Origin of the sequence: Gottfriedia luciferensis (assembly GCF_002156865.1) — a bacterium.
GTDB lineage: Bacteria > Bacillota > Bacilli > Bacillales > Bacillaceae_G > Gottfriedia > Gottfriedia luciferensis.
The window spans coordinates 1-115,343 of record NZ_NCTA01000005.1 but is presented as its reverse complement, the minus strand read 5'-3'; the positions used below and the strand labels follow the sequence as shown (position 1 = coordinate 115,343).

Annotated in this window: 109 protein-coding genes, 2 tRNA genes, 2 riboswitches and 2 other annotated features (1 of these 115 running past the window's edge); of the genes, 87 read left to right on the top strand and 24 right to left on the bottom strand. The window is 32.7% G+C overall.

Translation table 11 applies throughout. The features are described from left to right. Together argS and B7R67_RS06015 are read left to right on the top strand one after the other, a co-directional pair. A protein-coding gene (gene argS / locus B7R67_RS06020) for an arginine--tRNA ligase (RefSeq protein ID WP_088068515.1) crosses the window boundary here: on the top strand, positions 1 to 637 show its 3' end. 1,052 nt of this gene lie to the left of the window's left edge; only the last 637 of its 1,689 coding nucleotides appear in the window; the start codon falls outside the window, past its left edge; the stop codon is at positions 635 to 637. Positions 638 to 1,121: 484 nt separating this feature from the next. Beyond that, entirely contained in the window at positions 1,122 to 1,715 is a 594-nt protein-coding gene (locus tag B7R67_RS06015; protein ID WP_088068513.1) for a nitroreductase family protein, read from the top strand. 226 nt (positions 1,716 to 1,941) lie between these two features. Here the strand turns inward: B7R67_RS06015 and B7R67_RS06010 are convergent, their stop codons facing one another. Further along, positions 1,942 to 3,498, bottom strand: coding sequence for an ABC-F family ATP-binding cassette domain-containing protein (locus B7R67_RS06010; RefSeq protein WP_088068511.1), 1,557 nt, complete (start codon positions 3,496 to 3,498; stop codon positions 1,942 to 1,944). A gap of 422 nt (positions 3,499 to 3,920) precedes the next feature. Between B7R67_RS06010 and B7R67_RS06005 the strand changes: the two genes are divergently transcribed. Continuing rightward, the gene (locus B7R67_RS06005; protein ID WP_088068509.1) at positions 3,921 to 4,535 is read left to right on the top strand and encodes a PH domain-containing protein; all 615 of its coding nucleotides are present in this window, start codon (positions 3,921 to 3,923) and stop codon (positions 4,533 to 4,535) included. 502 nt (positions 4,536 to 5,037) lie between these two features. Here the strand turns inward: B7R67_RS06005 and B7R67_RS06000 are convergent. Beyond that, complete coding sequence (locus tag B7R67_RS06000) at positions 5,038 to 5,505, bottom strand: PH domain-containing protein (RefSeq protein ID WP_088068507.1); 468 nt, start codon at positions 5,503 to 5,505, stop codon at positions 5,038 to 5,040. A gap of 15 nt (positions 5,506 to 5,520) precedes the next feature. Then, positions 5,521 to 5,961 (bottom strand): DinB family protein, encoded by a 441-nt coding sequence (locus B7R67_RS05995; protein WP_088068506.1) that lies wholly within the window; start codon positions 5,959 to 5,961, stop codon positions 5,521 to 5,523. 120 nt (positions 5,962 to 6,081) lie between these two features. Here B7R67_RS05995 and B7R67_RS05990 point away from each other — a divergent pair, with 120 nt between their 5' ends. Further along, entirely contained in the window at positions 6,082 to 6,354 is a 273-nt protein-coding gene (locus tag B7R67_RS05990) for a hypothetical protein (RefSeq protein ID WP_088068504.1), read from the top strand. Positions 6,355 to 6,451: 97 nt separating this feature from the next. Here the strand turns inward: B7R67_RS05990 and rnhC are convergent, their stop codons facing one another. Continuing rightward, entirely contained in the window at positions 6,452 to 7,378 is a 927-nt protein-coding gene (gene rnhC, locus B7R67_RS05985) for a ribonuclease HIII (protein ID WP_088068502.1), read from the bottom strand. Positions 7,379 to 7,480: 102 nt separating this feature from the next. On the opposite strand from rnhC, the gene zapA reads away from it, so the two are divergent. From zapA to B7R67_RS05955, 6 genes are all read left to right on the top strand, one after another. Beyond that, positions 7,481 to 7,768 (top strand): cell division protein ZapA, encoded by a 288-nt coding sequence (gene zapA / locus B7R67_RS05980; protein WP_235822101.1) that lies wholly within the window; start codon positions 7,481 to 7,483, stop codon positions 7,766 to 7,768. After that, positions 7,761 to 8,288, top strand: coding sequence for a CvpA family protein (locus B7R67_RS05975; protein WP_088068499.1), 528 nt, complete (start codon positions 7,761 to 7,763; stop codon positions 8,286 to 8,288). Before zapA ends, B7R67_RS05975 begins: the two co-directional genes overlap by 8 nt. Positions 8,289 to 8,336: 48 nt before the next feature. Next, entirely contained in the window at positions 8,337 to 10,070 is a 1,734-nt protein-coding gene (gene polX, locus B7R67_RS05970) for a DNA polymerase/3'-5' exonuclease PolX (protein WP_208615631.1), read from the top strand. 13 nt (positions 10,071 to 10,083) lie between these two features. Next, the gene (locus B7R67_RS05965; protein ID WP_088068495.1) at positions 10,084 to 12,438 is read left to right on the top strand and encodes an endonuclease MutS2; all 2,355 of its coding nucleotides are present in this window, start codon (positions 10,084 to 10,086) and stop codon (positions 12,436 to 12,438) included. Positions 12,439 to 12,680: 242 nt separating this feature from the next. After that, on the top strand, positions 12,681 to 13,547 hold the full coding sequence (locus B7R67_RS05960; RefSeq protein WP_088068493.1) for an alpha/beta hydrolase: 867 nt from the start codon (positions 12,681 to 12,683) through the stop codon (positions 13,545 to 13,547). A gap of 8 nt (positions 13,548 to 13,555) precedes the next feature. After that, positions 13,556 to 14,011 carry a GNAT family N-acetyltransferase gene (locus tag B7R67_RS05955; RefSeq protein ID WP_088068491.1) on the top strand — a complete coding sequence of 152 codons (456 nt, stop codon included), beginning with the start codon at positions 13,556 to 13,558 and terminating at the stop codon, positions 14,009 to 14,011. A 42-nt stretch (positions 14,012 to 14,053) separates the two neighbouring features. Here the strand turns inward: B7R67_RS05955 and B7R67_RS05950 are convergent, their stop codons facing one another. Further along, positions 14,054 to 14,494 carry a hypothetical protein gene (locus B7R67_RS05950; RefSeq protein ID WP_088068489.1) on the bottom strand — a complete coding sequence of 147 codons (441 nt, stop codon included), beginning with the start codon at positions 14,492 to 14,494 and terminating at the stop codon, positions 14,054 to 14,056. A gap of 240 nt (positions 14,495 to 14,734) precedes the next feature. Between B7R67_RS05950 and B7R67_RS05945 the strand changes: the two genes are divergently transcribed. The 5 genes from B7R67_RS05945 (at position 14,735) to B7R67_RS05925 (ending at position 19,061) form a co-directional block, all read left to right on the top strand. After that, complete coding sequence (locus tag B7R67_RS05945) at positions 14,735 to 15,094, top strand: aminotransferase yhxA (protein ID WP_088068487.1); 360 nt, start codon at positions 14,735 to 14,737, stop codon at positions 15,092 to 15,094. Positions 15,095 to 15,096: 2 nt separating this feature from the next. Beyond that, positions 15,097 to 16,341, top strand: coding sequence for a glutathionylspermidine synthase family protein (locus tag B7R67_RS05940; RefSeq protein WP_088068485.1), 1,245 nt, complete (start codon positions 15,097 to 15,099; stop codon positions 16,339 to 16,341). A 25-nt stretch (positions 16,342 to 16,366) separates the two neighbouring features. After that, positions 16,367 to 16,768, top strand: coding sequence for a DUF350 domain-containing protein (locus tag B7R67_RS05935; protein ID WP_088068483.1), 402 nt, complete (start codon positions 16,367 to 16,369; stop codon positions 16,766 to 16,768). Between the two features lie 178 nt (positions 16,769 to 16,946). Continuing rightward, the gene (locus tag B7R67_RS05930; RefSeq protein WP_088068481.1) at positions 16,947 to 17,831 is read left to right on the top strand and encodes an ABC transporter ATP-binding protein; all 885 of its coding nucleotides are present in this window, start codon (positions 16,947 to 16,949) and stop codon (positions 17,829 to 17,831) included. Next, positions 17,832 to 19,061 (top strand): ABC transporter permease, encoded by a 1,230-nt coding sequence (locus tag B7R67_RS05925; protein ID WP_088068479.1) that lies wholly within the window; start codon positions 17,832 to 17,834, stop codon positions 19,059 to 19,061. Between the two features lie 26 nt (positions 19,062 to 19,087). Here B7R67_RS05925 and ytzI read toward each other — a convergent pair whose 3' ends face one another. The 5 genes from ytzI to qoxA all read right to left on the bottom strand — a co-directional run bounded on the left by ytzI (position 19,088) and on the right by qoxA (position 23,077). Beyond that, positions 19,088 to 19,228, bottom strand: a complete 141-nt coding sequence (gene ytzI, locus B7R67_RS05920) for a YtzI protein (protein WP_088068477.1) — start codon at positions 19,226 to 19,228, stop codon at positions 19,088 to 19,090. Between the two features lie 48 nt (positions 19,229 to 19,276). Beyond that, complete coding sequence (gene qoxD / locus B7R67_RS05915) at positions 19,277 to 19,561, bottom strand: cytochrome aa3 quinol oxidase subunit IV (RefSeq protein WP_088068475.1); 285 nt, start codon at positions 19,559 to 19,561, stop codon at positions 19,277 to 19,279. Positions 19,562 to 19,564: 3 nt separating this feature from the next. Continuing rightward, positions 19,565 to 20,161 carry a cytochrome aa3 quinol oxidase subunit III gene (gene qoxC / locus B7R67_RS05910; protein ID WP_088068473.1) on the bottom strand — a complete coding sequence of 199 codons (597 nt, stop codon included), beginning with the start codon at positions 20,159 to 20,161 and terminating at the stop codon, positions 19,565 to 19,567. Positions 20,162 to 20,163: 2 nt separating this feature from the next. Then, positions 20,164 to 22,107 (bottom strand): cytochrome aa3 quinol oxidase subunit I, encoded by a 1,944-nt coding sequence (gene qoxB, locus B7R67_RS05905; protein WP_088068471.1) that lies wholly within the window; start codon positions 22,105 to 22,107, stop codon positions 20,164 to 20,166. Positions 22,108 to 22,168: 61 nt separating this feature from the next. Next, positions 22,169 to 23,077, bottom strand: a complete 909-nt coding sequence (gene qoxA, locus B7R67_RS05900) for a cytochrome aa3 quinol oxidase subunit II (protein ID WP_088068469.1) — start codon at positions 23,075 to 23,077, stop codon at positions 22,169 to 22,171. A gap of 470 nt (positions 23,078 to 23,547) precedes the next feature. On the opposite strand from qoxA, the gene pdxR reads away from it, so the two are divergent. Together pdxR and deoC are read left to right on the top strand one after the other, a co-directional pair. Beyond that, positions 23,548 to 24,978, top strand: a complete 1,431-nt coding sequence (pdxR, locus tag B7R67_RS05895) for a MocR-like pyridoxine biosynthesis transcription factor PdxR (RefSeq protein ID WP_088068467.1) — start codon at positions 23,548 to 23,550, stop codon at positions 24,976 to 24,978. A gap of 494 nt (positions 24,979 to 25,472) precedes the next feature. Further along, complete coding sequence (deoC, locus tag B7R67_RS05890) at positions 25,473 to 26,132, top strand: deoxyribose-phosphate aldolase (protein ID WP_088068466.1); 660 nt, start codon at positions 25,473 to 25,475, stop codon at positions 26,130 to 26,132. A 107-nt stretch (positions 26,133 to 26,239) separates the two neighbouring features. Here deoC and dat read toward each other — a convergent pair whose 3' ends face one another. Then, complete coding sequence (dat, locus tag B7R67_RS05885) at positions 26,240 to 27,124, bottom strand: D-amino-acid transaminase (RefSeq protein ID WP_088068464.1); 885 nt, start codon at positions 27,122 to 27,124, stop codon at positions 26,240 to 26,242. 127 nt (positions 27,125 to 27,251) lie between these two features. On the opposite strand from dat, the gene B7R67_RS05880 reads away from it, so the two are divergent. From B7R67_RS05880 to B7R67_RS05855, 6 genes are all read left to right on the top strand, one after another. Further along, positions 27,252 to 28,061, top strand: a complete 810-nt coding sequence (locus B7R67_RS05880) for a sugar nucleotide-binding protein (RefSeq protein ID WP_088068462.1) — start codon at positions 27,252 to 27,254, stop codon at positions 28,059 to 28,061. A gap of 129 nt (positions 28,062 to 28,190) precedes the next feature. Continuing rightward, positions 28,191 to 29,906: an AMP-binding protein gene (locus B7R67_RS05875; protein WP_088068460.1), complete on the top strand. Its 1,716-nt coding sequence runs from the start codon at positions 28,191 to 28,193 to the stop codon at positions 29,904 to 29,906. Between the two features lie 155 nt (positions 29,907 to 30,061). Beyond that, positions 30,062 to 30,649 (top strand): TetR/AcrR family transcriptional regulator, encoded by a 588-nt coding sequence (locus B7R67_RS05870; RefSeq protein ID WP_088068458.1) that lies wholly within the window; start codon positions 30,062 to 30,064, stop codon positions 30,647 to 30,649. Between the two features lie 36 nt (positions 30,650 to 30,685). After that, positions 30,686 to 31,456: an enoyl-CoA hydratase gene (locus B7R67_RS05865; RefSeq protein WP_088068456.1), complete on the top strand. Its 771-nt coding sequence runs from the start codon at positions 30,686 to 30,688 to the stop codon at positions 31,454 to 31,456. A 56-nt stretch (positions 31,457 to 31,512) separates the two neighbouring features. Then, on the top strand, positions 31,513 to 32,286 hold the full coding sequence (locus tag B7R67_RS05860) for an electron transfer flavoprotein subunit beta/FixA family protein (RefSeq protein WP_088068454.1): 774 nt from the start codon (positions 31,513 to 31,515) through the stop codon (positions 32,284 to 32,286). 58 nt (positions 32,287 to 32,344) lie between these two features. Beyond that, positions 32,345 to 33,322 (top strand): electron transfer flavoprotein subunit alpha/FixB family protein, encoded by a 978-nt coding sequence (locus B7R67_RS05855; RefSeq protein WP_088068452.1) that lies wholly within the window; start codon positions 32,345 to 32,347, stop codon positions 33,320 to 33,322. 443 nt (positions 33,323 to 33,765) lie between these two features. Here B7R67_RS05855 and B7R67_RS05845 read toward each other — a convergent pair whose 3' ends face one another. From B7R67_RS05845 to B7R67_RS05835, 3 genes are all read right to left on the bottom strand, one after another. After that, positions 33,766 to 33,996 carry a hypothetical protein gene (locus B7R67_RS05845; protein WP_088068447.1) on the bottom strand — a complete coding sequence of 77 codons (231 nt, stop codon included), beginning with the start codon at positions 33,994 to 33,996 and terminating at the stop codon, positions 33,766 to 33,768. Positions 33,997 to 34,170: 174 nt separating this feature from the next. Then, on the bottom strand, positions 34,171 to 34,329 hold the full coding sequence (locus B7R67_RS05840) for an FbpB family small basic protein (RefSeq protein ID WP_088068445.1): 159 nt from the start codon (positions 34,327 to 34,329) through the stop codon (positions 34,171 to 34,173). A 182-nt stretch (positions 34,330 to 34,511) separates the two neighbouring features. Beyond that, the gene (locus B7R67_RS05835) at positions 34,512 to 34,982 is read right to left on the bottom strand and encodes a GNAT family N-acetyltransferase (protein ID WP_088068443.1); all 471 of its coding nucleotides are present in this window, start codon (positions 34,980 to 34,982) and stop codon (positions 34,512 to 34,514) included. Positions 34,983 to 35,151: 169 nt separating this feature from the next. On the opposite strand from B7R67_RS05835, the gene trxA reads away from it, so the two are divergent. The 3 genes from trxA (at position 35,152) to B7R67_RS05820 (ending at position 37,880) form a co-directional block, all read left to right on the top strand. Then, positions 35,152 to 35,469, top strand: a complete 318-nt coding sequence (gene trxA, locus B7R67_RS05830) for a thioredoxin (RefSeq protein ID WP_088068441.1) — start codon at positions 35,152 to 35,154, stop codon at positions 35,467 to 35,469. A gap of 257 nt (positions 35,470 to 35,726) precedes the next feature. After that, positions 35,727 to 36,164 (top strand): MarR family winged helix-turn-helix transcriptional regulator, encoded by a 438-nt coding sequence (locus tag B7R67_RS05825; protein WP_088068439.1) that lies wholly within the window; start codon positions 35,727 to 35,729, stop codon positions 36,162 to 36,164. 102 nt (positions 36,165 to 36,266) lie between these two features. After that, a complete protein-coding gene (locus B7R67_RS05820; protein ID WP_268876002.1) occupies positions 36,267 to 37,880 on the top strand; it encodes an MDR family MFS transporter in 1,614 nt (537 codons plus the stop codon). Between the two features lie 43 nt (positions 37,881 to 37,923). On the opposite strand, the gene B7R67_RS05815 is transcribed toward B7R67_RS05820, so the two are convergent. After that, positions 37,924 to 38,367 carry a PepSY domain-containing protein gene (locus tag B7R67_RS05815; protein ID WP_088068437.1) on the bottom strand — a complete coding sequence of 148 codons (444 nt, stop codon included), beginning with the start codon at positions 38,365 to 38,367 and terminating at the stop codon, positions 37,924 to 37,926. Between the two features lie 430 nt (positions 38,368 to 38,797). Between B7R67_RS05815 and uvrC the strand changes: the two genes are divergently transcribed. The 3 genes from uvrC to B7R67_RS05800 all read left to right on the top strand — a co-directional run bounded on the left by uvrC (position 38,798) and on the right by B7R67_RS05800 (position 43,018). Beyond that, the gene (gene uvrC, locus B7R67_RS05810; protein ID WP_088068435.1) at positions 38,798 to 40,573 is read left to right on the top strand and encodes an excinuclease ABC subunit UvrC; all 1,776 of its coding nucleotides are present in this window, start codon (positions 38,798 to 38,800) and stop codon (positions 40,571 to 40,573) included. Positions 40,574 to 40,654: 81 nt separating this feature from the next. Beyond that, positions 40,655 to 40,828, top strand: a riboswitch (Lysine riboswitch). Between the two features lie 107 nt (positions 40,829 to 40,935). After that, positions 40,936 to 42,177, top strand: coding sequence for an aspartate kinase (locus tag B7R67_RS05805; RefSeq protein ID WP_088068434.1), 1,242 nt, complete (start codon positions 40,936 to 40,938; stop codon positions 42,175 to 42,177). Positions 42,178 to 42,826: 649 nt separating this feature from the next. Continuing rightward, on the top strand, positions 42,827 to 43,018 hold the full coding sequence (locus B7R67_RS05800) for a hypothetical protein (RefSeq protein WP_088068432.1): 192 nt from the start codon (positions 42,827 to 42,829) through the stop codon (positions 43,016 to 43,018). A 156-nt stretch (positions 43,019 to 43,174) separates the two neighbouring features. On the opposite strand, the gene B7R67_RS05795 is transcribed toward B7R67_RS05800, so the two are convergent. Further along, positions 43,175 to 43,621, bottom strand: coding sequence for a YslB family protein (locus B7R67_RS05795; protein ID WP_088068430.1), 447 nt, complete (start codon positions 43,619 to 43,621; stop codon positions 43,175 to 43,177). Positions 43,622 to 43,920: 299 nt separating this feature from the next. On the opposite strand from B7R67_RS05795, the gene B7R67_RS05790 reads away from it, so the two are divergent. From B7R67_RS05790 to B7R67_RS05760, 7 genes are all read left to right on the top strand, one after another. Next, the gene (locus B7R67_RS05790) at positions 43,921 to 44,556 is read left to right on the top strand and encodes a succinate dehydrogenase cytochrome b558 subunit (protein WP_088068428.1); all 636 of its coding nucleotides are present in this window, start codon (positions 43,921 to 43,923) and stop codon (positions 44,554 to 44,556) included. 12 nt (positions 44,557 to 44,568) lie between these two features. Next, positions 44,569 to 46,335 (top strand): succinate dehydrogenase flavoprotein subunit, encoded by a 1,767-nt coding sequence (gene sdhA, locus B7R67_RS05785; RefSeq protein ID WP_088068426.1) that lies wholly within the window; start codon positions 44,569 to 44,571, stop codon positions 46,333 to 46,335. 7 nt (positions 46,336 to 46,342) lie between these two features. After that, positions 46,343 to 47,104 (top strand): succinate dehydrogenase iron-sulfur subunit, encoded by a 762-nt coding sequence (gene sdhB, locus B7R67_RS05780; RefSeq protein WP_088068756.1) that lies wholly within the window; start codon positions 46,343 to 46,345, stop codon positions 47,102 to 47,104. A 409-nt stretch (positions 47,105 to 47,513) separates the two neighbouring features. Further along, a complete protein-coding gene (locus B7R67_RS05775; RefSeq protein WP_088068424.1) occupies positions 47,514 to 47,984 on the top strand; it encodes an acyl-CoA thioesterase in 471 nt (156 codons plus the stop codon). Between the two features lie 414 nt (positions 47,985 to 48,398). Beyond that, positions 48,399 to 50,315, top strand: coding sequence for a threonine--tRNA ligase (gene thrS, locus B7R67_RS05770; RefSeq protein ID WP_088068422.1), 1,917 nt, complete (start codon positions 48,399 to 48,401; stop codon positions 50,313 to 50,315). A 235-nt stretch (positions 50,316 to 50,550) separates the two neighbouring features. Beyond that, the gene (locus B7R67_RS05765) at positions 50,551 to 52,206 is read left to right on the top strand and encodes a DUF2339 domain-containing protein (protein WP_158095038.1); all 1,656 of its coding nucleotides are present in this window, start codon (positions 50,551 to 50,553) and stop codon (positions 52,204 to 52,206) included. 41 nt (positions 52,207 to 52,247) lie between these two features. Beyond that, on the top strand, positions 52,248 to 52,754 hold the full coding sequence (locus tag B7R67_RS05760; protein WP_088068419.1) for a GNAT family N-acetyltransferase: 507 nt from the start codon (positions 52,248 to 52,250) through the stop codon (positions 52,752 to 52,754). 300 nt (positions 52,755 to 53,054) lie between these two features. Here B7R67_RS05760 and hmpA read toward each other — a convergent pair whose 3' ends face one another. After that, positions 53,055 to 54,266, bottom strand: coding sequence for an NO-inducible flavohemoprotein (hmpA, locus tag B7R67_RS05755; protein WP_088068417.1), 1,212 nt, complete (start codon positions 54,264 to 54,266; stop codon positions 53,055 to 53,057). 186 nt (positions 54,267 to 54,452) lie between these two features. On the opposite strand from hmpA, the gene B7R67_RS05750 reads away from it, so the two are divergent. Beyond that, the gene (locus B7R67_RS05750; protein WP_088068415.1) at positions 54,453 to 54,902 is read left to right on the top strand and encodes an RrF2 family transcriptional regulator; all 450 of its coding nucleotides are present in this window, start codon (positions 54,453 to 54,455) and stop codon (positions 54,900 to 54,902) included. Between the two features lie 136 nt (positions 54,903 to 55,038). Here the strand turns inward: B7R67_RS05750 and racE are convergent, their stop codons facing one another. Beyond that, the gene (racE, locus tag B7R67_RS05745) at positions 55,039 to 55,830 is read right to left on the bottom strand and encodes a glutamate racemase (RefSeq protein ID WP_088068413.1); all 792 of its coding nucleotides are present in this window, start codon (positions 55,828 to 55,830) and stop codon (positions 55,039 to 55,041) included. Between the two features lie 217 nt (positions 55,831 to 56,047). Beyond that, a riboswitch (TPP riboswitch) is annotated at positions 56,048 to 56,157 on the top strand. Positions 56,158 to 56,247: 90 nt separating this feature from the next. Here racE and B7R67_RS05740 point away from each other — a divergent pair. The 5 genes from B7R67_RS05740 to B7R67_RS05720 are packed head-to-tail and all read left to right on the top strand — an operon-like array spanning position 56,248 to position 59,813. Continuing rightward, a complete protein-coding gene (locus B7R67_RS05740; RefSeq protein WP_088068412.1) occupies positions 56,248 to 57,237 on the top strand; it encodes an ABC transporter substrate-binding protein in 990 nt (329 codons plus the stop codon). Between the two features lie 15 nt (positions 57,238 to 57,252). Continuing rightward, positions 57,253 to 57,543 (top strand): thiamine-binding protein, encoded by a 291-nt coding sequence (locus tag B7R67_RS05735; RefSeq protein ID WP_088068410.1) that lies wholly within the window; start codon positions 57,253 to 57,255, stop codon positions 57,541 to 57,543. After that, the gene (locus tag B7R67_RS05730; protein ID WP_088068408.1) at positions 57,543 to 58,310 is read left to right on the top strand and encodes an ABC transporter permease; all 768 of its coding nucleotides are present in this window, start codon (positions 57,543 to 57,545) and stop codon (positions 58,308 to 58,310) included. Before B7R67_RS05735 ends, B7R67_RS05730 begins: the two co-directional genes overlap by 1 nt. Then, positions 58,307 to 59,041 (top strand): ABC transporter ATP-binding protein, encoded by a 735-nt coding sequence (locus B7R67_RS05725; RefSeq protein WP_088068407.1) that lies wholly within the window; start codon positions 58,307 to 58,309, stop codon positions 59,039 to 59,041. Before B7R67_RS05730 ends, B7R67_RS05725 begins: the two co-directional genes overlap by 4 nt. A 1-nt stretch (position 59,042) precedes the next feature. Further along, entirely contained in the window at positions 59,043 to 59,813 is a 771-nt protein-coding gene (locus B7R67_RS05720; RefSeq protein ID WP_088068405.1) for a TatD family hydrolase, read from the top strand. Positions 59,814 to 60,549: 736 nt separating this feature from the next. Here the strand turns inward: B7R67_RS05720 and B7R67_RS05715 are convergent. After that, positions 60,550 to 60,774 carry a helix-turn-helix domain-containing protein gene (locus tag B7R67_RS05715; protein ID WP_056472461.1) on the bottom strand — a complete coding sequence of 75 codons (225 nt, stop codon included), beginning with the start codon at positions 60,772 to 60,774 and terminating at the stop codon, positions 60,550 to 60,552. A gap of 204 nt (positions 60,775 to 60,978) precedes the next feature. Here B7R67_RS05715 and B7R67_RS05710 point away from each other — a divergent pair, with 204 nt between their 5' ends. The 14 genes from B7R67_RS05710 to yihA all read left to right on the top strand — a co-directional run bounded on the left by B7R67_RS05710 (position 60,979) and on the right by yihA (position 76,250). Continuing rightward, entirely contained in the window at positions 60,979 to 62,025 is a 1,047-nt protein-coding gene (locus B7R67_RS05710; protein WP_088068403.1) for a GerMN domain-containing protein, read from the top strand. 226 nt (positions 62,026 to 62,251) lie between these two features. Then, a complete protein-coding gene (gene rph / locus B7R67_RS05705; protein ID WP_088068401.1) occupies positions 62,252 to 62,992 on the top strand; it encodes a ribonuclease PH in 741 nt (246 codons plus the stop codon). A 23-nt stretch (positions 62,993 to 63,015) separates the two neighbouring features. Next, positions 63,016 to 63,636, top strand: coding sequence for an XTP/dITP diphosphatase (locus B7R67_RS05700; protein ID WP_088068400.1), 621 nt, complete (start codon positions 63,016 to 63,018; stop codon positions 63,634 to 63,636). Beyond that, positions 63,636 to 64,142 (top strand): YfcE family phosphodiesterase, encoded by a 507-nt coding sequence (locus B7R67_RS05695; protein WP_088068398.1) that lies wholly within the window; start codon positions 63,636 to 63,638, stop codon positions 64,140 to 64,142. Before B7R67_RS05700 ends, B7R67_RS05695 begins: the two co-directional genes overlap by 1 nt. 207 nt (positions 64,143 to 64,349) lie before the next feature. Then, positions 64,350 to 64,423: transfer RNA gene (locus B7R67_RS05690), tRNA-Gly, on the top strand. A 3-nt stretch (positions 64,424 to 64,426) separates the two neighbouring features. Further along, positions 64,427 to 64,500: transfer RNA gene (locus B7R67_RS05685), tRNA-Arg, on the top strand. 217 nt (positions 64,501 to 64,717) lie between these two features. Then, positions 64,718 to 66,004: a globin-coupled sensor protein gene (locus tag B7R67_RS05680; protein WP_088068396.1), complete on the top strand. Its 1,287-nt coding sequence runs from the start codon at positions 64,718 to 64,720 to the stop codon at positions 66,002 to 66,004. 159 nt (positions 66,005 to 66,163) lie between these two features. After that, positions 66,164 to 66,718, top strand: coding sequence for a DUF4240 domain-containing protein (locus tag B7R67_RS05675; protein WP_088068394.1), 555 nt, complete (start codon positions 66,164 to 66,166; stop codon positions 66,716 to 66,718). A 144-nt stretch (positions 66,719 to 66,862) separates the two neighbouring features. Further along, positions 66,863 to 67,846 (top strand): tetratricopeptide repeat protein, encoded by a 984-nt coding sequence (locus tag B7R67_RS05670; RefSeq protein ID WP_088068392.1) that lies wholly within the window; start codon positions 66,863 to 66,865, stop codon positions 67,844 to 67,846. Between the two features lie 268 nt (positions 67,847 to 68,114). Beyond that, complete coding sequence (tig, locus tag B7R67_RS05665) at positions 68,115 to 69,395, top strand: trigger factor (RefSeq protein WP_088068390.1); 1,281 nt, start codon at positions 68,115 to 68,117, stop codon at positions 69,393 to 69,395. A 351-nt stretch (positions 69,396 to 69,746) separates the two neighbouring features. Continuing rightward, a complete protein-coding gene (gene clpX / locus B7R67_RS05660; protein ID WP_088068388.1) occupies positions 69,747 to 71,024 on the top strand; it encodes an ATP-dependent protease ATP-binding subunit ClpX in 1,278 nt (425 codons plus the stop codon). 284 nt (positions 71,025 to 71,308) lie between these two features. Then, complete coding sequence (lonB, locus tag B7R67_RS05655; protein WP_088068386.1) at positions 71,309 to 73,006, top strand: ATP-dependent protease LonB; 1,698 nt, start codon at positions 71,309 to 71,311, stop codon at positions 73,004 to 73,006. Between the two features lie 338 nt (positions 73,007 to 73,344). Next, positions 73,345 to 75,669 carry an endopeptidase La gene (gene lon, locus B7R67_RS05650; RefSeq protein ID WP_088068384.1) on the top strand — a complete coding sequence of 775 codons (2,325 nt, stop codon included), beginning with the start codon at positions 73,345 to 73,347 and terminating at the stop codon, positions 75,667 to 75,669. Then, on the top strand, positions 75,666 to 76,250 hold the full coding sequence (gene yihA / locus B7R67_RS05645) for a ribosome biogenesis GTP-binding protein YihA/YsxC (RefSeq protein WP_088068382.1): 585 nt from the start codon (positions 75,666 to 75,668) through the stop codon (positions 76,248 to 76,250). The genes lon and yihA overlap by 4 nt, the downstream gene beginning before the upstream one ends. 152 nt (positions 76,251 to 76,402) lie before the next feature. Here the strand turns inward: yihA and B7R67_RS05640 are convergent, their stop codons facing one another. Further along, positions 76,403 to 76,885, bottom strand: coding sequence for a LiaF transmembrane domain-containing protein (locus tag B7R67_RS05640; RefSeq protein WP_088068380.1), 483 nt, complete (start codon positions 76,883 to 76,885; stop codon positions 76,403 to 76,405). 216 nt (positions 76,886 to 77,101) lie between these two features. Between B7R67_RS05640 and hemA the strand changes: the two genes are divergently transcribed. The 8 genes from hemA (at position 77,102) to ysxE (ending at position 87,255) form a co-directional block, all read left to right on the top strand. Next, positions 77,102 to 78,454 carry a glutamyl-tRNA reductase gene (gene hemA / locus B7R67_RS05635; protein ID WP_088068378.1) on the top strand — a complete coding sequence of 451 codons (1,353 nt, stop codon included), beginning with the start codon at positions 77,102 to 77,104 and terminating at the stop codon, positions 78,452 to 78,454. Positions 78,455 to 78,464: 10 nt separating this feature from the next. Continuing rightward, positions 78,465 to 79,298, top strand: a complete 834-nt coding sequence (ccsA, locus tag B7R67_RS05630) for a cytochrome c biogenesis protein CcsA (protein WP_088068376.1) — start codon at positions 78,465 to 78,467, stop codon at positions 79,296 to 79,298. 13 nt (positions 79,299 to 79,311) lie between these two features. Further along, complete coding sequence (gene hemC / locus B7R67_RS05625) at positions 79,312 to 80,244, top strand: hydroxymethylbilane synthase (RefSeq protein WP_088068375.1); 933 nt, start codon at positions 79,312 to 79,314, stop codon at positions 80,242 to 80,244. Next, positions 80,237 to 80,998, top strand: coding sequence for a uroporphyrinogen-III synthase (locus tag B7R67_RS05620; protein ID WP_088068373.1), 762 nt, complete (start codon positions 80,237 to 80,239; stop codon positions 80,996 to 80,998). Before hemC ends, B7R67_RS05620 begins: the two co-directional genes overlap by 8 nt. Positions 80,999 to 81,034: 36 nt before the next feature. After that, positions 81,035 to 82,021: a porphobilinogen synthase gene (gene hemB / locus B7R67_RS05615; protein WP_088068371.1), complete on the top strand. Its 987-nt coding sequence runs from the start codon at positions 81,035 to 81,037 to the stop codon at positions 82,019 to 82,021. 7 nt (positions 82,022 to 82,028) lie between these two features. Further along, a complete protein-coding gene (gene hemL, locus B7R67_RS05610; protein ID WP_088068369.1) occupies positions 82,029 to 83,315 on the top strand; it encodes a glutamate-1-semialdehyde 2,1-aminomutase in 1,287 nt (428 codons plus the stop codon). 806 nt (positions 83,316 to 84,121) lie between these two features. Next, positions 84,122 to 86,140 (top strand): LysM peptidoglycan-binding domain-containing protein, encoded by a 2,019-nt coding sequence (locus B7R67_RS05605; protein WP_088068367.1) that lies wholly within the window; start codon positions 84,122 to 84,124, stop codon positions 86,138 to 86,140. An 83-nt stretch (positions 86,141 to 86,223) separates the two neighbouring features. Continuing rightward, the gene (gene ysxE, locus B7R67_RS05600) at positions 86,224 to 87,255 is read left to right on the top strand and encodes a spore coat protein YsxE (RefSeq protein WP_088068365.1); all 1,032 of its coding nucleotides are present in this window, start codon (positions 86,224 to 86,226) and stop codon (positions 87,253 to 87,255) included. Positions 87,256 to 87,441: 186 nt separating this feature from the next. Here the strand turns inward: ysxE and B7R67_RS05595 are convergent, their stop codons facing one another. After that, positions 87,442 to 88,206 (bottom strand): sporulation protein, encoded by a 765-nt coding sequence (locus B7R67_RS05595; RefSeq protein ID WP_088068363.1) that lies wholly within the window; start codon positions 88,204 to 88,206, stop codon positions 87,442 to 87,444. A gap of 228 nt (positions 88,207 to 88,434) precedes the next feature. After that, positions 88,435 to 88,669 (top strand) — a binding site (T-box leader). A 52-nt stretch (positions 88,670 to 88,721) separates the two neighbouring features. Between B7R67_RS05595 and B7R67_RS05590 the strand changes: the two genes are divergently transcribed. From B7R67_RS05590 to B7R67_RS05530, 13 genes are all read left to right on the top strand, one after another. After that, on the top strand, positions 88,722 to 91,364 hold the full coding sequence (locus tag B7R67_RS05590; RefSeq protein ID WP_088068361.1) for a valine--tRNA ligase: 2,643 nt from the start codon (positions 88,722 to 88,724) through the stop codon (positions 91,362 to 91,364). A 110-nt stretch (positions 91,365 to 91,474) separates the two neighbouring features. After that, entirely contained in the window at positions 91,475 to 92,776 is a 1,302-nt protein-coding gene (locus tag B7R67_RS05585) for a bifunctional folylpolyglutamate synthase/dihydrofolate synthase (protein ID WP_088068360.1), read from the top strand. Positions 92,777 to 92,803: 27 nt separating this feature from the next. After that, positions 92,804 to 94,519, top strand: a complete 1,716-nt coding sequence (locus B7R67_RS05580) for a sensor domain-containing diguanylate cyclase (protein ID WP_088068358.1) — start codon at positions 92,804 to 92,806, stop codon at positions 94,517 to 94,519. A gap of 162 nt (positions 94,520 to 94,681) precedes the next feature. Further along, complete coding sequence (locus B7R67_RS05575; RefSeq protein ID WP_088068356.1) at positions 94,682 to 95,644, top strand: hypothetical protein; 963 nt, start codon at positions 94,682 to 94,684, stop codon at positions 95,642 to 95,644. Positions 95,645 to 95,960: 316 nt separating this feature from the next. Next, the gene (locus B7R67_RS05570) at positions 95,961 to 96,521 is read left to right on the top strand and encodes a Maf family protein (protein WP_088068354.1); all 561 of its coding nucleotides are present in this window, start codon (positions 95,961 to 95,963) and stop codon (positions 96,519 to 96,521) included. 21 nt (positions 96,522 to 96,542) lie between these two features. Further along, positions 96,543 to 97,232, top strand: coding sequence for a RadC family protein (gene radC, locus B7R67_RS05565; RefSeq protein WP_088068352.1), 690 nt, complete (start codon positions 96,543 to 96,545; stop codon positions 97,230 to 97,232). Positions 97,233 to 97,366: 134 nt separating this feature from the next. Then, positions 97,367 to 98,401 carry a rod shape-determining protein gene (locus B7R67_RS05560; RefSeq protein WP_088068350.1) on the top strand — a complete coding sequence of 345 codons (1,035 nt, stop codon included), beginning with the start codon at positions 97,367 to 97,369 and terminating at the stop codon, positions 98,399 to 98,401. Between the two features lie 170 nt (positions 98,402 to 98,571). Then, positions 98,572 to 99,426, top strand: a complete 855-nt coding sequence (gene mreC, locus B7R67_RS05555) for a rod shape-determining protein MreC (protein WP_088068349.1) — start codon at positions 98,572 to 98,574, stop codon at positions 99,424 to 99,426. A 7-nt stretch (positions 99,427 to 99,433) separates the two neighbouring features. Next, positions 99,434 to 99,952, top strand: coding sequence for a rod shape-determining protein MreD (gene mreD / locus B7R67_RS05550; protein WP_088068347.1), 519 nt, complete (start codon positions 99,434 to 99,436; stop codon positions 99,950 to 99,952). A 47-nt stretch (positions 99,953 to 99,999) separates the two neighbouring features. Then, on the top strand, positions 100,000 to 100,686 hold the full coding sequence (gene minC, locus B7R67_RS05545) for a septum site-determining protein MinC (RefSeq protein WP_088068346.1): 687 nt from the start codon (positions 100,000 to 100,002) through the stop codon (positions 100,684 to 100,686). A gap of 2 nt (positions 100,687 to 100,688) precedes the next feature. Next, positions 100,689 to 101,483 (top strand): septum site-determining protein MinD, encoded by a 795-nt coding sequence (gene minD / locus B7R67_RS05540; RefSeq protein ID WP_088068343.1) that lies wholly within the window; start codon positions 100,689 to 100,691, stop codon positions 101,481 to 101,483. A gap of 139 nt (positions 101,484 to 101,622) precedes the next feature. Continuing rightward, positions 101,623 to 102,393 (top strand): M23 family metallopeptidase, encoded by a 771-nt coding sequence (locus B7R67_RS05535; RefSeq protein WP_235822100.1) that lies wholly within the window; start codon positions 101,623 to 101,625, stop codon positions 102,391 to 102,393. Further along, a complete protein-coding gene (locus B7R67_RS05530; RefSeq protein WP_088068341.1) occupies positions 102,386 to 103,246 on the top strand; it encodes a M50 family metallopeptidase in 861 nt (286 codons plus the stop codon). The genes B7R67_RS05535 and B7R67_RS05530 overlap by 8 nt, the downstream gene beginning before the upstream one ends. Positions 103,247 to 103,406: 160 nt before the next feature. Here B7R67_RS05530 and B7R67_RS05525 read toward each other — a convergent pair whose 3' ends face one another. Continuing rightward, on the bottom strand, positions 103,407 to 103,973 hold the full coding sequence (locus tag B7R67_RS05525; RefSeq protein WP_235822099.1) for a glycosyltransferase family A protein: 567 nt from the start codon (positions 103,971 to 103,973) through the stop codon (positions 103,407 to 103,409). A 186-nt stretch (positions 103,974 to 104,159) separates the two neighbouring features. Between B7R67_RS05525 and B7R67_RS05520 the strand changes: the two genes are divergently transcribed. From B7R67_RS05520 to obgE, 6 genes are all read left to right on the top strand, one after another. Then, positions 104,160 to 105,611, top strand: a complete 1,452-nt coding sequence (locus tag B7R67_RS05520; RefSeq protein WP_235822106.1) for an Rne/Rng family ribonuclease — start codon at positions 104,160 to 104,162, stop codon at positions 105,609 to 105,611. A gap of 56 nt (positions 105,612 to 105,667) precedes the next feature. After that, positions 105,668 to 105,743 (top strand) — a sequence feature (ribosomal protein L21 leader region). Positions 105,744 to 105,756: 13 nt separating this feature from the next. Beyond that, entirely contained in the window at positions 105,757 to 106,065 is a 309-nt protein-coding gene (gene rplU / locus B7R67_RS05515) for a 50S ribosomal protein L21 (RefSeq protein WP_025672164.1), read from the top strand. A 9-nt stretch (positions 106,066 to 106,074) separates the two neighbouring features. Further along, positions 106,075 to 106,410 (top strand): ribosomal-processing cysteine protease Prp, encoded by a 336-nt coding sequence (locus tag B7R67_RS05510; RefSeq protein WP_088068334.1) that lies wholly within the window; start codon positions 106,075 to 106,077, stop codon positions 106,408 to 106,410. Between the two features lie 16 nt (positions 106,411 to 106,426). After that, positions 106,427 to 106,717, top strand: a complete 291-nt coding sequence (gene rpmA / locus B7R67_RS05505) for a 50S ribosomal protein L27 (RefSeq protein WP_025672162.1) — start codon at positions 106,427 to 106,429, stop codon at positions 106,715 to 106,717. 290 nt (positions 106,718 to 107,007) lie between these two features. Then, positions 107,008 to 107,550: a Spo0B C-terminal domain-containing protein gene (locus tag B7R67_RS05500; protein WP_088068332.1), complete on the top strand. Its 543-nt coding sequence runs from the start codon at positions 107,008 to 107,010 to the stop codon at positions 107,548 to 107,550. A 14-nt stretch (positions 107,551 to 107,564) separates the two neighbouring features. Continuing rightward, complete coding sequence (gene obgE, locus B7R67_RS05495; protein WP_088068330.1) at positions 107,565 to 108,851, top strand: GTPase ObgE; 1,287 nt, start codon at positions 107,565 to 107,567, stop codon at positions 108,849 to 108,851. 154 nt (positions 108,852 to 109,005) lie between these two features. Here obgE and B7R67_RS05490 read toward each other — a convergent pair whose 3' ends face one another. Beyond that, on the bottom strand, positions 109,006 to 109,542 hold the full coding sequence (locus B7R67_RS05490) for a transcription repressor NadR (RefSeq protein ID WP_088068328.1): 537 nt from the start codon (positions 109,540 to 109,542) through the stop codon (positions 109,006 to 109,008). 14 nt (positions 109,543 to 109,556) lie between these two features. Then, positions 109,557 to 110,687: an IscS subfamily cysteine desulfurase gene (locus B7R67_RS05485; RefSeq protein WP_088068326.1), complete on the bottom strand. Its 1,131-nt coding sequence runs from the start codon at positions 110,685 to 110,687 to the stop codon at positions 109,557 to 109,559. Between the two features lie 139 nt (positions 110,688 to 110,826). Here B7R67_RS05485 and nadB point away from each other — a divergent pair, with 139 nt between their 5' ends. From nadB to safA, 4 genes are all read left to right on the top strand, one after another. Further along, positions 110,827 to 112,308: an L-aspartate oxidase gene (gene nadB / locus B7R67_RS05480; protein ID WP_088068324.1), complete on the top strand. Its 1,482-nt coding sequence runs from the start codon at positions 110,827 to 110,829 to the stop codon at positions 112,306 to 112,308. Positions 112,309 to 112,320: 12 nt separating this feature from the next. Next, positions 112,321 to 113,148, top strand: coding sequence for a carboxylating nicotinate-nucleotide diphosphorylase (gene nadC / locus B7R67_RS05475; RefSeq protein ID WP_088068322.1), 828 nt, complete (start codon positions 112,321 to 112,323; stop codon positions 113,146 to 113,148). 25 nt (positions 113,149 to 113,173) lie between these two features. Beyond that, on the top strand, positions 113,174 to 114,286 hold the full coding sequence (gene nadA, locus B7R67_RS05470; RefSeq protein ID WP_088068320.1) for a quinolinate synthase NadA: 1,113 nt from the start codon (positions 113,174 to 113,176) through the stop codon (positions 114,284 to 114,286). A 281-nt stretch (positions 114,287 to 114,567) separates the two neighbouring features. Further along, the coding region (gene safA / locus B7R67_RS21875; protein ID WP_142289523.1) for a SafA/ExsA family spore coat assembly protein at positions 114,568 to 115,343 on the top strand (776 nt) is incomplete at its 3' end.

Sequence of the window (115,343 nt, the reverse complement as noted above, 5' to 3'; positions counted from 1 at the left end):
CACTTGGTCAAAAGATATGGTTCATGTACCATTTGGTCTAATCCTACAAAATGGTAAAAAAATGTCTACACGAAAAGGTAAAATCGTCCTTTTAGAAAAAGTAATTGAAGAAGCAATTAACCTTGCAAGTCAAAATATTGCTGAAAAAAATCCTACTTTAAAAAATAAAGATGAAGTTGCCAAAATGGTAGGTGTAGGCGCGATCATATTCCAGGATTTAAAAAATGATCGTATGAATAATATCGAGTTTTCACTAGAACAAATGCTAAAATTTGAAGGTGAAACAGGGCCTTACGTTCAATACTCAATTGCTAGAACAAATTCAATTTTAGAAAAAGCTAATTCAAAGGATTTAAGTAAACAAGAAGGACTTGACGATGCTTATAGCTGGGAAATCATTAAGCTTGTATTGGAGTTTCCAAATAAAGTGTCACGTAGCATTGAGCAATTTGAGCCATCTGTCATCGCTAAATATACAATTGATTTAGCACAAAGTTTTAATAAATATTATGGAAATACACATATTCTAACAAATGATGACCAACTCGAAAGTAGATTATCTTTAATCAAAGTTGTTTCAATTGTTTTAGAAGAAGGTCTAAGACTATTAGGGATTCGTGCTCCAAAAGAGATGTAAAAAGAGACAGGTGTTGAAGAAAAAAATCTTCAATACCTGTCTTTATTTATTGCCTCTGTTAATATTAATTGTTGATTTTATACAAAAAACATTTTAGAGAATTTAAAGTTTAGAATATTAAAAGACATTGATTGGAGTGGATGGTGGGAGAACTTAAGAGCAGGAAGAGCAGGCAAGGCAGGGAAAGTAGGGGTAACTTATAAGGTAGGAATAAAATCTCTAATGTCTTTTAATCTTTTTTCCTTTCTCCTTAATCCTGCCTTTCCTTGTTCCTGCTCTTGAGAGCATCCTGGAACGGAAATCAACCTTCTTTTTTAACAAAGCCTATTTATTAAAGATAATTTAAATATTATACAATCTTTCCAGATATGGCCACATATAGATAGTATTGATTGTAATAATATAAAACAGTTATTGATAATGATTATCATTTACATTTATAATGAATTTAGAGATTATTTAGAGACTAAGGAGAAATCGTTCAATGTCCATATTAGATTTTATTAAAAATAGAAGAACAATCAGAGAGACAAAAAAAGATCCAATTAATATTAAGGTTTTAATGGAGCTACTTGAAGCAGCATCTTATGCTCCGTTCCATAGCAAAGAAGAGCCTTGGCAATTCATTATGATTTCAGAAGAAAAAGAAAAAGAATATTATGCTTCAAAAATTGTTGATAGTTATGAAAGAATGGAATTGACCGAAACATATACAATTGAGAAAATCAAAAAATCAACCGAATTTTTTAAAACATATATTATCGATACACCTATGCATTTAATTATAACGACCGATCATTCTGATAATGAAAAGAAAAATTTAGAAGCAATTGGAGCTACTTGCGCATTTGTACAAAATTTACAATTAGCGGCTTGGGAAAAAAACATTGGAATGGTTTGGCGCACTAATCCTTATATTTTTGATAAACAATTTTATAAAGAAATGGGCATTCCTGAAAATCGAAAAATTTTAGGAGCGCTTCATATCGGTTATATTAGTGTAATGCCAAAGGGAACAAAGAAAAGAAAACATCCGACTGAATGGACTTCTAAGCTTAGTCAAATTATTTCACTTTAAACGATGATAAAATAAAAAGAGAGACTGCCCGCCAAACGCTCGCTTTTTTCGTTGCTTCGCCCGCCTGTGGTGCTCATTACCGTTTAAGGGTAACTCCGCTCCTCACCAGGCTTCGCGCCTCGAAAGGAAACGTTTTCAATCAGTCTGAATATCAGATAAAAGACTTTGTCTACACACTGAAAAGAGAGACTGAAAAGTCTCTCTTTTTTATTCAATCTGTTTTTAATTAAAACACCTTAGTAGTCCAGTTTTCTCCATTCCATACATCCGTAACTAATCCTTCGTAGAATTCAGGCTCGTGACAGATAATTAAAATGCTACCTTTGTACTCTTTTAACGCACGTTTTAGTTCGTCTTTTGCGTCTACATCTAAATGGTTAGTAGGCTCATCGAGAACTAATAGGTTTGTTTCTTGATTGATTAATTTACATAAACGTACTTTTGCCTTTTCTCCACCACTTAGTACAGTAACTTTACTTTCGATATGTTTTGTAGTTAGACCACATTTTGCAAGTGCAGAACGAACTTCATATTGAGTCATTGAAGGGAACTCATCCCAAACTTCATCGATACATGTTTTATTATTATCACTTTTAACTTCTTGTTCGAAGTATCCAATGTGAAGGAATTCGCCGCGCTCAACTTCACCAGAAATTGGTTTAATATCGCCAAGCAAACTACGCATTAAAGTCGTTTTACCGATACCGTTAGCACCAACTAAAGCAATTTTTTGTCCACGTTCCATACGCAGATTTAACGGTTTTGATAGTGGTTCATCATAACCAATTACTAAATCTTTTGCTTCAAATATTAATTTGCCTGAAGTACGGGCCGGTTTAAATTGAAATTCTGGTTTTGGCTTTTCACGTGCAAGCTCAATTACATCCATTTTATCAAGTTTCTTTTGGCGAGACATTGCCATATTACGAGTAGAAACACGAGCTTTATTACGAGCAACGAAATCTTTTAGTTCAGAGATTTCTTGTTGTTGACGTTTATATGCTGATTCTAATTGTGATTTTTTCATTTCGTGAATTGCTTTGAAATTATCATAATCACCTACGTAACGATTTAATTCTTGGTTTTCCATATGATAAATTAAGTTAATTACACTATTTAAAAATGGAATATCATGTGAAATTAAAATAAATGCATTTTCATACTCTTGTAAATAACGTTTTAACCATTCAATATGTTGCTCATCTAAATAGTTAGTAGGCTCATCGAGTAATAAAATGTCTGGTTTTTCTAATAGAAGTTTTGATAGTAGAACCTTTGAACGTTGACCACCAGAAAGTTCCGTTACATCACGATCAAGTCCGATATCTTCTAAACCTAAACCTCGACCAATTTCTTCAACTTTAGCATCAATAATATAGAAATCATTATTTGTTAAAGTATCTTGAAGAACACCTACATCTTCAAGCATTTTCTCCATTTCTTCAGGAGTTGCATCAGCCATTCTTACATATAAATCATTAATTTCATTTTCCATATCAAACATATATTGGAAAGCACTTTTTAATACGTCACGAATAGACATACCTGGTTGCAATACAGCATGCTGATCTAAATAACCAACACGGACTTTTTTAGACCATTCCACCTTACCTTCGTCAGGCTGTAATTTTCCAGTAACAATATTCATGAAAGTTGATTTACCTTCACCATTTGCACCAACTAGTCCAATATGTTCTCCTTTTAATAAACGAAACGATACATCGTTAAAAATTGCACGATCACCGAATCCGTGGCTTAAGTTTTTTACAGTTAAAATACTCATTGATCGACACCTTTTCTATATTTTCATTTTCATATAATAATGTTCTTTGTTAAAGAACGTAATTTAAACAGTCACCTTCTAATTATAGTCTGCAACTAGGGAAGTGTTCAATATTAAATTCAGGAATGGTAAGAGCAGGAAGTACAGGAAAAGTTGGGATAGAACTGGAAAGGTAGAAATAATAGGAAAGTATAGATGTGTTATAGAGTCTAAGAGGAGGAAAAAACAAAATTTATGGAAAAAAATTCCTTTATGTAGTGTTTGTTATCTTCTAATCGACGTAATTATTGTATAATTATTATGAATAAAAAAAATAAAACTGGGCATTAGGAAGTAGGTAATGCAGAAAAGAATTTCTAAGATTTTCAAAAATCACTGCATTTCTGTACCCTTGAGACCTGCCCTTAACTGGAGGGAATTTAATGTTTGGTAAAGTTGCTGCAGATATGCTTGGTTTAAGTGATGTAGGTAGTGTTATTGAACCGAAAAATTACGATAAGGTTGATTCTGATGATTATGTAATGCATGAAGATGATGAGAAAATTTACTTTTTAATTAAATCAAAATCAGATGAGTATTGTTTTACAAATAAAGCATTAATACATCTAGATGGTACTAGTGCAATTAGCAAGAAACGTACTCTACATCGTTATAATTATCATACTCATAAGATTTCACATGTAGTGCTTGAAACAGCGGGTACAATTGATTTAGATGTTGAAATTAAATTCAATATTGGTGGTAGAGAGTTTTCAATTGATGTTCATAAAAAGTTTATTGAAGAATTAAAAGATCTATATAAAGCTTTACTAATGATTGCGGAAATTAGCCATGAAAACGAGTTAGCGCTTGGCTATGCAAAAGAAAGTATTGAATTAGCTTCCACAACATTAGGTCGTGTAACATCTAACGAGAATTCTTTAGTAAACAGTTTTAAAGAAATTAATGAAGCTGCTTTTGAATGGTTAATGAAATCAAGAGAGCAGTATAAAGTTAAAGACTTCGGGTATGTTTTTGAGAAATATATTAATAATTAAATAAAAAGGGATGTCTCATAGAGACATCCCTTCAGTGTGTTGAAAAATATAACGGTCAATATAAAAAAAGGTCATTAAGTGAACTTTATTGATGATAAGTTAGTATTTTTTGATGTTCTTTTAAGAATATAAAAGTTAGTATTTTTGAGCAATATTTATAACTCCGTCAAACTCAAATCATTACTTAGATCATCTTTTTATAAGTTTAAACGATTAAATACTAATTTTTAGAAAAATGAAATCAAATCTTATAAGACGATGCTTTTTTTGAATTTGTCGTTAAACTGATTAAATTTAAATCGTTTTTAATGAATACTTTTTTTGAAGGATAAGTTAATTGGAACGAAAGGATGCTCGACTCCTATGGGAAATGCGGAAAGGCTAAAGACCCCGCAGGCTTGCCGAGGAGGCTCAGGTTTCGCCCCATGGAAAGCGAGAATCCTGTAGTGGAAATGAACATCACTCAACTTCCTTTAGGAAATTTATTTTTAAAGCCTATTACCTAATTTAAGACTGTTGTACCTATCTCTTTTCCTTGACGATTTAAAACAGTAGCAGATGGGCAATGTTTTTTTATTTCTTGTAAAAACATTTCTTCATCTTTTGGTAGTGAAAGTAAAGCAATTCCATAGTTTTTATATTCAATTTTTAATCGTTTGAAAGTCCATGATGGAGATGAAATTGGATTATTTGAAAAGCCAACGGTCCTAATCTCATTTAAAGGAAAGTTATATTTTATAAAACCAAAAGTTGATGTGAGTTCGGTGTCCGTGATTTCATGATATGTTTTAAACAATGCCCATACTAAAATAATTAGTACTGGTAATAAAAGAACAAAGACAACAAGACTCATAATAATCCCTTCAGTTTTCCCTTCAACAATACTAATAATTGGAATTGAAAGAAAGATTGGAACTAAGCTAAGAATTAGAACGACTAATACAGGATTTTTCTTCACTTGAAATTTCATAACGACTCCTTAATTCTATTCTAAAATTTGGTTCAGATGATGTTTCAGATGATCAATATAATCTGTAAATAACCAGCTTAATGTAACTTTTTCATTTTGATTGATTATATATTCAAATTTCCATTGTTCTTCCGTAACATTATCTAGTACATTTTTAAACCGTTTATTAAGTGCAGTCCATAAAGTAATAACTTCGTCTATTGTATAGCAATTTTGATAATCATTTAATTCTACCCATGAATTTTGTTTATAAAGCTCTAAATTTAATTCTTCATTTGATATTAATCTTTCGATAAATCGTTTGTGGTTCATTGTTGCAGAATCGCAAAGATGACCTAATATTTCTTTTTTAGACCACTTTGTAGGATTTGGCTTAAAATCTGTATTTGTTAAAGCAATCATGATTTTTGGAACGGTCTGAATTAGGCTACTAAATTCGTTTAATAAGTTATTCATCTAAATACGCCTCCTTCGTTTCTACTAAGTTATGAATATGTATAAACATTTTTCTTTATGTGTCTTTAGACAAGCCATGTATGAATAGTTTAATAGTAGGACAATCTTGGAGGTGGCTTGATGTTAATCTTTTTACTTTATGTTGGATTGTTAGTTGGAGTGTTAGCTGTATATAAAGATGCCATTAAGCGTGATGTTAGTAATCTTGGTTTTCAGCTGATCGGTTATTATGTACTAGCATCTTTACCATTTCGATTATTTTGGTTACCGATACCATTTGGATTTTTAATTTGCATCTTTTTATTATCTAAACCGATGCTTCGATATAAGAAACAAAAGCAAGTAGCTTGTTTTTTAGGCTTTATTATATTTATTGTAGATGCTTTATTCTAAATGAAGTTTTCATTTAGAATAAAGCTTTTTTTTGTACATTAAGAAATATAACAACGGAGAAAAAAACTCGACGTAGTTGCCATTTTTGCTTGGTTTTTTAAGATTTTTTTGCAAGCTTCATTGCTTTTTCTGTATTCGCAAAATGTAGTTTTGTAAAACTTCTAAGTGCATCAAAACCTTTTAACCGAATAAATTTTGCAGCAGCTTGGTCGACTTTTGCACCTGCACCCTTAGGTAGGGTCATCCCAGCTTTTTCACTTAATAGATCCATTTGTTGTAAGAAAGCATAACGAGCAAGGATCGAGGAAACAGCAACAGATAAATGAATTCCTTCTGCTTTTGTAGCGAATTGAACTTTGTCTCGAATAACTTCTTTCGTCCCTTTTAAATAACCATAATATAAATTTGGAGGAGTAAATTGATCAATTAAAATTGCATCATATTTTTTTCCTTCCAATTTTGAAATCATGTTTCGAATTGCTTGATTATGTAATAAAGCTTTTAATTTGTTCATATTATAGCCTTTTTCCTGCATGGCATTATATTTTTCATTGTGTAATACTAAAAGGCTATATGTAACAACATGAATGATTTCTTTAGCAATTTTACATATTTCATCGTCATTTAATTCTTTAGAATCTTTTACACCTAATTCTTTTAATAATTCAAATTGGCTTGGTTCAACGAAGGATGCAACTACTGTCATAGGACCAAAGTAGTCACCTGTTCCTACTTCATCGCTTCCAATGACTGCAAGACTAGAAAAATTAGATGGCAAAGTAGAATTCGTATTTACTTTCTTAGGTGCTTGTGTAGCAGATTTACCTTCCCACTTATTTGCCTCAGCATCACAATTTGAACCTTGAAACATTACCTTTCCTGACTTATAAGCCGTGATGGTACATCCTGAAGGCTTAGCCATAAAGATTCCACCTTGTGGTACTTTGGGTTGAAGACTATTTTGATAATAATCTTTCATTTTTAAAAGAGTATCCTGAGAAACAGTTAAAACAATGTTTGACATATATTTCCCCTTTATTTTGTATAATTTCCAATACTTTCGTTTGTATTGAATTTCATGTTATAGTTAAGGTTAGAATGTTTATAGCTGAATGGAGGTATGAAGTTGTCCAATTCTTCATCAAAACAAAAACTAAATGTGACTATCTATGGGCAACATTACTCAATTACTGGTGATGAGTCAACTGAGCATATTCGCCGTGTTGCCTCAATTGTAGATGAAAAAATGAAAGAAATAAATCATAAAAATCCATTTTTAGATACAAATAAATTAGCTGTTTTAACGGCAATTAATATTGTTAGTGATTATCTAAAATTACAAGAAAGAGCTGAATTGCTCGAAAAACTACTACTTGAAAAAGAAACGAAAAGTGAGAAGAACAACGATGATTGATTTAATTATTATTATTATATTTATTTTAGGAATTTTAACAGGATGGAAAAGAGGGTTTATTAGCAGTCTAATACGCATAATAGGTTTTTTACTATCCTTATATTTAGCTTATCATTATTATGAACAGGTAGCTACTTCGCTTAAAAAAATATTTCCAATTCACATAAGTGGAAGTCAGATCGTAAATGTAGAGCAATTTATTTATGAAATTATTGCATTTGCATTGTTGTTTATTGGGACAAGAATTGTTATATCTTTTCTTGGTTCTTTATTAAACGGAGTGTTTCAATTACCAGTTTTAAAGCAATTGAATTCTTTCTTAGGAGGAATTTTAGGCTTTATTGAAGTTTATTTGTTTTCGTTACTGGCATTATTTATTGCTTTAATCATTCCAGTCGATTCACTTCACATATTATTACATAAATCAAATATCGCTTATGTGATGGTTCAACATACGCCATTTGTATCAAGTCAATTGAAGGAGTTATGGAGCGGGTTATCTAGCTCAGAAATTCTTTAATAGAACGAAACGATCAACCAAATTTTACGGTATAAGTAAATTAAGTAGGTGACTAAGATGCATAAAAAGGAATTAATTAAATTACTAGAACAAATTGCAACTTATATGGAATTAAAAGGTGAAAATACCTTTAAAATATCGGCCTTTCGAAAAGCAGCAAATGCAATAGAAACGGATGAAAGAAGTCTTGAGCAAATTGATGATTTCACTGCAATAAAAGGAATTGGTAAAGGTACTTCTGCAGTTATTTTAGAATACATTGAAACTGGAAAAAGTTCAGTGTTAGAAGAATTACAAGAATCATTACCGAAAACTTTACTGCCTTTATTACGACTACCAGGATTAGGTGGCAAAAAAGTAGCAAAGCTTTATCAATCATTACAAATTGAAAGCATGGAGCAGTTAAAGGAAGCATGTTTAAGCGGTAAGTTACAAGGTTTAGCTGGATTCGGGAAGAAGACAGAGAAAAATATTTTAGAATCGATCGAAGAATTCGGAAAGCAGCCTGAACGTTTACCGTTAGCTGATGTTTTACCGATTGCTAGTAAAATTGAAACTTATTTAGCAGAAATGAATGATGTAGAGAAATATTCTAGAGCAGGGAGCTTACGAAGAGTACGTGAAACTGTAAAGGATTTAGATTTTATTATCGCATCCACGAAACCAGAAAGCATAAAAGAACAATTACTTTCCATGCCTGACATTATTCGAGTAATCGCACAAGGTGATACAAAGGTTTCACTTGTATTAAAAGGTGTTGAATATGAGATTTCTGTTGATTTCCGCATTATTCAACCAAAGGAGTTTGCAACAACACTACACCACTTTACAGGTTCAAAAGACCATAATGTTGCAATGCGTCAATTAGCGAAAGATCGTGATGAAAAAATTAGTGAATATGGCGTTGAGAATGTTAAGACTGGAGAGGTTTTAACGTTTGAAAATGAAGAAGATTTTTATGCTCACTTTAATTTACCATGTTTCCCGCCTGAGATTCGTGAGGATGGAAAGGAAGTTTCAACCTTTACAAATAATTATCCATTGATTCGTTTAGAAGATATTAAATCTGATTTACATATGCACTCTACTTGGAGTGATGGTGGATATTCGATTGAAGAAATGGCAGATGCGTGCCGTGCAAAAGGCTATAAATATATTGTAATAACAGACCATTCACAATATTTAAAGGTAGCGAATGGTTTAACACCTGAACGTCTATGGAAGCAAAAAGAAGAGATTCAGCGTGTAAATGAAAAATACACTGATTTTACAATTCTTCATGGGGTAGAAATGGATATTTTACCGGATGGTTCATTAGATTACGAAGATGATGTATTACGTTCACTTGATTTTGTTATTGCATCAATCCATTCTAGCTTTAGTCAAGATGAAGAAACAATCATGATGCGTTTAAAAAATGCAATGAGAAATCCTTACGTTAGCATGATTGGACATCCAACAGGTCGAAAAATTGGCAGAAGAGCTGGTTATAAAGTAAATGCTGAGGAACTAATTTCTGTGGCGAAAAAAACAGGTACAATTTTAGAATTAAATGCAAATCCAAATCGATTAGATTTAAATAAAGAAATGTTGATGATGGCTCAAGAAGCTGGTGTAATGCTATCAATTAATACTGATGCACATAATATTGATATGCTAGAGCATATGTCTGTCGGAGTAAGTGCGGCCAAGAAGGCTTGGTTAAAAAGAGAAAATATTGTAAATACATTTGAATTACACGAACTTTTAAGTTTGATTGAAAGGAAACGTGGTCGAGTGTAAGGAGGTTCGGGGTATGCAACGTACGTTAAGAGTTTTAGAGTACGATAAAATAAAAGAGCAATTGATTAAACACGCTTCATCATCATTAGGTAAGGAACGGATTAAAAACCTTTTACCTAGTACAGATTTTGATGAAGTTGTCGATCTTCATGAATCAACTGACGAAGCAGTGAAAGTTATTCGTCTAAGAGGGAATGTTCCACTTGGTGGATTAACTGACATTAGAATGCAAGTAAAAAGAGCAGATATTGGTGGTACGCTTTCACCAACTGAGTTAATAGCGATTTCAGGTGTTACGTATGCCGGACGTCAAATGATTCGCTTTATTGAAGGACTGATCGAAAGTGAAGTAGAGATTCCATATTTAGAATCATTAAGCGAACAGATTATTCCATTACTAGAACTAGATAAAAATATTAAAGCGGCAATTGGCGACAATGGTGAAGTTTTAGATGATGCAAGTGTGACACTTCGTATGATTCGTGGACAAGTTCGAACAGCTGAGGCACGCATTCGTGAAAAGTTAGAAAGCTTAACTAGAGGAACAAATGCACAAAAAATGTTATCAGATGCGATTGTTACAATTCGTAATGACCGCTTTGTTATTCCCGTAAAACAAGAGTATCGCCATGTTTATGGTGGTATTGTTCATGATCAATCTTCATCTGGTCAAACGTTATTCATTGAACCACAAGCTGTAGTAACATTAAACAATAGTCTACAAGAAGCTAAAGTAAAAGAAGAGCAAGAAATTGAAAAAATACTGATGGCATTAACAGGTCAAGTAGCGGAAGCATCAGCCGATTTATTACAAAACGTTGAAATTCTAGCTGAAATGGATTTCTTATTTGCAAAAGCAAATTATTCACATGCTATAAAAGCAAGTAAACCAATTTTAAACAATGACCGATACTTTAAATTAAAAAAAGCGCGTCATCCACTCATTCCTAGAGATGTGGTTGTTGCAAATGATATTGAATTAGGTAAGGATTTTTCAACGATTGTTATTACTGGTCCAAATACAGGGGGTAAAACTGTTACATTAAAAACAATCGGGATTTGTGTTTTAATGGCACAATCTGGTTTACAAATTCCTGCGTTAGATGGTTCAGAAATTTGTGTATTTGAGCAAATCTTTGCTGATATTGGTGATGAGCAATCAATCGAACAGAGCTTAAGTACATTTTCTTCTCATATGGTAAACATTGTAGATATCTTAAAATATGTCAATCATAATAGCCTTGTTTTATTTGATGAATTAGGAGCTGGAACTGATCCTGGAGAAGGAGCAGCTTTGGCAATCTCAATCTTGGATGAAGTAAGTGAATTTGGAGCTAGAGTAGTAGCTACTACACATTATCCAGAACTTAAAGCATATAGTTACAATCGAGAGCATGTGATGAATGCAAGTGTTGAATTTGATGTAGAAACATTAAGTCCGACTTATCGATTATTGATCGGGGTTCCTGGTAGAAGTAATGCTTTTGAGATTTCTAGAAGATTAGGCTTATCAAATCGTGTAATTGAAAAAGCAAGAAATCATATAAGTGAAGAAAGCAATGAAGTTGAAAATATGATTGCATCTTTAGAAACAAGTAGAAAAAGTGCAGAATCTGAATGGAAAGAAGCAGAAGACTTCCGTAAAGAATCAGAACGTATTTTCAAAGACTTACAGAAGCAGATGATGGAATTCTACGAACACCGTGATGAATTATATCGTGGTGCACAGGAAGAAGCGAAAAAACGTATTAAAGTAGCACAACAAGAAGCTGAGGATATTATTAAAGAACTTAGAGAGCTAAAAGCTAGCGAGTTATCTTCAATTAAGGATCATGAATTAATTGAGGCGAGAACTCGTTTAGAAGGGGCAATTCCTTATGCTCCTAAGAAAACAATTCCTCAAGCAGCTCCAAAGAAACAAAGAAAACTCCGTGAAGGTGACGAAGTAAAAGTCATAAGCTTTAATCAAAAAGGTACTCTACTTGAACAAATTAGTGATGGTGAGTGGCAAGTTCAGCTTGGAATTATTAAGATGAAGGTTAAAGAAAATGATATTGAATATATTAGTACACCGAAAGAAGTAAAAGAACGAACTGTAACATCAGTAAAAGGGAAGGATTTCCATGTAAATCTAGAATTAGATTTAAGAGGAGAACGATATGAAGATGCGTTAATTCGTGTTGAAAAATATATCGACGATGCTTTATTAGCTGGTTACCCAAGAATTAATATTATTCATGGAAAAGGAACTGGTGCATTACGACAAGGTGTACAGGAATACTTAAAAAAACACAGATCGGTTAAATCCTATCGATATGGAGCAGCATCTGAAGGTGGAATAGGTGTTACAGTAGTTGATTTAAAATAAGGTAAAAGGTCTAAAGGGGATCTACGATGGAAAAGTTGGCAAAAATATTATTTGCAGTTTGTGCTGTATTTCTAATTTGGGGAATTTTGTACGTGACAGTTATTAAATAAAGTAATTAGAGGCTATCATCATTATCGTATTTTTAATGATTTATGTAGGTTTTAAAATAGTAATTCTACATAAAAGTTATTTGAGATTACATAATCGAGTTAGTCTCTTTTTTAATTGAAAGGTGAAGTGGATTGAAGAAAGTCATTTTAGCATTAGTCATCTTTGTTATTGCATTTGTTGGATTTAATGGTTTTCATCATAAGCCTAAAAAAAAGATAATTGTAAGTAAAGATGTTATTGTACAAAGAGATGTGCGTTACACAAACCCTGTTGAAGTTCCGCAAACCTTTGATATATACCGGTCTAAAAATTTTCGTGGTCCTTCACCTACGTTAATATTTGTTCATGGTGGTTCTTGGAGGTATGGAAGCAAAGAGTTAAACAAACGCTGGAAAACGATTTTTAATGAAATTGTGAATGATGGCTATACTGCAATTAGTATTGATTATACACTTTATTCTAAAGAAAATTATTCTTATGATTTTCCTGTACGTGATGTGAAAACGGCAATAAATTTTATTTATAAAAATTCAACTGAATTAGGAATTGATCGAAAGCAAATCGGTTTGGCAGGTGCTTCAGCTGGAGGTCATTTAGCCTTATTAACTGGTCTTCAGCCTGATATACAAAATAAATTAAAGTATATAATAGCTTGGTATCCTATATCAGATTTAACAACTATGAATCAATCACCTTCTTCTAGAAGTACAGAAATTGTTGATAAATATATGAACAGTACCGTAGGGCAAATGACAGATGAGTATAATCGAATGAGTCCAATACAATATGTAGAACATACCAAAATTCCAATTTTTATAGTACATGGTACAGGCGATAAGCTTGTTCCTTTTAGTCAGTCGGAAAGATTCGCTAAAAAGAATCCAAAAATGGTTACTTTGATTGCTCTCAAGAACGGAAATCATGGATTTACGAATCTTTCGATACAAAAATCTACGAATGATACGATAAATTATTTAAAAGCCAGATTAAAAAAGTAGGGAAACAAATGATTCATTTAAAAGAAGTGCATTCTCTAACAGATGAACATTGGAAGCTTTTGTTACTAGCTGATCCGTCAAAAAAAATGGTAGATGAATATATTCATAAGAGTAATATTTATGAATCGGTTATAGAAAATTTAGTTGTAGGTGTAATGGTTCTAGTAGAGAATTCTAATCATGAGACTGAAATAAAAAATATTGCAGTCGATCCATCCTTTCAAGGGAAAGGGATTGGAAAAAGTTTAATCCAATTAGGAATAAGGGAATCTAAGAAACTAGGTTATTCTAAAATTTCAATATGTACTGGTAATTCAAGTATTTACCAAATAGCATTGTATCAAAAATGTGGATTTCAATTAACAACAATTTTTCATGATTTTTTTATTCATCATTATGAAGAGGAAATATGGGAAAATGGGTTACAATGTAAAGACTTGATGAAGCTTGAACTAAATATATAGAAAAGAGCTAACTAGGATTAGAAACTTAGTTAGCTCTTTTTATTATTCTATATAAGGTTTCACATACATAACGTAAGTATCACGGTCTTGATCAACTTCATTAGAAATTTGCTCATAAACTTGATGATCGATTGTGAGATATGTTGATTGAAGCCACGAAAGTAGATCTGATTCATCTCCGCTTCCATAAAAATGAATCTCTTCAAACGTATCAACATCCCTAATCTCGATTCCAAGCGGTCTATTTGAGGTATAAAAAGGAGTGTTTTCCAAGTCAGATTCAATTACTTCAATGACATAGCGGTCTTCTTCAATATAAGAGCCCCTGTTCTCGTATACGAAACCGTTTAATATAAAATAATCACAGTATCTTCTTGTAAAGATTTGAACTTTTGATAAAAAAGGAAAATGGTAAATAGGTCTTGTAAGATCACCGTCAACTAATCGATATTCAAGAACAAAAATATTGTCTGTATTAAACATGGTAAGACTCCTTTTAAAATTGTATATACATAAGTATATAACAAAGTCTAGGATAGAATTGTATGAATTTATATCATTAAATGGACAATCAAATGTCAAAAAACATTGTTCAGGGGAACATCTGATTAGTGGGAGTTAATTCGTTTTTTCAAGTTTTGCTAGTTGCTAGTTTTTATATACAGTAAGAGTCTGGTTAGTTTAGTATAGAATAGAACGTATAATTTGTGGAGGGAGATCCATATGTCAAAATCATCATTATTAATGAAAAAAGTTAGTATCGCATTAACTAGTGGATTAGCAGCAAGTACATTAGCCGGCTGTGGTTCTACACAAAATGCAAATATTCCGGATAAGCCGAAAAATGACGATTGCCGTGATTGGGAATTCGATGATGACGAAGGTGTTTGGGTATGTGATGACCATAACAGTCATTATTATCATAGTTACTATCATGGGGGGATATTTTTTCCAACGAGAAAAGCACTACATGGTAGTCCATCATACAAAAGCTATAAATCTTCTAGTAGTTATGCAGGTCATACTTCGTCTTCTAAGAAAAGTGGTTTTGGAAAAGGCTCATTTGGAGGATTTGGTGGTTAAAAATGGATAATGCCAATTTGCAAAATCATCAACAAAAGCGTAAGGAAATTTTTAATAAACTACCAGAATTTTGGGCTGATTTACAAGATTCATATTATGCATTATTGGACTACTATCCATTTACAAAAAAGCAAGTAGATGAAATTCATTTGATAACTGAACAAATTGGTAAAATTTATGATAAGACTGCTAGTTTAATGAGGCAGCTTCCAGATGATATTTTTTATATGCTTGGTTATTCGAAGGAAATTGTCCCTTATTTACGTCATAAAACGATTGAAAGTGAAGGGATTATTAGAAGGATAGATCTTGTTTGTACTGAATTTGGATGGAAACATTATGAATGTAATAGTGATACACCAACTTTTATAATGGAAACACACCATGTTAATGGATTTATTACGGATTATTTCAATTTAAAAAATCCAAATGAACAAAGTGAGCTTAAATTATCTAAAGTCATAAATCAAATCGTGAATAAAAGTATAAAAGGTCTAGATCAGCCGATTATTGTCTTTACTGCTCATGGAGGTCATGAAGAAGATTGGAAAACAACAAAGTATATTCAATCTTTATACGAAGGTAAAAGTCAGTTAATTCCATTAGAAGAATTACAAATCGTTGAAAATGATGGACTGTATACACCAAAAGGGGAAAGAATACACATACTTTATCGCCAAACGTATCCTATTGAACAGCTTGAGCTGGATCAATCTCCAGATGGTACAAAAATTGGTTTATCATTATTAGAGCTTGTAAAAAGTGGTAAATTAATTATCTTTAATCCTCTTTCTTCATTTTTACTACAATCAAAAGCTGTTCAAGCATTAATATGGAATTTACATTTAGAAAAATCAGATGTGTATACAAGCAAAGAGCATGACATGATTCGTAAATATTTCTTACCTACTTTCTTAGAGCCGGATTACTTTATTGAAAATAAACTTCCATATGTTGAGAAACCAGCATTCGGTCGTGAAGGAGATTCAATCAAGATTATAAATGATGGAATTTACCAACAAAGTAAAGAAAATAATTATCGGGATCAAGTAATGGTATATCAACAATTTGCGCCTTTACCGAAGAGAAAAGTTATGACCCCCGAAGGAATGTTAGATTTACATATATTGGTAGGTAGTTTTCTAATTAAAGAAGAATATGGTGCCATTGGTGTCCGTGCAGGAAATATTATTACCGGTAATGAAAGTTGTTTTTTACCCGTAGGAATTGTTGATGATGAAAAATAAAGTTAGTCAGGAGTTGAGAAATTAAATGGAAAGTTTCGTTAGTACATTGCTTTATTTAGGTTCAGGACTAATTCTCTTATTTATTGGATTTATAGCATTTACTTTTAGCACAAAAATGAGTGAGCAAAAATTAATATTAGAGGATGGCAATATTGCTGTTGCATTAAAATTAGCTGGGAAGCTAGTTGGGTTAGCAATTGTCATTATGTCTTCCGCAAAGTATTCAGTAAGTTTCACAGACTTTATTATTTGGAGCTTAATTGGTGTCTTAGCTCAAATGGTTACATATTGGATTGCTGAATTTATATTATTTCCAAAAGTATCATTTGCTAAAAAGGTTGAAGAGGGAAATATTGCAGTAGCTATTTTATTATTCACGTTAAGTGTTACAGTTGGATTATTAATTTCAGGAAGTATTTCATATTAATTAGTACAGAGAGAATGCTAAAATAGCATTCTCTTTTTCTACAATCTTTAACAATTTACAAATTTTTCCTTTTATTAAAATATAATTATATGTATGCTTAATAATATAAGTAATACTGTTAAATAGTTTTACAAGAGTAAGTTAAATCTTGTTTTAAACTACAGAAAGGGGAAAAGGTATGACATTAGAAATTAAGCAACTTTCTAAAAGTTTTGGAACTACAAATGCCGTTAATCAATTGTCATTAACTTTGCCTACAGGAAGTGTATTAGGCTTATTAGGTAGGAATGGAGCGGGAAAAACAACAACTATAAAAATGTTAATAGGGCTTCTTACACCTACAAACGGAGAAATAACTTGGGATGGTAGCCCATTTAAAAATTCTAAGGTTAAGATAGGCTATTTACCAGAAGAAAGAGGTTTATTTACAAAAAGTAAGGTAAATGATCAGCTTAAATATTTTGGGAAATTAGAAGGTATGTCTAATAAAGAGGTTGATGAAGCAATAACGTATTGGTTAGATCGTTTAGAAATACCACATTATCGAAACAAAAAGGCTGGAGAGCTTTCAAAAGGTAATCAACAAAAAATTCAATTAATTGTAACTTTATTACATAACCCTGAGTTAATTATTTTAGATGAGCCTTTTAGTGGGCTAGATCCAGTTAATGCGGAGCTAATGGCCTCAATCATTACCGAACAAATTCAGGCTGGGAAAACGGTTATATTATCGAGCCACCGTATGGATCAAGTTGAAGCTTTTTGCGAACATGTTTGTATTCTTAAGAATGGAAATGTAGTCGCGGAAGGTAGTTTAAGTAGATTAAAAGAAGAATATGGCTATAGAAATTTAATTTTAGAGGATATCGAGTCGATCAGACAGTTACTGGATTCAAATAATTTAAATTATGAACAAAAGCAATTAGGAATTTACGTAAAAGTGAAAAATGATGAGGAAGCTTTTATGATTTTAAATCGTATTAAGTCGGACTTGGGTTCTATTAAGAAGTTTCAATTATTAGAGCCTACACTAAATGATATCTTTATAGAGAGGGCGAAATAAATGAAGAAATTTAGTACGGTCTTTTTATTTCATTTACGTGAAGGTCTGATGGCTAGAGCGACTATGATTATGAGTGTTATTTTATTCGTATTAGTCGTTGGAATATTTGGAGTACAAAAGTATTTTGCGAGTACGGAAAAAGATAACAAGGATAAAGATAAAATTGTTTTAATAAATAAATCAGTTAATTACTCATTAGATCCTACGGATTTAAATAAAACAATTAAAACTGCTAAATTAGAGCAAGGTGATTCAACGAAAGAAAAGAATTTAAAAAAACAAGTTGAAGAAGGTTCAATTGATGGGCTAATGATAATTTCCGAAAAGAATAATGTACCGTCAATTCAATATACATATAAAAAGTTTTCAAATAGTGAAGCTCTTTCAGTGTTAAATATGACATTGCAACAAAATTACTTAAATAAAACGGCCCAAGACTTAAAGCTTTCGCCTGAATCAGCAGCAAAGTTATTACAAAAAGTAGAAGTTAATGAAAATGTACTAAAAAATCCGATGGCAACATTCGGAATAGCTTACTTTTTTGGATTTTTACTCTATATGTTTCTACTAATTTATGGAAACTCAATTGCAACAGGAATTGTAGCTGAAAAGTCTTCTAGGGTAATGGAAGTAATACTACCGAAAGTAAGTCCTGTCGTGACTTTATATGGAAGAGTCATTGCAGTATTCTTTGTAGCTTGCACTCAATTAATTGTATTAGGAATAGGATTTTTATTTGCTAATTTATTAGGGTGGGTGAATACTAATGCAATTTCATTCATTGGGATGAAAATTGATTTAGAAGCATTAGATGCACCAACTATTATCGCTTTTGTCGTTTATTTCATGCTAGGATATTTAATTTATGGATTACTTTATGCTGCAATTGGGTCAGTTGTTTCAAGAACGGAAGAACTTCAAATGGTTCTGATGCCAGTGACATTTTTAGTTGTAGCAGCGTTCTTTATTAGTATTAATGCATTAGTAAACCCAAATGGAACATTTGTTCAAATTAGCTCATACATTCCTTTTTTTGCACCACTTGTAGCATTTTCTAGATTTGTAAGCGGAGAAATGAATTTTATAGAAATAAGTGCTAGTATTTTAATCTTAATCGTAACAATTTTGATCTTAACTCGTATTGCTAGTCGTATTTATGTAAACGGGGTAATGTATTATAGTGAAAAAGTGAAATGGAAAGATGTAGCTAGGTTATTAAAAAGACAATAAAAAAAGGATGCCTATGGCATCCTTTTTTATTCCTTAGGATCATGAATAGTATTTTTGTCTATTTTATCAATCGTATGTTTAACACCATAACCTTTATTTACAGATAATACAAAAGCTCCAAACACCACAAAAATAATAATCCCACTAACGATATATACGCCTGTCATTATATAACCTCCATTTTATTTCATGGTATTTAATAAAAATTGCCTTTCTTATAAATAACCCCAAATCATACATAGTAAAGTGCCAAATACAGTAACTAATGCGATAGAAAGAGCATAATAGATGTTCGTATAAATAGCACGTTTATCATTGGTTTCACCCGCGTGCATAAAAACAACTAATTGAAGCCCAGCTTGAAAAAATGCTGTAATTAGCAAGATGGTCATTCCAACTGTAAATGACAGCTTGAAGAAATAGACTACAAGAGCGACTCCAGTAAGAATTAATGAGAAGGCAAAGCCTTTGATTTGTTTCAGGGGAAATAGTTCTCTCATCTGTTACATCAATCCTTTCAAATACACAAAGCTGAAAATAAAGATCCAAACTACGTCTAAGAAATGCCAATAAAGTGAGAAGATAAATGTTTTATTAGCTGTTTCAGGAGTCAGACCACGTTTTTTAACCTGTAGGAGAAGAAATAAACCCCAGAAAAAGCCAAATGTAACGTGAGCTCCGTGAGTTCCTAAAGTAGTCATAAGTATTGCAGTAAAGGCGCTAGTTTGAAGGTCTGCACCGATATGAATATAGTGCATAAACTCAGTAATTTCGAAGCCTAAAAAAACTAAACCTAATAGAAGTGTGACTGCAAGAAAAACCATTAAAGGTTTTTTTCGACCTAATCGCATTGCATGAACGCATAATCCAATCACAAAACTAGATGTTAGTAGTACAAACGTTTCAATTAATACCGGACTTAATTCAAAAATTTGTGCACCTGTTGGCCCGTTATCAGTTCGGTGAACTAAAGTGAAATACGATGCAAACAATGTACCGAAAAGCATGATTTCTGCTCCAAGAAAGATCCAAAAACCTAGTATATTAATTTGATTTTGTTCGGTTCTATACTCTAATGGTAGCGAGTTTTCTAATTTCAAGATTAAGCACCTCGCAATTCTTTTTCTTTTTCAACAATTTTATCTACAGGAATGTAATAGCCATTATCAATTGTGAATGAACGGTAGGCCAAAAATCCAAAAATACTAATTGTAGATACGATTAAAGGAATCCACATACTGAAAATAAACGTAAATCCCCATATGAAGATTAGACAACTTAAAATAAAAGGAGCGCCGCTGTTGTTAGGCATATGAATTTTCTTATATTCCCCATTAAATAATGATTTCTCTGTTTTTTTAGCATCCCAGAAAGCTTCAATTGAATCTGCTTCAGGCAGTATTGCAAAGTTATAATCTGGTACTGGACTGTGAGTAGCCCATTCTAGCGTACGGGCATCCCAAGGATCAGAGCTAATATTTCTAGATGCGTAACGAGTACTATAATAAATGTTATAAACAATCAGTATAAATCCTATAGCTAATCCAATGGCCCCAATAAATGAAACGAAATTTAAAGGTCCAAATCCAGTTGATTCTGAGTAAGCGTACATTCGTCGAGCTTGCCCATTTAAACCTGTAAAGAACATGGGGAAAAATGTTACATTAAAGCTAATTGCAATAAACCAAAACGCCCATTTCCCAATGCGCTCGTTTAGCATGAAACCGAACATTTTAGGCCACCAATATGTGATTCCTGCAATCATAGCAAACACTACACCAGGAATAATCGTGTAATGGAAATGAGCTACAAGGAACATTGTATTATGATATTGATAGTCTGCAGCAGACATCCCTAACATTACACCAGTAACACCACCGATTGTGAAAATCGGAATAAAACCGACAGAATAGAGCATTGGAACTGTAAATTTGATTTTTCCTCGCCAAAGAGTAAATAACCAGTTGAAAATTTTAACACCGGTTGGAATGGCTATTGCCATAGTTGTGATCGAAAAAATGCTGTTTGTTAAAGCCCCTTGACCCATCGTAAAAAAATGATGTGTCCATACAAGGAAAGAAAGGAATGATATAATAACCATTGAAGCTACCATTGATTTATATCCATAAAGATTACGGCGAGCAAAGGTTGAAATGATCTCACTGTATACTCCGAATGCTGGTAATATTAAAATATAAACCTCTGGATGCCCCCACGCCCAGAAAAGGTTTGCCCAAAGCATATCCATGCCACCATTTGTAGTAGTAAAGAAATTTGTACCAAATAGTCGATCCATTGTTCCCATTAAAAGAGCTACTGTTAAAATCGGAAAAGCAAATACAACAATCACGTTAGCAACTAGAGCTGACCATGAGAAAATAGGCATTTTCATCAATGTGATACTTGGTGCTCTCATTTTAAGAATTGTCGTGATAAAGTTGATACCGGAAATTAACGTACCAAGTCCTGCGATTTGAAGTGCGATCATGTAATAATTGGTACCGACAGATTTACTTAATTCATTTCCAGCAAGTGGGAAATAAGAAGTCCAGCCTGCGTCAGGTGATCCCCCAATTACGAAAGAAATGTTTAAGAGCATCGCCCCCATAAAAAATAACCAGAAACTTAATGCATTTAGCCGCGGAAAAGCAACGTCACGTGCTCCAATTTGAAGTGGAACTACGAAATTCATTAATGCATATATGAAAGGCATCGCCATAAATATAATCATAACTAGGCCATGTGTAGTAAAGACCTCGTTATAGTGCTGTGCATCTAACAAATGATTTTCAGGAACTGCGGTTTGAGCTCTCATCATTAATGCATCAACACCACCACGAAATAACATAAGTAATGCCGATAGTAAATACATAATACCAATTCGTTTATGATCAACAGTCGTTAACCACTCTCTCCATAAATAACCCCATTTCTTAAAATAGGTTAATCCTGCAAGAATCGCAATTACCGTCACACCAATCGCAATCATTGATGCGTAAATTGCTAAACTTGCATGGGGTATAGCGAATCGATCGAAGTAATTCATATTTTACGAAGCTCCTTTCGGAAATAAAATTTCTAATGTTGTTTTCCAAATTTTCAAACATCTAACGGTTAGAATGATCCGTTTGCTCACTTTTATTTTTCTCATGTTCCATATTCATCATTGATCCCATTTCTTGTTTTGTATGGTGAGATTCATTTGGTGGTAAGTATTTTAAGTGAGTACCTGTGAATGTTAATTGTCCAAGATGACCAGGTTTTAAAAGTTGTGTAAATGTTTCTTTCGTTAATGGCTCGGCAGTAGCTTTAACGTCTTTTACCCATTTATCAAAGTCTTTTTGTTTTACTGCATTGACGTTAAATGTATTTTCAGCAAATCCTTTTCCGCTGAAATTGGCATTTCGTCCCATATATTCACCTGGAACATCTGCAGCTAAGTGCAATGTAGTGACCATATCAGACATTGCATATTTTTGTCCCCCTAGTTGTGGAATCCAAAAACTTGTAATTGGTCCATCTGAATACAGTTTAAACTCAAGTGGTCGATCAGTTGGTATATATAAGTAATTAACTGTCTCAATATTTTCACTTGGATAACTAAAGTGCCATTTCCAATTAGATGATGTAGCATAAATAATTAAAGGTTTTTTATTTCCATAACCTGTAGGCTGAGACTCAACTTTTTTGTTACTCTGAACAGATACTACAGAAAGAAAAATGATAATTAATATTGGAATACCAACACAAACTAATTCTACAAGCAAACTCCCTTTTATGTTAGGTGGCTCATAATCATTTCTCTGCTTTGATGCTCTAAAACGAATTAACATATAGGCTAACATGAGAAACACAACTAAGACGATAAAAGACATAATCCATATGGATAGCATAATATCATTAGCCTGGGTTTGCGCTTGAGGACCTTTAGGATTCAGAACCATAAGTGGTTCGCACCCAGTTAACAAAGTGAGAATGGAAATAAGAACTGTTAATGTAGTCCATTTGTATTTCATGAACAAACTCCTTTTCATTTTTGTCTAGCTTTTTCATAACGTCATGACTTTTGTGTATTTGATTCACAATTCGTCCTCATATTAGAGCCATAAAAATTGAAAGTCAATGAAATGTGAAATATGTCACGGAACGTTCACAATCACTAAAAAAGTTAATTTAGCAGTATTTGAGCCGGTTTTTTTATCGGAAATAAGAGTTCGCACTTTGATAATATTGATTTTTAATAAATTCTAAATTTCCAATTTTAACTATAAAAGACACAATATGATTAAATGGATGGTAAATTTAATGAGGAATTGGATGGTTAGTAAACTTAGGAAATGTACTATACTTATTTAATTATTGAATTTTTCTAATAGATCGTTGCTTTGTCACAACAAACTTTATGTTAATTTATTGATTTCATTACAAGTTTAAAATTATGGATTTAGAATAAAAAATTTAAAGAAAAATTAAAGGAATGTCGTCGATGGAATGGAAACCAGATCGCAGTGCAAAAAAAGCAATCTATAAACAACTTGCAGAATTTATCGAAGAAGGAATTGTTAATGGTTCCTTTCCACCAGATAAACCACTTCCTTCTGAAAGACTTTTAGCAAAAGAATTTAATATCAATCGAAGTACAGTTGTTGCAACGTATGATGAGCTGGAATCGCTTGGTTTAATTGAAAGAAACAGAGGAAGTGGAACAACAATTAGCAAGGATATATGGGGGATTACGAGAAAGCGAATACCAAGTTGGAACAGATATGTTGAAGGGGGTTCTTTTTTACCGAATTTACCTGTTACGCAAAGAATTCGTCAGAAAACAGTTGAGGATAAACTGATTAATTTAGCAAGTGGGGAATTATCAGAGGATCTATTTCCGTTGAATGCATTAAGAGAAATTACTTCAACGAGATCATTTATTGGGAGTCTCGGATATGATCATCCACAAGGATATAAAATATTAAGAGAGACAATAACTAAGCATGTTAAACATTATAGAAAGATAGACACAAATTCTTCATCAATATTAATTACATCTGGAGCACAACAAGCATTATTTTTAGTTGTTCAATGCTTGCTTAAACCTGGAGATTCAATCGCTATTGAAGATCCTTCATATGCATATAGTTTACCAATTTTTAAATCTGCAGGAGTTAAGCCATATTTATTATCGGTAGATGAAAATGGCATAAATCCAGGGGATGTTATTGAATTACATAAAAAGCATCGGATCAGAATGCTTTTCTTAAATCCGACTTTTCAAAACCCAACTGGAACGAATCTTAGTATGGAACGTCGTAAAGCAATTTTAAATATTTCATCAGAATTAGGGATACCTGTAATTGAAGATGATCCATATAGTTTAACGTCGTATACAGGTGAAAAAGTAGCAACATTAAAATCAATGGATGAAAACGGAAATGTTTTATATATTAGCTCATTATCAAAAATCGTCGCTTCTGGATTACGTATTGGATGGATAATTGGTCCATCAGCTGTAATAGAAAGATTATCGGATGCTAAACAACAAATAGATTTTGGACACTCTGGATTTACACAATGGATTGCCAATGATTTTTTAGAAGCAGAATATTTTAATAACCATATCAATAATTTAGTAAAACAACTCGAAAAACGAAGGGATCAAATTGTAAAAAGCCTTCAATTTTACTTGAAAGATAAAGTAGAATTTAATGTTCCTCAAGGAGGTGTTCATTTATGGTGTAAATTAAAAAAAGAAGTAAATGAAGTGAAATTATTAGAGGAATCAATCAAACGAGGGGTTATTTTTGCACCCGGTTCAACAATGGGATCCAAAAAGGGGTTTGTTCGATTTACTTATGCAAGAGAAGATGAGAAGTCGATAGATGAAGGAATCAAAAGATTTACTCAAGCTCTGAATAATCTTTAACATTTAAGAATCATGATTAATCATGATTTTTTTTTGCTCAGTTAATGTTAATAGTTGATATTATACAAGAGCCATTTTCGAAAAAAATTATTTAATAGAATTTATGTATAGATATTTAAAGACATTGAAAGAGCAGGAAAAGGAAGAATAGGGCAGGAAAGTCAAGGATAGGATTTATTTACAGGGAATTAATAGAGACTTTTTTTGCATCTTGCCTAAAAAGTTGCCATTTCTAATGTCCATATTTATTCCAAAAATAGTTAATTGGATGAGCAATAAAGTAGTAGATTGGATGGTTTAAAAATTAAAGAATTTCTTATAATTAAGTTGTGGCAATCATCCACAAATTCATAACGTTAAATTTTATATTACCGTATTAAATATTCACAATTCAAATTTACTATTAATATAAAGTAGATTCACATTAGAGTATTAAGAAATAGAATCTTTAGAGTCATCATTGAATTACAATCTCAGAAAAGAGGCAAGAAAAATTGGAATATAAAAATATAATTGACCATACATTACTTTCACCAGAAACAGATGAAGTAGGGATTATTAAGTTATGTTATGAAGCGATGGAAAACGGATTTGCTTCTGTATGTGTAAATCCTACATGGGTAAAATTATCATCGAAGCTTTTAAGTAAATCTAAGGTAAATGTATGTACAGTAATTGGATTTCCACTAGGATCCAATACACCTGAAACAAAAGCGTTTGAAACAAAAAATGCAATTGAAAATGGTGCCACAGAAATTGATATGGTTATTAATATCGGAGCGCTAAAAGGTCAAAATTACGATCTTGTTGAAAAAGATATCAATAATGTAGTAGAAACTGCGAGAGGAAAAGCATTAGTTAAAGTCATTATAGAAGCATGTTTATTGACTGATGAAGAAAAGCGAATAGCGTGTGAGTTATCGGTTAAAGCAGGAGCAGACTATGTTAAAACTTCGACTGGATTCTCTTTATTTGGAGCTACAATTAATGATGTTTCACTAATGAGAGAAACAGTTGGTACTTCAGTTGGAGTAAAAGCATCTGGTGGTGTAAGTAATCTAGGTGATATAAAAGCAATGGTCGAAGCGGGTGCGACAAGAATTGGAACAAGTTCTGCACTGAAAATATTTAATGAACTGAAAAAAATCATTTGATAAATTATTAATATAATCAATTGATGTAGGAACTATAACAATAAAAATTACACCATAATTATTAGTAGAAAAACAATTATGGTGTAATTTTTTATTTTTCGAGAAATTTAGTTAGTTGACTGATCCTGTGGGATTTTTTCAATTAAATTAGTATAGGCGTCTTGAATTCTCTTTGTTATTATTCCACGTATACCTAGACCAATAGAATAAGATTTTTCATCGATTAAAACTGAAGTTACAGGTAAGATATCAGATACAGATGCTGATGTAAAAGCTTCATCTGCATTTAACAGTTCATCAATTGAAAACGGGATCTCTTTAACTTCGATCTTTTCTTTTTTTGCAATTTCAAGTATTACTCTTCGGGTAATGCCATTAAGAATTAGGTGATTTGCAGGATGTGTATATAAGGTAGCGTTTTTAACAATAAAAACATTCGTAGCTGAACCTTCTGTAACAATTCCATCTCTATGCAATATTGCTTCTTTTGCACCTTTAGCATAAGCTTCATTTTTGGCTAAAACACTGCCTAACAAATTCAAACTTTTTATATCACAACGGAGCCATCTAATATCGTCAGTTAAGTATGCAGTAATTCCATTAGTCATATGCTGTAAAGGTCTATGATCTTCTCTTACTGTATAAGCAATCAATTGAGGTTTTAAGTTAGGCTCATCTAGGTAAATATGGTTTCGATTCATAACTCCTCTACTGATTTGAATATAAACATATCCATTATCATAATCACAAGTGTTCATTAAATAAACTAAATCACTTTCAAGCTTTTTGAGATGCATTTTAAAAGGAATTGAGATTTTTTCACAGCTTTCTTTCAAGCGAATTAGATGGGCTTCGAGTTCAAAATAAGACTTGTTGAAAAAACGAATAACCTCATAAACCCCGTCTCCAAATTGATAACCACGATCTAAAATATTTACATTTGCTGATTTTAAATCGACAATACGGTTGTTTAATAGTACCTTTGTTTTCATATGATACTCACTCCCTAATTCAGACTGTTGGGGCACCTCGATTTTTGACTTTGTATACTAACTGTTGTTTATGATACATTCAATATAACATAAGTTTATTAAATATTTTGTAAAAAGGAGAGAGACAATGAAAATATTAATTTTAGGTGCAAGCGGGTTAGTTGGGAACGCTTTAGTAAAAGAGTTTTCTCCTGATTATGATGTATATGGAACCTATCACTCTACGAAGTTAGACTTAAATAGCGAAAATCAATTACAATGGGATATTAAAGATTCAGAGAAAATGATGAATTGGATTGAAAAGATTTGTCCAGATGTAGTTATTTCGTGTTTACGAGGTGATTTTAATGTTCAATTTGAAGCTCATGCTAATATTGTGGAAAAAATAAAATCGACTTCTACGAAATTCCTATTTTGCTCTACTACTAATGTATTTGATGGTGAGGTATCAAAGCATCACGCTGAAAATGACCAACCGGTTGCTGAATCTGATTATGGTCAATTTAAAATTAAGTGTGAAAATTTAATTACAACTGAACTTGGCGAACGTGGAATCGTTTTAAGATTACCAATGGTTTGGGGGAAACAATCTCCAAGGCTAAATGAAATAAAAGAAAAAATAAAAAATGGTCAACAGATTGAAGCTTATTCGAATATTTATTTAAATCATGCAATAGATTATCTGATTGCAAAACAAGTACGACAAATTATTGAAAATCATTATAAAGGGATATTTCATCTTGCAACAACGGATATTGAATCACAATTCTCATTCATTCTTAAACTAGTTAGAGGCTTATCGAATGATGGGAAAGTAATATCGACAACATTAGAGAATGTAGATGAATATAATTTTGGTTTATTAATCAATCGCACGGACCTTGCTTCGAATTTTTATTACAATAATGAAGAGTTAATCAATAAATTAGTTAATTAATTCAATGAGCATAAGTCATCTTAAAAAAAGTTGATTAAATATTCTTAATATTTTGATTGTATACATGTAATAAGTAACATATACTTATTTTAGTATGAACATACTATTAATTTACTGGTGGTGAGTGGTATGGAGGAACTAAGAGCAAAGCCTTGGGTGAGTCAGTATCCAGAGCAAATACCAACAACATTAGACGAAAACTTTGAACTTTTGCCAAATTATTTAAAACAAACGGCTTCAAATTATCCATATAAGAAAGCGCTTAATTTCCTAGGTAAATCGATGACATTTAATGAGGTTTATATTCAATCTTTACGATTTGCAAATTATTTAAGGAATTTGGGAGTTAAAAAGGGAGATCGAGTCGCAATTATGCTTCCGAATTGTCCACAAGCAGTAATTGCCTACTATGGAATTTTGTTTGCAGAAGCAGTAATTGTCCAAACGAATCCACTTTATACTGAACGTGAACTTGAATATCAAATGAATGATAGTGGTGCAACAGCCATTATTTGTTTAGATTTATTGATTAATAGAGTCTGCGCAGTAAAAAAATCTACTAATCTTCAACATATCTTTGTTACTGCTATTAGAGATTATTTACCATTTCTAAAAAAAGTATTATATCCACTTTCAAAACAACCAAAAGCGCCTGAGATTCCTGAAGACCGTTCAATCCATCAATTCAATTATATAATGAAAATATCAGCACCAATCGAAATGGAACTTTCAAACAGTAGTGTAGATGAGGTAGCAATTTTACAATACACTGGTGGAACGACTGGTTTTCCAAAAGGTGTAATGTTAACACATAAAAATTTAGCATCTAATACGTTGATGGCAGAAAAATGGTTATATAAAAGTAAGAAGGGCCAAGAAAAGATATTAACTGTATTACCATTTTTTCATGTATACGGAATGACCACATGTATGAATTTATCGATTATGTGTGCGTATGAAATGATCATTATTCCAAGGTTTGATGCAACTCAAATGCTTGAAGCAATAAACAAATATCGACCTACATTGTTTCCAGGAGCACCAACAATGTATATTGCATTATTGAATCACCCAGATTTAAAGAAAAATGATATCTCTTGTATACATGCTTGCTTAAGTGGTTCTGCAGCTTTACCTGTAGAAGTTCAAGAACAATTTGAAAAGGTAACTGGCGGAAAATTAGTTGAGGGCTATGGATTGTCAGAGGCTTCTCCAGTTACACATAGTAATTTCCTTTGGGACAAACGAGTAAGTGGAAGTATAGGTGTTCCATGGCCAAGTACGGACGCAAAAATTGTTTCATTAGAAACTGGAGAAGAGTTACCTTCTCGTGAAATTGGTGAATTAATAGTCTCCGGTCCACAAATAATGAAGGGATATTGGAATCGACCAGAAGAAACTGCGGCTACATTAAAAGATGGATGGTTATATACTGGTGATTTAGGATATATGGATGAAGAAGGATTTTTTTATATTGTTGACCGAAAAAAAGATATGATTAATGCAGGTGGGTTTAATGTCTATCCAAGGGATATTGAAGAAGTATTATATGAGCATGAGGCTGTTCAAGAAGTAGTTGTAATTGGAATTCCTGATTCATATCGTGGAGAAACAGTAAAAGCATTTATCGTATTAAAAGAAGGGAAATCAGTTACTGAAGCTGAATTAGATGAGTTTAGCCGAAAATACTTAGCAGCTTATAAAGTTCCAAGATTTTATGAATTTAGAACTGAATTACCTAAGACTATGATTGGTAAAATATTAAGAAGAACTTTAGTAGAAGAAGAAAAACAAAAGAATGATCAGAATGATAAAAATGAAGATTCAGGAGAACAATTAGTATAAGGTATTTGAGGGATGACTCACTAAACATCCCTCTTTCATTTTATTAATCAGATACTGAATAAAAAATATTACAGGATAATTGACAATTTTCTGATAAGTTTGTATTATGAAAATATGAATGATTATTCATTCACTGTAAGAAGGGGAATATAAATATGAAAAGAGATAAACCAAAATATAAACAGATTATAGATGCTGCAGTAGTAGTCATTGCTGAAAACGGTTACCACCAAGCGCAAGTTTCTAAAATTGCAAAACAGGCTGGAGTAGCTGATGGAACAATTTATTTATACTTTAAAAATAAAGAATCTATCTTAATTTCTCTGTTTGAAGAGAAGATGGGAAATTTTACTGAAAAAATTCGTGAAAAAATTGAAGGTAATCCCGATGCAATATCGAAATTATTAACGTTGGTGAAAACTCATTTTCATGAAATGTCTAAAGATTTATATTTAGCAATCGTTATGCAATTGGAAGTAAGACAAACGAATATTGACCTTAGATTAAAGATAAACGAAGTGTTAAAAGAGTATTTACATATTATTGATTCAATTTTAATTGAAGGTGTAAATGAAGGTTTGTTTGACCAACAATTAGATATACGTACAGCTAGACAAATGATTTTTGGAACAATTGATGAAGTAATGACTCATTGGGTGATGACAGGTCAAAATCAAGATCTAGAATCAAAAGCCGATAAGGTTCACCAATTATTAATAAGAGGGTGCGGGTACCAAAAGTAACGTTCTAGGAGATTTGAATAAAAAGGGGGAAAAGTTGTGAGTTTACTTCAATGTAAAATTTCGAATGGTATTGCATTATTAACAATTCAAAATCCACCAGCAAATGCGATGTCTTCAGTTTTATTTGCTGATCTTGTTAAGCATTTAGATGAATTAGAAAAAAATGATGATGTAAGAGTTCTAGTAGTTCATGGAGAAGGTAGATTTTTCTCTGCAGGAGCAGACATAAAAGAATTTACTTCATTCAAAGGCGCAGAAGATGCAGCTGCTGTTGCAAGAAAAGGCCAACTAGTATTTGATCGTGTAGAAAATTATTCTAAGCCGGTTATCGCGGCGATTCATGGTGCTGCATTAGGTGGCGGATTAGAATTTGCAATGAGCTGCCATATTCGTGTTGTTGCAGAGAACGCAAAACTTGGTTTACCTGAATTAAATTTAGGGATCATTCCTGGTTTTGCTGGCACACAACGATTACCTCGTTATGTTGGTAGAGATCGAGCTTTAGTTATGTTAACGACTTCTGAACCGATTTCTGGCGTTGAAGCTGGAAAGATTGGATTAGCTACAATCGTAGTATCTGAAGATAGCTTATTAGAAGAAGCAAAAACATTAGCTGCGAAGATCGCTAACAAAAGCAAACAATCAATTGAATATGTTCTACAACTATTATCTTCTACAAGAACTTCTTCATACCATGAAGGCGTTGAAGAAGAGTCTAAATTATTTGGAGAAATTTTTACTACCGAAAATGCAAAAGAAGGTATTTCAGCATTTTTAGAGAAAAGAAAACCAGTATTTAATAAATAAGTAGTTTAATATTTTAAAAAATAGATGTAGTTAACATTTCCTAGGAGGGTATAATGATGAACATTTATGTACTGTTAAAAAGAACATTTGATACTGAAGAGAAAATTACAATTTCGAATGGTGTAATCCAAGAGGATGGCGCTGAATTTATTATAAACCCTTATGATGAGTATGCAGTTGAAGAAGCAATTCAAATCCGTGATACGCATGGAGGAGAAGTAACGGTTGTGACAATCGGAAATGAAGATAGTGAAAAAGAACTTCGTACCGCTTTAGCAATGGGTGCTGATAAAGCTGTATTAATTAATGTTGAAGATGATGTAACAGATTCTGATCAATATACAACATCTAAACTTATCGCTAAATATTTAGAAGACAAAGATCCATCAATTATCTTAGCAGGTAACGTTGCAATTGATGGTGGTACAGGGCAAGTAGGTCCTCGCGTTGCTGAATTATTAAATATTCCTTACGTGACTACAATTACTAAGCTTGAAATCAATGGCACTACAGCTACGATCGAGCGTGATGTAGAAGGTGACACAGAAATCATCGAAACATCATTACCATTACTAATTACAGCTCAACAAGGTTTAAATGAGCCGAGATATCCATCTTTACCAGGTATTATGAAAGCGAAGAAAAAGCCTCTTGATGAGCTTGAGCTAGACGATTTAGATTTAGATGAAGATGAAGTTCAAGCAAAAACTAAAACAATTGAGATTTACCTTCCTGCGAAGAAAGAAGCAGGTAAAGTTTTATCAGGTGAATTACAAGATCAAGTAAAAGAATTAGTTTCATTATTACGTTCTGAGGCAAAAGTAATCTAATTTGATTGAATATTGGAACAGATTAATAGAGTATTAGAAAATTCTGGAGGGAAATAACATGTCACGTAAAGTATTAGTATTAGGCGAAGTTCGTGAAGGATCATTACGAAATGTTTCATTTGAGGCAGTAAGTACGGCTAAAACAGTTGCTGAAGGTGGAGAAGTAGTTGCTGTATTAGTAGGACAATCTGTTAGTGCTTTAGCTTCTGAAATGATTCAATATGGTGCAGACCGTGCAATCGTAGTAGAAGATGAAAAGTTAGCTACTTATTCTTCAGATGGATTTTCTCAAGCGCTTTTAGCAGTAATTGATCAAGAGAAACCAGAAGGACTTGTATTAGGTCATACAGCTTTAGGTAAAGACTTATCTCCTAAGCTTGCTGCACGCCTTCAAAGTGGTTTAATCTCAGATGTTACAGCAATTGAAGTAGCTGGAGGAAATATTGTTTTCACTCGTCCGATTTACTCTGGTAAAGCTTTCGAGAAAAAAGTGATGGTAGATCCATTCATTTTTGCAACAATCCGTCCAAATAACATCGCGGCTTTAGATAAAGATGCTACTCGTACTGGTGATGTAGCAACATTATCGGTTGAAATTAAAGACTTACGTTCAATCGTAAAAGATGTTGTACGTAAAGCGAGTGAAGGTGTTGACCTTTCAGAAGCGAAAATCATTGTTGCTGGTGGTCGAGGAGTTAAGAGCGAAGAGGGCTTTAATCCACTAAAAGATTTAGCAACAGTTTTAGGTGCTGCTGTAGGTGCATCTCGTGGTGCATGTGACGCTAACTATTGTGACTACTCATTACAAATTGGCCAAACTGGTAAAGTTGTAACACCTGATTTATATATCGCATGTGGTATTTCAGGAGCAATTCAACATTTAGCTGGTATGTCAAACTCTAAAGTTATCGTTGCAATTAATAAAGATCCTGAGGCTAATATCTTTAAAGTTGCTGATTATGGAATCGTTGGTGATTTATTTGAGGTATTACCGTTATTAACAGAGGAATTTAAAGCGGTATTAGTTAATTCTTAATAGTAGAAAAAGGACTTCATTTAATTATGATGTCCTTTTTTTGTTTGAAATAGAAGTATGTCATGTTGAATTCCACTGCAGGATGCTCGCTTTTCATGGGGCGTGGAGCGGAGCCTCCTCGTCACGTTTGTTCCTGCGGGGTCTTTAGCTTCCCGCATTTCCCATAGGAGTCGAGCATTCTTCCGTTCCATTCAACTTCTTCATAGACAAAAGTTTTTTGATAAAAAGCATTTGAAATAATCTCTATACAAAAAGCACTTTTTTATCAGTTTAAGTTCATAGTTAAAGGAATATAAACTGAATGACTTTTAAATACAAGCTTCTTTTTTATGTTTTGAAATTGAAGTGGACAAGGAAACGCAGGATCAAGGAGAAAGGGAAAGATTTTTAAAGACTTAAGTAATAACTTTTCTATGCTTTCCCTGCTCTCCCTGCCTTTCAGTTTACATCCTAACAATGACTGAGCCTCCACCACTTGTTACAACTTGGTTTTGTTTTTGCTCAAGTGATCTAAGTAGTTCATTATTTGCTTCAATTGCTTTTACAAGGTTAGTGATTTGATTTTCAAGATTCATGAACATTTGGATGACTGTTTGATGATCAGTTTGTACGTGACCGTTTCTCATGGGATGATGTGGATGTTGTGGATGTGAATTCCAAAAAGGATGATGCATATTTTAACCTCCATTTTCTAGACCAATGTACTATATACTACGAATTATTTATTATATTAGTTCGCCTATTTTAATAGAGGAAATAAAGTGGGAAGCTATAAAATAGGTAGCTGAATATTTAACAGACTGAACTAAACAAAAAAAGTAATCCCTTTTTAAGGATTACTTAGTGTTTTATGAGATAGCTGTATTTAGTTTGTTTTTTTCTAATAATAAATCGTGGCGTTTTTCAATTTTGCTTTCAATCTTCTCGATTTCTTTTTTGTCACGTAATAAAGATTGTTTATTCTCATTAACTAATTGATTGAACGATTTACGAAAAGTTTTTCTCATGTTAGCCACTCCTAACTGTTAACTATTTGAATATAATTAATATATTCAAGAATATATTAACATAAAAGTCTGAAAATAAACTGAGTAAGATTTTACGAATTTGTGACAAAGGTACCATTTTTTTCGAATAATCATTCTGTTGGAAAAATTTATAGAAATTTGAACTTTGGGGATTACTCTATTTATGAGTAATATTTTTCATAAACTTCTACTTCTATTCCGTCAGTATTTTTTTTATTCTCAACATAGTTAAATCCTTGAGAGATCCAAAATGTTTTAGCTTGATGATTATTAATTAACACGCCTAATCTTAATTTAGAAATGTTTTTTTCCATTAATCTCTTTTCGAATAATAAAAATGCATTAGTACCAAATCCGTATCCTTGGTAATCATTATGGATCATTAGAAGACCAAGCCAAGGGAATTCATCACGAGGATTTAATTCTAAAAAGTCAATTAAGCCGATATATGTATCGTCCAATTTAATAAAAAGAGTCTCTGATTGATGTGAAGTACTAAAATACTCATTCATAAGTTCTTCTTTTGTACGGGTTAATCGACCATTTTCCATTAAATTATAATTCTGATTCGAATTTGTAATTTCTTCGATTACTTCAATTAAATCTTGTGTAATTTTTTCAAATGTTATCATTTTTTATGTCCTTTCATTACGTATATCAACAATTTGTTTGGAAATAGTAAGTTTGAGCAAATAAATAGAAAATGCTAATTCTCATATGGTATACTTTCTTTAAAATTATAACAAATTATGTCAATCTACATAATTTACTTATGTAGAAAGGCAATAGGAGGAAAAATTAATGGCTATTGTTAACGCAACAAACGCAACGTTTGCAGAAGAAACAAAAGAAGGTGTAGTACTAGTTGATTTTTGGGCAACTTGGTGTGGTCCTTGTAAAATGATCGCTCCTGTATTAGAAGAATTAGCTTCTGAATACGGCGACAAAGTTAAAATTGTTAAAGTAGATGTTGATGAAAACCAAGAAACAGCTGCTAAATTTGAAGTAATGAGCATTCCATCATTATTCGTTCTTAAAGACGGTGAAGTAGTTGAAAAAACTTTAGGTTTCAAACCAAAAGAAGCTTTAGAAGAATTAATTACACCACATATTGGCTAATTATAATTTGTAAGAAATGCACTCATAATATGAGTGCATTTCTTTTTTTTGTTCTAGGGAATTTAAGTAGGCTTTATGAAACCTAGCCAATAAGCTAATGTAACGGTTTTCAATTAATATTGGCTGATTTTTTGTTAAAAAATTCTAATGTACTATCTATTGACTAATTTTTAGTCACGTTTTATATTTAATAAGCATTAATATTTAACATACATTAAATATTTATATACATTAACTTTTAAAGGAGGTTAATTTTCTTGGTAAGCAAGAATGAGTACATTGAACGGATTCAGATTGCACTTCATACTACTGTTCATAAACTGCAGCCTAAAATGACAGACAATATGAATAAGCATGGTATTACAGCTACTCAATTTTTTGTATTAATGTATTTACGAAAAAATGAAAGCTGTAAAATATCTGAACTAGCAGAAATGATGGGTGTAAAACCTAGCGCGGTATCATTTATGATTGATCGCCTTGAACATAATAATTTTGTTTATCGAGAACATGATAAAAAAGACCGTAGAGTTGTAAATATTATGCTAAGTGAAGAAGGCACTAAAAAGATGGAATTAGTTTTGAAAGAGAGAAAAGAAATTTTTGAAAATTACTTGTTTAATCTTTCGGACGAAGAACTTTCTCAATTTGCAAATATAGCTGAAAAGCTTGCAAATGCAGCGACTGATTTATAGAAAATTTTACAAAATACTTTTTTTGTATTAGCAATAATAAAAAGAAAAAAAATATGGGAGAGAAGGGAGAAATAAATTTTGAGTACAAATTCAAATACAGTTATTCAAAAAGATACGAATCGTAAACTATTGCTTATTGGTTTAATTATAGCAATGTTTTTCTCTGCATTAGATGGTACGATTGTTGGTACCGCAATGCCTAAAATTGTTGGAGACCTTGGCGGTTTAAGTATGATGACATGGCTTACAACAGCATACTTATTAACTTCAACTACTGTTGTGCCTATTGCAGGTAAATTAGCAGACTTATTAGGACGTAGAAGCGTATATATTGCTGGTTTAGTTATTTTTATGGCTGCTTCTGCATTATGTGGTATTGCACATAATATGACGGAATTAATTATTTACCGTGGTATTCAAGGTATCGGTGGCGGTGTCATGATGCCAATGGCGATGATTGTAATCGGGGATTTATTTACTGGTAAAGAACGTGCAAAATTCCAAGGGGTTTTTGGTGGTATTTACGGTTTAGCTTCAGTAATCGGTCCACAAATTGGTGGTTGGATTGTTGATTCATTAAACTGGAAATGGGTATTCTATATCAACCTTCCTGTAGGGATTATCGCAACAATTTTCATTGCTTTAGGTTTAAAAGGAAGAAAAAATACAGGTCCAATCAATTTCGATATCGCAGGTATGGTTACCATGATTATCGGTGTTGTAAGTTTACTCCTTGCTTTAAGTTTAGGTGGAGTTGAATATGAATGGAATTCTTGGCAAATCATTGGTCTTTTTGTATTAGCAGTGGTTGGAATCATTTCATTTGTGATCGTAGAAAACAAAGCTAAAGAGCCATTACTACCAATGCATCTATTCAAAAATAGAACGTTTGTTACATTAAACTTAATTGGGTTCTTTATGACAATTGCGATGTTTGGCGCAATCATGTTCGTACCATTTTTCATGCAAGGAATCGTTGGTGTAAGTGCAACAGAATCAGGCACAATTATGACACCAATGATGATTACAATGATTATTGCAAGTATTATCGGTGGGCAAGTTGTATTTAAAGTCGGTATTAAACCTCAAATTATAACAGGGATGTTCGTAATTGCACTAGGTTTATACTTATTAACAACTTTAGATATGGATTCAAGTAAAACAATCGCAACGATTTTTATGGGTGTTATGGGTCTAGGTATTGGTTTAGTAATGCCGACAATTACATTAGCTCTACAAGAAGTTTTTGATAAAAAAGAATTAGGGATTGTTACATCTTCAAGCCAATTCTTCCGTTCAATCGGTGGTACATTTGGAGCAACTGTTTTAGGTGCAGTAATGAATAGTAAATCAGGAACTCTTTTAAATAATGACTTAGTTCCATTCTTAAATAAATTACCAGCACAAGCTGCTCCGTTAGTAGATAATTTTAAACACATGATTAACACAACTCCACAATCAGTGTTTACAATGTTATTTAATGAAGATGCTAAGAAATTAATTCCTAAGCCTATTTTAGAAGGAATGCTACCAATTATTAAAACGTCATTAATGGAATCTTTACACAATGTATTCTTTGTAGGACTAGGATTCATTATTGTAGGTGCATTTGTAACTTTATTCTTAAAGCCAATTAAATTAACTAACAGAAAAGCTGGCACTAATGAAAATAATGAAGATAAAGAAAAAGTAGAGGTTGAAACTGCAACTTCATAATATAAGAACCATCTAGAACTCTCTAGATGGTTTTTATGTTTTATTATATAGCCATTGCTACTTTATCTTTTCGTTTTTTATTTTTACGCTTATTACGCCATAAAATCCACGATAATATCAATCCAGTGCCAGTGAGTATAAAAAGACCAATTCCACTAATCAGACCAATAATACCCGTATGTAAACTTTTTACTGAAAAAGCAGATTGTTCACGTCTATTATCAAAATTTGGATTTCCATTTTGAAATGAAGGTTGAAAATTTTCATTACTTTGTCCATTTTGAATGGATGAATTTTCACCCCCACTTTGATTATTTGATTGCTGACTTCCGTTCATTTGACCTGATGGAAACTGATTGTTCATCGAAAAATCTGGTCGATCTCCACCCTTATCAAAATACATGATAATTCCTGTAGTAGATTCAATTAACAAGAAAATCGAAACAATAACTCCAATCCAAAAATGTATAACTCTTACTTTTTTCATACTAATGATCCTCTCTTTATTTATTGTTTTATAAAAACATGTTATTATTGAAAACTTAAATTTTTCTTAATAAGATTAAACTAAATTAATTTTTTGTGAGTCTACGAATACCTTGTTTATAGTCCCTGGAATTAGGCTCTGTTAAAGTTAATTAAAAAAAGACATTTTCGAATTTTATAGAGTTTAAAATATAGAATATTTAAAGACATAGATTGGAGTGGAAGGTGGGAGACTCCTATGGGAGTAGCGGGAAGGGTGAGACCCCGCAGGCTTGCCGAGGAGGCTAAAGCCTCACGCCCCATGGAAAGCGAGCATCCTGTAACGGAAATCGATACTTCTTTTTAATAGAACCTAAAATTAAAGTATTTTCAGTTCTTAACGATGGAGATTATAATATTAAGTGTACAGATTCGTGAAAGGGGGTAAGAATTTGAACAATCATTTAAAAGAAAAACTAGCGCTTTTACCAGATCAGCCTGGATGCTATTTAATGAAAGATGTTCAGGGGACCATTATCTATGTCGGTAAAGCAAAAGTGTTAAAAAACAGAGTAAGATCTTATTTTACAGGATCACATGATGGTAAGACATATCGATTAGTTCAAGAGATCGTCGATTTTGAATATATTGTTACTTCTTCAAATATGGAAGCTTTAATTTTGGAAATGAATTTAATTAAAAAATACGATCCGAAATATAACATAATGTTAAAGGATGATAAATCATATCCATTTATTAAAGTAACTGCCGAGAAACATCCTCGATTATTAATTACACGTAACGTGAAAAAAGATAAAGGGAAGTATTTTGGACCGTTTCCAAATGCCACTGCCGCAAATGAAACAAAAAAATTATTGGATCGATTATATCCACTAAGAAAATGTTCCTCATTACCTGATAAAGTTTGTTTGTACTATCAAATTGGTCAATGTCTTGCACCTTGTGTTAAAGAAGTAACGGATGAACAAAATCAAGAAATTGTAAATGAAATCGTCCGTTTTCTAAATGGTGGAGAAGATCAAATTCGTAAAGAGTTAGAGGCAAAAATGTTAGCTGCATCTGAGCAATTAGATTTTGAACGTGCAAAGGAATATAGAGATCAAATTGTATCGATAGAAGCAACGATGGAAAAACAAAAAATGATGAGTAGCGATCTAATCGATCGTGATGTTTTTGGATTTGCGGTTGATAAAGGATGGATGTGTGTTCAAGTCTTTTTTGTTCGAAGAGGAAAGTTAATTGAACGAGATGTATCCTATTTTCCTATCTATGATGAGCCAGAAGAAGAATTCCTTTCATTCATTGGTCAGTTTTATGAAAAAACCCATAATATAAAACCAAAAGAAATTTTTGTACCGGATAAAGTTGATACTGAACTATTAAAACAGCTACTAAATTTACCTGTTCTTCAGCCAAAAAGAGGACAAAAAAAGGAACTTGTCGTATTAGCAAATAAAAATGCAAAAATTGGCCTCGGTGAAAAGTTTAAGTTAATCGAACGAGATGAAGAAAGAACAATTAAAGCAATTGAAAAACTTGGAGAAATATTAGATATTGAAACTCCATACCGCATTGAAGCATTTGATAATTCAAACATTCAAGGGACGAATCCAGTTTCAGCAATGATTGTTTTTGTTGATGGAAAACCTTCAAAGAAAGACTATCGAAAATATAAAATAAAAACTGTAGTAGGGCCAGATGATTATGATTCGATGAGAGAAGTAGTGAGGAGAAGGTATTCTAGAGCATTAAAAGAAAATCTTCCTTTACCAAACTTAATTATCGTCGATGGTGGAAAAGGGCATTTAGCAGCAGTTGAAGACGTGCTTCAAAATGAACTTGGATTATTTATTCCAACAGCTGGACTTGTAAAAGATGAGAAACATCGAACTTCCGAATTATTAATTGGACAACCTCCTCAAGTTGTTAAATTAGGGAGGCAAAGCCAAGAATTCTTTTTACTTCAAAGAATTCAAGATGAAGTGCATAGATTTGCAATTGAATTTTATCGACAACTCCATAGTAAATCAATGGTCCAATCTGCTTTGGATGGAATCGCTGGTGTAGGTGGTACTAGAAAAAAAGTATTGCTTAAACATTTTGGATCAGTCAAAAAAATAAAAGAAGCGTCAATCGAAGAGTTAATGGCAGCTAAAATGCCTAAAAACATAGCTCAGGAAATATATAATCATTTCCATAAAGAGTGATTTTCGTTTCAACTGTGATTTTTTATCTTGACACTATTTTCAAAATAATTTATATTTAGTTAAAATTAATACAAGATTTTCTCTCGTAATAGAGGCGCAAAACTTAAGAGTAGGCTGTCATAGACGTGTGGCGTTGTGATGGACAGTTGAAAGGAAGTTTTGCCGAAATAAAATGAATCCACAGTTCATTTTGTTGGGACTGCATTTAAGAAATGTAGTACTGTCGCATACTAAATGCGGGGAGCTATTGAAGAGATGTTGATGATTTGTCTATTTTATTTATTCGTAAATTAGGCGCGTGAACATTGCTTCACGCGCTTTTTTGTATTCTTTTTGAAGATTAAAAGGTGAGGATGAGAAAAATGGGAATTATTGTTCAGAAATTCGGTGGTACTTCAGTAGGCTCAATTGAACGGATTCAGCATGTTGCTGAAACTGTAACAAAAGCATATAAAGAGGGGAACCAAGTAGTAACCGTTGTTTCAGCCATGGGACACCATACGGACGAATTAGTTAGTCTAGCTGCACAAATTAGTCCGCAAAATAGTAAGCGTGAAATGGATATGCTCTTAACTACAGGGGAACAAGTTTCTATTTCATTACTTGCAATGGCTATTCAAGCAAAAGGGTTTAAAGCTATTTCACTAACAGGCTGGCAGGCTGGTATCCAAACTGAATCAGTCCATGGGAACGCTCGTATTGAAATGATTCATACTGAAAAAATCCAACAATTACTGGATGAAGGATATATCGTAATTGTTGCAGGTTTCCAAGGATTAAGTGACAAAAACGAGATTACAACCTTAGGACGTGGTGGATCTGATACAACTGCTGTAGCAATAGCCGCATCATTAAATGCAGAACGTTGTGATATTTATACTGATGTATTAGGTGTTTATACGACTGATCCAAGGGTTGAACCAAGTGCATCGAAATTAAGCCATGTCTCTTATGATGAAATGTTAGAACTCGCTGCATTAGGTGCAGGAGTTTTACATCCTAGAGCAGTAGAGTTTGCAAAAAACTATCATTTAATGATTCAAGTTCGTTCAAGTCAACATGATGAAATCGGTACATTTATTGGGGAGGAAAATCAAATGGAACAACAATCAGTCGTAAGAGGAATCGCATTCGAATCTAATGTTACAAGAATGACATTAAATGGTCTAAATAACCATGTAGATTTATTACCAAAAATATTTACGTTACTAGCATCTGAAGGTATTGATGTTGATATTATCATTCAAAGTGTTACATCTGATAATTTAGTAAATCTTTCATTCTCAATTAAATCAGAGAATATGATGGAAGCTATTACAATTTTAGAATCAAAAAAAGATTATTTAGGTTATCGTTCATTTGATTTTGAAAGTGAACTTGCTAAAGTTTCAATTGTAGGTAGTGGAATGGTTTCTAATCCTGGTGTAGCTGCAAAAATGTTTAAATATTTAGCTGAAAGTGAGATTCCGGTAAAAATGGTTAGTACGTCTGAAATTAAAGTATCAACAGTTATTCCTAAATCTCAATTACAAGAAGCAGTACATGCACTTCATAAAGGATATGAATTAGACCGTATTCAAGAAGAAGTAACTTTAAAAAATTAGGCTCTGTTAATGTTAATGGTAGATTTTTTACAAAACACATATTAAAAAGCAGGAAGATCAGGCAAGGCAAGGGAAAGAAGGGGAAAAAGATTGATAGGAATACTGAAAGGGAATGAATAAAAATCTCTAAAGTCTTATAAACTCTTTTCCTTTCTCTTTGTTCCTGCCTTTCCTTGTTCCTGCTCTTTAGGGCATCCTGTAACGGAAATCTTCAACATTCTTTTTTTTACAGAGCCAAAAATTAAAAAAGTAATTTAGAGAAGTTGATTAGAACGAATGGTCAGAGCCACCTTATTTAAGATAAGAGTGGGTGTGACCAGAAAACTATTTAAAAACATAAAAAAATTATAACCCTTCTGGCCTACTAATTATTTTTATAGGCTCTGTTAGATTAGTGTTGATTCTACTTGAAAAAGTCTAGTGATCAATCCACGAAATTTCTGAAGAAAAATGAGACATATTCACAGAAAAAAGTGGTTTATATCGAAAATCAACATTCATGTAACAGAGTAAAAAAAGATAAAAGGATAGAGTTAGAAGGGATTTTTTAATGTAAAAAGAATAAATTAGGAAATTATTTTGTACATTTAATAGAGGAAAGTTGATCGGTTAGCATTGAACATATTTTCTCGAAAAGGAGGTATTAATAGTGGAGCATAGTTTTCATGGGATCGGATATGGAGAAATCGTGCTACAGCTAGTTTTTTTAATACTCGCCATTTTGTTTTTTGTATTTATATGTTTATTTTTGCTGAATTCGATTATTAGAGGATATAAAAAAAGTAGGGACCTAGGTGAAAGTAATCAAATTAAGGAAAAGAATAAAGAAGAGATAAAGTAAGCCTGATCAATTAATTGAACAGGCTTTTTTACACTTTAAGAAAGGATAAATTGGCTGATGTGAAGAAAACTCGACGTAGTTGCAATTTTAGGGATTAAGTAAAATTGCAACTAGCCTTTGTCTTTACAGTAAGGTTCGCCAAACGGCGTGTTTTCTTTATCTTCTTGTAATTGGATCTTTTAAATCCCATTTAACTTGGAATTTAACTTTGTCTCCTCTTTTACTTTGTTCTTCATATGTTTCAGCAATTACATCTATTTGTTGTTGGATTTGCATCGCCAGAAATCCGGCTTCGAGCTGGTATGATACATGCTTTTTATTTTGATTTCTGTATGTAATTAATTCAGATGTTAATATTAAATGAACCTCTTGCTTTTTTTCTTCTTCTACAGTAAGAGTACCCCAACCAGCTTTTTCAAAAAAGTCTATAATTTCTTCAAATGTTGCTAAAGGATATTTTCTAGCTAACATTTTACCTGCCCAATATAATATATCATGTTGGTCTTTCCCTAATAAATCAGCTAATAAATCGTTACGTAATAGTTCATAGCCAAAACCAGAAATATTACCTGGAGTATTAAAATTTTCAGTGCCGTTCGTCATGGTTGGATAACTCTCCCTTTCCTAAAAAACATGTTTTTATTATATACAAAATTCATTAGTAAAAACAATAATTGGAAACCTTAATATTGTAAGTTTAACAAAACTAAATGAGAAGTTTTTTCAGTAAAGAAAAATGTACGCGTTTTCTTGACCTGCTATATTAACAGGAGTAAAATGGTCTGTAGATAAATGTCATAAAAATTTCGACTTTTTATGCATATTACTTTATTTCTATTTTTTTAGAATAATAGAAGAGATTAAATTTTCGCGTGTACAAACTAAAGGGGGCAGGGGCTTACATGAGCAACAAGAATGGAAGGGAGTTTTTTCTAAGAAAACTTCATTCATTGCTAGGAGTAATTCCAGTTGGACTATTTTTAACACAGCACTTAGTTGTCAATCATTTTGCTACAAATGGAGCACAATCATTCAACAAAGCAGCTGAATTTATGGCGAATTTACCATTCCGCTATTTTCTAGAAGTTTTTGTTATTTTCTTACCAATCTTATACCATGCGATTTATGGACTTTACATTGCATTTACAGGTACTAGCAATGTTAAAAATTATGGATACTTACGTAACTGGTTATATTTATTCCAACGTATTTCTGGTGTAATAACATTAATTTTTATCACATGGCACGTATGGCAAACACGTATTGCTGCTCAATTAGGAGCACATGTTGATTATAATATGATGGCTGATATTTTCAGCTCGAAATTTATGTTAATTTTCTATATTGTAGGTGTTATTTCAACAATTTTCCACTTTGCTAATGGATTATGGTCATTCCTTGTTTCTTGGGGAATTACTGTAACACCTAGATCACAACGTATTTCGACATATGTTACTTTAGGGATTTTCGTTGTATTATCAATCGTTGGATTACGTGCTATCTTTGCATTCATTGATCCACAATTAGCTAACATGTAAGGAGAGAGAGACATGAGTGGAAAAATCATTATCGTCGGTGGCGGATTAGCCGGTCTTATGGCTACAATTAAAGCTGCTGAAGCTGGTACAAAAGTAGATTTATTCTCATTAGTTCCTGTAAAACGTTCACATTCAGTATGTGCTCAAGGTGGAATTAATGGTGCAGTTAATACAAAAGGTGAAGGTGACTCTCCTTGGGAGCACTTTGATGATACTATTTATGGTGGAGATTTCTTAGCAAACCAACCACCAGTTAAAGCGATGGCAGAAGCAGCACCTGGTATTATCCATATGATGGACCGTATGGGTGTAATGTTCAACCGTACGCCTGAAGGATTATTAGACTTCCGTCGTTTCGGTGGTACACAACATCACCGTACAGCATTTGCTGGTGCTACGACTGGTCAACAATTATTATATGCATTAGACGAGCAAGTTCGTCGTTATGAATCAGAAGGTCTTGTTCAGAAGTATGAAGGTTGGGAGTTTTTAAGAGCTGTTGTTGATGATGAAGGAGTTTGTCGTGGAATCGTTGGACAAAACTTAACGTCAATGGAAATCGTAAGCTTCCCTGCTGATGCTGTAATTATGGCATCTGGTGGACCTGGAATTATCTTTGGTAAAACTACTAACTCAATTATCAACACTGGTTCAGCTGCTGCAGCTGCATATCGTCAAGGTGCAGTTTATTCAAATGGTGAATTTATTCAAATCCATCCAACTGCAATTCCTGGAGATGATAAAAACCGTTTAATGAGTGAAAGTGCTCGTGGTGAAGGTGGACGAGTATGGACTTATAAAGATGGTAAACCATGGTATTTCTTAGAAGAGAAATATCCTGCATACGGTAACCTTGTACCAAGGGATATTGCTACACGTGAAATTTTCTCTGTATGTGTAGACCATAAACTTGGGATCAATGGCGAAAACATGGTGTATTTAGATCTTTCACATAAAGATCCACATGAACTTGATGTAAAACTAGGTGGTATCATCGAGATTTATGAAAAATTCACAGGTGATGATCCGAAAAAAGTTCCAATGAAGATTTTCCCAGCTGTTCACTATTCAATGGGTGGATTATGGGTTGACTATGACCAAATGACTACAATTCCTGGATTATTTGCAGCCGGTGAGTGCGATTACTCTATGCACGGAGCAAACCGTTTAGGAGCTAACTCATTACTTTCTGCTATTTATGGTGGAATGGTTGCTGGACCAAATGCAGTAAGATATGTAAATGGTTTGGCTAAATCTTCAGATGATGTTTCATCTACAGTATTTGAATCAAATGCTAATGAAGAAAAAGAAAAAATGAATCGTATTTATAAAATGGATGGTAAAGAAAATGCATACCTTCTTCATAAAGAGCTTGGAGAATGGATGACAGACAACGTTACCGTAGTTCGATTCAATGATCGCTTATTAAAAACTGATGAAAAAATTCAAGAACTTTATGAGCGTTATCAAAACATTAATATTAATGATACAGCTAAATGGAGTAACCAAGGTGCTTCATTTACTCGTCAACTTGAAAACATGCTTCACTTATCACGTGTTATCACATTAGGTGCATATAACCGTAATGAAAGCCGTGGAGCTCACTATAAACCAGAATTCCCAGATCGTAACGATGATGAATTCTTAAAAACTACAATGGCTAAATTTGATGAGAAATCAAATTCACCATTATTCCATTATGAAGATGTAGATACTTCATTAATTCAACCAAGAAAACGTGATTATTCTAAGAAGAAGGAGGACAAAGCAAATGCATAATGGAACAATGACTGCTGAAAAGACAATTACGTTAATCGTTAAACGTCAAGATTCACCAAATACTGCACCGTATGAAGAAACGTTTACTGTCCCTTATCGCCCGAATATGAACGTAATCTCGGCTTTAATGGAAATTCGTAAAAATCCTGTTAACTCAAATGGAAAAGAAACGACTGCAATTTCTTGGGATATGAACTGTCTTGAAGAAGTTTGTGGAGCATGTTCTATGGTTATCAACGGTAAACCAAGACAATCTTGTTCTGCACTGATTGATAAATTGGAACAACCAATTCGTCTAGAGCCAATGAGCACATTCCCAGTTGTTCGTGACTTACAAGTAGATCGTAGCCGTATGTTTGACTCTTTAAAGCGCGTTAAAGCATGGATTCCAATTGATGGAACGCATGATTTAGGTCCTGGACCAAGAATGCCTGAAAGAAAACGTCAGTGGGCTTACGAATTATCAAAATGTATGACTTGTGGTGTATGTTTAGAAGCATGTCCAAACGTTAATAGTAAATCTAACTTCATTGGACCAGCACCACTTTCACAAGTTCGTTTATTTAATGCTCATCCAACTGGAGAAATGAATAAGGAAGAACGTCTACATGCAATCATGGGAGACGGTGGACTATCAAACTGTGGAAACTCACAAAACTGTGTACAATCTTGTCCAAAAGGTATTCCTTTAACAACTTCTATTGCAGCGTTAAATCGTGCAACAACAATTCAATCATTCAAAGATTTCTTTGGTAGTGACGAAATCTAATAAAAAAGCATGTTCTTTTGAACATGCTTTTTCTTTTTATTACAAAAGGACTAATAAAGACATTCATTGGACCACGAAGACCAGGTAAGGCATGAAATAGAGCGAAACATATAGGGGGAATACTGAAAAGGAAATTAATAAAATTCAAAGTCTTTGAATCTCTTATGCTTTCTCCTTAATCCTGCCTTTCCTTGTTCCTGCTCTTAAGTATGCAAATTGTAGTGGAAATGAACATCACTAAACTTTCTTTACAAAGATTTGGTTATTTTTTGACAAGGCTATTTTTCAACAGTGTGTAATAAACCATGGTATAAATACATGGTTCATTATTTATAGATGAAATGAATGAATATTCATTCTTTTTTAATTATTAAGATGATATACTGTAATTAGTAAGGGGTGTGAATCGATGGGAAAGATGAGTTATATTTCAAATCTACAAGAATGGCAATCAGATTTTTTGTTCAATATTACTGTTAAAGTACGTTTTAGTGAAACAGATCTGTTTGGACATATGAACAATACAGTACCTTTTGTTTACTTTGAAGAAGCGCGTATTGAGTATTTACATCATTTAGGACTTATGCAAGAATGGACGACAAGTGGAAGTGAACTGATTCCAGTAGTCGCTGATTTACAATGTGATTACTTAAAACAAGTATATTTTGATGAAAAAATTAATGTGTTTGTGAAAATTGCAAATGTAGGAAATTCATCAATTGATCTGCACTATATGGGTGTAAACGATAAGAAGGAAATCTGCTTTACTGGACGAAATTCTTTAGTAAATATTAATCGTAATACAGGACGTAGTGAAAAATGGAAGAATGAGTGGAAAGAAAAATTTCAAAATGAAGTAATGAAGAAAATATTGGTTTAAAATAGGTAAAATTGTCACATAATGAATAAAAGATCAATAGAATAATAAAACATTTAGATTATTCTTGTGATGAGTACTTGAAGTATTTTAAGACATTCTATATAATACTTTTATATGAATAATGATAAGCAATGATCAAGGACACGAGTGTTCAAGACGATAGTAAGAGAGGAATTCATTTGGTGCGAGAATTCTCTATACGTTGAATGACTTACCACCTTGTAGCTATAGTGGGGAACGTAATTTAAAAGTTATTACAAGTAACTACTATCGGTGTAGACCGTTAAAACATTGAGATTTTGTATACTTTTTTTAGTGTACATTAAATTAGGGTGGAACCACGAGCACATTCGTCCCTACGAGTGTGCTCTTTTTTTATTGTCAAAAATTAATTTGAAAAAGGAGTGAACTTAAATGATTTCAGTTAAATTACCAGATGGATCAATTCGCGAGGTGGAACAAAATACAACAGTAGAAGATTTCGCGGGTTCAATCTCCATTAGCTTAAAGAAAAAAGCACTAGGTGGAAAAATTAACGGTAAATTAGTCGATTTAAATACACCAATTACTGAAGAATGTGAAGTTCAAATTATTACACAAGATGATGAAGAAGGCTTAGAAATGATGCGTCATAGTTCAGCGCATATTTTAGCTCAAGCAGTAAGACGTTTATACAAAGACAAAAAAACAGCATTTGGTGTTGGACCAGTAACTGCTGATGGTTTCTATTATGACATCGACCTACCAATTTCAATTAAAGTAGAAGACCTACCTAAAATTGAAAAAGAGATGGAAAAAATTATTAAAGAAAATTTACCAATTACTCGTTCAGAAGTTAGTCGTGAAGAAGCGATTAAATTCTTCACTGAGTTAGATGATGAATTTAAATTAGAATTAATTCGTGATTTACCTGAAGATGCTGTAATTTCAATGTATACTCAAGGTGAATTCGTAGACCTTTGCCGCGGACCTCATGTACCATCAACTGGCCGTGTAAAAGCAATTAAACTATTATCGGTTGCTGGTGCATATTGGAGAGGCGATGCAAATAATAAAATGCTTCAACGTGTCTACGGTACAGCTTTCCCAAGTAAAAAAGAATTAGAAGAGCACTTATTCTTACTAGAAGAAGCTAAAAAGCGTGATCACCGTAAATTAGGTAAAGAGCTTGAATTATTCATGTTCTCAGAAGAAGCGCCTGGTATGCCTTTCTTCTTACCAAAAGGTACTATCATTCGTAATGAATTAGAACAGTATGAGCGTGGATTACAAACTGCTAAAGATTATAAGGAAGTTCGTACACCGTTCATTATGAACCAACGTTTATGGGAGCAATCAGGTCACTGGCACCATTACCATGAAAACATGTACTTTACTGAAGTAGATGATACAAACTTTGCATTAAAACCGATGAACTGCCCAGGACATATGTTAGTTTATAAAAATAAACTTCATTCATACCGTGATCTACCAATTCGTATGTGTGAAAATGGTCAAGTACACCGTCATGAATTCTCTGGTGCACTAAACGGAATGATGCGTGTTCGTACTTTCACTCAAGACGATGCACATATTTTCTGTCGTCCGGATCAAATTGAAGGCGAAATTATTGAAGTAATTAACTTAATTAAAGAAATCTATGGTATATTCGGATTCACATACAAAGTAGAATTATCTACTCGTCCAGAAGATTCAATGGGTTCAGAAGAATTATGGAATTCAGCTGAGCAAGCTTTAGAAAATGTTCTTAAATCTGAAGACCTTGACTTTAAATTAAACCCAGGTGACGGTGCATTCTACGGACCGAAAATCGATTTCCATATTCAAGATGCATTAAAACGTAGCTGGCAATGTGCTACAATTCAATTGGATTTCCAAATGCCTGAAAAATTCGATTTAACTTATGTTAATGAAGATAATCAAAAAGAACGTCCAGTAGTTATCCATCGTGCAATTTACGGATCAATTGACCGTTTCTTAGGTATCTTAACAGAACATTTTGCAGGTGCATTCCCATTATGGTTAGCTCCAGTTCAAGTGGCTGTTTTACCAATTTCAAGTGTACACAATGAATATGCACAAAAACTTGCTGATCAATTAAAAGCTGCAGGTATCCGTGTTGAAGCTGATTTACGTGGTGAAAAAATTGGATACAAAATCCGTGAAGCTCAACTTCAAAAATTACCTTACATGCTAGTTGTTGGTGATCAAGAGGTTGAAACTAATACAGTAGCTATTCGTAAACGTGGCGAAGGTGACATCGGTACTCAGCCATTTGAAAGCTTCTTAGAAATGATTAAAAAACAAAAAGAAGAAAAAGTTCTATTTTAATTCACAAAATCCTCTATTTTTATAATAGAGGATTTTTTATACTTTAAGAAAGATATGAGACTTTGCTAAAGTAAGCTTGAAATATTTTCTGGGAAATATGACGAAATTTGCAAAAAAAAAAATTTAAATCTCTTATTTTATAGGGATTTTTACATAAATAGCGAACTTAAATGAAGACAATCTTTTAAGTTATTTAGTTTAAAGAAATTTCATAGTTATGTTAAGAGGTGATGAATTGGCTAATCAGGATGAAGAACTGCAAAAAAAGGTAGAAATACTCGAAGCTGAAGTTAAAGAAATGAAGAAACAAATTGAATTCTTATTAATTACTAAAAACTCTTCGTTGGAGATTAAACAACCAAATCATAAAAATGAAGTTAATTCTAAACGATCTAGACCAGCTTTAAAGCAAGATACAAAAATAGTTGAAAATGAAAAAATTGATTATGAAGCACTTATCTTTCAAAAATGGCTTCCTAGATTTTTTATTTTTATTTTTATTATCGGAGTAATGTGGGGATTTAAAGCAGCATCAGATTATGGAGTATTAAATAAATATGCAAAAGTTGGTCTTGGATTTGTCATTGCAATCGTTTTATTCTGGTATGGAAATCGTCAAATATTGGCAAAGCGATCTACGCTTGGCCAATCATTAATTGGTGGGGTATTACCTGTATTGTTTTTAACGACTTTTGCAATGCATCACCTATATAAAATGGTTGGATCTAGTATTGCATTTGCATTGCTAATAGTATGGGTATGTATTGGTTTTTATTCTATGAAAAAATATAAATCCGAAGTAGTTGGACTTATAAGTATTGTAGGAGCTGTACTTGTACCATTTTTAATTAAAAGTTCTTCTCCAAACTATCTATTCTTTTCAATTTATGAAACGTCAATTTATTTATGTTTTATGTTGTATGCAACGATGAAGAAATATAAATTCTTATTCGTAACATCCGCAGTATTATTACACTTAACCTATATGATTGTTGGCTTATTTAATTTTACAACTAAAGGATTTGACTACTTTGCATTTAGTATTATCATACAGCATATTAGTTTATTGATAATTTTGCTTCAATCAAAAGAAGAAATTAAAAAACATGTATTAATCCTTCATACAAGTTTCGTTCTTACAATCGGCTGGATATTTACTGGGTATGAAGATTTTACAAGAACAATGATATTAATCTTATTATGTGTGGGCTATTTATTCTTAAGTAATTTATTTAAAAAGAAATCTGATCTATTCTTTGCATTTTCAACTAATTTTCTGCTGGCTTTTTCATTTTTATGTTTAGACAGTATTACAGAAAATTTATTATTTACCGTCTTGATCGTTCAATCCATACTTTCATATTTGTTTTATATTCGATACCGGGATTTATTGAAATTAATAATTGCTGTTATCATAATGATCCCAGTGGGAATATCAATTTTATCAGTTGGAATTGATACATTTTGGTCGTATGAAACAATGAACTGGTTTGTATTGCTTATCGCACTTGTTACTTGTTCAATATTGGCTTATAAAAATGAGAATGAAAAGCAATTTATTTTACTAATCTCCTCATTGCTAATTACAATTATTACGATTGCTTATATAACACAAATTGTTCAAATAGTTACTGGAGATTTAACTGATAATATGATTCGATTATCAATTAATATAAGTTGGATTTTGCTTTCGATATTTGCGATTATTCTAGGGAATCTTAAGAAGTTTAAAGTATGGACATATATTGGTATTGGTCTATTATTACTAACACTTGCAAAACTTGTATTAGTAGACTTACCAAATATAACTTTACTAGTAAGAGCAGGGTTATTTATTCTCCTTGGATTAATCGGATTAATCATATCTAGAATATTTTTTAAAGGAAAGTAGTAGTCTAAAATCAATAAAATTTAGTGATCAGGAGTCTATTCATGCTAATTACTGAAACTAAAAATTTACTTTTAATGAAATTTACTACAGATGCTATGCTATCTGTTTTGCGTGGGGAAAGTGAATTAGAATTCGAAAATAAGATTTATAGATTCGCAAGTGGATGGCCAATTCCTGTTTATAAAAATCTATTTCCGTATAAAATCTCTCGCTTTCAGACGCATCCTAATGAAGAGGAATATGAGGGAATTATTATCCATAAACAAGATCAATTAATAATAGGAGATATGGGTTTTAAGGGTGGTCCTGATGAAAATGGAATAATGGAAATTGGATATAGCATTGCCGCTAATTACCAAGGAAATGGATATGCTACAGAAATGGGGAAAGCATTTTGTAAGTGGGGAATGCAAAAAAAGAATGTTACAGAAATTATAGCTACGTGCTCCATTTATAATCATGCATCAATTAGAGTTTTAGAAAAAATTGGAATGAAAAAAGTTAAAGAAGAAATTGAAAAATACTATTGGACTTTTTCTGATAAATAAACAATTACTTAACACGTTTGAATTCTACCTAAAGGTGGGCTTTGTCTGACAACAAGAAAATCATCTGTCGTCTTTATCGTCATAACTAAGAGAGATTTCGGTCGATTCTTTCTCTATGATATTATGATTAGTGGATTAGTATATGGTTGTCTTAAAAAATACTCCGAAAGTGATTTGATAGCATTTTTGGGTAGTTTTACTATTCCCACAACGTTAAAAAAGGTAGCTATCTTTATTGATAAGAAATAGAAAAGGATGCTTAAAATTTGAGCATCCTTTTTGTTTCTTATGTGATAAAGCTTATAGACTCATTGATGGTCCAAAGAATTCGTAGTGAATTTGTGAATCTGTAATTCCTAATTCTTTTAAACTTGAAACGATTGCTTTTAAGAAAGGCACTGGTCCGCATAGATAGAAGTCAGTATTGTTTGCTTTTATATTGTTTTTTAACCATTCTGTATCAATGAAGCCTTGTTTTTTAAAGTTTTTATTTTGTAAATCTTCTTCTGAAGGATTCTCAAAAACAAATGATAAATTATAATTTGTTAATTGTTCTTCTAATTGGTTTAGTTCATTAGTAAACGCTTGTAAATTTCCATTTCTTGAAGCACTAATGAAATGAGTTTGACGATTTGGCTGACTTACTGCAATCGACTTTGCCATACTGATTAAAGGTGTAATTCCTACCCCACCACTAATAAATACGACATCTGAATTTTTTTCAGTATTTAAAGTGAAATCACCTGCTGGAGCTGTGATTTCTAATAAATCACCAATATTCACTTCATTATGAAGATAATTTGAAAACTTTCCTAGAGGTTTGTTATCTTCAGCTTCTCTTTTTACAGAAATTCTAAAGTACTCTTTCCCAGGTACATCAGATAAACTATATTGTCGATTAGCTAAATATTTTTCACCAGGAATTTGTGAGCGAACTGTTACATATTGACCAGGTAAGAATGAAGGTACAGATGAACCATCTTTAGGTAATAAATAGAACGATGAAATAACGTCACTTTCTTTAACTTTATCGATTACTTTAAATTCTTTAAAATCAGACCAACCGCCTACTTGAGACGAAGCTTGATCATACATATCTTTTTCAATATCGATAAATACTTGTGCAATAACTCCGTAAGCATCTGCCCACGCACCAATAATTTCATCAGTAGCAGCATCTCCAAGGACTTCCTTGATTGCTCCTAATAAATGTTGCCCAACGATTGGATAATGCTCTGGTTTTACTAAAAGACTTCTATGCTTTTGAGCAATTTGTTTTACAACAGGAAGGATCGTTTCTAGTTTATCAATATTTTGTGCAGCAGCTAAAACTGAATTTGCAAGAGCAGTTTGCTGTCTGCCTTGTTGTTGATTTGTATGATTAAATACATTCAATAATTCAGGGTGGCTTGTAAATAGATTTTTATAAAATACTGAAGTGATTTCAGTACCTTTTACTTCTAATACAGGAACTGTTGACTTAATAATTTCAATTGTTTTTTGTGAAAGCATGATAAATCCCCCTTAATTTGTACATAAAGTAGTATTTTGAATACATCTTTATGGTAAATCTGTTTGTTTGTAAAAGCAATATTCAAAATACATCTTTATGGCGATTTATCGACATTTTCCATAAAAGTTTAAAAAACGTTCACAATTATGCTATGATTAATCAAAATAAATGAGTGAGGACAAGATATGCGTTTAACAAATTATTCGGATTATTCTCTTCGTGTACTGATATTCCTTTCCTCTGAACCACGTGAAAAATTAGTAAATATAAAGGATATTGCGGAAGTATATAAAATATCAAAAAATCATTTAATGAAAATAATTTATAATTTAGGAAAGATGGGTTATATCGAAACGATTCGTGGTAGAAATGGGGGAATCCGTCTAGCTAAATTACCGTCAGAAATTAATATTGGCGAAGTTATCCGAAAAACGGAAGAAGACTTTAATATAGTAGAATGCTTTGGAGACGATAACGCATGTGTGATTTCACCGGTCTGTTCATTAAAGCATATACTTAATAAAGCTTTACAACAATTTATCCAAGTTCTAGATCAATATACATTAGAAGATATTGTAAAGAATAATGGAGTATTACAGGATTATTTTTCAATGGATTTGGAAAAGGGAGAATAAAATTCAGAGCAGGGAAAACAGGAAAAGCAGGAAAAGCATTTAGGAAGAGTACTTCTTAGAGCAAATAAATACAGTCCTCTAAGTCTTTTTATATGTTTTCCTTTCTCCTGAATCCTGCCTTTTCTTTTTCCTGCTCTTAAAGTTTTATATGTTTTACATTTTCAAGTGACTCTTGGAACAAGGATGAAGCTATTTTACTAAAAATAGTAGGATCTCCTGTAGTGTAAAATTGATGTGAAGTGTATTCAGAATCAGATAATATATTCTGTTGATCAAGAATTGCACTGACTTCTAGAGCAGTCTCATCTCCAGAGCTTATGAGTTGAATAGTAGGGCCCAATACTTTTTGAATGATAGGGCTTAATAATGGATAATGTGTACAACCAAGTATTAATGTATCAATATTTGATTTTAGCAATGGCGCTAGAGTATCTTTAACAATCTCGAATACTTCTAATTTATTATAGTCACCATTTTCCACTATGCCAGCAAACTCGGGACAAGCTAATCCTTCGATTGTAACGTTATCGTTAATTCGTTTCAATGCTTTATGATAGGCTTTACTATTAATTGTTGCATTCGTCCCAATTACTCCGATTTGATCATTTTGAGTTAATTTTATTGCAGCTCTTGCTCCAGGATTTACTACCCCTATTACAGGGATCGATAGCTTTTCTCTCATTTCATTTAATACAACCGAAGTTGCTGTGTTGCAAGCGATAACGAGCATTTTTATGTTTTTTTCCATTAAATAATTTGTCATTTCCCAAGTGTATTTTCTTATTTCCTCATATGATCTAGACCCATAAGGACATCTTGCAGTATCACCTAAGTATAATATGTCTTCTCTAGGTAATTGTCTTATAATTTGTTTGGTAACTGTTAAGCCCCCAACTCCTGAGTCAATGACTCCAATTGGTTTATTCAAAAAATCCCCTCATTTAATAAAAATTTGATGATGTAGTATATTCCTTATTCAACAAAAATTTTACTATAAGATACCGTATTTTTGTTAACTAATCTATTTATGAACATGAATAATATTTAGGGGTATTAACAGACTATTAGAACAATTAATTACAATTTAAAAATAGTTCGTAAAATTGAACTTTATCTGTTATATTTATGTTGAAAGTTTATATGCGAGAAAAATGTAGAGGTGCCGGTGTTGCTGGCTGAGATTGTGTCCTTAAGACGCTTACTCTTAGAACCTGATCTGGGTGATGCCAGCGTAGGGAACAGTATCTCTTTTAGATATGTTTTTTACTTAAGCATTTACGTCCGGATTATGATCCGGACGTTTTCTTTTTGTATAAACAAAAAAACAAAAGGGAGTTTTATAGAAATGAAAAAGCTATTAGTTTTTTTAACAGCTATTTGCTTAATGTTAGCTGGTTGTAGTCAAAATAAAAATGCTACAAGTAATAAAGGAAAGAAATTAAGAAAGGTGACAGTCGTTTTAGATTGGACGCCTAATACAAATCATACTGGACTATTTGTTGCGAAAGAAAAAGGATACTTCAAAGAACAAGGACTTGATGTTGATATTATTAGCCCAGGGGAAACAGGAGCAGACCAATTAATCGCTTCTGGTAAAGCTGATTTTGGAGTTTCATATCAGGAGTCAATCACTCAAGCTAGAGTTCAAAATGTACCAATCGTATCAATTGCTGCTATTATTCAGCACAATACTTCTGGTTTTGCTTCACCTGTAAGTAAAGGAATAAAGACTCCAAAAGATTTCGTAGGAAAAACATATGGTGGCTGGGGCTCTCCAGTTGAAAAGGCAATCATAAATTCTTTAATGACAAAAGAGAATGCAAATAGTAATAAAGTAAAGATCGTTAATATGGGGGAAGCTGATTTCTTCACGGCAGTAAAAAGAGATATTGATTTTGCTTGGATTTATCAAGGTTGGACAGGTATCGAAGCTCAACTTCGTGGAGAAAAATTAAACATGATTTATTTAACGGATTATAGTAAGAAACTAGATTACTATACTCCAGTCCTAGCTACAAATGAAAAAATGATTAGTAAAAATCCTAAAGTAGTAAAAGCATTTTTAGCGGCAGCATCTAAAGGATATAGTTTTGCAATTAAAAATCCAAAAGAGGCAGCGTCTATTTTACTGAAGGATAATCCAGATCTGAATAAAAAGTTAGTGGAAAAAAGCCAAGAGTGGTTAGCATCTAAATATCAAGATGATGCAAATCGTTGGGGTGAGCAGAAATTATCAGTTTGGAAAAATTATGCGGATTTCTTAACTGAAAATAAATTATTAGAAGGTAAGTTTGACCCAGAAAAAGCTTTTACAAATGAATTTTTACCAAAATAATAAGGAGGAGTAAAAATGAAAAGCACTTTAATGAGTGTTCAAATCATTCCTAAAACAAAAGATATTGAGGGTGTAATTCCAGCGGTTGACGAAGCTATTAAGATTATTGAAGAATCAGGTGTTAAATATCAAGTTCAACCTTTAGAAACAACGATGGAAGGCGACCTGAATCAATTATTAATGATTGTCCAAAAAATGAATGAAAGAATGATTGAAATAGGTTGTCATAATGTTATAACTCAAATGAAAATTCTTTATCAACCTCAAGGTATTACAATGGATGTACTTACGGAGAAATATCGCTAATGAAACAAAACAATAGAAAAGGATGGCAGCCAATAGCTGTCATCCTGCTTTTTTTAATTTGTTGGCAACTTAGTATTAAAATTTGGAAAATAGAGCCTTGGTTACTGCCAGGACCAATTGCAATTTTTAAGGAAGGAATCAAATCATACGATTCGTTAATTCCTCACATCATTTCTACAATTAATCTAACAATTGTCGGATTATTAATAGGGAGTATTCTAGGGTTATTAATTGCATTCCTGTTGCATTTAATTCCAGGTGTAAAAGAAGCTTTTTATCCTCTATTAATTCTTTCGCAAAATGTACCGATTATCGTTTTGGCACCACTTTTAATTATTTGGTTTGGGTTCGGAGTGTTCCCTAAGTTAATCATAATTACGTTGGTTTGCTTTTTTCCAATAACTGTTTCGGCGTTGGATGGATTTCGACAAACACCAAGTGGTTTAATGAATTATATGAAAATGGCAGGGGCATCAAAATTACAAATTTTTTGGAAAGTAGAATTGCCGTTTTCACTTCCGTCGATATTTTCTGGTTTGAAAATCTCAGCTACCTATAGTGTGATGGGAGCAGTAATATCTGAATGGCTTGGTGCAAAATCCGGTATTGGAGTATATATGACACTAGCATCCTCCTCATTTCGAACTGATCGAGTATTTGTTTCAATTTTTGTCATTATGTTTTTGAGTATGCTTTTCTTCATCATTATCGCAATCATTGAACGCTATACTGTGAAATGGAAAATTAAAGGAGCAAAACAAAAATGACTTTACAAATTGAACAACTTTCAAAGAGTTATGGAAGTAATCAACTCGTACTAGATAATCTTTCGCTTTCCGTAAATGATGGGGAATTTGTATCAATCTTAGGGCCATCAGGAAGTGGAAAAAGTACTTTGTTTCATCTTATAGGTGGTTTAATTAAACCAGATACCGGACAAATCAGGTTAGATGGGGAACTAATTAATTGTAAACTTGGCCACGTTAGTTTTATGCCACAGGAAAATGCATTGCTACCTTGGAGGACAGTATTAAAAAATATCTTATTGTCACAGGAGTTAAAAAATAAACCCGATGTAGGTTTGGCAAGAGAGTGGTTGAAGCGGACCGGTTTAGAAGACTATGAAAATGCTTATCCTCATGAATTATCCGGAGGAATGAAACAAAGAGTTTCGTTTTTAAGATCGTTATTAGCTCCTCAAACATTTATGTGTATGGACGAGCCATTCTCAGCTCTAGATGAGTTTACTAGACTAGACATGCAACAATGGCTTTTATCGATTTGGGAGGAACAACGTCGTTCTATTTTATTTGTTACACATAATATTGATGAAGCTTTGTTATTATCTGACCGAATCTATATTTTTTCTGAAAAACCTACTAAAATTAAAAAAGAAATCATTGTTCCTTTTCCGAGACCGAGAAATAAAGAGTTATTATTGAGTGATGAGTTTACTGAATGGAAAAGAAAAATATATTCAGCTTTAGAACAGGAGTAATATGATGAAAATGATTGACGCCCATATTCACTTGGATTCTTATGAAGCTAGTCAAAGAGAAGAACTTTTCAACAGTATTGAGAGTTATGGAATTGAGGCAATCATTTCTGTTTCAATGGATTTAGAATCATGCGAAAAAAATTTAGAATTAAATAGGCAGACGAATGTTGTTTATCCGGCATTCGGTTATCATCCTGAACAACAAATACCTTCTAAAAAAGAAATTGATAAATTATTTGATTGGATCAGAGTCCATCAAAATGAAATGGTAGCAATTGGAGAGGTTGGACTACCTTATTATAAAAATCTTGAAGAGAAAATTGATTACTCTCCATATATCCAATTACTTGAAAAGTTTATCATTCTTGCAAAAGAGTTAAATAAACCAATTGTTTTACACGCTGTATATGAAGATGCGGAAATTGTTTGTAATCTATTAGAAAAATATTCTTTAAAAAAAGCTCATTTTCATTGGTTCAAAGGTGATGAACAGGTAATTAATCGGATGATTAAAAATGGTTATTATATCTCGATTACGCCAGATGTATTATATGAAAATGAAATTAGAGATTTGGTAAGTAAGTATCCTTTAGATTTAATGATGGTTGAGACGGATGGTCCATGGCCATTTGAGGGTCCTTTTGAGAAGGAATGGACTCATCCAAAGTTTATGCACGATTCAATCGCCAAAATCGCTGAAATAAAAAATTTAGATTTAAAATTTGTTTATAGAATTTTGTATGAAAATACGAAGCGATTCTATGAAATTTAATATTGAGTGAAGCTAATTTAGATGGATATGTATTCACTTATCGACAGTATGAAAAATCGTTTTCTTTTTAGAAAACGATTTTTTTACACACTATTTTTTAAAAAATTGTCAAATAATGATCAATTTTCGTAAGAGAAGTTGAGTGATGTTCATTTCCACTACAGGATGCTCGCTTTCCATGGGGCGAAACCTGAGCCTCCTCGGCAAGCCTGCGGGGTCTCAGCCTTTCCGCATTTCCCATAGGAGTCGAGTACCCTTTCGTTCCAATCAACTTATTCTTCAATAAAAGTATTAATTAAAAAACGATTTAAATATCGCTTTATTAATCCGTTTGAACGGCAAATCCAAATAAGCATCGTCTAATTGAATTCATTTTTCTAAAAATTAGTATTTAATAGTTTAAAGATATAAAAAGATCTAAGAAATGATTTGAGTTGATGGAGTTATATGGCTCAAAACATATTAACATTTATATTCATTAAACGAACATCAAAAAATACTAACTTTAATCATCAATAATGTTCAATTAATGACTTTTTAATATTGACTGTTACCTATTTCAACACTCAGGAGAAATCGTTTTCTTTTTAGAAAACGATTTTTTATTTAAAGAAGCTAGATTTTTTTGAAGTAAATAAGAAATAAAAATTAATCCGTTTAAGTAAAATGAAAATACCAAAACCGGCATATTGTATGCCGGCACTATGTTGGTTTGTAGATGAATTCTACAAGAAAACTACAGTTCAAGCTCTCCCATACGAAGAAGCTCAATAACTGCTTGTGATCGCCCCTTAACCCCAAGCTTCTGCATTGCATTTGAAATATGATTTCTCACAGTTTTTTCACTTATAAAAAGTTCTTCAGCAATTTCTCTTGTAGTCTTATCTTGAACAAGAAGCTCGAATACTTCTTTTTCACGCTTTGTGAGTGTGTGCTTTGTTTGATAGTCTCTATCCTTCAACTGTGCTAACCCTCCTTGCTTGACCGAGCTGTTCTTCGGATGGGTATTCATTTAGTCTTTTTATCATATGAACATTAGGTCTTTTAGGTGAATATTTCCAATGAATTTAGTGCTAGATTTAAATAATTTATTTTTTTTTTCTTTATAGCTTGTTCTAAAAATGGTACATGCTCGTATAAATAATAAAAAAAGCGTGGGGGGAGTATGGAGATGAAAAAAAGATTGATCGTAACTGTTGCAACTTTATGCGGAATTACAACATTGACTGGATGTGGACTTGTACCAGTAAAATCTTCTAAAGATATTGATCCACCTAAAACTGTTGTTTATAAAAGTGATGAGCCTTCAAAGGAAGTTCAGGCAAAGAAGGAGCAAACTGTAAAAAGGGAATTGTATTTGATTGACCGAAACGGTTATGTTGTACCACAAACTTTCCAACTTCCAAAATCAGCAAGTTTAGCAAAACAAGCACTTGAGTACTTGGTGAAAGATGGTCCTGTTACAGATGAATTACCAAATGGTTTTCAAGCTGTGTTACCACCGAATACCGAGGTGTTAGGCGTTCAAACTCAAAAAGATGGAACGATTATTGCTGATTTTTCATCAGAATTCAAACAATATCGCACTGAAGATGAATTAAAAGTTTTCCAAGCCGTTACTTGGACTTTAACTCAATTTGATAATGTAACGAGAGTGAAAATTCGAGTGAATGGTAAAGATCTTGCATCTATGCCTGTAAATAAAGCTCAGATTGGCGATGGGTTAACAAGGGAAGATGGTATTAACTTTGATCAAGGTGATATTGTTGATATTATGAACTCCCGACCAGTTACATTATATTATGTGGCACAAGGCGAAATGGGAGACACATATTATGTACCAGTCACAAGAAGGATCTCAAATGAAGAAAAAGATGCCTATACTGCGATCGTAAACGAACTTGTAAAAGGTCCATCAGATTATTCAAGTTTGGTTTCTGATTTTGGAACAGATACTAAGTTAGTATCTCAACCTGTTTTTAAAGGTGGTAAGCTAATACTTAATTTTAACGATGGAATCTACGGCAATATTGCAAAAAATATGATCAATAATGATGTATTACGACCACTTGTACTTTCTTTAACTGAACAAAAAGGCGTCAAATCAATTGAAATTCAAGTAAATGGAAAATTAACTGCACTTGACCAACAAGGTAAACCTTTAAGTCAGCCAGTTTCTAGACCAAAAGATGTAAATACAAAAAAATTATAAGAACTATTTAAAATATTCTTTTATAAAAAAGGTTTTGAAATGTTACTTGTTAATATTTCATTGCTAAAATCCTAAAAATTAAATGAATTTCTAGCCTTGTACAAAAAATGAACAGTTTTTTGTACAAGGTTTTTATTTTATTGCAATAATTGTATTGAATAAGTAGAAATGAAAACGTATTTTTGTCTATACTAGTAGTTGGAAGATTTTGTAGGAGGATTTAATTATGACTAGAACAGATGGAAGATTAAATAACGAACTTAGACCAGTAGAGATTATTACTCATTATACAAAGCATGCAGAAGGTTCTGTATTAATTAGCATAGGTGATACAAAGGTAATATGTAACGCGACAGTAGAAGATCGCGTGCCCCCTTTTTTAAGAAATAGTGGGAAAGGCTGGATTTCGGCTGAGTATTCTATGCTACCTAGAGCTACACAAGAACGTACAATTCGAGAATCATCTAAAGGGAAAGTAACTGGGCGAACAATGGAAATCCAAAGATTAATTGGGAGAGCATTAAGAGCGGTAGTTGATTTAGAAGCATTAGGTGAAAAAACAATCTGGATTGATTGTGATGTAATCCAAGCTGATGGTGGAACACGTACGACATCGATTACAGGAGCGTTTGTTGCGATGATGCTTGCGTTCGATAAATTAGTTAAGATGGATAAATTAAAAACCTATCCTGTAAAAGATTACTTAGCTGCAACTTCAGTTGGAATTTTAGAAGAAGTAGGACCTGTATTAGATCTATATTATATTGAAGATTCAGCGGCAAGTGTAGATATGAACATCATTATGACTGGTAAAGGCCAATTTGTTGAACTACAAGGAACAGGTGAAGAAGCAACTTTCTCAAGAGAAGAACTAAATGAGTTATTATCTTTAGGTGAATTAGGAATAAAATCTCTAATTGAAAAACAAAGAGAAGTATTATTAAAAGAAGGAATTAAGTTCCAATAAAATTTCGAGGAGAGACTTTAAGGATGGAAACAATCATTATTGCGACGAATAATAAAGGAAAAGTGAAGGATTTTGAAGCACTTTTTAACCCAATGGGTTTTCAAATTAAATCTTTAAAAGACTTTCCTGGAATTGAAGAAGTAGAAGAAACGAGAACTACATTTGAAGAAAATGCGATTTTAAAGGCTGAGTACTTAGCGAATGAGTTAAATATACCTGTCATTGCAGATGATTCCGGTTTAATTGTTGATGCACTAGAAGGCAGACCAGGCGTATATTCTGCACGCTATGCGGGATTACATAAAAGTGATGAAGACAATCTACAAAAAGTACTAAATGAGTTACAAGGAGTTTTTCCAGGAAAAAGAACTGCAAGATTTTATTGTGCGTTAGCATTAGCTGTACCTGGTAAACAGACAATCACTGTAAATGGTACGGTTGAAGGTTATATTGCAAATGAAAAAAAAGGAACAAATGGATTCGGTTATGATCCAATTTTCTTTCTGCCTGAGTTAGATAAAACAATGGCTGAATTAAGTACTGAAGAAAAAAGTGGATTGAGCCATAGAGGAAACGCGATTAAAGCTTTAATGAATGTAATCGATAAAGAAGGTAAAGAATTCTTTTTAAGAGGTTCGCGTTAATGAAAGTATTAATTGTAAGTGATAGTCATGGATTAACAAAACCATTACTTGATATAGCTGATCGTTACCGTGGGAAAGTAGACTTGATGATTCACTGTGGAGATTCAGAATTAGAATTAGAAGCAGAGGAGCTAAAAGATTTTAAAGTTGTAAGAGGAAATTGTGATTTTAGAGGTGAGTTCCAAGAAGAACTCATTCATCATGAAAATGATTTTACAATTTATGCAGTACATGGTCATTTGCATGGTATAAAACAATCATTACAAAAGCTTTATTATCGCTGCCGAGAAGTTGGAGCAACAATTGCTTGTTTTGGTCATTCTCATGTACTAGGTACAGAAGTGATTGATGGAATTCTTTTTATTAACCCAGGAAGCATATTGCTACCTAGAATGCGTAAAGAAAAAACTTATGCGATTCTTGATACAGATGGAAAAATTGCAAAGGTTACATTTTACACTACCGATGGCAATGAACTAGTATCTCAATCATTCGATATAAAATAAATGCTCAAAGGTTAGTAGCAGTGCTACTAACCTTAATAAAATAGTAGTGCTAAAAAATTAAAATAGCTAATAAAAATAGTGTAAATATGTATTTGGAAAAAATTCCTTCTTTTTTTGAAAAAAAGTTAAAAACAATGTTGACTTTAAATTGGGTTGCGACTATAATAAATTATGTCGACAGGTGATGTCGCTAAAAAAGAAAAATATGCGGGTGTAGTTTAATGGTAAAATAGAAGCCTTCCAAGCTTCGGTCGTGGGTTCGATTCCCATCACCCGCTCCATATGTCCTGGTAGCTCAGCAGGATAGAGCAACGGCCTTCTAAGCCGTCGGTCGGGGGTTCGAATCCCTCTCAGGACGTCCAAAAGACACTTGTTTTACTTAATGTAAAATAAGTGTTTTTTTTGTGCAATTTTATATTTTTTACAAGTTCTTCTTATTTATATAACGAACAATGTTGACTTCTCCTACAAATTTACTAAAAATAGTAAATTTGTATTAATTGGACAAATTTTTTTTCTAAACATTTGTCGCATTTTTCCGACATAATTACTGACAAGGAAGGGAGTAAATCAATATGTTATTTAAAAAGAAAGAAAAAACCAATAATTTTTTACAAGAAAACAGCAAAAGTCATTCAGTTTCGATTCAATTATCGGATTTAGAGATAAAAAAACAATTAGATTTTATTAAATTAAATGAGGATGAACTATTCGTACTAAAACAGATTCAACCAATCGTTTCAGAAAATCTTGAAAACTTAGTTGCTGCATTTTATGATGCCGTGCTAAAAGTTGATCATTTAAAGGAAATTATTGAAGCTCACTCCTCAGTTGAACGATTAAGTGCGACTTTAAAATCACATATCAATTTAATTTTTAATGGTGAAATTAATGATGAATACATTAATAAGAGGGTAAAAGTAGCACAAATCCATTTTAGAATAGGACTTCAACCGAAATGGTACTTAGGTGCATTTCAAAATATACTAGAAGAATTAATTTCAATTATTAGCGAGGTTGCATCTTCAAAAGAAGAGCAAAAGAAATTGATTTCAGTTGCTTCTAAAATATTGAATTTTGAACAACAACTTGTATTGGATCTTTACGAACAAGAAAATATTGGTGAAAAAGAGAAGCGATTACAAGTTGAAATTAATTTAAAGAAAAAAGTAAGTGAAATTGCGGGGGAACTACTTGCTTTAGTAGAAGAAACGAATGCAGCTGTTGAGGTTTTAGTAGATAGTAGTGTACATGTGAATGAAGCAGTTATATCAAATAACCAAATCGCTAGTACAACTCAATCAATGGCACATGATGGACAACGATTAATGAAAGTTTTACATAACAAAATATCAACTATTTCTAATAGTACGGATGAAGTTTCAGAGTCGGTTGATGTTTTAAATAATTCATTCAAAGAGATTTCTCAAGTCATTTTAATTGTACAAGAAATTGCAAATCAAACAAATTTACTTGCATTGAATTCAGCAATTGAGGCTGCACGTGCAGGTGAACATGGAAAAGGATTTGCAGTCGTAGCAAATGAAGTAAAAAAACTAGCTACTCAAACTAAGTCATCTACTGAGCGCATTGAAGAGCTAATTGAACATGCGACGATCTATATGGATAAGGTTGTTAATTCGATTCGTGATGTGAAAGGATTAGTAAATGACGGTAGTCAAGAAGCTTCGTTAACGCATGATTCTTTCAATGGAATTGTTAGCTCAATGGATACAAGTTTAACAGGAAATCAAGGAATTGAGGGGCAAATTGTCAATTTAGTTGATGTTATCAAAGAAATTGGTGAAGCGATTAATGGAGTAGCTAATTCAGCTAATGAATTGAACGATACTGTTCATTAAGTTTTGTTTTTGATACATAACAACAATTGCGGGATATTTAACATGGAGAAGGAGTAATCCTTCTTTTTTTTGTGCTTCTTTAAAATCAGGAATGATGAAATAAAAATTTTTTAAAAAGATATGTTATCCTAATATAAATAAATGTGTGGAGTGATCTAAATGAATGAAAAAGAATTTTGGAGTTTAATCTCTAAAATGCATATCGTAGAAGAGCCGTATGAATGGGTAATTAGTCATTTGGCAAGACAATCTGATGAGGTGATTGTAGGATTTGAAATTCAGTTTGAAACTGCATTTACTAAAGCGTATAATTCGAATCTTTTAGGAGCAGCTTGGATTATTATGGGTGGTTGCTCGGAGGATTCGTTTGCTCATTTTAGAGGTTGGTTGATCGGGCAAGGGGAACAAGTTTATAAAAAAACATTAAATAATCCTGATTATTTAGCAGAGTATATATTTCCTATTTATGAGGAAGAAGGACTATCTCCAGAATTAGAAGAAATGTTAGATTTAGCACTACAAGCATATTCGATTAAACAGAAAGGTGATGACGATTGGGACGATAAGCTATGGAACGAATTTAACTCCTTAGTCGAAAGCAAAGGTTACAAATATCCAGAATTACAATTATCAATAGATTGGAAATCAAATGATGAACTAAAAAATAAGTTTCCAAAGCTATGGAAACGATTTGGTCAAAAACCTCTTGGCTAAAAACTAAAGGTAGAGTAATAAGTAGTTAAATTGGCAGCGCAATACTGTTAATATTATCGTAAATATTTTAATTAAATTTAATTCATGATACACTTTTTCATAACTAGATTGTGCAGGAAATAACAAACGTTAGGGGAGAGTAACATGGAAGACAATATTGTCTTTTTTCCTAAATTGAAAGATCGGATAGTAAATCTAGGTAAAAAAGCTTTAGAAGAAAAAGATTTTAGCAAAGCGTTAATGTTATGTAATCAGTTAAAAGAAATGAATGAACATAATTCACAGACTGAACTAGCAGCAGTTGCATGTTTATTAGAAGGGAATCGAGCGAAGGAAGCAAGGGCACGCTGTGAGGAACTAGTATTTGGTCCATTTGAAAGCGATGAAGCAATCGAAGTTTATATCAGTATTTTATTTCAATTAAAAGAGTATGAAGAGCTACAGAAAAGTATAAAAAAACTTTTGGTTCAAAAACGAATCGATGAAAATCAAATGGATAAATTTCAAGCGATGCTCTCTTTATCAAAAAAAGTAACTTCTGACCGAGATGGTAAACAAGGAGAAATACTTGATTTAAAAATATTAGTAGAAAATTCTGGGCCACTTAATAAACAGCTTGAACTAATTAATGAGTTAAGAATGATTGATTGTACGCTTGTTTTAAAGCAAATAGAAGATATATTAAAAAGTCCAAAAGCGAATTCTCTAATTCAAAGTTTTATCTTATTCATTTTACAGGAACAATCAGTTGATAAGGATTTTGAATTAAATAAAGTGAATCAACGAATGATTTGGAATGCGACAAATCAAAATGACAATCATAAGTCTTTTGTTGATGCTATTTTGAATAAATTAAGTAATGTATTAGAAAGTGAGGATCCTTCTGCTTTCGAAATTGCAAAAGCACATTTTCAACACTTTATGACAATTTACTTTCCATTTATCCCTATCCCATCTGACGAAAACATATGGGCAGCATGCTTTTATTACATAGTACAAGAATTCTTTGATCGAAAAATGACTGAAGATGAATTAAATGATTTGTTTAATGTAGAGTATTTTCCAGTGCAAAGTGCGATTTCATTAGTAAGACGATTTGAGGCTGAAGGATATTTTGATATAAAATAAAAAGATCGGAAGAGCAGGGAATGATTTTCTAAACCCTTAACATTGCCTTTTCTTAATTTTGTTAGAATGATTTCATACATAACCGTTAAGATAAAAAATAGGAAATATTGAAACAAAAAAGGAATGTGTTATAATAGAATGGTTGTAACGACTATTTACTTAATTATACGTGCATTTTTCTTTTTTATTAAAAAAACGGACAGGCATGTATAGTACGAAAATACGTAAACACATATATATTTTTAGATAATTTTGGAGGGAACTAACAATGACTGCTAAATGGGAAAAATTAGAAGCTAACGTTGGTCTATTAACTGTAGAAGTTGAAGCTTCTGAAGTAGATAAAGGTTTAGATGCAGCTTTTAAAAAAGTTGTTAAAACTATGAATGTACCAGGATTCCGTAAAGGAAAATTACCACGCCCAATTTTCGAACAAAAATTTGGTGTTGAAGCACTTTACAATGATGCTTTAGACGTAATTTTACCAGAAGCTTACAGCAAAGCTATTCAAGAGGTTGGTATTGAGCCAGTTGACCGTCCTGAAGTTGATGTTGAGCAAATGGAAAAAGGCAAAACTTTAATTTTCAAAGCTAAAGTAACTGTAAAACCTGAAGTTAAATTAGGCGAATACAAAGGCTTAGAAGTTGAAGAAATCGATGCAACAGTAACTGAAGAAGATGTACAAGCTGAATTAACTAAATTACAAGAGCGTCAAGCTGAGTTAGTAGTTAAAGAAGATGGTACTGTAGAAAAAGGCGATACAGCTGTAATTGATTTCGAAGGTTTCGTTGATGGCGTTGCTTTCGAAGGTGGAAAAGGTGAAAACTATCCACTAGAAATCGGTTCAGGTTCTTTCATTCCTGGATTTGAAGAAGCTTTAATTGGTGCAAAATCAGGCGTTGAAACAGATGTAAATGTAACATTCCCTGAAGAATACCACAGTGCTGAATTAGCTGGTAAAGCTGCTACTTTCAAAGTAACTGTTCATGAAATTAAAGCAAAAGAACTTCCTGAGTTAAACGATGAGTTTGCTAAAGATGTAAACGACGAAGTTGAAACTTTAGAAGATCTTAAAGCAAAAATCAAAACTGACTTAGAAGAGTCTAAAAAAGCTCAAGCTGAAGGTAGCCTACGTGACGCTTTAGTACAAAAAGCTGCTGAAAACGCTGAAGTTGAAATCCCAGAAGTAATGTTCGAAAGCCAAGTTGACCGTATGGTTAAAGATTTCGAACAACGTATTGCACAACAAGGATTAAACTTAGAGCTTTACTACCAATTCACTGGTACTAAAGAGGAGGACCTACGTTCTCAAATGCGTCAAGATGCTGAAGCTCGTGTAAGAATCGACTTAACAATCGATGCTATTATCGAAGCTGAAAAAATCGATGCTACTGAAGAAGAAATGAACGAAGAATTAGGTCGTTTATCTGAAATGTACAACATTCCTTCTGAGCAATTAGTAACTATGCTTGGTGGAACTGATGCTGTACGTGATGATATCCAAATCCGTAAAGCTGTTGAGTTATTAGTAGATAGCAGAAAAAAATAAGCGTTATATAACAATATAATGATGAAACAAGGCGCGAAAATATTCGTGCCTTGTTTTTAAATCATGAAATATTTGGTAAAGTGAACTGATTCCTTTAAAATATACATATACATATGTTAGAATCTGTTATACAGATTTTAAAAAAATATTGTGGCTATACTAAAAATAATTCTTTAAAAGAAGGATTATCTACATTACATTAGAATATATATATTCTAAAAATTTAAACAATTTTAGAGTAGTAATTAATTGCTTTGTTTATTTTGTATGCTATCATATAGCTACAAGATACATATTTTTTGGATTACATACATATTGAGTCGTTTTAGAAATTTTAGAGGGAGTGAACATATGTTCAAGTTTAATGAAGAAAAGGGACAGCTAAAATGTTCGTTCTGTGGAAAATCTCAGTCTCAGGTTAGAAAATTAGTAGCTGGACCTGGTGTTTACATTTGTGACGAGTGTATTGAGCTTTGTACTGAAATTGTTCAAGAAGAATTAGCAAAAGAAGAAGAAGTTGAGTTCAAAGACGTTCCGAAACCAAAAGAGATTTGTGAAATTCTTGATGAATACGTAATCGGTCAAGACAATGCAAAAAAAGCTCTATCTGTAGCTGTTTATAATCATTACAAACGTATTAATTCAAATAGCAAAATTGATGAAGTTGAGTTATCAAAAAGTAATATCGCTATGATTGGTCCAACAGGTAGCGGTAAAACTTTATTAGCTCAAACATTAGCTCGAATTTTAAATGTTCCATTTGCAATTGCAGATGCGACTTCATTAACAGAGGCTGGATATGTTGGGGAAGATGTTGAAAACATTCTTCTTAAATTAATCCAAGCAGCTGATTACGATGTAGAACGTGCTGAAAAAGGTATTATCTACATCGACGAAATCGATAAAGTTGCACGTAAATCTGAAAATCCTTCTATTACACGTGACGTTTCTGGTGAAGGTGTACAGCAAGCACTTTTAAAAATTCTTGAAGGAACAGTTGCAAGCGTACCTCCACAAGGCGGACGTAAACATCCTCATCAAGAATTCATTCAAATTGATACAACAAATATTCTATTTATTTGTGGTGGAGCATTTGATGGAATCGAACAAATTATCAAACGTCGTTTAGGTAAAAAGGTAATTGGATTCAGTGGTGACTCAGAAAAGAGCGATTTAAACTCAAAAGAGATCCTAAACCATGTATTACCAGAAGATTTATTACGCTTCGGTTTAATTCCTGAATTCATTGGTCGTTTACCAGTTTTAGCTAATTTAGAACAGCTTGATGAAGCATCATTGGTTGAGATTTTAACGAAACCAAAAAATGCTTTAATTAAGCAATATCAAAAATTACTAGAACTTGATCAAGTTGAACTTGAGTTTGAAGATAGCGCTCTTACTGAAATTGCTAAAAAGGCAATTGAGCGTAAAACTGGAGCTCGTGGTCTACGTTCAATCATTGAAGGCCTTATGCTTGACATTATGTTTGAATTACCTTCACGTGAAGATATTCAAAAATGTATCATATCAGCAGAAACAGTTAAAACTGGCGCTGCTCCAAAGCTAGTACTTGAAGATGGTACTGAGTTAGAATTAAAGAAAAAAGAAAAGAAAAATAAATTAGCGTAAGTAAAAAAAAACCAAATGCATTTGCATTTGGTTTTTATTTTTTATTGACTAGAAAGAGCAGGGGAATAATTACTTTCCTTTTTTCATGATCTGTCTTTCCTCGAACCTGCCTTTTCTGTTTCTGTTCTTAAGAAAGCGAGCATCCTGGAACGGAAATTAACATTTTTTTTAACGAAGCCTTATTTTTAAATAATTTCATACTAAGTTAATTTTTGAAATTGGTTTATCCTTCCAAATCAAAGGCGATACTAAAAGTAATTTCTACTTCAGTGGAGGGGTAAAAAATGAGTTTAACAACTATTATATTATTAGCACAGCTTGCATTAGGTACAATCGTAGCATTGTATTTTATTCATTTATTAAAAGGTCAACGAACAACTAAAGTTTCGATTGATCGAGAATCTAAAAAAGAAATGGAGCAATTACGTAAATTAAAATCAATTTCGTTAACTGTTCCGTTAGCTGAAAGAGTTAGACCAAGTACTTTTGAAGATATTGTTGGTCAAGAAGATGGAATTAAGGCACTTAAAGCTTCGTTATGCAGTGCTAATCCTCAGCATGTAATTATCTATGGACCACCTGGTATCGGTAAAACTGCTGCGGCGAGACTTGTATTAGAGGAAGCTAAAAAAAGTCCAAATACTCCTTTTAAACCAGATGCAGTATTTATTGAATTAGATGCTACAACAGCTAGATTTGATGAGAGAGGAATAGCAGACCCGTTGATTGGTTCGGTTCATGATCCAATTTACCAAGGGGCTGGTGCAATGGGCCAAGCCGGTGTACCTCAACCGAAAAAAGGTGCAGTAACTGATGCACATGGAGGAATTCTTTTTATCGATGAAATTGGTGAACTTCATCCAATTCAAATGAATAAAATGTTGAAAGTGTTGGAAGATCGTAAAGTTAAATTTGAAAGTGCATACTATCAGGAGGAGAATCCTTCTATACCTGCACATATTCATGAAATATTTAAACATGGATTGCCTGCGGATTTCCGATTAGTTGGTGCTACTACAAGATCTCCTGATGAAATCCCGCCAGCCATTCGCTCACGTTGTTTAGAAATATTTTTTAGAGAGTTAGAACAAGATGAAATACAATTAGTAGCAAAAAGATCTGCTGAAAAAATTGAATTGAGTATTTCAGAAAAAGCTTTAGAATTAGTAGGTACTTATGCAAAAAATGGTCGAGAAGCAATTAACTTAATTCAGTTAGCGGGTGGTATGGTTTTAACTTCTGGTAGAAAAGAGTTAGTTGAAGATGATATTCAATGGGTAGTTTCTGTAAGTAGATTATCACCAAGGTTAGTAAATAAAATTCCAGAAATGCCTACTGTAGGTTTAGTAAACGGTTTGGCTGTTTATGGTGCAAATATTGGAGCATTATTACCAATTGAAGTAATTGCTATGAAAGCCAAAGAAATCGGAAAAGGTTCAATTACAATTACTGGAATTGTCGAAGAAGAAAGCTTGGGGAATCAAGGTAAATCAATCCGAAGAAAAAGTATGGCGAAGGGCTCTTTAGAAAATGTTACGACAATTTTAAGAAAAATTGGCGTACCGATTGATGATTTTACAATACATATTAATTTCCCTAGTGGTGCATTAATTGATGGACCTTCAGCAGGAATTGCAATGGTAGTGGGAATTTTTTCAGCGGTAAATGATGTTCCTGTATTAAATACAATTGCTTTAACTGGGGAAATGAGCATTCAAGGTGATGTGAAGCCAGTTGGGGGTGTTCCAGAAAAAGTAAAAGCAGCTATTAAAGCTGGAGCAACTAAAATCATTATTCCTAAGGAGAATGATCAGGCTTCATTACATCGATACAAAGATGTTGAAATTCTAGCAGTTGATCGCATTGAAAAAGTTCTCCATGAAGTATTTAAAGATAATTGGAAATTTGAAGTACCAACGCAATTAAATAACGATTTCCAACAATTAACATTATTTGAAGAGAATCAATCGCAATCTATGTAGATAAAAATAAGTGTTCGAATCATTTCATTTTGAATAAATAGAGAATACCAATTTATTTTGGAACCTATTTATCGGGTGCATTGAATTGAACACTTTTTTAATTAAGATTTAAGTCGTAAAATTCCACTTTTTTAGAACCTCGATTGGAAAAGAGGACTATTTAGTAATGAGAATCCAATTTTATTAAGCGAATTCATATGGTTTAAGTAGAGGATAGATGTTCATCTTTTCTCAAATGGAATTGCTTCGACATATCTTTTAGTGCATATCATTGTAAATGATATGTATGTTAAGGTAAAATAACTAGATAGAATGAAAAAATATGGAGGTGTAACGTAATGAATGTTACAAAAGAAAAAGTTGTACCCCTCCTACCTTTAAGAGGAATTAGTGTATTTCCTGCCACTATTGCACATCTCGATGTAGGAAGAACAAAGTCAATAAAAGCAATACAAGAAGCAGATGATTTAGATCATTTAATTTTTGTAGTTACTCAAATAGATGCAGATACTGAAAATCCACAAATGAATGAGTTGTATGAATATGGTACGTTAGCAAAATTAACACAAAAAATTACACTACCAAATGGTACAGTTCGTATTACGGTTGAAGGATTACATAGAGGGAAAATCAAATCAATTATTGATCAAAATGATTTCCTATCTGCTAAGGTAGAAGAATATCCAGATGTAGAGGATGACTCTAAAGAGCTTCGTGCTTTAATGAGAACGTTATTGCAGCATTTTAAACAGTATAGTAAGTTATCTAAACGTATACTTCCAGAAACAATTGCTTCAATTGTAAAGCAAGATCGTCCAGGTAAACTTGCAGATGCAATGATTGATGCAATTCCATTAAAGGAAGAGGAAAAACAAAAAATATTAGCGACAGTCGGTGTAACAGAAAGAATACATATCATCTTAAATTTCCTTCAAGATGAAAAAGAATTACTTAAGCTTGAGGAAAAGATTGGTCTACAAGTAAAGAAAAATATTGATAAAACGCAAAAAGAATACTTTTTAAGAGAGCAATTAAAAGTTATTCAACGCGAGCTTGGTGACCGAGAAGGTAAAACTGAAGAGGTTGATAAATTTTTAACGAAAATTGAAGAAGCTAATATGCCTGAAGCTACTAAAGAGGCTGTTTTAAAAGAATTAGCAAGATATGAAAAACTTCCTCCAAATGCTGCAGAAGCAGGTGTAGTTCGTACATATTTAGATTGGATGGTAGCTCTTCCTTGGTCGAAACAAACTGAGGATACACTAGATATTCATCGTTCAGAAAAAATATTAAATAACGAACATGAAGGCTTAGATAAAGTAAAAGAAAGAATTTTAGAGTACTTAGCTGTACAGCAACTTACGAATTCTTTACGTGGCCCAATTCTTTGTTTAGCAGGCCCTCCAGGAGTAGGTAAAACTTCTTTAGCGAAATCGATTGCGAACGCATTGTCTAGAAATTTTGTTCGTGTATCTCTAGGTGGCGTAAGAGACGAATCAGAGATTAGAGGTCACAGAAGAACCTATATTGGTGCAATGCCGGGGCGAATTATCCAAGGTATGAAAAAAGCTGGTACAAATAATCCTGTATTCTTACTTGATGAAATCGATAAAATGTCTAGTGATTTTAGAGGGGATCCAGCTTCAGCAATGCTAGAGGTTTTAGATCCTGAGCAAAATAATAGTTTTAGTGATCATTACATCGAAGAACCATTTGATTTATCCCAAGTTTTATTCGTTGCAACTGCAAATGATTTATCAACTATTCCTGGCCCATTGCGTGATCGAATGGAGATTATCACGTTATCAGGTTATACTGAGCTTGAAAAAGTAAATATTGCTAAGAAACACTTATTCCCGAAAAAATTAGCAGAGCATGGTTTAAATAAATCTACTGTTCAAATTCGTGAAAGTGCTTTGAGTTCAATTATTCGCCATTATACACGTGAAGCTGGAGTAAGATCATTAGAACGTGTTCTTGCTACTTTATGTCGTAAAGCGGCTAAGTTAATTGTTTCAAATGAAAAACAAAAAATTATTTTTACTGATAAAAATATTGAAGAATTTTTAGGTAAAAAAACTTTTTCATATGGACAAATGGAAAGCGAAGATCAAATTGGAGTAGCAACTGGATTAGCTTACACTGCATTTGGTGGCGACACACTTTCAATTGAAGTATCCCTGTATCCTGGTAAGGGCAAGCTAACTTTAACTGGTAAGCTTGGGGATGTAATGAAGGAGTCGGCACAGGCTGCATTTAGCTATATTCGTTCAAAAGCAGAAGAGTTGAATATTGATCAGGATTTCCATGAGAAATATGATATTCATATTCATGTTCCAGAAGGTGCTGTTCCAAAAGATGGTCCTTCAGCAGGTATTACGATGGCAACTGCATTGATTTCTGCCTTAACAAATAATCCAATTCGAAAAGAGGTTGGTATGACAGGTGAAATCACATTACGTGGTCGCGTATTACCAATCGGTGGTCTAAAAGAAAAAATGTTAAGTGCGCATCGTGCAGGTTTAACAACTGTCATCATACCTAAAGAAAATGAAAAAGATTTAGAAGATGTACCACCAATGGTGAAAGAAGGTTTAACTGTTATACCTGTTTCCCATTTAGACGAAGTGCTTGCGCATGCAATAGTAGGAGTGAAAAAATGAAAGTAACAACAGCGGATATTGTCATTAGTGCAGTCCGACCAAATCAATATCCAGACACACAATTTCCTGAAATCGCTTTGGCAGGTCGTTCAAATGTAGGGAAATCTTCATTTATAAATAAAATGTTAAATCGTAAAGCCTTAGCACGTACCTCATCAAAACCTGGTAAAACACAAACATTAAATTTCTTTTTAATTAATGAACAACTTTTCTATGTTGATGTTCCAGGTTATGGATATGCAAAAGTTTCAAAGAAGGAACGAGAAGCATGGGGGAAAATGATTGAAACATATATAACAACTCGAGAGCAATTAAGAGCAGTTATATTATTAGTAGATTTACGTCATTCTCCGACAGAAGATGATGTAATGATGTATGATTTCTTAAAGCATTATGGAATTCCGGTAATCATTGTAGCAACAAAAGCAGATAAAATTCCTAAAGGTAAATGGGATAAACATGCAAAAGTTGTTCGTGAAACATTACAAATTGAAGAAGGCGATGAATTAATTTTATTCTCTTCTGAAACAGGACTTGGAAAAGAAAAAGCTTGGTCTGTAATCGACCGTATGTGTAAATAAAAAATGCTGGTGGCATATCGTCCACCAGCATTTTTTTATGTAAAATTTTTAATCAAAATTGTATGTAGTTCTAAAATATGTATAGTTATTGCTCCAAATGAAATAATTAAATAGAGAGAATAAAAATCGGGACGAACTGTATAAAGATCTGTTTATTTTTTTGAGAATAGAAAATACAAACCTAGAACAGCAATTAATATCGGCCAATATTGTTGGAAATAAGCAACTTGTGACTGAAGTGAACTAAGCATTGTTGTAAGCTTTTCATTAAAAAGGAAAAATAAAGACATAATAAACAATAAAATCCCAGGTAATAAATCACCTTTTCCTTTTTGAGATTGGAATAACATTCCGATTGAAATGATTAGTGTGAGTACAGACCAATGGTTTGGCCAGTTTTTAATATGATTAATTGCATAAAAATGAATCCCAAATCCTAATACTACAATCCCTGGAAATACATAATGACTTTCTTTGCCTTTAAATGCTTGGACGAGAAGGGCAATTCCTGTAATCAAGAGTGGTGTAGTCCAAAATGTGAAAATTTGTAAAGATGGAATCTGCCATTTTGAAATTAGGTAATACAATCCAAAGCCAATTAATAAAATTCCAATAAATAGTCGGTTTTTTTTCATAGCAACTCCTGTTTAACATTATTTGTAATCACTTTTATTTAAAAATTATTGTATAATATGATTTGTGTACATTCACGAAGTAATTCAGATTTAATATTCTACAAATTATTACATTTATGATAGCATAATGAAGTAGAACATAGTTATGATATTTTGCCAAATAGATAAAGATATAAAATCGTCATTTGTACAAGATTTTTAGGGGGGCTTTAGGTAATGCACATCATTACAATAGGGATTGATTATAAAACTGCCCCAATTGAAGTGCGAGAAAAAGTAGCATTTGCTCCAAATGAACTACAAGACGCAATGTGTTCATTAAAAAATGAAAAAAGCATCTTGGAAAACATTATTGTATCTACTTGTAATCGTACTGAGATTTATGCAGTGGTTGATCAAATCCATACTGGTCAATATTATATGAAACGCTTTCTTTTACAACGATTTGGGTTAACAGATGAGGAATTATCACCTTACTTAATTATTAGAACGGGAAATGATGCAATCAACCATTTATTTAATGTAACAAGTGGTTTAGATTCAATGGTAATCGGTGAAACTCAAATTCTTGGACAGGTTAAAGATAGTTATTTACTAGCTCAGGATCATCATAATATTGGTACAATTTTTAATCATTTATTCAAGCAGGCAATAACATTTGCCAAAAAAGTCCACTCAGAGACAGGTATCGGTGAGAATGCGGTATCTGTAAGTTATGCTGCAGTAGAGCTTTCTAAGAAGATATTTAATAACTTAAAAGGCTGCAATGTATTAATTGTTGGTGCTGGAAAAATGAGTAACTTAGCTTTACAAAATCTATATTCACAAGGTGTAGGTAAAGTTACTGTTATTAACCGAACAGTTGAAAATGCAGTTAAACTTGCAGATCAATTTAATGGTGTTGGAAAAGGATTAGAATCATTAGATGATTCATTAAAAGAGGCAGATATCGTTATTAGTTCGACTGGATCTAAGGAATACGTTATTACAGAAAAAATGATACGCCGAATTGAGAAATCAAGAAAAGGTAAACCATTATTCTTAGTAGATATTGCTGTGCCTCGTGATATTGAACCATCAATTCATAATATCGATAGTGCTTTCTTATATGATATTGATGATTTACAAGGGATTGTTGCAGAGAATTTAGCTGAACGTGAACGTGAAGCAACTAAAATTAAAAAAGATATTGTAGAAGAAATTGATAGCTTCCAATCTTGGTTATCTCTATTAGGTGTCGTTCCAGTTATTTCAGCATTACGTGAAAAAGCACTAGATATCCAAGCTGATACGATGAATAGTCTAGAACGCAAATTACCTCATCTATCTGAAAGAGATTTAAAAATAATACAAAAGCACACTAAGAGTATCGTAAATCAACTTTTACGTGACCCAATTATGAAAGCTAAAGAAATGGGTACATCTAAACATTCAGAAGCACAGATTGCTTTGTTTAAAGAAATTTTTAATCTAGATGAAATTTTAGAAGATGCAAATGATGAAATACACGTGCAAACGAAACAAGAAAAAGAGACTATTTCTCTAAAACAACAATTAGGTTATTTGTAGGGGTTAGATAGTGGCGCTTTTGGAAAGTAGTTTTATCTACCACTTATTAATCTTATTGTTTGCATGGAGTATCGTTTTTTCTTTTATCGATTTCATTGATACAAATAGAATGGCAAGTCGTATAGCCTTCTATTTATTAGCAATTGTTTGGGTGTTTTCTACTGTTTTGATGATTTACACCATTAGCCAATTCAGTCTATATTCCTTTATCACATCTAGAGAAGGGCTATATATTTATGTTTGGATAATAATTTCTTTATCAATGATTATTAATTGGTTAGTAAAACTAGAATACTTAGTATTTTTTACAAATGTAGTTTCATTTTTAGTATTTTCGTTGTCAATTTTAATTCCAAAAGCTGGGAAAACGGCAACATTAGTTGATCAGTTAAAATCGGAATTATTATATATCCATATTGGACTTGCTTTTTTAGCATACGGTGCCTTTACCCTGTCCTTTATTTTTTCAGTGATGTACATTTTCCAATATTTTTTATTAAAAAAGAAGAAATGGTCATCGCATTTAAAAAAATTGGGAAGTTTAGGTAAGTTGGAAAAAATGTTTATTACATTTAACTTATTTGGTGTTCCGCTTATGCTAACTTCCCTTATTTTAGGTGTAATTTGGGCGAGTATACGATTACACACCTTTGTTTGGTATGATATGAAAGTAATTGGCTCGTTTTTTGTTTTAATTATGTATAGTACATTTATGTATTTAAAAGTAAGTAACCGTTTCTATGGCAAATCGCTTTGCCTATTTAACATATGTTGCTTCTTAGTATTGTTCGGAAATTATGTTGTTTCAAATCTATATTCAAAGTTTCATTTATGGAGTACGTAAGGAGCTGTAAACTATGCGTAAAATAGTGGTTGGTACAAGGAGAAGTAAATTAGCATTAACACAAACAAAGTGGTTTGTAGAGAAGCTAAAAGAGGTTGCACCTGATTATGAATTTGAATTAAAAGAAATTGTCACAAAAGGTGATGTCATACTAGATGTGACTCTTTCGAAAGTTGGCGGAAAAGGTTTATTCGTTAAAGAGATCGAACATGCAATGCTGACGAATGAAATAGATTTAGCTGTACATAGTATGAAAGATATGCCAGCTATTTTACCAGAAGGTTTAATGATTGGTTGTACACCAAAACGTGTTGATCCAAGAGATGCACTACTTTCTAATAGTGGAAAAGGGCTAATGGAGCTTGAAGCTGGATCAATAGTTGGTACAAGTAGTTTAAGAAGAAGTGCGCAAATTAAAGCAGTTCGACCAGATCTACAAATTAAATGGATTCGTGGAAATATCGACACACGTATTCAAAAACTAAAAGATAATGAATATGACGCAATTATTCTAGCAGCCGCTGGATTAACTAGAATGGGTTGGGCTGAAGATAGTATTACAGAGTACATCGATGAAACAATTTGTGTACCAGCAGTTGGTCAAGGATCACTTGCTATTGAATGTCGTGAAAATGATTCTGAAATTCGTGAACTATTAAATAGACTGAATGATGAATTAACCTATACAACAGTAGAAGCTGAACGTGTATTCCTTCATAAAATGGAAGGTGGTTGTCAAGTTCCTATAGCAGGTTTTGCAACAATCAATGAACAAAGTGAAATCACTTTAACTGCATTAGTAGCAAAACCAGATGGTTCTATCATCTTAAAAGAAGCTGTTAAAGGCACTGATCCAACAGAAATCGGTGAAAAAGCAGCTAATCTGTTAATTGAACGTGGAGCAAAAGAGATTATCGACTCTGTAAAAGAGGCAGCGGATGAATAATTCCTTAAATGGAATAAATATTTTAGTGACAAGGGCAGAGCATCAAGCTGAGGAGTTAAATCATTTAATTCTTCAGTTTGGTGGTCGTCCTATTAATCTTCCACTTCAAAAAATAGTCAAACGTCCAATTTTTATTGATCAATTGGAAAAATACGTTCATGAAACGGACTGGATTTTATTTACAAGCGTTAATTCTGTAAAATACTTTGTGCAAAATATTACAAATGAACTAATTCAAAAAGTTCATCAAAAAAAAATTGGCGCTGTCGGTGAGAAAACAAAGAAAGCGTTACAAAAAGAAGGATTCGAAGTATCATTCATTCCAAGTCAATATACTGGTAAAACATTAGCTAACGAGTTAAGTTATAAAGTAGATAAGGGAACTAAGTTTTTATTTATACGAGGCTCTTTAGCAAGTGATAATGTACCAAGAATTCTTGGTGAAAATGGACATCGCGTTACTCAACTAACTGTTTATGAAACGATTGCTAATGTAAGTGTCAAAAATGAACTAATCGACCTTTTAAAAAATAAAAAAATAGATGTAATAACATTTTTAAACCCATTTAGCGTAGAGCAGTTTAGTTTTTTGATTGAAAATATATTTAGTATAATAGAATTGCAAAATATTAAATTCGCCTGTATTGGGGAAGTAACTGCTTTAAAAGCTAGGGAAAAAGGTTTTCATAATATTATTATTCCTACTAAATTTACAATTGAATCATTACTAAAAAAAATAGCAGATGATATGTAGTATCATGTCATCCTATTAAAAAAGGAGAAGAAAAAAATGACTTATTCTATTCCGTTTGATCGTCACCGTCGCTTAAGAAAAACACCAGCTTTACGCTCTATGGTTAGAGAAAATCATTTACATAAAGAAGATTTTATTTATCCACTTTTTGTTGTTGAAGGACAAGGTGTAAAAAATCCGATTAATTCAATGCCAGGTGTTTTTCAATTTTCATTAGATGAATTAAAAAAAGAAATGGATGAAATCGTATCATTAGGTATTAAATCTGTTATTTTCTTTGGTATTCCTGATGTGAAAGATGCAGTTGGTTCAGAAGCTTACTGTGCGACTGGAATTGTGCAAAGAGCGATTTCTCAAACAAAAGAGCAATACCCAGAAATGGTTGTTATTGCTGATACATGTTTATGTGAGTATACAGATCATGGACATTGTGGAGTTTTAGAAGATGGGTATGTTAATAATGATGAATCGTTAATACTATTAGCAAAAACAGCTGTTAGCCAAGCACAGGCTGGTGCAGATATTATTGCTCCTTCAAATATGATGGACGGTTTCGTTGCAACAATCCGCCAAGCTTTAGATGAAGCAGGATTTGATCATATTCCGATTATGTCTTACGCAGTAAAATATGCTTCGGCATTTTATGGACCATTCCGTGAAGCTGCTCAAAGTGCACCAGGTCAAGGTGATCGTAAAGCATATCAAATGGATCCAGCAAATCGTTTAGAAGCTTTCCGTGAAGCAGAATCAGACACAGTTGAAGGGGCAGATTTCTTAATTATTAAACCTGCGCTTTCATATTTAGATATTATTCGTGATATTCGTAATAACTATCATCAACCAATTGTTGCTTATAATGTAAGTGGTGAATACGCAATGGTTAAAGCTGCGGCATTAAACGATTGGGTTGATGAAGAGAAAATCGTAATGGAAAAATTAATTAGTATGAAACGTGCTGGGGCAGATATGATTATGACTTATCATGCTAAAGATGCTTGCAGATGGTTATCAGAAGGGAAGTAATGAAATAATGAGATCATACAACAAGTCAATTGAAGCTTTTGAAGAAGCAAAACAAGTACTTCCTGGTGGAGTAAATAGTCCGGTACGTGCATTTAAAAGTGTTAATATGGCACCAATTTTTATGAGCCATGGTAAAGGTTCTAAAATTTATGATATTGATGGTAATGAATATATTGATTACGTATTATCATGGGGACCGCTAATTTTAGGTCATTCGAATGAACGAGTTGTAGAAGGCTTAAAACGTACTGCTGAAACTGGTACTAGTTTTGGAGCACCAACATTAAAAGAAACTGAGTTAGCGAAACTTGTCATTGAAAGAGTACCTTCAATCGAAGTTGTACGAATGGTAAACTCAGGAACTGAAGCAACAATGAGTGCTTTACGACTTGCTCGTGGATTTACTGGACGAAACAAAATATTAAAATTTGAAGGATGCTACCATGGACATGGTGATTCTTTATTAATCAAAGCTGGTTCAGGAGTTGCTACTCTTGGTTTACCAGATAGCCCAGGTGTACCTGCTGGAGTTGCATCAAATACAATTACTGTTCCTTACAATGATTTAGAAAGCGTAAAATATGCTTTCGAACAATTTGGTGATGATCTAGCAGCAATCATTGTAGAACCAGTTGCAGGTAACATGGGTGTTGTTCCACCAGTTAAAGGCTTTTTAGAAGGCTTAAGAGAACTGACAACACAATACGGTACAATTTTAATTTTTGATGAAGTTATGACTGGTTTCCGTGTAGGATACAATTGTGCACAAGGGCATTTCGGCGTAACACCTGACATCACATGTTTAGGTAAAGTTATTGGTGGAGGCCTTCCAGTTGGCGCATATGGTGGAAAAGCTGAAATCATGAATCAAATTGCTCCAAGTGGACCAATTTATCAAGCAGGAACACTTTCAGGAAATCCATTAGCGATGACGGCTGGATATGAAACGTTAAGTCAATTATCTGAAGAAGATTACTTTGAATTTAACCGTAAGGCAGACATGTTAGAAGCGGGTTATAAAGCAGCAGCTGAAAAATACAATATCCCTCATTGTATCAATAGAGCTGGCTCAATGGTAGGATTCTTCTTTACAAACGAAAAAGTTGAAAACTACGAAAAAGCAAAAACATCTAATCTAGAAATGTTTGCTAAATACTATCAGTTAATGGCTGAACAAGGTATTTTCTTACCACCTTCACAATTTGAAGGCTTATTCTTATCTACATCGCATTCAGATGAAGACATTCAAAAAACAATTGCAGCGGCTGAATATGCTTTTTCGCAATTAGTATAAAATAGTAGATGGTGTCCCAATTTTTTGGGGCACCTCTTTTTTTGTTAGGTGCAATGAAAGTTGGTAAGGCTGCGAATAAAAGAGAAGTAGAAGTTAATGAGCTTTGAGTAGTGTGCAAATAAGTCTGTGTGAAGTGCAAATAAAGTTGGTAAGGCTGTGAATAAAAGAAAAGTAGAGGCAAATAAAGCCTAAACTGCAAATAAATTCTTAAGAATAGCAAATAAAATAGCAAAATCGCAAATAAAATTAGCTAAATAGCTAATAAAACTCTGATAATCGCAAATAAGTTAAAAACTTACCCATACCTGTTAAGGTATTATGAAGTGAAATTGTAACTAATTTGCTATTTTTAAATGGAAAACTAACAATTTTATTCTAATTCTTTCTAAAACCTATAAAAAAAATGATGAAAACCAGCAAATTATCTTTAAAACCGTTTAATAAAATCACCAACAAGTTTAACATCAGACAAGATACCCCCACTCTTCGAATGATAGGAGTCTATATTCTGCCAGTAAAACAATATCAAAAAAATTGCCCAGTAATCAAAGCCGGTAAATAAAGATGTGAATTTAAACCTTATACCTTATACCTGTACACCCTAAACCCCTACACTTAATTTTCCCTTGATCCTGCACGTCCTAATCCCTGCACTTAATGTATTTCTGTAATCCTGCTCATAAGACCATGCTCTTAATAAATCTTTCTTATGAGAAAATATCAATCTTTTCTTCATAAATTTTTCGTTTCTTTCATAAAAATGTAATGTCATAGACCAAATTGGACGATGAGAGGAGGACATTAAGGTGTCTTCAGAAAATCAAACAAATATTCGCTTTTCATTGAAAGAGACTGTCTGGTTCCAAAAAGGACAGGAAGTTAAAGAGGTAAGATCACTCTCGTTAAATCCAGACATTACTATACAGCAATTTGATGATTATGTTCAAGTAAAGGGTGTCTTAACTTTAGAAGGTAATTATGCGCCTGAAGTGGGGTATCAAGGTGATTATTATTCGTTAAGGGAATTAGCACCTTCAAGAATGGTTGAAAATGTAGTAACTCTTGAGGATGGAAGCTGTGAGTTAAATCATCAGTTCCCAGTAGACATTTCAATCCCATTAACTAGAATAACTGATTTAGAAAACTTGTGTGTTACAGTAGAAACTTTTGATTATCAATTAGCTGAAAAAGGTAGTATTCAGATTGCAGCTGATTTATGTATTTCTGGTCTTCATGATCACAATAGAGCAATAGAAACTTATCATGAACAAAGAATGCATGAACAGTATAATAACTACACGTATGAAAATGACTATCGTTCAAGTGGTGATGGGTTTGAGCATCAGGAAGAAAGGGAAGAAGTAGAACAGTTCCAGTTCTTTCATCAATCTACTAACGAAGAAAAAAATGATCAAGATAATCTCTATGGCAGCGATTGGATTCAATCACTTGAAGAAGATGATGAACAAGAAGAGCAAGAAACATATCCTCAGCAGCCAACTTATTTAGAAGTGTTCCAGCCAGAAGAAGGAATAGAAGAGCGAGTTGAAGCTGTAGATAACGAAGCAGAGCATTATTACGACTTTGAGGAAACGAATGAAGCTGAATTAGAAGAGGATCAAGCTCAAGAGCAATCGGAAGTTTATTACGAGACACAAATACATGCTGAATCGGAAGAAGAAATAGAAGCCCAATCCGAAGAACAATTAGAAGAACAATACGACGTCCAAATAGAAGCACAATCCGAAGTGCAATTAGAAGAACAATCAGAAGAATCATCAGAAGCTCAAGAAGTATATGAGGAAGTGTTTAGAGGGTTTAATATATCAGCCGAATCAATTGAACAACATTCCTCTAATCATAATGATAACACTCCTGAAGCTAACTTCTTTATGGATGAGCAAAGTGAACATGAAGTTGAACAAATAAATGAATACAGTGAACAGACTGTTAGTAATTTAAATAATACTCCTACTGAGCGACCAAGTTTCTTAAATAATGATTACACTCAGCAACAAAGCACTATAAATGATGGTTACACTCAACAACAAAGCTTTTTAAATAATGATTACACTCAACAGCAAAGCACTTTAAATAATGATTACACTCAACAACAAAACACTTTTAATGAGTATAGTTCACAACAACAAGATTTTAATAAAGAGTCTAATCGACAACAAAGCTTTTTAAATAATAATGTAAATACACGTCCTAGCTTTTTAAACAATGATTATAGTTCATTACAAAATTATTTGAATAACGAAAAGAATGTTGAAAAAGAATCACAAAATTATGAAGAGCAATTTAATCGTTCGGTAGAACAAAGTTATCAACCATATGTTAACCAACAATATCAACAGGCTCCATTTTCTTATAATCAGCAGCAGCCAATTTACCAAAATCCATACCCTCAAGTTGCTCAACCAAATTCTTATGTAAATCCAAATGATGTACGCCAGACTCCGCCTTACTATGCTGAATATTATCAAGCTCATGTAGAGGGGGAAGCTCCACCGGTTGAACAAAAAACGGAGGCAAAAGCTGAAGCAAAGAATGTTGTGAAAGAGGAAGCAAAACAAGAAGTTAGTGAAGCAAGAAGTATTAAGAGCGATAATCTTATTTCAAGTTTGTTTACTGGTGAAGGGAAAGAAGAGTCCTATTCAAAATTAAAACTATATCTAGCACAAAATGGAGATACGATCGAATCTGTCGCTAAAAAATACAATTTACAAACTCAGCAATTAAATCGTGTTAATAATTTAAACGATGAATTTTTATCGGAAGGCCAAATAGTTTATATTCCGGTAACTGCAATAAAACAATAATATGATGATAGCTTTGTATTAGTTTAGATACTTGTCTACTAATACAAGGCTTTTACTCATTTAGAAAGTGAGAGTGACGCAGCTTGAATACTAAACCTAAAGATGAAATAAGCGTCATTTTAGCACAATATCATATTGTTCCAAATTATTTTGAAACAGTTGGAAAAGTAATAAAGGTTTACACAAATCAAGGAGTGTTTGCACTTAAAGAAGCGAATGTTGAACGGATTTACAGAAATAATTTAATAGATAATGTACGTTCGTTACAAGATAAAGGCTTTCGAAATGTTGTACCTATCTATCATACTCAAAACGGTGATTATGTTGTTGAATTTAATACTAAGCATTATTATTTAATGCCTTGGATTGAAAGTGTAGATTCAAGGTCAGATGAAAATTTACACTTTCAACGAATGTTTACATCACTTGGTAAGATGCACAATCGTACTCAAAAGGAGAAAAAAATTGATAAAGAACAGTTACAGACACATTATGACACGTTAACAAAAAGATGGAGTAAAGATAAGGAAGTATTAGAAAGTTTTATTGAGGTGGCTGAAAGTAATTGGTATATGTCACCTTATGAACTTAGCTATTGCACTTATTTTCATAAGGTATTAAGTGCCCATCAATTTGCAAGAGGCCAATTAGATGAGTGGTACAAAAAAATGAAAGATACAGAAAATACTAGGATTGTAATGAACCATGGAAGTTTATCTATTTCACATTTTCTTGTAAATAAAAGAGGAGAAGGTGTGTTCATAAATTTAGAAAATGCACAAGAGACGACGCCAATCCAAGATTTAACGAATTATTATAAAAGTTCTTTTAAAACTTACCCAATTCAACAATCAGATCGTAATAATTGGCTAAAGACGTATGAAAAGAATTTTTCGTTGAGGGAAGAGGAAAGAATGTTATTTTTTAGTTATATGGCGTATCCAACCCAGTTTGCATCAAAAATTTCTAAATATATGAAACGGTCGGGTATAAATAACGAAAAAGATAATGTGAAGGATTTACTAAATGCATATTGGCATATGATAAATATTGAACATTTTGTTTCTAAAATTCAAGAGGATATTGAGGCGGCTAAATCGATTGATAATTTATAACCTACTTTTGACAAATGCTTGCTTTCTTCGTTGCTTCGCCTGTGCTCTTTACCTCTATGGTAACTCCGCTAGGGATGCTTCACGCATAGATAGACAATATTTTCAATCAGTCTGAAAATCTGAGTTAACAGAACTTTGTATACAAAAAACCCATCTAGAAAATAACTAGATGGGTTAATATCAATTTTATTTTATATTACGTTTAATACCATTTAATATACTTGTGCGAACAAATTGTTTGTCTGTAATGTGATCTTTTGAAAAAGATATTCTTATATTATTTTCATCTGTTCCAAATAATTTAGAGAATTTATTAGAAGAACCACTTTGTATTTGATCCATTTGAAGAATTAAATCAACTGTTTTTTCGAAACTTAAATAAGTTACGATGACCTCTTCTAATTTACCTTTAAATTCGCCATTCATTGGATAAAATTCAAACTCTTGAATGATTTTTCCGTATTTCTTCTTGTTTTCACTGTCTCTTAGAACAAAACCTTCATCCTGAAGTGCTTGGATAACAGTTTTTAATCCAATAGAAGGTACAATTTGAATGCCATCAGCATCATATTGGTCAACTGCTTTTTCAATTTCTAGATGAGTTTTGATCCAAATATGAGATTTATGAAGTGATACTGGCGTATTTTCAGATAATGTGAAAAAGAATGGAATGACAACTTCTTCGTTTGCGTTTATGATTCGATCAACTGACACGATTACTTTTTGTAAAGTACCATTTTTATTTTGAGTTTTATCATTTGATTCAACTTTATATTCAGTCATGACATGTAAAAAGACGGAATCTAATTCTTGTTTAACCTTACCACCTTTTATATGTAATTCACCTTTTACGCGTTCACCTGCTTGATATTCTGTTTTTTCAAGCTTAGTATCTATTCTCGTTCCTCCAATTCCGAGTACACGAGCTAATGAATTTTTAAATAAACCCATGAATATCCCCCTAAATAATTATATCTACATACTTAATGATTATCGCATACTTAAATATTTACTAGTATACCAGAATGTTAAAAAATCTTTACAATTACTTTTCTAATTTTTTTTATGTATTAAAAAATGTGGTACAATATTGACACATCTTGAATAATCTAAAAAGAAATTAGAAATAATGTTGACTAAGGTTAAGGAAATTTTGTAGTATATTACATATATTCATAATGAAATGCAATGATAGGGAAGAGTACAGCGAACTAGTTCTTCAGAGAGGAAACCATTTGGTGGGAGGTTTCTAGAATATAGAGTTGGAATGTCGCCCTTGAGCAGTGACTTCGAAAGCTTTTTGCGAATAGAAGTTACCGGATGATCCGTTATCTTTTTTAAGTGTGTCAGATAATTTTCTGTATTTCTGACAAAAAAAGGTGGTACCGCGAATTTAACTCCATTCGTCCTTTTCAAGGATGAGTGGAGTTTTTTATTTTACATAAAATTTAGAGGAGATGAAACGAATGGAAACAACACAAAAATCATTATCAACAAAGTATGATCCAAGTTTAGTTGAAAAAGATCGTTACCAATTTTGGTTAGATGGAAAGTTTTTTGAAGCTCAAGTAGAATCAGAAAAACCGAAATATACTATCGTAATCCCACCACCTAATGTAACAGGAAAATTACACTTAGGGCATGCTTGGGATACAACACTTCAAGATATCTTAACGCGTACAAAACGTATGCAAGGCTTTGATGTTTTGTACCTTCCTGGTATGGATCATGCTGGTATTGCTACGCAAGCTAAAGTTGAAGCTAAGTTACGTGAAGAAGGCTTATCAAGATATGATTTAGGTCGAGAAAAATTCTTAGAAAAAGCATGGGAGTGGAAAGAGGAATATGCTTCTCACATTCGTTCTCAATGGGAAAAAATTGGATTAGGCTTAGACTATTCTCGTGAGCGTTTTACTTTAGATGAAGGTTTATCTGATGCGGTAAAAGAAGTATTCGTAAAACTTTATAATAAAGGTTTAATCTACCGTGGTGAATACATCATCAACTGGGATCCAGCGACAAAAACTGCTTTATCAGATATCGAGGTAATTTATAAGGATGTTCAAGGTGCATTCTACCATATGCAATATCCTTTAACTGATGGATCTGGAAAAATTCAAATTGCAACTACTCGTCCTGAAACAATGCTAGGTGATACTGCGATTGCTGTACATCCAGAAGATGAACGCTACAAAGCAATGATTGGTAAAACGGTTATGTTACCAATCGTAAATCGTGAAATACCAATTATCGCTGACGAATATGTAGATATGGAGTTTGGTACTGGTGTAGTAAAAATAACTCCTGCACACGATCCTAATGATTTTGAAGTTGGTAACAGACATGATTTACCGCGCATTCTTGTAATGAATGAAGATGGTACGATGAACGAAAAAGCTGGAAAATACAATGGTATGGACCGTTTTGAATGTCGTAAACAAATTGTTAAAGATTTACAAGAGATGGGTGTACTTGTTGAAATCGAAGAGCACATGCATTCAGTAGGTCATAGCGAACGTAGTGGAGCAGTAGTTGAGCCGTATTTATCAACACAATGGTTTGTAAAAATGCAACCATTAGCGGATGCTGCAGTTGCATTACAAAACTCTGATGACAGTGTAAAATTTGTTCCAGATCGATTTGAAAAAACTTATCTTCGTTGGATGGAAAATATTCGCGATTGGTGTATTTCTCGTCAATTATGGTGGGGACACAGAATCCCAGCTTGGTACCATAAAGAAACTGGCGAAATTTATGTAAATCAAGAGCCACCAGCTGATATTGAAAACTGGAATCAAGATAATGACGTTTTAGATACTTGGTTTAGTTCAGCTCTATGGCCATTCTCAACACTTGGTTGGCCAAATGAAGAAAGTAAAGATTTCCAAGCTTACTTCCCAACAAATGTTTTAGTAACAGGTTATGATATTATTTTCTTCTGGGTATCTCGAATGATTTTCCAAGGAATCGAGTTTACTGGTCAACGTCCTTTTAATGATGTATTAATTCATGGACTAGTACGTGACGAACAAGGTCGTAAGATGAGTAAATCACTTGGTAACGGGGTTGACCCAATGGATGTTATCGAGAAATACGGAGCGGATTCATTACGTTATTTCTTAACAACAGGAAGTGCACCAGGTCAAGATTTACGCTTTAGTATTGAAAAAGTAGAAGCTACTTGGAACTTTGTAAATAAAATTTGGAACGCTTCTCGATTTGCTTTAATGAATATGGAAGGTTTCACATATGAAAATATTGATTTAACGAAAGAAAAATCTGTTGCAGATGAATGGATTCTAACTCGTTTAAATGAAACGATTGAAAGTGTAACATCTTTAATTGATCGTTATGAATTTGGAGAAGTTGGCCGTGTACTTTATAACTTCATCTGGGATGATGTTTGTGACTGGTATATTGAAATGGCTAAAATTCCATTATACGGTGACAACGAAGATGCGAAAAATATGACTCGTTCAGTTCTAGCACATGTGTTAGAAAGCACGATGAAGCTTTTACATCCATTCATGCCATTCGTAACTGAAGAAATTTGGCAATCTTTACCTCATAAAGGTGAGTCAATTACAGTTTCTGCTTGGCCAACAGTTAAGGAAGAATTAACAAATAAAGCGGCTTCTGAAACGATGAAAATTTTAGTTGAGCTTATTCGTTCAGTTCGTAATATTCGCGCTGAAGTAAACACACCTATGAGCAAGAAAGTTCAACTGATGATTTCTGCTAAAGATGAGAATATTGCAGCTGCATTAGAAGAAAATCGTTCTTATATCGAACGTTTCTGTAATCCAGAAGAATTAACAATTTCTACAAACTTAACTGCACCTGAGAAATGTATGTCAGCAGTAATAAGTGGAGCAGAAATTTACCTTCCTCTTGAAGGATTAATTAACTTAGATGAAGAGAAAAAACGTTTAGAAAAAGAATTAGAAAAATGGACTAGTGAAGTTGAGCGTGTTCAAAAGAAATTAAGTAATCAAGGATTTGTAGCGAAGGCTCCAGAAGCAGTAATTGAAGAAGAACGTCGTAAAGAAAAAGACTATCTTGAAAAACAAGAATCTGTAAGAGCTCGTATCGCTGAATTAAGTAAATAAAAAATTTAAGCGGGCTATGAAATTGACCGTAAAAAATTTGTAAGATAGAGAAACGACGAATTTAGTATCATACTGATTCGTCGTTTTTTTAAGATAAAGGTAGGGGTATCATGATTAATACATATGAAGAAGCATTAAATTGGATGCATAGTAGAACAAAGTTTGGAATTGTACCTGGGTTACAAAGAATGGAAGAAATGCTTGTTCGATTAGATAATCCACATCTTAGTGTTAAGGCAATTCATGTGGCTGGCACAAATGGAAAAGGATCAACAATCGCTTATCTTCAGAGCATCTTACTAGAAGCTGGATACAAAGTCGGTGCATTTACATCACCGTATATATTAGATTACCGTGAACAAATTATGTTCTGTGGTGAAATGATTACTGAAAATGAATTTATTCAATTAGTAAACCGAATGGTTCCAATCGTTGAAGAAGTTGAACAGTTGCCGTGTGGAGCACCTACAGAATTTGAAATTATTACAACAATGGCATTTTACTTCTTTGGAAAAGTAAAAGATAACGATTTATTTTTAGTTGAAGTAGGTTTAGGTGGGTTAGAGGACTGTACAAATGTGATGACACCACTAATTAGTATCATTACTAGCATTGGCCATGATCATGAACAAATCCTTGGTAAATCGATTGAAGAAATTACGATGCATAAAGCAGGAATTATCAAAAATGGAATTCCGATCATTACAGCTGAATTAAAAGAAGAATCACTAAACATTATTCGAAATATGGCGATAAAGAATGGGGCAGATTATTTCGAGTACGGAAAGGAATTTTTTAGTACACCAGTTAAAACCGAAAATACAGAAAGATTTAATTTCCTGGGAATCGGTAAAACCATCGAGAATGTTGAACTTACAATGCTTGGACAGCACCAAGTTAGGAATGCATCATGTGCAATTTTGGCGGTTCAGTTATTACAAAAAGTATATGGAATGGATATTAGTGAAGAAAATATAAAAAGAGGATTAAAGATAGCACAAAAAGCAGGTAGATTAGAAAAAATAGCTTCAGATCCAATAATTTATATTGACGGAGCACATAATGTAGAAGGAATTAAAAGTTTAGTAAATACGATTCATCATCATTTTCATGATAAAGAAATAACAATCATATTTTCTGCTTTAAAGGATAAAAACGTTAGTGAAATGGTAAAAGAATTACGAGAAATGACAGATAATATAATCATGACAACGTTTGATTTCCCTAGAGCGATGGGCGATGATGATTTAATAGCTAGTGCTAAAGAACTGGATTTAAGGTACGAAAGTGATTTTTATACTGCGATTGATAAGAATATAAAAAAAATTCAAAAAAATGGGATTTTATTACTAACTGGTTCTTTATATTTTATCTCAGATGTGAGACAATATTTATTAACAAAATTCGATTAGAATGGGTATAAGGAGGGGGATCTAATCATGGTAAGTAAGCAGAGTAATAGGTTAATTTGGATTACTTGGATCATTATTATGCCTATCATATTTTATTATGCAAATATGATTAGCCCCCTTGGACATATTGAGAGCTCGAATTTTTACATTATTATCGGCTTATTCTTAATTGTTGCGAATATGCCAATTAAAATTAATGATGCGACCTTTTCTTTTATTATAGGGATTTCAATTTTAACATTTTTAACTTATGGTTTATTTGCTGAACTCTTAATAAGTCAACTAGCATATGCTTTTTTATACATTAGAATAAGTATTACGAAGAAAACGTTGTATCGAATGCCACTTAATTCAATGATGTTTGCAATTTGTTCGGTCGGGAGTGCACTATTTTTTGATTTAGTTGGTGGGAAAATTGCTCCGAGTGGTACGAAAGAAGTTTTGAGTATTTTAATTCCTATATTCGTTTATACTCTTGCATCTTTTTGGATAAACCAAATTATTATTTATTTTGTAACCGTATATTTATATAAAAGAGAAATGAATATATTGAATAGAGAATTTAAATGGGATCTTTTTATCTCTTTGTTAATGTATCCAATTGGAATAAGTCTTTATTTAATGCTTGAAACGAAAGGGTACATCACTTTATTCTACATAGCAATTTATTATATTATCTTAATGATTATTTTAAATTCTTTATCTTCTGCACTAAATATGAATAAGTACTTAAAACAAACAATGAAAATTAGTCAAAAGATGTCACAAAGAATGGAAGAAGAAGAAGTTATTGACGAGTTTTTTGACCAATTAACATCATTGATTCCAGTTTCGAATGGCATGTTGTTTTTAGTAAAAGACAATTCGCTAGAATTAAAACGATATTTTCGAAATAAACCGGACGAAAAAACATTTAGTTCCCCAAATTTTAATTTATTTGAAGGATCAATTTCAGAAAAAGTATTTCAGGACAAAAAAGAATACATTTTTAATCGTCGTTCACAATGGTTTACAAATGACCACTTGAAATATATGGATGCAGAAAGTTTATTATCAATTCCAATTATAAAAAACCAAGAGGTAATTGGTGTACTTTCAATTGCTTCAGAACAAAAAAATGCTTATAAAAAATATCAAGTTGTAATGGTAGAAATTTTAGCATTATACTTAGCGATTGCTATTGAAAATGCAAGATTTTATTTAGAGACGAAAATAAAAAGTGAGATTGATTCTTTAACTGGGTTATATAATTTTCAATATCTCGAATCTAAAATTAAAAATGAATTTGTCCGTTTAAAAACATTTGAAATTAAGTCAATTTCTTTACTATTAATTGATTTAGATTATTTTAAAAGAGTAAATGATCAATATGGGCATCAGGCTGGAAATGAAGTGCTAATCGAAGTCGCTCAAAGAATTAAAAAAGTAGTTGGTGATAAAGGCTTAGTTGCACGTTTCGGTGGAGAAGAATTTTCCGTATTGCTTGAAAACTTTAGTGATAATGAAACATACGTGATTGCTGAAGAAATAAGAACAACACTTGAAAATGTTCCTTTCTCTGTTACAAACCACATGACGAACGTAGACCAACAAGTTTGTTTAACAATAACAGCTAGTATCGGAGCAGCATTGGCACCAAATGTTGCAACCGAACCAACAGATTTGATTAGATGCGCTGACAGAGCAATGTATACTGAAGCAAAAAATGCAGGAAGAAATAAGGTTGCACTATATAGCAAGTAAAACATCAGCGATGCTGATGTTTTTTTATTTAGGAAAGGTGAAATTTAATGTAATTTTTTGTTGCACGATACATGCTTGCCCTCGACAAATGTCGGCGAGTTTTTTTGAAATTGTGTGTTAGTATTTTTTTACGTTTTAAAATAAAGTAGTAGGAGGATTCAAATGGACAAGTCCTCAAAAATATCAATTAAAATTAATGGTGAGGAAAAGGAATTTAAAGAAGGTGCTACGACACCTCAGGATCGTGTAGAAAAAAACGAAGAATTTGGATGGGTTTTACCAACACCAGACGGAATAGGGAAAAAAGTGATTGTACTGGATGATGTGAAAAAGAAGAAAAATAAACCAGTTGAAAAATTAAAGAAGCCGAAAAAGAGGATCACATTTTTCTCTAAGAAATCTCCTTCTAAAAGTATTATTATTTCTATTATTAGTGCAAGCTTAATAGGTATTTGTTTTGGATTTGTTTTTTTAGGAATATTTAAACAATCAAAACCGGATGCTTTAAGCCCAACTAATAAAAGTGAATTAGTGTCAGGAACTGTTTCACAAGGCCAAGCAAAGATTCCACTAGTTAAATTTGATTTAGCACAAGTTGGAATGTTTAAAAGTATGGAGTCTGCAAAGAAAAATGTAAAAGAAGTTTCTTCATTAGGCTATTCACCGATCATTTACGAAAAAAATAATGCTTATTTTGTAGTGATTGCTTTGAGTGGAAAAGATAGTACTTTTCTTGCCGATGAGGTCAAGAAAAAATTAAAAAGTGCTTATTTAAAAGAAGAGACCGTAGCTGGGGAAGATTATAAAGGTCCTAAACATTCAGTTGATATGTATAAAGCAGAGGTTGAAACATTTAGTTTTATGCTATCATACCTAACTCAAAAAAATTATAATAACGAAAAACAACTTGAACAAATTAGTTCTACGATGCTCATTTTAAGTAATCAAAAAGATTTTATAAAAAATAAGCAATTGTTAAAAGGGCTTAAAAACTTACAAAATATAGAAAAAGTACTGTCAACTAATAAAAAGGAAAGTCTTAATAAAGTAACTGAATCAGTTCAATCTGATATGTTATCTTTGTTTAAAATATTAAAAGAGCAAAAAAATACACTGACAAATTAATTTTGTTAGTGTATTTTTTGTTACAATGTGATTAATATAATTTAATCTTTTGTGGATGAAATTCACTTTAGTTTATTTGTATTTAATTAATTTTTTGCCATATTTGTATTGAAAATGCAAGTTTTATATCATAAAAATACTGAAAATGAAATTTTATTATTAGGGTATTTTAATACTTAACAAAACTTTCATTAATATTACATTTTAGTAACGAATATGCGACGAAAAGTGTTTTTTACTAATTTGTGTTATATTGGGTATCTAGGTAGGATGGAATTGTATCCTTCCTTTTAAAATTAAATAATAGGTGAATGAAATGAAAAAACTTATATTAGCCTCTGCATCTCCTCGAAGAAAAGAACTTCTTAGTATGTTAAATATCCCTTTTATTATTGAAACTAGTGATATTGAAGAAGTAATGGAGCAGAATTTGCAGTCTTCAGAAATTGTAATGAAATTAGCGGAAGAAAAGGCAATGGATGTATCGAAAAAATTTCCAGATGCTGTTGTAATCGGTGCTGATACAATCGTAACTTATAATGATAAAAAGCTAGGTAAACCTTCATCAAACGAAGAGGCATTTGCCATGTTAAAAATGTTATCTGGTAATACGCATGAAGTTTATACAGGTGTTTCAATTATTAATGAAGGGAAAAGCAGTTCCTTTTATGTGTGTACTCAAATTACTTTCAGTGATTTAAGTGATCAAGAAATAATTGATTATATCAATACAAAAGAACCGATGGATAAAGCCGGTGCATATGGTATTCAAGGATATGGTGGTACATTCGTAGAGAAAATAGACGGCGACTATTACTCTGTTGTTGGACTTCCAATCAATAAAGTTAAGAAAAAACTTAATGAGCTACATTTTTAACGATTGATTTGAGGTGGTACCATGGTAACAAATTCGTTCCTCATTAAGGATTATCCAAAAGAAGAGCGTCCTAGAGAGCGATTAATGAAAGATGGTCCCGGTAGTTTATCAAACCAAGATTTACTTGCGATTTTATTAAGAACAGGGACTAAAAATGAATCTGTTTTACAAATATCGAATCAGCTTTTATTAAAATTTGATGGATTAAGATTGTTAATGAACGCGTCTATAGAAGAAATATCTAATATTAAAGGAATCGGTGAAGCGAAAGCTGTACAATTAATTGCTGCCTTTGAATTAGGAAAAAGAATAAATAGACTTCAATATGACGAAAGATTTATTATAAAAAGTCCAGAGGATTGTGCAAAATTTATGATGGATGAAATGAGATTTCTTGAACAAGAACACTTTGTATGTTTATACTTAAATACGAAAAATCAAGTTCTTGCTCGTGAAACTATTTTTAAGGGAAGTTTAAATGCTTCAATTGTTCATCCACGAGAAATTTTTAAAGAAGCTTTTCGAAGATCTGCAAGCTCAATTATTTGTCTTCATAATCATCCAAGTGGAGACCCAACGCCAAGTAGAGAAGATATTGAAGTAACTAAGCGATTAGTCGAATGTGGAAAAATTATTGGAATTGAATTACTAGACCACATCATAATTGGTGAACATAAGTATGTCAGTTTAAAAGAAAAAGGTCATGTTTAGGGTGTTCATTAGTAGCTAATTGTTTTATAATGTAAGTTATGGATAAAAACCTGTTATTTACTAACGATAATAAAATATAGTATAGATACTTTAAATATGAATTTAAGTTGTACGTCTTAGAAAGGAAGATACATATGTTAGGATTAGGCGGATTTACACGTGATTTAGGAATAGACTTAGGTACTGCAAATACTTTAGTCTTTGTAAAAGGAAAAGGAATTGTGGTGAGAGAACCTTCAGTAGTTGCTCTGCAAACTGATACAAAGCAAATTGTTGCTGTAGGTAATTCGGCAAAAAATATGATTGGTCGTACACCAGGTAATGTTGTTGCAACTAGACCAATGAAAGATGGAGTAATTGCTGACTTTGAAACAACTGCTACAATGATGAAGCATTATATTCATCAAGCACAAAAAAGTAATGGATTTTTCTCACGTAAACCTTATGTAATGGTTTGTGTACCTTCAGGCATTACTGCGGTAGAAAAAAGAGCAGTTATTGATGCGACTAGACAAGCCGGGGCTCGTGATGCATTTTTAATTGAGGAACCATTTGCTGCAGCAATTGGTGCTAATTTACCAGTAATGGAACCAACAGGAAGTATGGTTGTAGATATCGGTGGAGGTACTACTGAAGTAGCTATTATTTCACTAGGAGGAATCGTAACAAGTCAATCGATTCGTACTGCTGGTGACGATATGGACGAAGCGATTATGCAATACATTAAGAAGAACTATAACTTAGCGATCGGGGAACGCACAGCCGAGCATTTAAAGCTTGAAATTGGTTCTGCAATTAAAACTGATATTAATGAAAAAATGGATATCCGTGGCCGTGATTTAATTTCTGGTTTACCAAAAACAATTACAATTTATGGTGAAGAAATTGCGAATGCATTAAGTGATACTGTAGCAGCGATTGTTGAATCAGTTAAAAATACATTAGAAAAAACACCACCTGAATTAGCAGCTGATATAATTGATCGTGGAATTGTTCTAACTGGTGGTGGAGCACTTCTTCGCAATCTTGACAAAGTAATAGCTCAAGAAACAAATATGCCTGTTATTGTTGCGGAAGACCCTCTTGATTGTGTTGCGATTGGTACAGGTAAAGCATTAGACAACATTGATATTTTCAAAAAGAATTATTCTTCTAATTCTTATCGCTAAGATAAAGTTGAATAGATGATAAAATTATAGTTATCTTATAATTAAATACATCAAAAAAGTTCTTTAATAAGAAAATTAGTAAAAATGTGTAATCCTCACTATAATTAGTGAGGATTACACGCATGAATTCGTTTGAATAAAAAGTTGAAATGTTATAAGAGGGTGTAAGAATGCCACAATTTTTTCAAAATAAACGTTTAATGATCGTCTTGGCTGCTATTATCTTACTAGTGGCACTTCTAGGTTATTCTTTAAGAAATAACAGAAACCTTTCAATTCCTGAGCAGTTTATTAAAGATACTGTAAGTCTGACTGAAAAAGTATTTAATAAACCCGCACAAATTATTGCGGGTTTCTTTAATAACATTGCGGATTTAAAAGATACATATGACGAAAATCAAGTTTTAAAGAGTAAACTTGATAAGTATGTAGAATTATCTGTTCGTGAGAAGGCTTTAGAAAAAGAAAATAAAGAATTAAAAGATATGATTGGAATCGAAAAAAGTCTTAGTGATTATGATACATTTCAAGCAACTGTTACAATTAGAGATCCGGATAAATGGCAACAAATCATTACGATTGATAAAGGGTCTTTAGGTGGAATTGAGAAAGAAATGGCAGTTATTACTTCTAAAGGCTTAATTGGAAAAGTAAAGAATGTTTCTAAATTTTCATCGACAGTTCAGTTGATCAGTTCATCAGATCGAACAAATCGAATTTCTGCAAAAATTCAGCAAAAAGATACTGTATTTGGTTTGATCGAAGGGTATGATGTTGAGAAACAAGCTTTATTATTCAAACGAATTCCTTCAAATGCAAAAGTAAAAAAGGGTCAAATTGTTGTAACATCAGGTTTGGGTGGCGTTTTTCCAGATGATCTACCAATTGGAAAAGTTGAGGAAGTTGTTCCAGATGAACATGGATTAACTCAAACAGCTTATATAAAACCACAAGCAGATTTTAATGATATTAACCATGTTATCGTTGTTAAGCGTACAATTGATGAGCAAAAGAAAGGAGAGTAGAGAGTAGATGAGTAAGTATGGTTTACCTCTCCTTTTAACGATACTATTTATATTGGAAAATATATATGTTTCAACAGTATCGCCAAACATTCTTGGGCATCAAGCGATAATTGTTCCACATTTTTTATTTTTTGGTTTATTATTTATTACACTGTACTATAACCCAAACAAAGCGCTTATATATGGGGTCATTTTTGGGTTAATTTATGATATTGTTTATACAGAGATTATCGGCATATATTTAGCTGCTTTTCCACTTTTTATCTTTTTAATAAGTCAAGCAATGAAAATACTTTATGCAAACTTATTTGTACGAAGTATACTTGTTTTAATATGGACTGCAGCATTAGAATATTTAGTATACGGATTAAATGCTTTATTTGGTTTTACAAATATAAATAATACTTACTTTATAAATCATCGATTATTTCCGACATTATTACTGAATGCACTCTTTGTATTAGTTTTTGCATATCCTTTTTCATCATTATTAAGAACAATTCGTGAAAATAATGAGGAAAAATAAAGGATTTTTCGGGTGCATGTCGAATTATACATTCGGGGTGAACACTTATCATGGAACAGAGGCAACAATATGTTACAATTAAAGGAACAAAAGATGGTCTAACACTGCACCTCGATGATACATGTTCTTTTCAGATTTTAGTAGATGAAATTGAAGAAAGACTGTCTACCCACTTGTTTGAGAGCAATGATCGTCCATTACTTGCAGTTCGTTTAAAAATAGGAAATCGATTTTTATCGCCCGAACAAGATGAAATAATTCGTTCTATTGTTCGAAAAAAGAATAATCTTGTAGTCGATACAATTGAAAGTAATGTAATTTCAAGGCAAGAAGCTTTGGAATGGTTAAAGAGGGAAGAAATTGTACCTATTTGTAGAATGGTAAGATCCGGTCAAATTCTCCAAGTGAAAGGTGATTTACTGTTAATCGGTGATGTTAACCCAGGTGGAACTGTTATTGCGGGTGGAAATATCTTTATTATGGGTGCGCTTAAAGGCACTGCTCATGCCGGTTATAATGGTAATCAGGAGGCAGTCATTGCGGCATCAATAATGAGACCAATGCAGTTGAGAATTTGCAGCATAATGAACAGAGCACCGGATCATTATGGTGATGAAGGCAATGAAATGGAATGCGCATATATAAACGAAGATAACCAAATCATTGTCGATCGCATTCAATTTCTCACTCATCTTAGACCTAGTTTGACAAGGTTAGAAAGGGGCATGATGTAACTGTGGGAGAGGCTATAGTAATTACATCTGGTAAAGGTGGAGTTGGTAAAACAACTACATCAGCAAATTTAGGAACAGCTTTAGCAATGTTTGGTAAAAAAGTGTGCTTAATTGACACAGATATCGGTTTACGAAATTTAGATGTTGTAATGGGATTAGAAAATCGCATTGTCTATGATTTAGTAGACGTTATTGAAGGTCGCTGTAAAACACATCAAGCACTTATAAAAGACAAACGTTTTGAATGCTTATATTTATTACCTGCTGCGCAAACAAGTGATAAAACTGCTGTTTCTCCTGAACAAATGAAAGTGCTTGTTGATGAATTGAAAAAAGACTATGATTATATATTAATAGACTGCCCTGCTGGCATTGAACAAGGATATAAGAATGCTGTAGCTGGAGCAGATAAAGCGATAGTTGTCACAACACCAGAAATTTCTTCAGTTCGCGATGCAGACCGTATAATTGGTTTATTAGAGCAAGAGGATATTGAACCTCCTAAACTAGTAATTAACCGTATTAGAAGTCATATGATGGAAAATGGTGATAGCCTAGATGTTGATGATATTACTTCAACATTAGCTGTCGATTTAATCGGTATTGTTCAAGATGATGAAAACGTTATTAAAGCAACTAATAGCGGTGAACCTGTTGCAATGAATCCGAATTCGAAAGCTTCTATAGCATATAGAAATATTGCTAGAAGAGTACTTGGTGAATCAGTACCATTGCAATCATTAGAAACAGAAAAGAGTATCTTCTTTAAAGTAAAAAAATTATTTGGTATTCGTTAACACTTCGTCAGATGACGAAGTGTTTTTTCTTTTCTATTACACTCGATAGACCTTGTTTTACATTTCTAATTATCTACTCATAAGTTGTCCATTCAACACATATAAATGAAATAACAAGATTGTGAGGAGAGGTGACACTTTGAGTAAGCGCGTTGATGATATTAGAAAACGGATTGCAAAACGGCGTGAGCTGGAGGAAAAATGGGGTCATCCAAATCAATTGATGACCAAATTTCCTGTTAAAGAAACACAAAACAATGAGGGCGGTTACACTTATACTTATGATGATTTAGTAGAAGAACAAGGAAAGAAAGTGGTCAATAACTCTAACTTTATATTTAGGAGTTTATTGAGTGCGATTATTGTACTTGCTTTAGCGATTATTTTAAAAAGTAACTCACCTTTATCATCTGAAGTAAAGAACGGTTTAACGAAAGTTTATGATAATGAATTCCAATTTGCTGCATTACAAAAGTGGTATGAAGATCGGTTCGGCTCACCTCTTGCTTTTTTACCTAAATTAAATGATAAAACCAACATTGCCGGAAATGACAATTATGCTATTCCTGCAAGTGGCAAAGTATTGCAAAGTTTTAAAACGGACGGACAAGGTATATTAATTCAAACTGAAGCAAATCAAAAAGTAGAATCGATAAAAAAGGGTCGAGTCATATTCGTAGGTCAAAAAGACAATTTAGGTAACACTGTTATTATTCAACACGATGACGGGTCCGAATCTTGGTACGGGAAATTAGGTGCAATTAACGTAAAAATGTATGACGAAGTAAGTAGTAAAAAAGTTATTGGTACTGTATCTTCTAATAATGAAGGGAATTTAGGTACTTATTATTTTGCTATTAAAATGGGGGAAAAATTTATTGATCCGAAAAAGGTGATTCCATTTGAATAAATGGCTAATACTTCCTTCGAAAATATCAGTTCATCCACTGTATTTACTAATTGCATGTATTGGGATATTGACTGCAAACTTTTGGTCCGTTTTATTTGTAACGATTATTATCTTCTTCCATGAATTAGGCCATGCTATCGCTGCGACGTTTTTTGATTGGAGAATAAACAAAATTACATTATTGCCGTTCGGGGGAGTTGTGGATCTGGATGAGCATGGTAATAGACCGACTTATGAAGAATTTATTGTTACAATCTCGGGACCAATCCAACATTTAACTTTATTTATAATCGCTAAGTTTTTATTTCAATTGAACTTTATGCCCGAAAATTTATATTCTCTTTTTATTAGTTTCAATGTTAGTATTCTTTTCTTTAATTTATTACCTATATGGCCATTAGATGGTGGAAAGCTAATTTATCAGCTTTTTTCAGTAATTTTTCCATTCGTAAAAGCTCATCAATATAGCTTATATTCTTCATTTATATTTTTAGTCTTAAGTTCAATTATTACATTATTAATCCAGCCAACGAATATTACAATTTGGGTCTGTTTACTATTTTTAATGGTTTCATTATGGGGCGAATGGAAAAACAGGCATTTTGTTGTGATTCGTTTTTTAATGGAACGATTTTACGGAAACAAACAATATATTCAAAAAATCAAATCAATTTCATTAACAAAAGAAACAAAATTATTTCAAGTGTTTTCAAATTTTCAAAAGGGATATAAGTATAATGTCGTCTTTTCATTGGATCGAAAAACTCAACAAATGCTAGATGAAAATGAATTATTACATGCATATTTTACAGAGAAAAAAGCAACCCACTCTCTTGAAGAGCTAATAGGATAAAGTAAATATAAAAAAAGATGGCTTGGACATAGGAGCCAACTTCTAATTTTATGTTTACCAATAAACAACAAAGAGAAAAGAATGTCGGATTCTTTTTTCAACAGCATGAAAAAGATGGCTTCAACATAGAAGTCATCTTTTTTTGTGAATTCAATTTCGTTTACACGTACCATGAAGAGTCTTTTGGTACGTAGTCATAGTAATACAAAACATTAGGTAATCTCTTTTGGTTTATTATATCAGCTGAAATTCTTCTGCCCCATTCATCGTCCTCACCATAACTAATATTAAGAAATTTATGTGCAGAGGCGATTTTTTTCGAATAGCACATTAAATGATTAGGTTTTCGATAATAATACTTTTCATCTTCACCATGTTCGAACTCTTTGCCATATTTGCAAACCTTTGAAAATTGGTTGTTAAAATTTACTAAAACGTCAAAGACAATACAATCAACATTTGGAGTTTTATGAATAGCAGAGCATAAGGATGAAACATAATTTGATTCGATGCGATCATCATCATCTACAAATACAACAAAATTACCTTTTGCTTGTTCGATTAATATATTTCTTTTATCACCAATTGTTCTTTTTTTATTTTCTAAAAGTACTAATATTTCAACTGGATGTGATTCACATTGCTTTTCTAATTCATTTATCATTCGATTTAAAAAGCTCATCCGTTCAGGTACAGTTGGAATAAGTATGGATAGAAGAATATCCAAAATATCACTCCTAATAGATTTCTATTCAAGATGAATGATTTTACTATAGTATTCAAGCTTTTATTTTATTGTGACCTTACATTTTGCTTAACTTAATTACTTGGATAGAGATTAACTAGCTTTTTTCAATTTTAATGAATAAAATGATAGTTATTATACATAGTTAGGAAGATGAAATTGAAGAAAGTGATTATGAATGTTAAACATTCAGAAAAAAGAATAGCTGTAACTGAGGATGATCAGTTAGTCGAATGGTTTTCTTCAGCGGACAAAAATACTCATGTAGGAAATATTTATATAGGACAAGTCCAGGAAGTTTTGCCGAAATTAAATGCGGTTTTTGTAAATATCGGTTTAAATAAAAATGGATTTATGAGATTTGAAGATACTGTTGAAGGAAAAGAGTTTGAAAATAGCACAGAGGATAATATAAGAAAAGTATTTCAAAAAGGTCAATATATATTAGTTCAAGTAATAAAAGATGCATTTGATGAGAAAGGCCCAAAATTAACAAATAATCTTGAGTTTTCTGGTGATTATGTTGTCTATTTACCACTTACTAAACAGGTAGCTGTATCGAATAAAATTAAAGGGGAGTCAAAGCGAAATAAATTTTATTCATTAGGTAGAGAGAATACGAGTGGCAATGAAGGGATCATATTTAGGTCTTCATGTGAAAATACGAATCCGAACGAAATTTTAAATGAATTAAATAGCTTTCAAACTGTATATGAGTCGCTAAGAAATCAAAATTTAAAAAAGATCACTTGTGTTTGGGAAGCAAATTCATTGTTTACGAAATTTTTTAAATTACATCCTAAAAATACAATTAGTGAAATTATGATTGATGATTTAATTTCTTACAAAAATTATTTACCATCAGAAATTAAAATTACTGGTTATAGAGGGATCGAAAATATTTTTGTAACGTACAAAATAGAGGAACAAATCGAAAAATCATTTAAACCGATTGTATGGCTTAAAAATGGTTCTTTCCTAATCATTGAGCGGACTGAAGCAATGACCGTTATTGATGTTAATACGGGTAAGTTTAGTGGTAAACATAATCGTGATGAAACTGTATTCCAAACAAATCAGTTTGCTGCAATTGAAATCGCACGTCAACTAAGACTTAGAGATATTGGTGGAATGATCGTAATTGATTTTATTAATATGAAATCGAGTGATATGCAAAAAAATATCTTTGATTTATTAAAAGAATCGTTTAAAAATGATCGAGCAGTTACGAAGCTATTTGGATTTACAGATTTAGGATTATTTGAACTGACTAGAAAAAGAACAGCGCATTCACATATTGAAGCAACGCACCAAAAGTGTCTAGAGTGTAATGGTAGTGGCCTTGTAAAAAACACTGTACAAATTGTTTTCGAGCTTGAAAGAGAGCTTTGGGAAGTTTCTACTAGTGATATAGAGGCAATACTGATTGAATGTAGTGATGATGTGGCAAAGGCTTTGAATGGCGAACAAAATGAACATCTACAAAGACTTGAAAAAGCAATGTTTATAAAAATATTTTTAAAAACGACAACCTCAAAAAAGCCATTTTATGATATTGTTAGAACCGGGACTCAGAATGAAATAACTAGCTATTTAGAAAAGAGTTTGAAGATGAAGTAGTTATTGACATTCGACATATGTCATGGTAACATCATAATGTTATTGTTTGTAGCGCACCCGTGCTACAACCGCACATAGTAGGTATTAAACTGCTATATGGCATGCCTATTTATGGCGAGTCTTAGACTATTGAGGAGGTGCAATTATGTACGCAATTATTGAAACTGGTGGTAAACAAATCAAAGTTGAAGAAGGTCAAGCGATTTACATCGAAAAACTTGATACTAACGCAGGTGAAACTGTAACATTCGACAAAGTTTTATTCGTAGGTGGCGAAAACATCAAAGTTGGTAGCCCAACTGTTGAAGGTGCTACTGTAACTGCAAAAGTTGAAAAGAACGGTAAAGCTAAAAAGATCCTTGTATTCAAATACAAATCTAAAAAGAACTACCGTCGTAAGCAAGGTCATCGTCAACCTTACACTAAAGTTGTTATCGAAAAAATCAACGCTTAATTTTAAGTAATGACTAAAATAACAATTGAACGTTTAAAAGATGGACGTATAAGTTCCTTTAAAATAAGTGGACATGCATTTTTTTCTGATTACGGCACTGACATTGTTTGTGCAGGTTTATCAGCAGTTTCTGTAGGAACTGTAAATGCACTGGAAGCAATTTGCAATATTGATTCTGAATCACAAACGGTTATTGATGAAGAGAAAGGTTTCTTGAAGTATCAATTGCCCGTGAATATAAATGATGATACTATGCAAAAAGCGCAACTTATCCTTGAAGCGATGATCGTATCTTTACAAACTATCGCTGCAAGTTACGGTGACTATGTCACTATAAACGAGTAAAACAGGAGGTGTAACCATGTTAAAATTAAATCTTCAGTTATTTGCTTCTAAAAAGGGAGTAGGTAGTACTAAAAACGGTCGTGACTCAATGTCAAAACGTCTTGGCGCAAAACGTGCTGACGGACAATTCGTAACTGGTGGTTCAATTCTTTACCGTCAACGCGGCACTAAGATTTACCCAGGTGTAAACGTTGGTCGTGGTGGAGATGACACATTATTTGCGAAAGTTGATGGCGTAGTTAAATTCGAACGTTTAGGCCGTGACCGCAAACAAGTAAGTGTATACCCTGTAGCTCAAGAAGCTTAAGAAACTAACTTAGAAACTCTAACCTTTTAGGTTAGAGTTTTTCTGTACATAAGATGATGTTTCTTACGAATTGCTTTTCATAAGACTCTTTTATAAAAGATTGCCCTATTAGTTTGATTACTATAAATTTCTGATGAAAAAGCAACCTCTCAAACAAAATGCTCCGTGACTCGAGCATTTATTAGATAAACACTGGTTTGAGATTTTCAAAAAATGATTTATCAAATGCCGAGTTTTCTATATTATTTACCTTCATATAATCGAAAAATGTAAACCTATAGGAGATAACAATGCAGGAGAAATGGGACGTTCTAGAGGTATTAAGACATTCACGTCATGATTGGTTAAATCGAATTCAATTAATAAAAGGATATATGTCCATAGGACAAACAGAACAGCTTGAAGAAACATTGACAAAAATAGTCGCTGATTCTTTAAATGAAGCGAAAATATGTTCATTACAAATTCCAATGTTTGCGGAATTTATAATTACGTATAACTGGAAGCCTCGAACAATTGTACTAGATTATGAAATTTTAGGAGAACCATGTTCGCTTGAAAATTTAGACGGATTGATGACAGATTGGATTCAAAATTTTTTAGAAAAACTAGAATCTTGGGTACATATTTATGAGGAAAATTTTGTCAGTTTAACAATTGAAATAAATGATAAAACAGTTAGTTTCTTTTTTGACTTCAGAGGTAAACTAACTAAGAAAGAAGATATGCTGAAGTGGATTGTTTCGTCATCAAATGACAGTTCAAAGATTCGAATGATGTCATATTTTTGTGAAACAGAAGAATGTAGTATTGAATTTAAAATGGAAAAATAAAGAGTGGTGGATTTATGTTTATTGATCAAGTCAAGATATATGTAAAAGGTGGCGACGGTGGTAACGGAATGGTAGCCTTCCGTCGTGAGAAATATGTACCAAAGGGTGGACCAGCTGGTGGTGACGGTGGTAAAGGTGCCAATGTTGTATTTAAAGTAGACGAGGGCCTTAGAACATTAATGGATTTCCGTTATAAGCGTCATTTTAAAGCGGATCGTGGTCAACATGGTATGTCAAAAAATCAACATGGTAAAAATGCAGAAGATATGATTGTAAAGGTACCACCTGGAACGATTGTAACGGATGCTGATACTGGTGAATTAATAGCTGACCTTACGATGGATGGTCAAACAGCTATTATTGCAAGAGGAGGCCGCGGAGGTCGCGGAAATAGCAGATTTGCTTCTCCTGCAAATCCTGCTCCAGAAATTGCTGAAAATGGTGAACCTGGTAAGGAACGTAATATTAAACTTGAACTAAAAGTACTGGCTGATGTTGGATTAGTAGGCTTCCCAAGTGTTGGTAAATCAACATTATTATCTGTTGTCAGCTCTGCTAGACCGAAGATTGCTGAATATCACTTTACAACAATTGTACCGAATTTAGGTGTTGTAGAAACTGAAGATAATCGTAGTTTCGTAATGGCGGATTTACCTGGATTAATTGAAGGAGCACACCAAGGTGTTGGATTGGGACATCAATTCTTACGTCATATCGAAAGAACACGTGTTATCGTACATGTAATCGATATGTCTGGTTTAGAAGGTAGAGACCCATATGACGATTACTTAACAATTAATCAAGAGTTAAAAGAATATAACTTACGTCTAACAGAACGTCCACAAGTAGTTGTTGCAAATAAAATGGATATTCCAGAAGCTGAGGAAAACTTAGCTAAATTTAAAGAACAAGTTGGAGATGAAGTTCAAATTTTTCCAATTTCTGCAGTAACACGTCAAGGTTTACGTGATTTATTATTTACTGTAGCGGATTTAGTTGAAACAACTCCTGAATTCCCACTTCATGATGAAGAAGAAGATAAACCATTACGAGTTCTTTATAAATATCAAAAAGAAGAACCAACGTTTGAAATTACTCGTGAAAGTGATGGAACATTTGTCGTTAAAGGTGAAGAGCTTGAGAAGATATTTAAAATGACAAACTTTGAACGTGAAGAATCCATTCGTCGATTTGCACGTCAAATGCGTGGTATGGGTATCGATGAAGCATTACGTCAACGTGGTGCTAAAAATGGCGATATCGTTAAAATTTCTGAATACGAATTCGAATTTATCGATTAAGTTTCATAAAAAAAAGGTAAGCAAAATGATGCTTACCTTTTTTTATTAGTTAAATAATTGGAAAACCAAAAGATCAAATCCCTTAAATTCAGGATTAAGGAAACAAGCTTTGAATGGTTTATCCTAATCTCTGTCATTCCTGCTTTTCCTGCCCTCAAGGCATCTCTACTAAAATTCCTTCATTTTTTAATTGCTTTAGCGCACTTTCAATCTGTTGCTCACTATCTGCTTCAATTGTGTGGAGGTGCGTTCCATTTGTTAAATTAGAAAGAGGTGAAGATTGTGTTTCTTCCATTTTTTGAAGAAATAGGTTTATATCATAACGATTTGTAATTCGAAGCTGTGCAGTAATGTATCCATAAACAGGATGTTCAACCATTACATCTTTAATTGTTACACCATGATCAACTAGAATTTCTAATTCTTTTTGTGTTTGATCAGCCGAATGGTGACAAATGATTACTTTTTGAACTTTATTCGTGTTTTTATTAGGGTGGATATAAATATATCCTTGTGCTGTTGCCAAGATTGGTTCGTTTTTAGCCTTTAAAAGTGTTATATCACCAACGACCACTTGACGACTAACATTTGCTTTTTTAGCTAAAGAACTTCCTGATAAAGGTAATTCGGATTCCTTTAACCATTGCAAAATTTTATTTCTTCGTTCTTCTCCTAAAAGTTTTTTATTCATTGTCAATTCCTCTTTTAGTAATTTTGTTTAATAATTAATTTTAGTACATTTGAAAGTTGGATTAAATCATTTTCTGTTGTATGTTTGCCAATTGAAATTCTAAAAAATTGTTTAGCTTCATGTTCATTTCTACCAATCGCAAGCATCGTTTCGGAAGGTTTTTGCATACCGATTGCGCAAGCACTGCCTGTTGAAATGGCGAATTGATGTCGATTACATTCTAACATAACAAATTGACCTTCAAGACCGATAATCCTCATTCCAATTATATTAGGGATACAGTCTTCATCGGAACTTTCAAAACTTAAGAGATGTTGAACATCATGTAGATGAGCTTTTAAAATCTTTTTTAAAGAGTGATATCTATCTTGATCTTCGTTTCTATTGCTAATTATATGCCCTGCTGCCGTTACAAATGAAGCTATTGCAGGAACGTTAACAGTTCCTGGACGAATCCCACTTTCATGAGAAGTTCCTGGATAAAGTGGTTGGCAAGACAGTCTAGGGTTTAAATAAAGTGCTCCAACACCTTTTGGACCATATAATTTATGACTCGAAATACTAATACTTGAGAGTTCTGATTTGAAAACATCAATTTCAATTTTTCCAAATGATTGTACGCAATCACAATGAAGTAAAATATTATGAGATTTAAATAAATTTGCGATTTCGTTAATCGGTTGGACTGCTCCAATTTCAGAATTTACATGCTGAAAAATGCCTAAAACAGTATCTTTACGAATGGCATTTTCAATTGTCTCTAAAGAGATAATCCCCTTGTTTGTAACAGGCAAATAAGTAACTTCATATCCTTTTTCTTCCAGTACTTGCAAATAATTACCGATTGAAGAATGCTCTAATGAAGTTGTCAAAATATGTTTCCCGTCTTTTTTTGTACTTTTTAAAAGGGTTTGGATTGCAAGTAAATTTGATTCCGTCCCTCCACTTGTAAAATAGATTGAAGCTGGGCTAGCATTTATAAAATTCGCTAATTGCTTACGGCAAGCTTCCAATAAAAGTGATGCTTTTGAGCCGATATCATGTAAACTTCGCTCATTTCCGTAATAATTTTTAGAGGCAGTTACAAATGTTTCGAGTGCTTCCTCACTCATTGGTGTTGTAGCAGCATAGTCTAAATAAATCAATTTGTGGCCTCCCTATAAACACATTCAAAAAAAATTTCTTGTCATTAGTTTAATTATATGTAAATATAGGTGTCAAGACAGCTTTTTTGTAAATAAGATAAAAGTTAAATAGATGTACTGAAGATGGAGGAGGGCAACTATGCGAAACGCAGATGTTGTCATTATTGGCAGTGGGATTGCTGCTTTAATGGCTGCTGAGAAAATTTGTCAGTCTAAAAATGTGATTCTATTCACAAAGAAAAAAATTTGGGATAGCAATTCAATGCTAGCGCAAGGTGGAATTGCTGCAGTAATGTCTGAGGACGATTCCTGGGAACTTCATAAACAAGATACGCTTGAAGCGGGTTGTAATGTAAATAATATAGAGGCTGTAGAAGAGTTAGTTAAAAATGCAACAAATTCTATGAAAGATCTTATTTCATTCGGTATGGAATTCGATAAAGATAAAAATGGTCAGTTCCATCTTGGAAGAGAAGGGGCACATCGTAAAAATAGAATTTTGCATTCTGGTGGAGATGCTACAGGTAAACATTTAGTTGAAACTGTTTATGATCGATTGAAAGATAAAGTAACAATCATTGAAAATGAAATGGCAATTGACTTAATCATTCAAGATGGTAAATGTACAGGTGTACACACTCTTAATGAATTAGGAGAATTAAAATCTTATTTTGCAAACACGACACTCCTTGCTACTGGTGGAATCGGAGCAATGTATCAATTTAGCTCTAATAATACCTCAATAACCGGAGATGGAATTGCTATGGCTTACCGTGCTGGATGCGAGATGGCAGATTTAGAGTTTATCCAATTTCATCCTACAATGCTTTATATTAATGGAGAATGTAAAGGTCTAATATCTGAGGCCGTCAGAGGAGAAGGAGCTTTTCTAGTAACTAAGCATGGCCGACGCATTATGAAAGGGCTCCATCCTTTTGAAGATTTAGCACCAAGAGATGTGGTAAGTAGAGCGATTTTTAATGAAATGCATAAAGGTGAAGAAATTTATTTATCGATTGAAATGATTGAAGGATTTGAAAAGCGTTTCCCAACAATTACGGCTAATCTTAATAAAAATGGAATTGATATTAAAAAAGGGTTGATTCCTGTAGTTCCAGGTGCACATTTCCACATGGGTGGAGTAAAGACATCTGCAAACGGAGAAACAACTATTCCAGGAGTGTATGCAGTAGGTGAAGTTGCTTGTACTGGTGTTCATGGAGCAAACCGACTAGCAAGTAATTCTTTATTAGAAGGGATTGTGTTTGGTAAAAAAGTTGCCAAAACGATTGCTGAGCTACCGAAAGTGCCAACGGATAAGAATCAAGTGAAATACATGATACCAAGGTTCAGAACTTTACCACCAAGAGATGAAATTAAAGAAAAAATGATGAAATACATTGGAATTGTAAGGAATGAAGAAGATTTAAGAAAAGCAATCGAATATTTTTCTAGCTTCATAGAATCGAAAACATTAGAGTCTCGGCCAATGAACAAAGAAGAATTAGAAAGATACAATATGCTAATTACTGGAAAGTTAATTGCAGAAGCGGCTTTAAAGAGAAAAGAAAGTATTGGCTCACATTTTATAGAATATATCGATCAACCAGCTAATATTTGAGGAGAGAAAAGTATGAATACATTAAAAGCTAAAAAAATGATTGAGCAATTTTTGTTAGAGGATATTGGAGAAGGTGATCTATCATCTATTCATATTTTCCCGATGCATGAACGTACTACTGGAAAAGTACTTGCAAAAGCAGATGGGGTAATTGCTGGAACTGAATTAATTGAAATAACATATAAATTGCTTCATGAAGATATTACAGTAACCCTGCATGTAAAAGATGGAGAGTCTGTACAAGCGGGCCAACTACTTGCAGAAGTAGAAGGTCCAGTTCAAGTGTTATTATCTGGTGAAAGAGTCATGCTTAACCTTTTACAAAGAATGAGTGGGATTGCGACGCTTACTTCAAAAGCAGTTGAAACACTTAACGATGAGCGAATTAAACTAGTCGATACAAGAAAGACGATGCCTGGGCTACGATTATTTGATAAATACGCAGTAACTTGTGGTGGCGGAGCTAATCATCGATTTGGCTTATATGATGCCGTGATGCTAAAGGATAATCATATTGCATATGCAGGTTCAATAAAAAATGCAGTTGATTCATTAAGAAATAAATTAGGACATATGGTCAATATTGAAGTTGAAACTGAAAATAAAGATCAAGTACTTGAAGCAATTGAAGCTGGCGCGGATGTCATTATGTTTGATAATCGAACACCAGATGAAATAAAAGAATTTGTTAAGCTTGTACCAGAAACGATCGTAACGGAAGCATCTGGTGGCATTACTTTAGATAATTTAGCAAGCTTTCAAAACTGTGGAGTAAACGTAATTTCTTTAGGATGTTTAACACATTCAGCAAAAGCATTAGATATAAGCTTCTACTTGTAATAAAGAAGGGAATGGAGTGGGAATAATGAACGTTTTAGATATGATACAAAAAAATGAGGGATATCAAATTCCTGATGAATACTATACATTATCAACTGAAGAAATGGAGAAAAGAGTAAGAGATATTAAAGAAAGACTAGGAGATGCTCTTTTCATTCCTGGTCATCATTATCAAAAAGAAGAAGTAGTCGTTTTTTCAGATTCAACAGGTGACTCTCTTCAACTAGCTCAAGTAGCTGCTAATAATAAAAAAGCAAAATATATTGTATTCTGCGGAGTTCATTTTATGGCTGAAACTGCTGATATATTAACCGAAGATGATCAGGTCGTTATTTTACCTGATATGAGAGCGGGTTGCTCAATGGCAGATATGGCTGATCATCATCAAACTGATCGTGCATGGGTTGAATTACAGAAGCTTTTTGGAGATACAATTTTACCTTTAACATATGTTAATTCAACGGCTGCAATTAAAGCATTTGTTGGAAGAAATGATGGAGCTACCGTAACTTCTTCAAATGCTAAAAAGGTTGTATCATGGGCTTTTACTCAAAAAGAACGTATATTATTCCTTCCTGATCAACATTTAGGTAGAAATACAGCTTACGATTTAGGAGTTCCATTAGAGCATATGGCGATTTGGAATCCAATCACTGACACTTTAGAATATGATGGCGACGATGTTAACAATATAAAAGTAATTCTTTGGAAAGGGCACTGCTCTGTTCATGAGAATTTTACAGTTAAAAATATTGAGAACGTGAGAAAGAACCATCCAGATATGAGAATAATCGTGCATCCTGAATGTTCTAGGGAAGTAGTTGCAGCAAGTGATGATAATGGGTCAACTAAATATATTATTGACCAAATTGAAGCAGCTCCTTCTGGAAGTAAATGGGCAATAGGAACTGAGATGAATCTTGTTCAAAGAATAATTAAAAATCATCCTGATAAAGAAATCATTTCATTAAATCCGTATATGTGTCCTTGTTTAACGATGAATCGTATCGATTTACCACATTTATTATGGTCATTAGAAAATATCGAAAAAGGTACAATTCAAAATATTATTTCAGTTGATAAGCAAACTGCTAAAGATGCAATAAAAGCATTAGACAAAATGCTTGAACTTGCTTAAAAAATTATTTGATTATTGTCGATAATTACCTAAAATTTTTTATTAGATCACTTTTGTAAAGCTAGTCAAAATTAAACTTAGAAATTAATTTAAAGTCATTTAGTTCATTTGAGCTAAATGACTTTTTTATAGAAAAAACAAGAAAAAAGTAAATAGTTACACAAGCTTACACACTAGATTTTAAATTTCATCCTATCATAAATATAAATATTCAGACATACATTGTTGTGAGGTACTAATGTACAATCCAACGTAGAGGCAATTGGTCAGGAGGGGAAAAGGTGAGAATTCACATAGTTCAAAAGGGCGATACCCTTAAGAGCATTGCTCAAAAATATAACATCGACTATGAAGAATTAGTTAAATTAAATGCCCAAATAAGTAATCCAGATATGATCTATCCTGGCATGAAAATAAAAGTGCCGGAGAAGAGGAAAGAAAAACAAGCTCCTTTAGGGTCTCAAAAGGAAGTACAACTAGCTAAAGAACCTAAGCCTAGTATTAATGTGGAGGTAGAAGAACCCACAGCTGTGCAGCCAGTACCTGCAGTCGAACAACCAAAACCTGCTGTCCAACCAACGACTAAACCAGCTGATAATAATAATTTTAATATTAATGTTGAAGTTACACCAACTGTAAAACCTGTTATGCAAGTACCTATTCCACCTGCAAAACCGACTGTATCACCTGTAACAAATAATGCGAATCAACAAGTATCTCCTGTTCAAACTGGAAAACCAAATGCGAACATACCGCAAGTTGTTTCGCCAGTGACAGTTAAAAATCTAATAAATGAAAATATTTCAAATGTGAACATCAAGGGAGGACAAAACATGTCAGAGAAAAAGAACTACTTCCCAGGATCGTTAGTTTCTCCATCTACTAATCAACAAGTATCACCAGTACAAACAGGTAAACCGAATCAACAAGTATCACCAGTAGAAACAGGAAAGCCAAATCAGCAAGTATTACCTGTAGCAACAGATAAGCCAAACCAACAAGTATCACCAGTGGCAACAGGGAAGCCGAATATGCAAGTATCACCAGTAGCAACAGG

Bases quoted from the DNA above. Each gene is read 5' to 3' on its own strand.
- hemL (WP_088068369.1), top strand. From the start codon at position 82,029: ATGAGATCATACAACAAGTCAATTGAAGCTTTTGAAGAAGCAAAACAA.
- yihA (WP_088068382.1), top strand. From the start codon at position 75,666: ATGAAAGTAACAACAGCGGATATTGTCATTAGTGCAGTCCGACCAAAT.
- B7R67_RS05570 (WP_088068354.1), top strand. From the start codon at position 95,961: ATGAAAAAACTTATATTAGCCTCTGCATCTCCTCGAAGAAAAGAACTT.
- B7R67_RS05675 (WP_088068394.1), top strand. From the start codon at position 66,164: ATGAATGAAAAAGAATTTTGGAGTTTAATCTCTAAAATGCATATCGTA.
- pdxR (WP_088068467.1), top strand. From the start codon at position 23,548: ATGGAATGGAAACCAGATCGCAGTGCAAAAAAAGCAATCTATAAACAA.
- rnhC (WP_088068502.1), bottom strand. From the start codon at position 7,378: ATGTCAAACATTGTTTTAACTGTTTCTCAGGATACTCTTTTAAAAATG.
- B7R67_RS05640 (WP_088068380.1), bottom strand. From the start codon at position 76,885: ATGAAAAAAAACCGACTATTTATTGGAATTTTATTAATTGGCTTTGGA.
- B7R67_RS05590 (WP_088068361.1), top strand. From the start codon at position 88,722: ATGGAAACAACACAAAAATCATTATCAACAAAGTATGATCCAAGTTTA.
- B7R67_RS05965 (WP_088068495.1), top strand. From the start codon at position 10,084: ATGCAACGTACGTTAAGAGTTTTAGAGTACGATAAAATAAAAGAGCAA.
- lon (WP_088068384.1), top strand. From the start codon at position 73,345: ATGAATGTTACAAAAGAAAAAGTTGTACCCCTCCTACCTTTAAGAGGA.
- B7R67_RS05815 (WP_088068437.1), bottom strand. From the start codon at position 38,367: ATGAAAAAAGTAAGAGTTATACATTTTTGGATTGGAGTTATTGTTTCG.
- qoxA (WP_088068469.1), bottom strand. From the start codon at position 23,077: ATGAAATACAAATGGACTACATTAACAGTTCTTATTTCCATTCTCACT.
- mreC (WP_088068349.1), top strand. From the start codon at position 98,572: ATGCCACAATTTTTTCAAAATAAACGTTTAATGATCGTCTTGGCTGCT.
- B7R67_RS05805 (WP_088068434.1), top strand. From the start codon at position 40,936: ATGGGAATTATTGTTCAGAAATTCGGTGGTACTTCAGTAGGCTCAATT.
- B7R67_RS05950 (WP_088068489.1), bottom strand. From the start codon at position 14,494: ATGTTTAATACAGACAATATTTTTGTTCTTGAATATCGATTAGTTGAC.
- hemC (WP_088068375.1), top strand. From the start codon at position 79,312: ATGCGTAAAATAGTGGTTGGTACAAGGAGAAGTAAATTAGCATTAACA.
- hemA (WP_088068378.1), top strand. From the start codon at position 77,102: ATGCACATCATTACAATAGGGATTGATTATAAAACTGCCCCAATTGAA.
- B7R67_RS05975 (WP_088068499.1), top strand. From the start codon at position 7,761: ATGATTGATTTAATTATTATTATTATATTTATTTTAGGAATTTTAACA.
- B7R67_RS05930 (WP_088068481.1), top strand. From the start codon at position 16,947: ATGACATTAGAAATTAAGCAACTTTCTAAAAGTTTTGGAACTACAAAT.
- B7R67_RS05955 (WP_088068491.1), top strand. From the start codon at position 13,556: ATGATTCATTTAAAAGAAGTGCATTCTCTAACAGATGAACATTGGAAG.
- rph (WP_088068401.1), top strand. From the start codon at position 62,252: ATGACTAGAACAGATGGAAGATTAAATAACGAACTTAGACCAGTAGAG.
- thrS (WP_088068422.1), top strand. From the start codon at position 48,399: ATGATTTCAGTTAAATTACCAGATGGATCAATTCGCGAGGTGGAACAA.
- B7R67_RS05500 (WP_088068332.1), top strand. From the start codon at position 107,008: ATGCAGGAGAAATGGGACGTTCTAGAGGTATTAAGACATTCACGTCAT.
- B7R67_RS05735 (WP_088068410.1), top strand. From the start codon at position 57,253: ATGAAAAGCACTTTAATGAGTGTTCAAATCATTCCTAAAACAAAAGAT.
- obgE (WP_088068330.1), top strand. From the start codon at position 107,565: ATGTTTATTGATCAAGTCAAGATATATGTAAAAGGTGGCGACGGTGGT.
- B7R67_RS05750 (WP_088068415.1), top strand. From the start codon at position 54,453: ATGCGTTTAACAAATTATTCGGATTATTCTCTTCGTGTACTGATATTC.
- B7R67_RS06010 (WP_088068511.1), bottom strand. From the start codon at position 3,498: ATGAGTATTTTAACTGTAAAAAACTTAAGCCACGGATTCGGTGATCGT.
- nadB (WP_088068324.1), top strand. From the start codon at position 110,827: ATGCGAAACGCAGATGTTGTCATTATTGGCAGTGGGATTGCTGCTTTA.
- trxA (WP_088068441.1), top strand. From the start codon at position 35,152: ATGGCTATTGTTAACGCAACAAACGCAACGTTTGCAGAAGAAACAAAA.
- nadA (WP_088068320.1), top strand. From the start codon at position 113,174: ATGAACGTTTTAGATATGATACAAAAAAATGAGGGATATCAAATTCCT.
- clpX (WP_088068388.1), top strand. From the start codon at position 69,747: ATGTTCAAGTTTAATGAAGAAAAGGGACAGCTAAAATGTTCGTTCTGT.
- B7R67_RS05995 (WP_088068506.1), bottom strand. From the start codon at position 5,961: ATGAATAACTTATTAAACGAATTTAGTAGCCTAATTCAGACCGTTCCA.
- radC (WP_088068352.1), top strand. From the start codon at position 96,543: ATGGTAACAAATTCGTTCCTCATTAAGGATTATCCAAAAGAAGAGCGT.
- B7R67_RS05760 (WP_088068419.1), top strand. From the start codon at position 52,248: ATGCTAATTACTGAAACTAAAAATTTACTTTTAATGAAATTTACTACA.
- B7R67_RS05725 (WP_088068407.1), top strand. From the start codon at position 58,307: ATGACTTTACAAATTGAACAACTTTCAAAGAGTTATGGAAGTAATCAA.
- nadC (WP_088068322.1), top strand. From the start codon at position 112,321: ATGAATACATTAAAAGCTAAAAAAATGATTGAGCAATTTTTGTTAGAG.
- qoxD (WP_088068475.1), bottom strand. From the start codon at position 19,561: ATGAGAGAACTATTTCCCCTGAAACAAATCAAAGGCTTTGCCTTCTCA.
- B7R67_RS06005 (WP_088068509.1), top strand. From the start codon at position 3,921: ATGTTTGGTAAAGTTGCTGCAGATATGCTTGGTTTAAGTGATGTAGGT.
- B7R67_RS05940 (WP_088068485.1), top strand. From the start codon at position 15,097: ATGGATAATGCCAATTTGCAAAATCATCAACAAAAGCGTAAGGAAATT.
- B7R67_RS05710 (WP_088068403.1), top strand. From the start codon at position 60,979: ATGGAGATGAAAAAAAGATTGATCGTAACTGTTGCAACTTTATGCGGA.
- B7R67_RS05720 (WP_088068405.1), top strand. From the start codon at position 59,043: ATGATGAAAATGATTGACGCCCATATTCACTTGGATTCTTATGAAGCT.
- B7R67_RS05670 (WP_088068392.1), top strand. From the start codon at position 66,863: ATGGAAGACAATATTGTCTTTTTTCCTAAATTGAAAGATCGGATAGTA.
- B7R67_RS05700 (WP_088068400.1), top strand. From the start codon at position 63,016: ATGGAAACAATCATTATTGCGACGAATAATAAAGGAAAAGTGAAGGAT.
- B7R67_RS05840 (WP_088068445.1), bottom strand. From the start codon at position 34,329: ATGAGAAAAACTTTTCGTAAATCGTTCAATCAATTAGTTAATGAGAAT.
- B7R67_RS05775 (WP_088068424.1), top strand. From the start codon at position 47,514: ATGGGAAAGATGAGTTATATTTCAAATCTACAAGAATGGCAATCAGAT.
- B7R67_RS05870 (WP_088068458.1), top strand. From the start codon at position 30,062: ATGAAAAGAGATAAACCAAAATATAAACAGATTATAGATGCTGCAGTA.
- lonB (WP_088068386.1), top strand. From the start codon at position 71,309: ATGAGTTTAACAACTATTATATTATTAGCACAGCTTGCATTAGGTACA.
- rpmA (WP_025672162.1), top strand. From the start codon at position 106,427: ATGTTAAAATTAAATCTTCAGTTATTTGCTTCTAAAAAGGGAGTAGGT.
- B7R67_RS05730 (WP_088068408.1), top strand. From the start codon at position 57,543: ATGAAACAAAACAATAGAAAAGGATGGCAGCCAATAGCTGTCATCCTG.
- B7R67_RS05860 (WP_088068454.1), top strand. From the start codon at position 31,513: ATGAACATTTATGTACTGTTAAAAAGAACATTTGATACTGAAGAGAAA.
- B7R67_RS05855 (WP_088068452.1), top strand. From the start codon at position 32,345: ATGTCACGTAAAGTATTAGTATTAGGCGAAGTTCGTGAAGGATCATTA.
- B7R67_RS05880 (WP_088068462.1), top strand. From the start codon at position 27,252: ATGAAAATATTAATTTTAGGTGCAAGCGGGTTAGTTGGGAACGCTTTA.
- B7R67_RS05620 (WP_088068373.1), top strand. From the start codon at position 80,237: ATGAATAATTCCTTAAATGGAATAAATATTTTAGTGACAAGGGCAGAG.
- B7R67_RS06000 (WP_088068507.1), bottom strand. From the start codon at position 5,505: ATGAAATTTCAAGTGAAGAAAAATCCTGTATTAGTCGTTCTAATTCTT.
- B7R67_RS05795 (WP_088068430.1), bottom strand. From the start codon at position 43,621: ATGACGAACGGCACTGAAAATTTTAATACTCCAGGTAATATTTCTGGT.
- B7R67_RS05935 (WP_088068483.1), top strand. From the start codon at position 16,367: ATGGAAAGTTTCGTTAGTACATTGCTTTATTTAGGTTCAGGACTAATT.
- sdhB (WP_088068756.1), top strand. From the start codon at position 46,343: ATGACTGCTGAAAAGACAATTACGTTAATCGTTAAACGTCAAGATTCA.
- B7R67_RS05490 (WP_088068328.1), bottom strand. From the start codon at position 109,542: ATGAATAAAAAACTTTTAGGAGAAGAACGAAGAAATAAAATTTTGCAA.
- B7R67_RS05945 (WP_088068487.1), top strand. From the start codon at position 14,735: ATGTCAAAATCATCATTATTAATGAAAAAAGTTAGTATCGCATTAACT.
- B7R67_RS05510 (WP_088068334.1), top strand. From the start codon at position 106,075: ATGACTAAAATAACAATTGAACGTTTAAAAGATGGACGTATAAGTTCC.
- B7R67_RS05680 (WP_088068396.1), top strand. From the start codon at position 64,718: ATGTTATTTAAAAAGAAAGAAAAAACCAATAATTTTTTACAAGAAAAC.
- B7R67_RS05740 (WP_088068412.1), top strand. From the start codon at position 56,248: ATGAAAAAGCTATTAGTTTTTTTAACAGCTATTTGCTTAATGTTAGCT.
- B7R67_RS05875 (WP_088068460.1), top strand. From the start codon at position 28,191: ATGGAGGAACTAAGAGCAAAGCCTTGGGTGAGTCAGTATCCAGAGCAA.
- ytzI (WP_088068477.1), bottom strand. From the start codon at position 19,228: ATGACAGGCGTATATATCGTTAGTGGGATTATTATTTTTGTGGTGTTT.
- B7R67_RS05845 (WP_088068447.1), bottom strand. From the start codon at position 33,996: ATGCATCATCCTTTTTGGAATTCACATCCACAACATCCACATCATCCC.
- B7R67_RS05790 (WP_088068428.1), top strand. From the start codon at position 43,921: ATGAGCAACAAGAATGGAAGGGAGTTTTTTCTAAGAAAACTTCATTCA.
- B7R67_RS05990 (WP_088068504.1), top strand. From the start codon at position 6,082: ATGTTAATCTTTTTACTTTATGTTGGATTGTTAGTTGGAGTGTTAGCT.
- B7R67_RS05585 (WP_088068360.1), top strand. From the start codon at position 91,475: ATGATTAATACATATGAAGAAGCATTAAATTGGATGCATAGTAGAACA.
- dat (WP_088068464.1), bottom strand. From the start codon at position 27,124: ATGAAAACAAAGGTACTATTAAACAACCGTATTGTCGATTTAAAATCA.
- tig (WP_088068390.1), top strand. From the start codon at position 68,115: ATGACTGCTAAATGGGAAAAATTAGAAGCTAACGTTGGTCTATTAACT.
- B7R67_RS05575 (WP_088068356.1), top strand. From the start codon at position 94,682: ATGGACAAGTCCTCAAAAATATCAATTAAAATTAATGGTGAGGAAAAG.
- B7R67_RS05580 (WP_088068358.1), top strand. From the start codon at position 92,804: ATGGTAAGTAAGCAGAGTAATAGGTTAATTTGGATTACTTGGATCATT.
- hmpA (WP_088068417.1), bottom strand. From the start codon at position 54,266: ATGCTTTCACAAAAAACAATTGAAATTATTAAGTCAACAGTTCCTGTA.
- B7R67_RS05560 (WP_088068350.1), top strand. From the start codon at position 97,367: ATGTTAGGATTAGGCGGATTTACACGTGATTTAGGAATAGACTTAGGT.
- B7R67_RS05925 (WP_088068479.1), top strand. From the start codon at position 17,832: ATGAAGAAATTTAGTACGGTCTTTTTATTTCATTTACGTGAAGGTCTG.
- sdhA (WP_088068426.1), top strand. From the start codon at position 44,569: ATGAGTGGAAAAATCATTATCGTCGGTGGCGGATTAGCCGGTCTTATG.
- B7R67_RS06015 (WP_088068513.1), top strand. From the start codon at position 1,122: ATGTCCATATTAGATTTTATTAAAAATAGAAGAACAATCAGAGAGACA.
- B7R67_RS05595 (WP_088068363.1), bottom strand. From the start codon at position 88,206: ATGGGTTTATTTAAAAATTCATTAGCTCGTGTACTCGGAATTGGAGGA.
- hemB (WP_088068371.1), top strand. From the start codon at position 81,035: ATGACTTATTCTATTCCGTTTGATCGTCACCGTCGCTTAAGAAAAACA.
- rplU (WP_025672164.1), top strand. From the start codon at position 105,757: ATGTACGCAATTATTGAAACTGGTGGTAAACAAATCAAAGTTGAAGAA.
- qoxB (WP_088068471.1), bottom strand. From the start codon at position 22,107: ATGAATTACTTCGATCGATTCGCTATACCCCATGCAAGTTTAGCAATT.
- B7R67_RS05835 (WP_088068443.1), bottom strand. From the start codon at position 34,982: ATGATAACATTTGAAAAAATTACACAAGATTTAATTGAAGTAATCGAA.
- mreD (WP_088068347.1), top strand. From the start codon at position 99,434: ATGAGTAAGTATGGTTTACCTCTCCTTTTAACGATACTATTTATATTG.
- B7R67_RS05695 (WP_088068398.1), top strand. From the start codon at position 63,636: ATGAAAGTATTAATTGTAAGTGATAGTCATGGATTAACAAAACCATTA.